The organism is Yersinia enterocolitica (assembly GCA_002082245.2).
GTDB classification, from domain to species: domain Bacteria; phylum Pseudomonadota; class Gammaproteobacteria; order Enterobacterales; family Enterobacteriaceae; genus Yersinia; species Yersinia enterocolitica_E.
In genome coordinates this window covers 3229599-3344941 of the sequence record NBTC02000002.1, presented here as the reverse complement: position 1 = coordinate 3344941, position 115343 = coordinate 3229599, and the positions used below count along the sequence as shown (strand labels likewise).

Here is a 115343-nt window from a genome sequence, read left to right as displayed (position 1 = left end):
ACAGTTGGAGAGTGTGATTAGCGGCTTTAAAGTTTAATTTTATACCTGTCATACTTCAAGCTGCAGGTGTGTTGGCTACGTTTAATCATCCGAATCACTTACTTATGTAAGCTCATCGGGATTATGGGCCTCTAATGAGGCTCACTCTGCGGGCCAGCGCAAGCGCTGTTCAACATGGTTTACAACCAAGTTGTTATTCACTTGCCGCCTTCCTGCAACTCGAATTATTTAGGGTATATATTGCAGTTATGCCAAAAATCTGACCCCTTTTGCTCGCCGAAAAGGGGTTTTTTTATCACTCACGGCGAATTTTACTGGCAAATAAATTACCCAGCGATTGGATGAGCTGTACCGTAATAATCAATACAATCGCGGTAGTGACAGTTACGAACGTATCAAAGCGCTGATAGCCATAGGTTATAGCCAGATCACCAATCCCACCGCCGCCGACAGTACCTGCCATGGCGGTAGCACCAATCAAGCCAATGGTGGCTGTGGTCAGTGCCAATATCAAAGATGACAGTGCTTCGGGTAATAGAAAATACCAAATCGCCTGAAGGGGCGTGGCACCCATCGATTTTGCTGCCTCGAGAATTCCGGGGTTAACATCCAATAATGAATTTTCTACTAATCGGCCAATATAAGGTGCGATAAAAATAATCAATGGCACGATGGCTCCTGGTGTTCCGATAGTGGTATTCACGATCAAGCGGGTAAGTGGGATAATCGCTACCATCAAAATAATAAAGGGCAGTGATCGGATGATATTAATCAATGGGTTAAGAATATTATAAAAAGTGCGATTGTTAATTAGCCCTCCGGGCCGGGTTACCACCAATAAGATTCCCAGTGGGATACCAATAAGAGAACCGATCACCAATGAAATACTGACCATAACCAGTGTGTCGTGTAGCGCCTGGACAAATTGGTCCAACGTAATTGCGGTTTCGATCATTAATGTATTTCCTGTATATCAATTCCTGTTCCAGCCAGGTGCGTGACGGCACTATCAATGAGGTTGTTGTCACCGCTTAACAGCAGCACCATATGACACAATGTGGTGTCTTGTATCTCCGACATGTTGGCAAATAGAATATTCACGCCCACATCATATTGCCTGATAAGTTGATTTATCACCGGTTGCGTCGCAATCGCCCCCATAAATGCTAAACGAAATTGGCGGCCAGCATGACTGCTATCTAACAGTTTTCTCACACTATCGGGCAGGCTGTCCTTGATCACGGTGCGGACGAAATTAAGGGTTGTGGGGTGAGTGGGGTGGCCAAAAACCGTTAATACCGAACCCTGCTCAATTATTTGGCCGTTTTCCATAACCGCGACCTTATTACAGATTTTTTGAATGACGGACATTTCATGGGTAATCAGCAACACTGTAATATTGTATTGCTGATTAATTTTCTTCAGTAATAATAAAATCTGGGCGGTAGTTTGTGGATCCAGTGACGATGTGGCCTCATCACACAGCAGAATTGATGGATTGGTTGCCAGAGCACGAGCAATACCTACCCGCTGCTTCTGCCCCCCCGATAATTCATTAGGAAAACTATGGCTCTTATCACCTAACCCAACAAAATCCAGCAATTCAGCGACGCGCTCCTGAATGAATTTTTTATTTTTACCTAATAAGATGAGCGGCATAGCTACATTCTTAAAAACAGTTTTTGACTCCAGTAAGTTAAAATTCTGGAATATCATTCCGATGTTTTTTTTAAGTAGCCTGAGTTGCTCATGACTAAAATCATGTAGATTATTACCATCAATAATCACATCACCGGATGTTGGACTTTCCAATGAGTTTACCATTCGTAATAAGGTGCTTTTCCCTGCACCGCTATAACCGATAATGCCAAATATATCGCCATCTTCGATGGTTAAACTAACATTATTAAGCGCTTGTAGCTTTACACCTTTACGTTCAAAGGTTTTAGAAATATGCTGAAGTTCAATCATCAGATTATTCCATTACTTAAGATAATCAGGCAGCATATAACCGGTGTATTTCTCATTTCCTAGAATGTATTTTTTGAACTCCGCCGAGTGGTATCCCGCAATAATATCCTTGGCAAATTCTGCATCTTTATTTTTACCGGCGACAGTTACCACATTCACAAACTGTGTGGTTGGTTTTTCAAGTTGCAGTGCTGAGCTGAGTTTTATACCGTTAGATACAGCAAAATTACCCTGAATAGCACCAAAGTCGACATCGGGTAATGCTCTGACTTGCTGGGCATTATCCATTTCTTTGATCACCAGATGGTACGGATTTTCTGCTATGTCTTTTTGCGAGAAGGTCGCTGGATCAATTTTTTCCTTTAGCTTTATCCAGCCGATAGATTGCAACAACAGTGCTGCGCGGTACTCATTTGAGGGCTGGTTAGGGACTGAAATCAAAGTACCTTCTTTGGGTTTTTGGTCTTTTTGGCTTTGCTGATATTTATCAGAATACAGTCCCATCGGTGGCGTTGGGACCTGAACAATACCGGTATTATCAATCCGCAGACGCTCATTTATCGCTTGCAGATAAATAGGGTGTTGCATGATATTGCCATCAATCTCGCCAGTGCTAACGGCATTATTAACCTGGATGCCATCATTAAAATCTTTATATTCGATGCGATAGCCTTTGTTGATCAGATAAGGGGCTACACCTTTTTCAAATTGTTCTTTATAAGGGCCAGGATTAAATCCCAATTTGATAACTTTATTTTCTTCACTATGGGCATTTAGTGAAGTAACAATAATTAAACTAAATAAAGGTATCGTCAGTGAAGGTATTCTCATCATAATTTCCCTGTGGAATAGTGTTAATTTAGTCTCTACCAGAGGCTTTATTTATTATGTTGCCGGTTATTCTTTTAGCTAAAAGCGGGATAACTAAGAATGAAATCATTCAAACATTGCGGGGATGAAGCGTAAACGAAGAAAATGATCTTAGCTTATCTATAATAGAGATAATGGATTTAGTGTTTTTTATTAGGCGATTGGGACGAAAGGCGGATTATCAACCCGCTGCGTACAAATTGCGCAGCGGGTTCTATCGCTATAACCGGGGTTTAGCCCTGAATCAGATTAGGGATTTTTACATCAGGATTTACGTCAGCGTCATAATCCACACCGTCGACGGCAAACCCAAACAGGTTTAAGAACTCAGTCTTATAACCGGTAAAGTCGGTCAATTGGTAGATATTGTCATTGGTGACTTGATCCCACAACGCTTGTACCTGGTTTTGAATTTCTGGTGCCAGTTCTTTGTAGTCAGCACGCAAACGGCCATCGGCGTCTAGATGCGGTGCCTCACCACACAAGCTGTCTTTATACAGCGAATAAACTTGCTCGATGCAGCCTTCATGAGTGCCTTTTTCTTTCATCACCTTGAATAGTAATGACAAATACAGTGGCATCATTGGGATAGCGGAACTTGCCTGAGTCACTACCGCTTTCAACACGGATACCCGGGCATCACCGCCGCCATGGGCAGCTAAGCTATCGCGGATAGTCAGAACTTTTTGGTCCAGATCCTTTTTGGCTGCGCCAATAGAACCGTTCCAATAGATATCATGAGTGATTTTTTCACCCAGATAAGTAAAGGCGGTAGTTTGTGCCCCTTCAGCCAGCACGCCAGCTTCCAGTAGTGCATCAATCCACATCTGCCAGTCTTCGCCACCCATCACTGCTACCGTGTTGTCTATCTCGGTTTGAGTTGCGGGTTGCAGCACAACTTCTTTGATAACTTCTTTATCGGTATCCAGGCCACGGAATTTAACTTCATGGCCGATTGGCTTCAGTGTGGAGTTAAACACTTCGCCGGTTTTTGGATGAGTGCGGCGCGGCGAGGCCAGGCTATAGATAACCTGATCAACCTGACCCAGATCTTGCTTAATAGCCTCGATGGTCAGTCGTTTGATCTCATCGGAGAAAGCATCGCCATTGATGCTTTTCGCATACAGGCCTTTCTGCTCAGCAAACTTGTGGAAAGCTGCGCTGTTGTACCAGCCGGAGGTCGCCGGTTTACCTTCTTCTCCTGGGCGTTCAAAGAAAATACCCAGCGTATCGGCACCACAACCAAATGCTGCTGTGATTCGAGCTGCCAGCCCGTATCCAGTTGACGCACCAATCACTAATACTCGTTTTGGGCCGTTAGCAATTGGGCCTTCTGCTGTGACATAGTCGATTTGCTTTTTGACGTTAGCTTCACAGCCCGCCGGGTGAGCAGTCACACAGATAAAGCCGCGTACACGTGGTTTTATAATCATGGATACCTCAGTTTATGAATAAAGTTAAGTGTTCGAGCTACCGTCGGTCGAGACTCTAACAGTTCGGACTCATAGAGTCAGATTATCAAAATTAGCGATAATCTGCTCCAGCTCTATAACATCACACTCATTTTCCGATACAAAAACTGGAGAAAATGCGCCCCAGTAAGTCATCTGAGCTGAATTCGCCGGTAATTTCACTCAATGACTGTTGTGCTAAACGTAGCTCTTCCGCCAATAACTCACCGGCGTAAGCGCTTACTAACTGTTCGTGGCCTTGCACCAAATGCTGGGCAGCGGCTTCCAACGCTTGCAAATGGCGTCGGCGAGCCAGGAAGCCACCTTCGGTGTTACTGGTAAAGCCCATACTCTGCTTAAGATGGCTACGCAGCAGGTCAATACCTTCGCCGGTACGGGCCGATAAGCGAATAAGTGAGTGACCATTCACTTCGGTTAACCCCAGCGATTCACCTGTGACATCCGCTTTATTGCGCACCACGGTGATGGGCAGAGTCGATGGTAGGCGGGCCATAAACTCAGGCCAGATAGCGGCCGGTTCGGTGGCATCAGTCGTCGTACCATCAACCATAAACAGTACGCGATCTGCTTGTTCTATCTCATTCCACGCCCGTTCGATGCCAATGCGCTCAACTTCGTCACTGGCTTCACGTAAGCCAGCAGTATCGATGATATGCAATGGCATCCCATCGATATGAATATGTTCCCGTAAAACATCACGAGTTGTGCCTGCGATATCGGTTACGATTGCAGCTTCACGGCCCGCTAACGCATTGAGCAGGCTTGATTTACCGGCATTTGGGCGGCCGGCAATGACCACTTTCATCCCTTCACGCAACAAGCTGCCTTGCCGTGCTTCAGTGCGCACCTGCTCAAGATCGGCCATCACACCGTTCAACTGGCCTTCAATCTTGCCATCAGAAAGGAAGTCAATTTCCTCATCTGGGAAGTCAATGGCAGCTTCGACGTAGATTCGCAAGTGAGTAAGTGCTTCCACCAATTGATGGATTTTAACTGAAAATGCACCCTGCAATGAATTTACTGCTGAGCGGGCGGCTTGCTCCGAGCTGGCATCAATCAGGTCGGCAATCGCTTCTGCTTGAGCCAAATCCAGCTTGTCGTTTAAAAACGCGCGTTCAGAAAACTCACCCGGACGGGCAATGCGCAGCCCTGGCAGCGCCAGAATGCGTTTTAACAGTAAATCCAGTATAACCGGACCACCGTGACCTTGCAGTTCCAGCACGTCCTCGCCAGTAAAGGAATTGGGGCCGGGGAAGTAGAGAGCGATACCTTGGTCTAATGTACTGCCATCAGTATCTTTAAACGGCAGATAATCGGCATAGCGAGGCTTGGGCAATTTGCCCAAAACCGCCTGCGCCACGTCTGCGGCAGCACGACCTGAAACACGTAAAATACCAACACCACCACGGCCTGGCGGGGTTGCTTGTGCCACGATAGTATCAGTGGTGCTCATGGTTATTTCTCTCTTTAAAAGAATAAGGCGGTCATATAGCTATGACCGCCTCATATACCCTTCTTAATTGCAGTCGCAGCGTTTGTTAGCTGCTCTCCCCCAGTTACTGACGTATGCCAGTGACTGGGGTATCTATCATGTTAAGACTGTTTCTTCTTATCGCGGCTATGTAAACCACGTTTTTCCAGACCACGATAAATCAACTGCTGTTGCAGGATGGTCACCAGGTTACTGACGATATAGTACAGTACCAGACCAGCCGGGAACCACAGGAAGAACACAGTGAAGATAACTGGCATAAAGGTCATTATCTTCTGCTGCATTGGGTCCGTCACGGTAGTTGGTGACATCTTCTGAATGAAGTACATGGTGATACCCATCAGAATCGGCAGAATGTAGTACGGGTCTTGTGCTGACAGGTCATGAATCCACAGGATGAACGGCGCATGACGCAACTCAACGGAACTCATCAACATGTAGTACAACGCCAGGAAGATTGGCATCTGAATGACCAGCGGTAAGCAGCCACCCAGCGGGTTAACCTTCTCAGCTTTGTACAGCGCCATCATCTCCTGACTCATACGCTGCTTATCGTCACCGATACGCTCACGCATGGCAGCCAGTTTAGGCTGTAGCAAACGCATTTTCGCCATCGAGGTGTATTGCGCTTTTGTCAGCGGGTACATGATACCGCGCACGATAAAGGTAATCACGATGATGGAGAAGCCCCAGTTACCGACAAAGCTGTGAATGAATTTCAACAGTTTGAACAGTGGCTGAGAAATAAACCATAACCAACCATAATCAACAGTCAGGTCCAGATGTGGCGCAATGGCCGCCATTTTGTCCTGAATTTCTGGGCCAACCCATAAGGTAGCACCCAGCTGTTTCTGCTCACCCGGTTGAATAATAACTGGCGCACCTTTAAAGCCGATAGCCGCCAGACCATTACCCAAATCAGAAGAGTAGAAAGTGTTGGTTTCATTAGCTGCCGGGATCCAGGCGGTTGCAAAATACTGTTGCAACATGGCTACCCAGCCACCTTTGGTGGTGATGTCCATATTTTTGTCTTCGATATCACTAAAGCTGTATTTTTTATATTTAGTGTCATCAGAAGAGTAAGCCGCGCCACGATAGGTGTGCAGCGCAAAGTTATTGCTGCCGGTATCACGGTGTTTAGGCAAATTGATGCTTTGCTTCAACTGACCAAACAGCGTCAGCTCCAGCGGGGCAGCAGAGGCGTTTTTAACGTGATAATCCACGCCAATGGCGTAATCGTTACGTTTTAGCACAAAAGTCTTGGTGAAAACGGAGCCATCTTTGCCGGTAAAGGTCAATGGAATACGCAGTTCATCCTGACCGTCAGCCAATACAAAGCTGGTTTGAGGCGCTTCAAACAGTGGGCGCTCACCGTTAGCTGGATTATCCGGGCCGCTTTTGCCTGTCAGACCGCTTTGCGCCTGATAGACGAAAGCTGGAGTGGTTTCCAGTAATTCGAAAGTTTTATCTGAACCCAGAGCATCCGGGTAAGCCAGCAGGTTAGCCTGCTCGATGTCACCACCACGGGTATTAATGGTCAGAGACAGCACATCAGTTTTTACAGTAATCAGTTGACCCTGACCACTGCCGGGCACAGCCTGGCTTGCTTTATCACCGGTAGCAGTATTCGCAGTCTGTTGCGTGGTCTGAGCGGCTGGTTGTGGACTGTTGTCCACTTGCCAGGCTTGCCAGATCATGAAAGACACGAACAGCAGAGCGATGAGTAGAAGATTGCGTTGCGAATCCATCGTTAGTGTTCTCTGTTATCGTCGGGTTTCGGCGGCACGGGATCATCGCCACCTGGGTTCAAAGGGTGGCATTTTAATACGCGTTTCAGTGTTAACCAACTGCCTTTTATCATCCCAAACCGGCGCAATGCCTCAATTCCGTAATGAGAGCATGTCGGATGGAAACGACAACGCGGCCCCAGCAGCGGACTAATCACGAGCTGATAGCCCCTGATTAGCCCGATCAGGATGCGGGAGCCTGGCGACAGTGGCGACGCCATAATTTTTCCAAAGCTTCCGTCAACGCACGGTTATCGAGGTCAGCCACACCCTTTTTCACCAAAACGACAAAATCCATAGACGGTAACGTATGCTGATGCAAACGGAAGCTTTCGCGTGTGAGGCGCTTTATCCGGTTACGTTCGTGAGCACGTTTGACATGTTTTTTGGCGACGGTAAGACCGATGCGGGGATGCCCCAGCTCGTTCAGGCGGCCGAGGATGGTGATTTGCGGCGTGCCAGCCCGTTGTGGCTGCTGGAAGACAAAAGTGAAATGACTGGGAGTTAACAAACGTAACTCCCTAGGAAATGCTAGCTTAACCACTGAGATGGTTAGCTTTTATTACTTAGAAACAGTCAGACGAGTACGGCTTTTCGCACGACGGCGAGCCAGAACTTGACGACCATTTTTGGTGGCCATACGAGCACGGAAACCGTGGCTACGGTTGCGCTTCAATACGGACGGTTGGAAAGTGCGTTTCATAGCGATTTCTACCTAAACTTAAAATAATTACTGATTCAGTAAACGCGTTTGGCTGCTCGGAGTGAAGACACCGACGCCTCAATCGCAACATATAAAGAAGCGGGATTGTAATAATTGTACAGTCCTGAGTCAATTGACATTGCGCCCGCCCGCACAGAAGTTTTCTGTATCGGGAGTTTACCAAGAGCCTGCCCGTGTTCACCGCTGGTTTCTTTTTGGCCAAAGCCATCAAGAACACAGGCATCACACGTAGGGCTGAGGATTATACGGACTCCCAGACAAATCGCAAGGATCGCCGTGAGATCCTTTGTGGATTAATGAGGATCAGTTGTTAGAAAAGGGGAAGGTGATACCAGTATATTCTGAAATATTTTGCGATCATTGCTGATGAGGGACACGAAAAGCTGTGCACTGGGTTACACTCCTAACAGAAGTTATGTCCTGTGGATAAAAAGGATCTAATCTGTGAGGAAGGGGAGGATCTATTGCTCCTTTTGCGCTATGATCCGCCATTCCGATCGCATCCGCTACTCTGGATCACTACTCCGGGATCGTAGGGGGATGTTAGTCGTAAAAACAACCGAAAAACGGTTCGCATGTCACTTTGGCTTGCTACAGGCCATATTGGCGTGTGTCAAAAACGATGAGTTACAAAAAATCCTGATTTCTTTCTTTTATTGATCTTGTTCGAGTGGAGTCCGCCGTGTCACTTTCGCTTTGGCAGCAGTGTCTTGCCCGATTGCAGGATGAGTTACCTGCCACAGAATTTAGTATGTGGATACGCCCCCTACAGGCGGAACTGAGTGACAATACTCTGGCGCTTTACGCCCCTAATCGTTTTGTACTGGACTGGGTCCGTGATAAGTACTTAAACAATATCAATGGCTTACTTAATGACTTTTGTGGTTCCGAGGTTCCTTTACTGCGTTTTGAAGTAGGGAGTAAACCGGCGGTAAGAACACACAGCCATCCAGTAACCGCCAGTGTTAGTGCACCTGTCGCTCCGGTTACCCGCAGCGCCCCTGTACGCCCGAGTTGGGACAGTTCGCCCGCTCAACCTGAACATTCTTACCGTTCGAATGTGAACCCGAAGCACACATTTGATAACTTCGTTGAAGGTAAATCCAACCAACTGGCTCGTGCTGCGGCACGTCAGGTTGCTGATAATCCGGGTGGCGCATATAACCCGTTATTCCTCTATGGCGGTACAGGTTTGGGTAAGACTCACCTGTTACATGCAGTAGGGAATGGCATCATGGCGCGTAAAGCCAATGCCAAAGTGGTTTACATGCATTCGGAGCGTTTTGTGCAGGACATGGTTAAGGCCTTGCAGAACAACGCGATAGAAGAATTTAAACGCTATTATCGTTCCGTTGATGCATTATTAATCGATGATATTCAGTTCTTTGCCAATAAAGAGCGTTCCCAGGAAGAGTTTTTCCACACCTTTAATGCCTTGTTGGAAGGTAATCAGCAGATCATTTTGACCTCAGATCGCTATCCAAAAGAGATCAATGGCGTCGAAGATCGTTTGAAATCGCGTTTTGGCTGGGGTTTAACGGTTGCCATTGAGCCGCCGGAACTAGAAACCCGAGTCGCGATCCTGATGAAGAAAGCGGATGAAAATGATATTCGCTTGCCCGGTGAGGTTGCGTTCTTTATTGCCAAGCGTCTGCGTTCCAATGTGCGTGAGCTGGAAGGGGCATTGAACCGTGTGATAGCTAATGCCAACTTTACCGGTCGGGCAATCACCATTGATTTCGTGCGCGAAGCTCTGCGTGACTTGCTGGCATTGCAGGAAAAGCTGGTTACCATCGATAATATTCAAAAGACTGTCGCAGAATATTATAAAATTAAGGTCGCTGACCTGCTCTCCAAACGGCGTTCTCGTTCGGTGGCCCGCCCGCGCCAAATGGCGATGGCGCTGGCAAAAGAGTTAACCAACCACAGCCTGCCTGAAATCGGCGATGCGTTTGGTGGCCGCGACCATACCACGGTGTTGCATGCTTGCCGCAAGATTGAGCAATTGCGTGAAGAAAGCCACGACATCAAAGAAGATTTCTCTAACTTAATCAGAACATTATCCTCCTAGCGCTATGAAATTTATCATTGAACGTGAGCATCTGCTAAAACCGCTGCAACAGGTCAGTAGCCCGCTGGGTGGACGTCCTACGTTGCCAATTTTAGGTAACTTGTTGTTGCAAGTGACCGAAGGCTCTTTGTTGCTGACGGGGACCGATCTGGAAATGGAGATGGTCGCGCGCGTGGCGCTGTCTAATCCCCATACCCAGGGAGCAACCACCGTACCGGCCCGGAAGTTTTTTGATATCTGGCGCGGTTTGCCAGAAGGGGCAGAAATCACGGTGGCGCTGGATGGTGATCGTCTACTGGTGCGCTCTGGCCGTAGCCGCTTCTCGCTGTCTACCCTGCCCGCGGCGGACTTCCCTAATCTGGATGATTGGCAGAGTGAGGTGGAGTTCACCTTACCGCAAGCCACACTGAAACGTCTGATTGAGTCCACTCAGTTCTCGATGGCTCATCAGGATGTGCGCTATTACTTGAACGGTATGCTGTTTGAGACTGAAGGTGAAGAGCTGCGCACTGTGGCGACCGATGGCCACCGTTTGGCGGTATGTTCCATGCCAATCGGGCAGACATTACCTTCACATTCGGTGATCGTGCCGCGTAAAGGTGTGATGGAGCTGGTCAGGTTATTGGATGGGGGTGATACACCACTGCGCCTGCAAATCGGCAGCAACAACATCCGCGCGCATGTGGGGGATTTTATTTTCACCTCTAAGCTGGTTGATGGCCGTTTCCCTGATTATCGCCGGGTATTGCCGAAGAACCCTGACAAAACGCTAGAAGCGGGTTGTGACTTGCTGAAACAGGCTTTTGCCCGTGCAGCAATTTTGTCAAATGAGAAGTTCCGCGGCGTTCGGCTCTATGTCAGTCACAATCAGCTCAAAATCACCGCCAATAACCCTGAACAGGAAGAGGCGGAAGAAATCCTCGATGTTAGCTACGAGGGAACGGAAATGGAGATCGGTTTCAACGTCAGCTATGTACTTGATGTGCTGAATGCACTGAAATGCGAAGATGTGCGCCTGTTATTGACCGATTCGGTCTCCAGTGTGCAGATTGAAGACGGTGCTAGTCAGGCTGCGGCCTATGTTGTCATGCCAATGCGTCTTTGAACTATAGCGGGCTATCTTACTTGCCAGCTTGGGATTGGGCAGTGCTCACCATCCTCACGTACATTAAGTACGCTCCGGTGGTTGTGCGCTGTCCGCACCCAATCTGTCTGCGACAATTACGCCCTCTTTCAGAGGTAATGCGATAACGCCCTTGATGGTTTGATGTTCAATAATGAAGACATTTGCAGCATGGCTCTGACACGGTTGTTAATTAAAGATTTTCGTAATATCGAATCGGCAGACTTGGCGCTGGCAGCGGGGTTTAATTTTTTAGTTGGCCCCAACGGTAGCGGTAAAACCAGTGTGTTAGAAGCGATTTATACCCTTGGCCATGGTAGGGCTTTTCGTAGTTTACAAGCAGGCAGAGTGATCCGTCACGACTGTGCCGAGTTTGTGTTACATGGCCGGGTTGATGTGAATGAACGTGAATCATCTATTGGGCTAAGTAAAAGCCGGCAGGGTGATAGCAAGGTGCGGATCGATGGCACTGACGGCCACAAAGTGGCCGAATTGGCGCAAATGCTGCCCATGCAATTGATCACCCCTGAGGGGTTCACCTTATTGAATGGCGGGCCAAAATTCCGGCGCGCTTTTTTAGACTGGGGTTGCTTTCATAATGAACCCGGTTTTTTTACGGCCTGGAGCAATCTAAAAAGATTACTTAAGCAGCGCAACGCCGCGCTGCGCCAGGTTAGTCGCTATGCGCAAATCCGGCCTTGGGATCAGGAAATTATCCCACTGGCTGAACGCATTAGTGAGTGGCGGGCGGCATACAGTGATGCAATTGCGGCAGATATTTCAGCCACATGCTCCCTGTTCCTGCCAGAGTTTGCCTTGAGTTTCTCTTTCCAGCGCGGCTGGGATAAAGAGAGTGACTATGGTGAGTTGCTGGAACGCCAGTTTGAGCGTGACCGCGCGCTAACTTATACCGCCATCGGGCCACATAAAGCGGATTTCCGCATTCGGGCCGAGGGTACGCCGGTAGAAGATTTGCTATCGCGTGGTCAGTTGAAGTTGCTGATGTGCGCACTGCGGTTAGCGCAGGGTGAGTTTCTCACCCGACAGAGCGGGCGGCGTTGCCTGTATCTGCTTGACGATTTTGCTTCCGAATTGGACACCGGCCGTCGTCGATTATTGGCCGAGCGTCTCAAGGCTACCCAGGCACAGGTTTTTGTCAGCGCAGTGAGTGCTGAGCAAGTTGCCGACATGGTAGGCGAAAAGGGCAAGATGTTCCGCGTGGAACATGGCAAAATAGAGGTTCAACCACAGGATTAAAAATGAGCGAGAAACGTTGATGTCGAATACTTATGACTCCTCAAGTATCAAGGTATTAAAAGGGCTGGATGCGGTTCGTAAGCGTCCGGGCATGTATATCGGTGATACTGATGACGGTACCGGTCTGCACCACATGGTATTCGAGGTTGTGGACAACGCTATCGACGAAGCCCTCGCTGGCCACTGTAAAGAAATTATAGTCACCATCCATTCGGATAACTCTGTTTCTGTGCAGGATGATGGCCGTGGTATCCCAACCGGTATGCACGAAGAGGAAGGGGTATCAGCCGCAGAGGTCATCATGACCGTGTTGCATGCTGGCGGTAAATTTGACGATAACTCTTACAAAGTTTCCGGCGGTTTGCACGGCGTGGGCGTGTCCGTTGTTAACGCCCTGTCTGAAAAGCTGGAACTGGTCATTCGCCGTGATGGCAAAGTTCACGAGCAAACCTACAAAATGGGCGTGCCTCAGGCACCGCTGAAAATGGTGGGTGAAACCGATCTGACCGGGACGACCGTGCGTTTCTGGCCAAGTTTCCAGACCTTCACCAATAACATCGAATTCCAGTATGAAATTCTGGCTAAACGCCTGCGCGAGCTGTCGTTCCTGAACTCCGGTGTATCAATCAAACTGAAAGACAAACGTAACGACAGAGAAGACCACTTCCATTATGAAGGGGGTATTCGGGCGTTTGTTGAGTATCTGAGCAAAAACAAAAACCCGATCCACCCGAAAGTGTTCTATTTCTCCACCATGAAAGATGATATCGGTGTGGAAGTGGCATTGCAGTGGAATGATGGTTTCCAAGAAAATATCTACTGCTTCACCAATAACATTCCGCAGCGCGATGGTGGTACTCACTTGGTGGGCTTCCGCACGGCGATGACCCGTACGCTGAACAGCTATATGGACAAAGAAGGCTACAGCAAGAAAGCGAAAATCAGCGCCACTGGTGATGATGCCCGTGAAGGCCTGATTGCTGTTGTTTCTGTTAAAGTGCCGGACCCTAAATTCTCCTCACAGACTAAAGATAAATTGGTTTCTTCTGAAGTGAAAACTGCGGTCGAAACGCTGATGAACGAGAAGTTGGTTGAGTATTTGCTGGAAAACCCAACCGACGCCAAAATCGTGGTTGGCAAAATTATCGATGCTGCCCGCGCGCGCGAAGCCGCGCGTAAAGCGCGTGAAATGACACGCCGTAAAGGCGCGCTGGACCTGGCAGGTTTGCCGGGCAAACTGGCAGATTGTCAGGAACGTGACCCCGCGTTGTCCGAACTCTACTTAGTGGAAGGGGACTCTGCGGGCGGCTCTGCGAAACAAGGCCGTAACCGTAAGAATCAGGCCATTTTGCCGTTGAAAGGTAAAATCCTGAACGTTGAGAAAGCGCGCTTTGACAAAATGCTTTCTTCGCAGGAAGTCGCAACGCTGATTACTGCATTGGGTTGTGGTATTGGCCGGGATGAATATAACCCTGACAAACTGCGCTACCACAATATCATTATCATGACCGATGCCGACGTGGATGGTTCTCACATCCGCACGTTGCTATTGACCTTCTTCTACCGTCAGATGCCGGAAATTATTGAGCGTGGCCATGTGTTTATCGCTCAGCCGCCACTGTATAAAGTGAAAAAAGGCAAACAAGAGCAATACATCAAAGATGATGATGCGATGGAACAGTATCAGATGACACTGGCACTGGATGGCGCTGCATTGCACGTCAATCCTGAGGCACCACCGCTAGTGGGCGAGCATTTTGAGAAACTGGTTGCTGAGCATTATAGCGTTCAGAAGACCATTGCTCGTATGGAGCGCCGTTATCCGCGTGCTTTGCTGAATAACCTGATTTATCAGCCAACCTTGAAAGAAGAGGATTTGAGCGATAAAGCAGTGGTGACACAGTGGATTGATTCACTGGTGGTGTTACTGAATGAAAAAGAGCAGCACGGCAGCAGCTACAGTTCTGTGGTGCGCGAAAACCGTGAGCGTCAATTGTTCGAGCCAATATTGCGTATCCGTACCCACGGTGTAGATACCGATTATGATCTGGACTTTGATTTTGTCCACGGCGGTGAGTATCGCAAGATCTGCCTACTGGGCGAAAAACTGCGTGGCTTAATTGAAGAAGGCGCATTTGTTGAACGTGGCGAACGCCGAGTTCCGGTTTCAAGCTTTGAAGATGCGCTGGACTGGTTAGTGAAAGAGTCTCGCCGTGGCTTGGCAATTCAGCGCTATAAAGGCTTGGGTGAAATGAACCCAGAGCAGTTGTGGGAAACCACCATGGACCCAACCAGCCGCCGTATGCTGCGAGTGATGGTGAAAGATGCCGTTGCAGCGGATCAGTTATTCACCACCCTGATGGGTGATGCGGTTGAGCCTCGTCGTGCCTTTATCGAAGAGAATGCGTTACGCGCAGCCAATATCGATATTTAATCCGATAAGCGATTGATCGGATAGAAAAGCCCAGGGCAGTAAGCTGCCTCTGGGCTTTTTTTTGCCTATTTGCACCCCATTGAGAATTCATCGGGTTATGACATTCAAAATCAACTCAAGAGCAGCAAACCAGGTTTACGCTATGTCGGATGTGCCAATGGGGCGATGTCAGTTTTGCGTGAAGCTAGCGTGCTGTTTGCCGTGGTGATAGGTTGTGTATTTCTTGGCAAATCGCTGTCCATCAGAAAAGTGGTGGCGTGCACCGTAATTGCTATCGGTTCGATCCTCATTAGGTAACGGTTGGGGGGCATGGAATATCCCAATCAGGTTGCCGCAGGACAGCATAGGATAATCAGGAGAATGAAAGATGTCTTTGAATCCAACCATTGCGCTTATTGGTCCGGGCGCTATTGGCACCACCATCGCAGCAGTACTGCATGAGGTGGGACGTACACCGGTACTTTGCGGTCGAACTGCGCATTCGCAGCTAGAGCTACGCTATGACGGCGGCCAGATTATTGTACCCGGACCAGTGCAGATCCATCCCGCAGCGATTACCCGGCCGGTCGATCTGGTTTTTGTTGCTGTAAAATCGACTCAGGTTGACGCGGCAGCGCCATGGCTGGCGACTTTATGCAATGAGAATACCGTGGTGTGCGCACTGCAAAATGGTGTTGAGCAGATGAGCCAACTTGCGCCTTACGTATGTGGCGCCACCGTTCTGCCTTCAGTAGTGTGGTTCCCCGCACAGCGTGAACCGGATGCTTCTGTATGGCTGCGTGCTAAACCACGTCTTACCTTGCCGGATTCTCCGCCGGCGAATTTGGTGCTCACCGCGCTAAGTGGCACCCGTTGCTTAGTCGAGCTGGCGGCTGATTTCACCTCTATCGCCTGGCGCAAGCTGCTCCAGAACGCGGTGGCGGGGTTGATGGTACTGGCGAATCGCCGTGCTGGCATGTACACACGTCCCGACATCACCGAGTTGGCACTCGCTTATCTGCGGGAATGCCTCACCATCGCGCGAGCTGAAGGCGCAAAACTAAGTGATGACGTGCCGCAGGAGATTGTGGATGGCTTTCATCGCGCCCCGGCTGATTTAGGTACTTCGATCCTTGCCGACCGTCAGGCGAATCGTCCGCTGGAATGGAATATTCGTAACGGCGTGGTGCAGCGGTGCGGGCGTGCGCATAATATTCCAACACCGTTCAGTGATGTCATCGTTCCACTTCTTGCGGCAGGCAGCGACGGGCCTGGGTGATCATGCTAATTGAGGATAAAAAACGCATCATTCGTACATCCGGTTTACGCAAAGAAATCTGTCACCCCAATACAAGATATATGGCGGGAAATTGTGCTGATGCCAGTTGCAGTGCCAGTCCAAGTCGGGACTGTATATGCGTCGTTACCTGATTGATTTCTCGCGCGTACGCTTTTATTCCATTGGCTCTCATACCCCATTCACTAGCATTTGAGCGCTGAATCGCGTTAGCATGAGGCATTAGTTAAATAAATGTGAGGACCTATGGCTATTGAACTGATCGCTATCGATATGGACGGCACGTTACTGAATCCGCAGCACGAAATCACTCCACGGGTAAAGCAGGCTATTGATGCTGCCCGGGCTAAAGGGGTCTGTGTGGTATTGGCCACGGGTCGGCCCTATATTGGGGTCCAACGTTATTTACGTGAATTAAATATGCAAAACAGTGGTGATTATTGCATCAGCAATAACGGTGCATTAGTGCAAAAAGCCGCCACGGGTGAGTGTATTTTGCAGGAAACTATCAGTTTTGAGGATTACCTCTATTTCGAGGCTTTATCGCGCAAAATGGATGTTAGCTTCCAGGCTTTTGATTTTGATACCTTATATACCGCGAACAAAGACATCAGCAAATACACCCTACATGAAGTGTTATTGACCGGTATTCCATTGAAATATCGTGCAATCGAAGAGATGGACCCAACATTACGTTTTCCTAAAGTGATGATGATTGACGAGCCAGAAAAACTGGATCGTGCCTTAGCGATGATGCCAGCCGAAGCTTTTGAGCGTTTCACTATCATGAAGAGTGCACCGTTTTATCTGGAAATCCTGAGTAAGCGAGTGGATAAAGGGACTGGGGTGAAAATGCTGGCAGATCACTTAGGCATTGCGCAGGAAAATGTGATGGCTTTGGGTGATCAGGGTAATGATATTGCGATGGTTAACTATGCTGGTGTCGGTGTTGCAATGGGGAATGCTATCCCTGAATTGAAAGAGATAGCGCAGTTTGTCACGTGCACCAACAGTGAAGACGGTGTGGCGGTAGCGATAGAGAAATTTGTACTTTGATATTTAACTGATGCAGTAGCTCATTAATTTGCTGCTCGGATCAGGTTTCGGTTGATATTCAATTTGTTGCTATTGCCGACCGTTATGCCTCAACCAAGCAAGAGGGCTGGCCGGCCCTCCTGCACCTGCGGCTTGCGCGAAATATTGTGGCTTCGCCATACCCTCCGGCAGCTTACCGGCTAATCGAACCGGTGCTGACTCGCTCCCAGCTCGACAGCACCTTTCGCCGCGTCCATGCGGCTCATTCGGCCTGTAAACTTTGTCGGCAATATTCCTGATTGCGCTCAAGGTCAACAGAGAAAATCTAAAAGCCTACCCTCTCTTTTATCACCCTAGAATCCCTTTCACTATTTGCACATCCTGAATCCCTAATCCGGTTAAATCCGCCAGAGTGATCTGTTGGTCATTATCTCTAAAAGAGATACCTTGCGCTAAAACTGAACCCACCTCAGTTAAGGTGTGAGTTGCTAATAGCCCTTGCTGGAATGCCTGCGAAATCTCACCAAATTCTGAGCATTGCGCCCATGAGTCCAGCAATATTTTATCGGCTTTAGCTACCAGTTCAGGGGATAGCTCATGTTTACCTGCACTATCTGCACCGACCGCCGTAATATGGGTTCCTGGCTGAATATCCGCCGCTTGCAAGATAGGTTCTCTGCTCGGTGTGGTGGTGATAATCAACTGGCATTGACGGGCTAACTTTGCGGCATTCAGTGTAGTATTAACCGCGAAACCTTCATCTTCAGCATACTGCCGATACTCCTCTAATGCCGTTTCACTGCGACCCCAAACCCATAGCTGACGGCATGCCACCACACTTTTTAGGTACATCAGATGTAGCCGTGCCTGCATACCGGTACCGATGATACCAATAGCACTGATATGTTTTGGTGCGCAAAGCTCGGCGGCAATTCGCCCGGCCAGCGCAGTACGCAGCGCAGTTAGCCACCCCTCATCGAGCAAGATAGCTTGTGGCTCGCCAGTAAGGGCGGAAAAGGCCATCATCAGCCCTTGATTACTGGCCAATCCTTGCGCGGGATTATCATAGAAACCGCCGGAAACCTTTACCACAAACTGACTGTCACCTTGCAAATACCCACTTTTAATACAGCAATCACCGTTGGCTTGCCCAAACAGCAAATGTTGCACTGGGGGCATTTGCACTTGCTGCTGGCTATATGCAATAAAGCCCTCTTTGAGCAGCAAGGTGATGGCATCTGCATCGAACTTGTCAAGAATTTGTTGCTTACTCAAAATTAGCATTCGGCGATGGCTCCCAGATATTTTTCCAGTACGATATTTTTACCGCACAGTACCACTGCCACTTTCTTACCTTGCCAACGTGGTGCCAGTTTCAACGCTGCCGCTAATGCCACACCAGCAGCACCTTCAATCATCCAACGGTCTGTGTGGGCAATCAAGCGCATGGCATCTTTGATTTCCTGCTCACTCACCAGGACTTTCTGATCGATCAACTGTTGGCAAAGTGCGAAGGTGATGGCTCCGGGTTCAACACCTCCGGCGGTACCGTCAGACAGGGTTTCCTGCTCTGCCACTTCCTGAATTTGGCCATTTTGCAGGCAGGTATACATGCTGGTGGCATTCGCCGGCCAGCAACCAATCACCTGTGTTTTATCCGATAATTTCTTTAAAACTGTCGCAATACCAGAAATCAGGCCACCACCGCCAACGGCAATAAACACAGCATCAAGGTCTGGTTGCTGTTCCACCATCTCCATGCCACAGGTACCTTGCCCGGCAATCACTTGCGGGTCGTTATAAGGAGAGATATAGACTTTGCCCTGCTGCTCTGCGGCGATACTCGCAGCCAGTTCGGCATTTAAAGCATCTCCTGCTACCAGTTCAATATGGCCGCCCAGTGCGCGAATAACTTCCAGCTTGATAGCTGCCGCTTGCTCTGGCGCATATATGGTGGCTTTCACTCCTGCCAGTTTCCCCGCTAGCGCCATAGCTTGCCCGTGGTTACCGGTCGAGGCAGTAATAACGCCGTTCTGGCGCTGTTCATCGGTCAACAAACGCAACTTGTTACTGGCTCCACGAAATTTAAAAGAACCGGTATGTTGCAGATGCTCGCACTTAAGATAGATTTCGCAGCCACTGTGCTGCGATAGCAATGGGCTATATTCCAGCGGCGTCACTCTCACTTGTGGGCGTAATACCTGATGAGCTTCTTTAATGGCATCGAATAATGTATTCATGACGGTTCCTTAAAATCCTTTAGCTGGTTTTTATATTTTTCAAATGGTTATAAACAGTCGCCCGACCAATGCCGAGGATTTTTGCCACGTAACCGGCTGCATTCTTACCGTTGAATGCGCCCTGTTGATAGAGGGTCTCAATGAGCATCCGGCGGCTAGCATTATTCAAAGCTGCTAGCGTGAGCTGCTGCTGCTGTAACCAATGATGGATATAAGTGTTGATGCGTTCCTGCCAATCATCCTGAAACAGCACATCCGGTTGTGGCTGTAGTTGTTGCCCTGACAGGAATAGCTCCAGTGCTGCTTTGGCACTTTCAAATACGGTGATATCCAGATTGATACATAACAATCCAATTGGCTGCCTATTGTCATCACGTAATACCGTGCTGATGGAACGCAGTTGACGGCCATCCCAATTACGCTTTTGGTAAGGCCCGATCACCTGTGAGTGCTGATCAAATCGCAACTCACTGAGATTGGAGTCTTCCCCTAATTCCCGCTGTGAATAGTTGTTGGCGATATAAACCAATTTTTGGCTGGTTAAGTCATGAATGACGACTTCTGCATAGGGAGAGAAAAGGGTGGCGATTGCATCGGCAATGGGCTGGTATCGATTAAGCATAGGTCATTTTATTTGGAATTAAAAATCCATATTAGACTTTTATTTCTAAATGCACAGGGGTTATGCCGTTTTTTTCATTCATTTTGTGATGGATTGCTTATTTTGCGATCCAAATTGTAGTACAAAAATAAAATATAGCTCTACAATCTGTTTGTGTTGAATGACAAAATTTGAAAATTGTGCGGCGTTGTGGGGACGGTTAATCAAGAGATGCGTAAAGTAAGGGAATCATTATTGGTTAACCTGAAATAACCGGAGCGAACATGACAAAAGAACAACTCAGTAAAACAGACCGCATTATTTTGGTTATTGGTCAGCAGATTGTTGAGGGCAAATATCCACCGGGCTCACCGTTGCCTGCTGAAGCGGAAATTTGTGAGGAATTTCAAACCTCTCGTAACATGATTCGTGAGGTTTTTCGGGCGCTGATGGCAAAGCGATTGATTGAAGTGAAACGTTTTCGTGGGGCGTTTGTCCGGCCCCGTAATCAGTGGAATTATCTCGATACCGATGTACTGCAATGGGCGCTGGCCAGTGATTATGACCCACGTTTAATCAGTGCGATGAGCGAAGTGCGTAATCTGGTCGAGCCAACTATCGCCCGCTGGGCTGCCGAAAGGGCAACCTCGAAAGAGCTGGCGGTGATTGAAACGGCACTCAATGAAATGATCGCCAATCATCAAGATAGAGACGAATTTAACGAAGCGGATATCCGCTATCACGAGGCGGTATTGGCTTCGGTACACAATCCGGTATTACAGCAACTCAGTGTGGCAATCAGCTCTCTGCAACGGGCGGTGTTTGAACGAACCTACATGCCTGATGAAGAAAACATGCCGCGCACATTACAAGAGCATCAGGATCTTTATGACGCTATTCGCCATCAAGATGCTGATGCGGCAGAACGGGCTGCGTTAACCATGATAGCCAGCTCCGCTAAACGGCTAAAGGATATTACATGAGTGAGCAGAGTTATGGATAAAAGCTATATCGCCATTGATTGGGGATCGACCAATCTGCGTGCTTGGCTTTATTTACGTGGTGAATGTGTAGATATGTTGCGATCCGAAGCTGGGGTCACTCGCTTTAATGGGCAAAGTGCGCAGCAGATATTTCAGCAGGTTATCGCGCCGTGGCGTGAGCAGCAGCAACAGTATGACTTGCCAGTGCTGATGGCGGGCATGATTGGCAGCAATGCGGGTTGGATTTCAGTGCCTTATCTTGCTTGCCCAACCCGTCTTACGCAGGTATCGCGTCAATTAACTTGTGTGGCGGAGGCTGAGCCAATTCGGGCATGGATTATCCCCGGTTTATGTGTTGATAAGCCAGATAACCGCAACGTGATGCGTGGTGAAGAAACCCAACTGATCGGTGCGTATAGCGAACGGCCTTCATCAGTCTATTTAATGCCGGGAACTCACAGTAAATGGGTGCAAATGCAGGGTGACCAGGTCATGGATTTCCGCACTCTGATGACAGGTGAATTGCACTATTTGCTGCTGAATAATTCATTGGTGGGGGCAGGGCTGGAGGCTCAATTACCGGACAATACTGCGTTTATCGATGGCCTGACGCAAAGCTTTAATGACAGCAATATCATGCGTTGTCTGTTTGAGACGCGTGCTGCCCATGTGTTGGGTCGATTGAAGCGAACATCGGTCGGCGACTGGCTTTCTGGCCTGCTGATAGGCAATGAAATCGTGCAGATGCAGCAGCAATATCCGCTCGCTGCTGGTGAGTGTATTACGGTGATTGGCAATCCTAAACTGGTTGAGCGCTATACCCAAGGGTTAGAGATGGCTGGGATGCTTTATCAGGTGTTGGATGGCGATCAGGCTTTTCAAGCGGGAATCAGGAGTATTGTAAATGAAATGGAATACTAACATGCCATTGATTGGCATTTTGCGCGGCATCACACCGGCGGAAGTTCATGACCATGTGGCCGCTCTGCTTGATGCAGGCTTTGATGCGGTTGAAATTCCGCTGAATTCCCCACAATGGGAAGTGAGTATCGCGCAAACGGTCGCGGAATTTGGTCATCGTGCATTAATTGGTGCGGGCACGGTACTGAAACCCGAGCAACTGGATGTGTTGCATAGCATGGGCAGCAAGCTGGTGGTCACGCCGAACACCCAACCGGCGGTGATCCGTCGGGCTGTTGAGTTAGGCATGACGGTTTGCGCTGGGTGTGCCACCGCATCTGAAGCTTTCACGGCGCTGGATGCAGGCGCGCAAGCCCTGAAAATTTTCCCCTCGGTCTCTTTTGGTCCCGACTATATCAAAGCATTAAAAGCCGTATTGCCCCCTGAGGTGCCGGTGTTTGCCGTTGGTGGGATTACACCTGAGAATTTGTCTATTTATTTGGCTGCGGGTTGTGCTGGTGCTGGTTTGGGCGGTGACCTTTACCGCGCAGGCCAATCGGTATCTCAGACCGCACAACAAGCGGCTGCGTTTATTAAAGCCTTTAAGGATGCTACAAAATGAAAATTACCAAGCTAACCACTTACCGTTTACCCCCACGCTGGATGTTTCTGAAAATCGAAACAGATGAAGGCATTATTGGTTGGGGTGAACCGGTAATTGAAGGGCGTGCTCGTAGCGTTGAAGCTGCGGTACATGAGTTATCGGAATATGTTATCGGGCAAGACCCGGCGCGTATCAACGATATTTGGCAGACATTATATCGCGGCAGTTTCTATCGCGGTGGTCCTATTCTGATGAGTGCTATTGCCGGCATCGATCAGGCGCTATGGGATATTAAAGGTAAAGCGTTGGGAGTTCCGGTTTACCAATTATTGGGTGGATTGGTTCGCGATAAAATTAAAGCTTACAGTTGGGTTGGCGGTGATCGTCCGTCTGATGTGATTAGCGGTATTAATAAACTTACTGAGATTGGTTTTGATACGTTTAAACTCAATGGCTGTGAGGAAATGGGCCTGATTGATAATGCCCGTAAAGTTGATGCCGCAGTAGCGGTCGTAGCACAAATTCGTGAAGCCTTTGGTAACCGTATTGAATTTGGTTTAGATTTTCATGGTCGGGTTAATGCGCCAATGGCAAAAATCCTGATTAAAGAATTGGAACCTTATCGCCCATTGTTTATTGAAGAACCCGTATTAGCTGAACAGGCAGAATATTATCCCCGTCTGGCGGCACAAACCCATATTCCTATCGCAGCAGGCGAGCGGATGTTCTCCCGTTTTGAATTTAAACGGGTATTGGCCGATGGCGGGCTGGCAATTATTCAACCTGACTTATCTCATGCTGGTGGCCTGACTGAGTGCTTTAAAATTGCCGCTATGGCAGAGTCTTATGATGTGGCATTAGCACCACATTGCCCACTTGGGCCAATTGCATTGGCGTCTTGTTTGCACCTTGATTTTGTCGCCCGCAATGCAGTCTTGCAGGAGCAAAGCATGGGGATTCATTACAACCAAGGTGCTGAGTTGCTGGATTATGTGATTAATAAAGACGATTTCAAAATGACCGATGGTCATTTCTATCCACTGACGAAACCCGGCTTAGGGGTAGAAATCAATGAGGAATTAGTGATTGAACGCAGCAAGAATGCCCCTGATTGGAGAAATCCGGTTTGGCGCTATCCTGATGGTGCCGTCGCCGAATGGTAAGTTGCCCTCGTTCGATTAATTAATAAATTATCTAATACAATTATCAGGGAAATAATCCTAACAAAGATAAAGCGTATATCAGCCGTTAAAAAACTATTTTCTTCCGGTTAATAATTCGGGTGGAAAAATAGAAATTATATTAAATAACAATTTATTGCGACCCTACACGCAGGAGTTCCCTTGCGCCCAAAATACGGTAATGCGACAGTGTTATCAGCAATTTGGGCAGGGAGCTTCGGCGTATATTAATCCGATTATAATTGGGATCATTACCATGGAAATGACCTTAGCTACTGCCCCAAGCAAAAGGCGCTATCTGACACTATTTATGATATTTGTCACGGTTGTCATTTGTTATGTTGATAGAGCCAACCTTGCCGTTGCTTCAGCCCATATTCAGGAAGAATTTGGTATCACCAAAACCCAGATGGGTTATATTTTCTCCGCTTTTGCCTGGACCTATACCTTATGCCAGATCCCCGGAGGCTGGTTCCTCGATCGCGTTGGCTCCAAAATGACGTATTTCATTGCTATTTTGGGGTGGTCAGTCGCGACCTTATTACAGGGGTTTGCGAACGGGCTGGGCACCTTAATTGGTTTACGTGCGATTACCGGTTTATTTGAAGCGCCTGCTTTCCCAACCAATAACCGCATTGTCACCAGTTGGTTCCCAGAGCAGGAGCGAGCCTCAGCAGTTGGTTTTTATACCTCAGGTCAGTTTGTCGGCCTGGCATTTCTGACTCCATTACTTATTTGGGTACAGGAAGTCCTCAGTTGGCACTGGGTATTTATTATCACTGGGGGGATCGGCGTTATATGGGCATTGATATGGCACTTTGTTTATCAGCCACCACGTAAATCCAAAGGTATTAATCAGGCCGAACTGGATTACATTCAATCGGGTGGCGGTATTGTTGATGGTGATGCGGCGAGCGAGAAAAAAGCCCGAACCCCCATCACCGCTGCTGAGTGGAAACTGGTATTTAACCGCAAACTGGTTGGCGTCTATATTGGGCAGTTTGCCATAACCTCGACGCTGTGGTTCTTCCTGACTTGGTTCCCTAACTATCTGACCCAAGAGAAACATATCAGTGCGTTGACTGCCGGTTTTATGACCACCGTACCGTTTTTGGCGGCTTTCTTTGGTGTATTGCTCTCTGGGCTAGTGGCCGATCGCATGGTGCGCAAAGGCAAGTCCATTGGCTTTGCCCGTAAAACACCAATTATCTGCGGTTTATTGCTTTCTACCTGCATTATGGGGGCTAACTATACCAACGATCCGTTCTGGATTATGGTGTTAATGGGGTTGGCTTTCTTCGGTAACGGCTTCGCTTCTATTACCTGGTCACTGGTTTCATCATTGGCACCAGTGCGGTTGATTGGCCTGACGGGTGGCGTCTTTAACTTTGTCGGTGGGCTGGGGGGGATCACGGTTCCACTGGTGGTCGGTTATCTGGCACAGGATTATGGTTTTGCTCCTTCCCTGATTTATATCGCAGCAGTGGCATTTATGGGCGCACTCTCTTATATCTTCCTGGTCGGAGATGTTGAACGGGTGGGATAAACCCTGACTCTGCATGTCGCTGATAGTGGTGATATGCAGAGCATTTGACCAGAGACAGAGCACCGGGTGGTGATATAATTCGTATAAATGATTTAGCCTTCCGTATCACCGGAGCCAAGATGACCTGTCAGCAAGATGCCCCTTCACAAGAACAGCAACTCACCTTTGATCCTCGCGGTCATCAACTCACTAATATCAATGTCTGGACCCCTGATAGCCAATGGTTGGCCTATGATGTGCGGCCCAATGGTAGCACTTTTAGTGGCTTAACGATTGAGCGGGTTAATTGTATTACTGGTGATATTGAGGTGATTTATCGCGCTCAGCAGGGGGCGCATGTTGGTGTGGTGACGGTCAGCCCAGACTCACCCGCGCGTTATGTGTTTATCCACGGGCCAGAGCACCCGGATAGCCACTGGCACTATGATTTTCATCATCGGCGCGGTGTGATTGTGTCCGAACCGGATAGAGAGCTGGCGGTAACACTGGATGCGATGGATATCACCCCGCCCTATACCCGTGGGGCATTGCGTGGTGGTAGCCATGTCCATGTTTTCAGCCCAGACGGCAGCCGCCTTAGCTTCACCTATAACGACCATGTATTACATGAATTAGACCCGTTATTGGATTGTCGCAACGTGGGTATTGCACTGCCGCTGCATGGCGTGAATCCACCTAAACAGCATCCTCGTGAATATGATGGCAGCCATTTCTGTGTTTTGGTCAGTCACACCACGCCCATACCACAAGCGGGCAGCGACCAGATAAATCGGGCATACGAGGAGGGGTGGATTGGTACGCAGGGGTATCTTAAAACGGACGGTACCCGTCAGCGTTGGGCATTGGCCTTTATCGGCGACACCCTTTCAGCACAGGGCGAAAAAATCCCAGAAATCTTTATTGCTGATTTGCCCGAACATGACCGAGAGTATGCCCGTGCCGGAACGATGCCACTTGAGGGGACGCAAAGCACGCTACCTGCGCCACCCGCAGGGGTGATTCAGCGGCGGCTAACTTACACCAGCGAGCGGCCTTTCCCTGGTCTTGCTACCAGCCCGCGTCATTGGTTGCGTTCATCGCCGGATGGCAGTGCCATTGCTTGTTTGATGAAAGATGATAGCGGTATCGTACAATTATGGCTGGTTTCCCCCAATGGTGACTCACTACGGCAACTGACATTCAGCGAGGGAGGGATTCAATCAGCATTTAGCTGGCATCCACAGGGCGGTAGTTTGGCTTTTGTCTGTGATAACAGTGTGATGCTCTGTGATAGCACCACCGGTCAACTGCGCCGTTTGACGGCTCGCAGTACGGTTGCGCCACTGGCGGATGCGGTGGTTTTTGCACCAGACGGTAATAAGGTAGCATTTATGCGGGAAATAGATGGGTGGGTGCAAATATTTACTGTGAATGTAAGCTAGGCCCCTTAGCTAATACGGTCAGGGGCTGGAGAGGCCACGAGCTGTGATTACTGTATCGGTGCACTGACAGTTTGTGTCGGTTGCTGATTTTGTGTTTCCGATTGACGGATACGCTCGCGCGGTGAGCTGGCCATTTTGTCTTCATTGTCTGAGCGCAGATAATCGTAGGGTAGGAGCAGGGTATCCATCACCGCAGAGAAGGGCAGATCTACTGCCAACAGGGGCCGTAGCGCCCAGCCGGTATTGTCATCTTTAAGCATCGCCACATTGGCTTCAGTGCCAGAGTAGTAGCCTTGACTGCTGCTGGTATGGGTCATAATGCTTGAGCAGCCACTAACGAACAGCAGAGAACAACCGGTAACAAAAGGGATAACTGTATTTCTCATTGTTGTACTCAGCTCTCATGATACCGTGATTAACTGACACGACACTATGTCAGGTTTTGTCGTAAATTGTTACACCCATTTACAGACACTTCCGATGGTCAAAGATTCAATCTTGTGGACTGATTTAACTTAAGTGTAAGTTATAACAGCTGATTTATCGAATATTAGTTTAATAAACATCCTATTGAGATTTTTCGTGTAAATTTTTTTTGATTTTACTCTTGAAAAAAACAAGACCGATACCATCTTATTATCAGGTCAGAGAGAATACGCCGATAGGGTATTCAGACCATTAGTCTGTCCATAGTGGAAGGCTTAATTAAAAATAGGATAACACCCTTGCTAATATATTTAGGAGGCAGTTTTTATGCGTAATTCCGAGCTTGCTCCATTGTATCGTTCAGCTATCGGTTTCGACCGGTTATTTAATCTATTAGAATCTGGCCAGAACCAAAGTAATGGCGGTTACCCTCCCTATAACGTCGAGTTGGTAGATGAAAACAACTACCGCATTGCTATTGCTGTGGCAGGCTTTGCAGAGCAGGAGTTGGAAATTGTTACTCAGGATAACATATTGATTGTTCGAGGGTCTCATGCTGGTGAGCCTGTAGCTCGCACCTATTTATATCAAGGTATCGCTGAGCGTAACTTCGAGCGGAAATTCCAGTTGGCTGAGCACATTAAAATTAAAGGTGCCAACTTAGTGAATGGCTTACTGTATATCGATCTTGAGCGATTGGTACCAGAAAGTTTAAAACCGCGCCGTATTGAAATTAAGCAATCAGCTTAATATGTTTTTTCAATAATATGGCTAAGTCACATTATTAATAACTGAGCCAAGTCTGCCGTAATCGGGGACTGACCGGCTTTCTATTATCTCGCTTCTTAGAAGGAGTTATATTTATGCGTAATTATGATTTGTCACCTTTACTTCGTCAGTGGATTGGTTTTGATAAACTGGCCAGCTCAATGCAAGGCAGTCAGGATGCCCAAGGGTTCCCGCCATATAACATTGAGAAAACTGATGATAACCACTATCGCATCTCACTGGCATTAGCCGGATTTAAGCAGAGCGAACTGGATATCGAAGTAGAAGGCCCACGCCTGACGGTACGCGGTAAGCCCGCGCCAGTAGAAAAACAGGTTGAATACCTGCATCAAGGCTTGATACGTAAAGAGTTCTCATTGACCTTTACTCTGGCTGAGCATCTGAATGTAGATAATGCTCAGTTTGAAAATGGCCTGCTGCATATTGATCTGCTGCGCCAAGTGCCAGAAGCGCTGCAACCACAGCGTATTACCATCGGCAATGCTGCACCTGCGGAGCGTCAAGTATTAGATAGCCCGGCGGCAACCGAGCAAACTGAACAGCAGTAATTATGATGACCGGTACCTCTGCGTGAGGTGCCGGTATACCCTTCTTACTTAACGCCGCCGCTTTGTTAGCGGCGTTTTCTAACCGAGAGTTTCCCCGCTCTCCGGTGCATTTTGTGGTGTATCACACATTCAACCGTTCCCCCTTCTGACAGAATCCCTACTAATTATATGTCCGTCATTCTTCAAGCTGCATGTACGTTGGCTGCGTTCAATCACCCGAATCACTTACTCATGTAAGCTCATCGGGGTTCTCTCGCTTGCCGCCTTCCTGCAACTCGAATTATTTAGGATATAAGAATTTAAGGCTATGTATGACATTGGTGATATTTCACATGGCCGACCGGTTTTTAAACTTAGGCAAGGAAGTGATTTATGAGTGCTATCGCCCTTACCGTCAGTATGTTGGCGCTGGTCGCTGTATTGGGGTTATGGATCGGTAATTGGAAGGTCTATGGTGTTGGATTAGGTATTGGCGGGGTGCTGTTTGGCGGCATTATTGTGGGCCATTTTGCACAAACCTATGACGTTGTTCTTAATGGGGACATGCTGCACTTCATTCAGGAGTTTGGTCTGATTCTGTTTGTCTACACTATTGGTATTCAAGTCGGACCGGGGTTCTTCTCTTCACTGCGAGTATCGGGGTTACGACTTAACTGCTTTGCCATTCTGATGGTGATTGTCGGTGGGTTAGTGACTGCCATTATTCACAAACTGTTTGCCGTGCCGCTGCCGATTATTTTGGGGATATTTTCGGGGGCGGTGACTAATACACCGGCACTCGGGGCGGCACAGCAGATCCTTACTGATTTGGGGTCACCACCTCAATTGGTTAGCCAAATGGGGATGGGTTATGCCATGGCATACCCATTTGGGATTTGTGGCATTTTGCTGGTGATGTGGCTGATTCGTTTATTCTTTAAAATCAACGTCGATCGTGAGGCCAAAGAGTTTGATAGTAGCCACGGGCAGAATCGTGAATTGTTGCAAACCATGAACGTTGCGGTGCGCAACCCTAATCTGAATGGTTTGTCAGTACAGGATGTGCCGTTGCTCAATAGTGATGAGGTGGTCTGTTCCCGATTGAAACGTGGTGATTTGCTGATGGTACCGTTGCCCGCCACGGTGATTGAACTGGGGGACTATTTGCATTTGGTTGGTCAGCGTGAAGCTTTAGAAAAAGTGCGGCTGGTGGTGGGGGAAGAGGTGGACGTTACGCTTTCCACTGCGGGGACGGCGTTGCAAACCGCTCGGGTGGTAGTAACCAATGAAGCGGTATTGGGTAAGAAAATCCGTGACCTCAATCTGAAGCAGAAGTATGACGTGGCTATTACGCGCCTTAATCGTGCGGGTATCGAACTGGTGGCCAGTAACAGTGCCAGTCTGCAATTCGGTGACATTCTTAATTTAGTGGGTCGCCCAGAAGCGATTGAGGCGGTATCCGCTGTCGTGGGTAACGCGCAACAGAAGTTGCAACAAGTGCAGATGTTACCGGTATTTATCGGTGTCGGTCTGGGGGTATTGCTGGGGTCGATACCGCTGTTCATTCCTGGGTTCCCGGCAGCATTACGGCTCGGGCTGGCGGGTGGGCCACTGGTGGTGGCGTTGATTCTTGGGCGTATTGGTAGCATCGGTAAGTTGTATTGGTTTATGCCACCGAGTGCCAACCTGGCTTTGCGTGAACTGGGGATTGTGCTGTTCTTGTCAGTGGTCGGGCTGAAGTCCGGCGGTGATTTTATTAATACGCTGGTTAATGGTGATGGGCTGGCATGGATTGGTTATGGCGCGATGATTACCGGCATCCCGTTGCTGACTGTGGGGATTCTGGCACGCATGTTAGCTAAGATGAACTATCTGACGCTGTGCGGCATGTTAGCCGGGTCAATGACCGATCCTCCGGCGTTGGCATTTGCTAATGGCCTGCACCCAACCAGCGGTGCGGCAGCGCTCTCTTATGCCACGGTTTACCCACTGGCGATGTTCTTACGAATAATGTCGCCGCAGATACTCGCCGTGCTGTTCTGGACATTGTAATGGATAGCCGATTATCCTGCGTATAGGGTGTTAATACAGTGAGAACAGGCAGATCGTAAAGACGCCGTCAATCCATCCCGGGAGGCTCGAGCCGCGCCATCCCTGGCGCGGACGCTTTACTCTTCTGCCTATCCTCACCGTATAAAGACTAAGGTGATATTTTCCAAAGGAATAGCAAGTTACGCAATTTGCTGCTTAATAATCACTTCGCTTCTTGAAATGCCAGCTCAATCTCTTCGGCCAGAATTGCGACACCCTTTTCGATCTGCTCAGGCGCGGGCACATAGTTCATCCGCATGCATTGATGGGTGTGCGGCCAGTCATGTTCCAGACCTGGGAAGAAATAGTGGCCCGGTACCATTAGCACGCCACGTTTTTTCAGGCGCTGATAAAGTAGTTCGGTGCTGATCGGCAGCTCTTTAAACCATAACCAGAGGAAAATGGCACCTTCGGGTTTGTGGATCAGGCAGCGTTCGGGCGGCAGGTATTTACGCAGGATAGCGATAGTTTGCTGCACCCGTTCAAAGTAAAATGGCCGGATCACCTCATTGGATAAGCGCAACAAATCACCACGCTCAATCATTTCGGCAGCGATCGCAGGCCCCATACTGCCGGGCGATAAGCTGATAATGCCATTCATATTGGTGATGGCCGAAATCACTTTCTCATCGGCAATCACAATACCGCAGCGGGAACCTGGTAAGCCCAGCTTCGACAGGCTCATGCACAGGATGATATTCGGATTCCACAATGGCGTAGCATCAGTAAAGATGATACCGGGGAAGGGCACACCATAGGCGTTATCAATCAATAGCGGAATATCACGTTGCTGAGCTATTGCATCAAGGCGAATCAGCTCTTCATCGGTAATCACATTACCGGTAGGATTGGTTGGCCGCGATACACATATCAGGCCAATATCATCGGTAATATTGAGGTGATCGAAATCGACGTGATATTTGAATTGGCCTTCTGGCAGCAGCTCAATATTCGGCTTGGCAGACACGAACAGGTCTTCATCCAAACCTGCATCGGCATAGCCTAGATACTCCGGTGCCAGTGGGAACAGCACTCGACGGCGGCTGCCATCAGCATAGCGACCAGCGAATAAATTAAATAAGTAGAAAAATGCGCTCTGACTGCCATTTGTCAGTGCAATATTCTGTGGCTCAATTTGCCAGCCCAACTCCTCGCGCAGCATTTTTGCCAGCGCTTTCAGCAGCAAGTCTTTGCCTTGTGGCCCGTCGTAATTACACAGCGCCTCAGTCAATTGCCCGCGCTCCAGCATCTCCTGACACAGTTGTTGGAAGTAGGCATCCATCTCTGGAATATGTGCCGGATTACCGCCGCCAAGCATGATAGAACCTGGGGTTCTAAGGCCGTCGTTGAGGTCATCCATCAGTCTGGTAATACCCGCGTAGCGGGTAAATTTATCGCCGAAAAGTGAAAACTTCATAAATGAAAATTTATTGTTATCCGTAAGTGAACAAGTACCATACGCGTAGATAAAAGTGGGTGCAATGCGGAAAGATTTCTTCCTGCCGATGGAAAGTGTCGGCAGGGAGTGTTTTTGCGGGATAATATTCTTATTTACTCTTTCTTGTCTCCGACCCAAACCACCAGCACATTATCCCCCTGATACTGGCGACTAAAAGCATAATAATCATCAGTTTGTTGGGATTGTTGTACTCCGGCACCAATCGCCGGATGGCGAGCGCGGAACTGACTGACTTTTTGCCAGTGTGTCAGCAGCGCACCTTTGGCACCGGTGAGTTCATTCCAGTTCATATCTGATCGGGTGCCCTGCAACGGATCTGAACCCGTTGGGCCGAATTGCCGCCCACTTTCATCGCCATAGAAGATTTGCACCGCACCTGGAGCCAGCAGCAGCAGTGAGCCCGCCCGTTGCTGTTTCAGTAATGACTGCTGGGCATCATCTTTGAAGAATAATCGGGTATCGTGTGATGACAGGTAACTCAATACATTGAAAGCTTGCAGTTTTTCAGCCATTTGCTGATAGGTGCTATCAATAGAAGAGAAGCACGCTAGCGCTTGTTTTGCTTGATCCTGAAAATCAAAGTTAATCATCGCATCGAAGCCGTTTTGGTAGTAATCGCTCTTCATCACACCGTGGCCCCACGCCTCTCCGGCCATCCAGAACGGTAAGTTATCCAGTGCTTGAGAGGGATGGGCCGCTTTCCATTCAGCCAATGCGGCAGTGGTTTGTTGTTTAAGCTGTTGCCATGCCGGCTTCTCCACATGCTTGGCAGTATCAACCCGAAAACCGTCGATACCGTAATCGCGTACCCATTGGCTTAACCAATGAGTTAGGTAATCACGCGGCGTGGCTCCAGCAATTTCCCGCGCTGCGGTATCACGTTTATGCCGATAAAACACCGGTAAGCCGCTGGGGTGAGTCGATTCTGTTTTGATGTCCGGTAAGAAAGCTAATGACATGGTTAGGTCGTCATAACCCGGTGAGTCGTAATCGCCAATATCGGTGCGGATCCACTGCTTACCCCACCAGTTGTCCCAACTGGCTTTATCACCGAAGTTGATGTAATCATTAAAACTATGCCAAGTTTGCCCTTTGCCGGGCGTCCAGTCGGTCCATTTTTTACCCAGTGTTTTTTCCAGTTGGTCGCCTGGCAAATAGAGTGCCCCGAACTGGTAACTTTGCATATCCGCTAAAGTGGCGTATCCCACATGATTCATCACCACATCAAATAGAACACGAATACCACGTTTATGGGCCTGTTCAACCAGTTTATGTAAATCCTGTTCGGTCCCCATATTGGCATCCAGACGGGTCCAATCCAGCCCGTAATAGCCATGATAGGCATAATGCGGGAAGTCGCCTTTAGTACCGCCCCCGACCCAACCGTGAATCTGCTCCAGTGGCGAACTTATCCACAAGGCATTAACGCCAAGTTGTTGCAGATAATCAAGTTTCTCGGTTAAACCCGCCAGGTCGCCACCGTGGAATGTGCCAATTTCCTGCATACCATCGCCATGGCGGCCGTAGCTGTGGTCATTGGCGGGATTGCCATTTTTAAAACGATCCGTCAGCGCAAAATAAACAGTCGCATTTTGCCAGCTAAATGGCGCGGCATGTTGAGTTTGGGCTGATTCCAGTAGTAATAAACCACCGCTTTCGGGGGCCGGTTGTAGCGTGATTTTCCCCAGCGAGACTGTTGCCGTTTGGCCGGAATAGAAATCCCGTATCGTTTCGCCTTCAGCAAAGGTTTTGCTCACATCTACGGTAACAGGCAAGCCATTCCAGCGCTGGCAACTGTGGGTTACGACTTTTGCCACTTCCGCCACAGGTTCTGTGAGGCTTAAAGTGAGTGTCGGCGTCCCGCTGCGGATATCAATGCGCGCCTGATACTGGCCATCACGGAACAATCGCCACTGGATATCGGCTTGATTCTGACAGGGTTGCAGCGAAAACGTCTGGTTCAACTTCACCGGCCCGGTGGGCTGCCAGCACTGTTTATTCTGATAAAACTTGAGCGGATATTCCCCTTTAGTCAGAGTGCTATTACTGACAAAAATACCACTGTCCTGCTCGGTGAATACCGGGAAATGCTGGAGTGACCAGTTAGCCATCGCTGCCGGTGAGAGTAGTAGCAGCAAGGATATTTTGAGATGTTTCATGGCACATCTTCCTATTTTGGGCGCGAGGTTTATTCGGATTGAGGCTGGTTTAGTGTGCCGTTTGGTGAGGAAATAGCCTCATCCCTGAGTGGATTTTATGGGGAGGAGACGTGCGGAGGAGTGGGAATTGGCCTGCTAGCAGGCCAATGGGCGTGGTTAGGCTTTCTGCAAAACCTGCGGATTCACGCAGTTTTCCGTCACGGTACCGGTTAGCGCGGCGATCAGGTTATCCACTGCACAGGCAGCCATGTTGTAACGGGTCTCGGTGGTGGCGGAACCAATATGTGGCACGGCAACGACATTGCGCAGTGAGAGTAAGGGCGAATCTATCGGTAGCGGCTCTTGTTCAAACACATCCAACCCAGCGCCATGAATCGTGCCATCTTGTAGCGCGGCAATCAGCGCTGGCTCATCGACAACCGGCCCACGGCCCGCATTAATCAGAATTGCGCTGGATTTCATTTTAGCCAGTTGGTCACGGCCAATCATATGGTAGGTCTGCTCGGTCATCGGCAGCGTAATACAGAGAAAATCAACTTCAGCCAATAAGGTATCGAGAGAACAGCGACGGGCATTAAAGCGTTTTTCGGCTTCTTCATGTGGGCGGCGGCTGGTATACAACACCGGCATACTGAAACCGAAATGTGCCCGCTGGGCCAGTGCCATCCCAATGCGACCCATACCGAGAATGCCGATAGTTTTGTGATGGATATCAACACCATACCAATCATCGCCAATGCTACCTTGCCATTCACCGGCTTTCACCCGTTCAGCCAATTCAACCACTCGACGGGCGCAAGACAGCACCAAGGCCATCATGGTGTCGGCGACGGTTTCTGTCAGCACCGTTGGTGTGTGCATCAAGGCCACACCACGCTGGCTCAGGGCATCAACATCAAAGTTGTCATAACCGACAGAAATGGTTGAGGCAGCGCGCAAACGCGGTGCTAATTGTAGAAAGTCCTGATCGATTTTACCGCCGGAACCGATAAGCCCCTGTGCCTGTTGCAACGCAGACAATAGCTCTGGCTGATTATCAGGCGCTAAGCCATCAAAACTGTTTACGGTAAAATGTTGGGCTAAACGCTGATGCAGATCGCTGGGAATACTTTTGTACAGCACAATAGAAGGCTTCATCGCAAACTCCAATGACGTTACCCTTCATACTTGAAGTCGTAGGGGGTTAGCTTCATTCACTAATCCGAATCACTTGACTGTGTAAGTTCATCGGGGTTTGCATCACTTGATGCCTGCCCGCAACCTCAATTACTTTGGGTGGGTGAAATTTAAAGCCAGCATACCAGTGATCACTATTGTGGGATCAAGCGCTAATCACCTTCGTCATGTTACAACGCATGAAAACCAACCTGCGTTGGCAGGTCGGTGACGTCGAATTATTGTGCTTCGCTGCGGGCGGTATTTTTAGCCGTCAGGGTATGCGAACTGATGGCAGCGCAACGTAGTGCGGTAATAATCGCCAATGCGGGTGCGATGGCAAACAGAATAAACAGCCAATGGGCGGTATTTTCTGCCCCCGCTACTCCCCCTGGGGAATTAAGGCCAGAGAGGTTGGCTACCATGCCAGCCATCGCCGCACCGAGTGCGGTGGCAAACATCTGAACTGTGGTAATCGAGGCTCCGGCAATGTCTTTATCTTCTTCAGCAGCCACTTGCAGAATACGGGTCAGCAAATGTGGCCAGCCAAAACCGATACCAAAACCGACCAGTGTTAATGCAATAGCGATCGGCACCATATGTTGCCAACCACCGAGTGAACCGGCTGGCATCAAGATAGACAGTGCCACTAACCCCACTAGCACAATAATTGGGCCGCTGATAATCGCCCAGCGGACGCCTGATTTCTTCCAACCCGCGCTCATTACTTCAGAAAGGGTCCAGCCAGCCGCCATGGTGGCTGCAATATAACCTGAAATCAACGGTGACTGACCATGGAGGATTTGCAGGAAGTAAGGGACGAATATCTCACAGGTAATGCCGATCGCTAGCAGAGAAATGGTGATATAGAGTGCTGCCAGCGGTGAGTTAAGGCGCAATGCATCTTTTGGCAGTAGCCGAGAGGTGGCACGTGACTCGATGCGCAGTAACAACAGCAACAGTAAGATGGCAAACACCATACCCACCATGTTTATTAGGCCGCTACTGGCAATACTGCTGGCAGAAATAGTCAAAACAATCGCGGTTAATAACATCAATTGCGTGACGGGTAATGCCGACGCTGTCGTGGTATTGGATCGGCCCGCTGGCAGGATTCGCCAGGTAAAAATGGCATAAATAAGGGTGATGGGGAGTAGCGTCCAAAACGCAAAACGCCAGGCATTCATTTCAGCAAAGATGCCACCAATCGCAGGGCCAACCAGGGTAGCAACACCCCACATACCTGAAATCAGCGCCATTGCCCGCGGCCATAACGATTGTGGAAATACCAGATTAATCATGGCGTAAGAAAGGGCAAACAGGAAACCACCCCCTAAGCCTTGCACAGTGCGGCCCAGCAGCATCAGTGGCATATTCGGTGCCATGGCACATAACGCACTGCCGAGCATAAAGATTAGCGAGGCAAACAGGTATGCGCTACGTGGCCCGTAGCCACTGAGTAAGCGCGCAGAAAGGGCAGAGCCGAGGATCGAGGCGGTAACGAATAGCGTGGTATTCCAGGCGTACAAGCTCAGGCCGTCAATATCCAGCACCACGGACGGTAAAATGGTGGTGGCGATGTAGATATTGATGGCATGTAACACCACACCACCTGACAGGGCTATGGCAAAGGCCGCATTTTTACCGGAGAACAGGTCACTCCAACGGCTTGCATCATTTATTATCACGTTTCTATCCTGCCAGAAATCTGGTTGTTGAGTTGAGTTGATTTGGTGGTTACGATAAAATTAAACAAGTAAATTCTTGGAATAACTTAGGGCAGTTACTAATAATAAGTCAAGCATGCGCTTGGAAAATGTTATGCTGGCATTGATTGATCAAAAATAAAAAACCTAGCAATGATACCGGGGAAGATATGAATATCGACCATACCACCAGTCAGCCACAATCGGTGGCGAAACGCCTACTGATGCTGCTTAAAACTCGTGGTCCGATGCAAGCGAGTGATGCCGGGATGATTTTAGGCACGACAGGTGAAGCGGCCCGGCAGCAATTCGTCAAATTGGCTAAGGAGGGGTTGGTGGTCTCCGAGGCGCAAACGCGCGGTGTGGGTCGGCCGATTCAATTATGGCAGCTAACCGAGGTGGGTAACGCGCAGTTCCCTGATACGCACAGCGAACTGACGGTACAACTCTTAGGTTTAATCCGTTCTCAATTGGGTGACAGCGCCCTTGAGTTGCTGATTGATAGCCGCGAACAGGAAACCCGCACTCAATATTGTCAGGCGATGGTGGGGGCAAATAGTGTGACCGAGCGGGTTGAGCGGCTGGTGGCCATCCGCAGCCGTGAAGGTTATATGGCACAAATGCAGCAGGAGGCTGATGGGTCACTCTTGTTGATCGAAAATCACTGCCCGATCTGTGCCGCAGCGGCCAGTTGCCAGGGTTTTTGTCGGGCGGAGTTAGCCGTGTTCCAGCAGGTGTTAGGGGTAGCGGTTGAGCGTGTTGAGCATATTCTATCCGGCTCGCGCCGTTGTACTTATCGCATTAGATTGGCGTCATTATGATGACCGATTGGCTGCTGTAATGAAAATGCGGATAAAGCCTGAGGCACTATCCGCAGAGAAAGTATTAAGAATCACAGCGGGCTTAAGGTGATTTCAACCCGGCGGTTTTGTGCTTTACCGGCGGCGGTGCTGTTGCTTGCGACCGGATTGTCCGGGCCTGCACCACTGGTGCGAATACGATTAGCGGCCACGCCCTGCACGATGAGTGCGCTACCCACGCTGTCGGCGCGTTGTTGTGAAAGGGTCATGTTATGAGCTCTGGCACCGGAGCTGTCGGTATAACCCGTCACATTGACGGCGGTTTTATCATACTCTTTCAATACCATCGCCACGCCGGTTAAGGTGTTGGCACCCGCGGGTTTCAGATTGCTGCTGTCAGTATCAAATGTGACATTATTTGGCATATTCAACACGATATTATCGCCCTGACGGGTGACACTAACACCGGTACCGTTCATTTTTTCACGCAGTTTGGCTTCCTGCACATCCATGTAATAACCGGCACCACCACCCAACGCGGCACCTGCTGCTGCGCCAATTAACGCCCCTTTGCCCCGATCGTGTTTCGATGATGACAACATACCAATGCCAGCCCCTAATGCCGCACCAATACCAGCACCGTAACCGGATTTTCCGGCTTGAGACTCGCCAGTATAAGGATTGGTAGTACAAGCGGAAAGCGTAAGCGCCACAGCAACGGCGGCCACCGTGGCCAGAATGCGTTTTTTCATTGAATTTCCCTTAAATGGCACTCTATTTTGGCGAAAAGATAGATAACGTCGCCCAATAGCAGATTAAAAAATCAGTAACCAGCATTAAGTCCTGTTGCTGGTTTTTATCTGCCATCGTTATCCGGTAAAAAGGGGGGGAATACCATTGAGAAAACTCTCATAGTGCTGTGGCGTTAGTCTAAATGCTGTGTTTGTCGGCAGAAAAAGCACAGAAAAGCGCTTTACTCGCTGCCGGGTATTTCAGGAAACCGTAAAAGTGTTAACTATCAAAACTCATCATGCTGGAAGCTGAGTTTTGTGGCTACTCGCGCAGCGGGCTGACTCGGGGTGCGAAAACGTAAAACTTTTACCCCATGTTGTTGTAGATAACGTGCCAGCCCGTGCAGTGCGGCGCTACCGGCCCCGCGAACACTTCCTTCATCATCAGGCAGCAGCACATAGTTGGGATCAGTCACAAAAAATTCGATGTAGTAGTTCTCGTGACTATTTTCAAAAGTCTCATCTCTGCGGGCTGCCAGAATGTTGACAATATCTCCTTGCAGCCGTATCGCCACGTACACATAGTTATTTTCGAAAGAGATCAATTCGCTATACAGGACGAAGTTGTTTATCCGCCCGGCTTCGATAGTGCGGTTATGTTCCGACCAGGGTTCGCTAGTTATGTGGTAATAGATGGGCGCCTCGTTATAAATGTCTGACCATGCGCCTACCGCCGCTAAGGCATCATCCATAAAGGCGGCATCGATATCTGGCCGTATCGGAATGGTGGTATCAAAAATATCGACATCAAAATATAAATCGGGGTGGGTGACCCACTGATCATTCTCAAGCACTCGTACGGTAGGCGGATCGGTGGGGTAATGATAAGAGGCTAAAGAGAGTGAATAGGTGCCTAATGGCAAGCGCTGTGCACCAGAGGGAGGGGCAGTAGCGGTAGGGTTATGTAGCAAATAACGTGCGTAATTTAATCTCGTATAATCAAAAGCCTGAGATAGTTGGCGGATGGTTTCATCTATTCCGAATTGACGAACAACTAACTGGACCTCATTCACCAGGCGACTTTCTGCTGCCGGATCACTGGCCGCATAGCCCGTGGTATCATTAGTATGGATTTGCATTAATACCCGGCGTAGAACATCCAGAGTCCAGTCGCGCAGTGAATCACCGAATAACAGCGTGAAATCGGCTAATACTCTTGCTACCCACAGTTGGCAGTTTAAATTTACGTCTCGGGGATAGCGCTCGGCGAGGATATTATCTATCGAGGTTTTACAAAATTGCGCCGCGGCGGGGAGTGTAAGAGCCTGATTATGTAGTTGGGTGTCGAGCTTGGTTAACATCAGTCCAGCGCTGTCACTATTTTCTGGGCGTTGTGGCTGTGGCTCAAGTAAGGGTGGCTTGGTGGTAATCACAACCGATTTATCTTTGTTATCATCAGAAAACCAATGTTTTACTTTACCCCACAGCGTATCGCCCTGATTGCAGCGGCTGTGAGTGACGTAATTATAAATCGCCAGCGCGGGAATAAAGGTACAACCCAATGTTCCGGCGGTATCCCGTTCGCTTCTGTGGTGCACAGGCTGAATATCTTCAGTGCTGGCAACCATCACTATTTGGTCGATGATCAGTGGCTGGCTGGCATTGTTATTAATGGTTAACCTTGCATCAAACTGGGAATTATTGAATGGGAAGGTGCCAAGTTCAATGGTGGGCGATAAGGCAATTTGTTCGGTTCCACGACTTTCCATATAATCTATCGCAATCCTGTTACTGTTCAAATGGAATGTCAGGGATAAACGATTGGCATCTGGGTGGAGATGGAAAACCAATGGTTCGTCACCAACCTGGCCAAAAATGGAAAGTTCTCTGTTAGATAACCATATGACTGGGGCTTGTGGTAAACCCACCATAAAGTCACTGGTATTATTAATATCGAAACTTAATAAAACCTGTTTGTTAGGGTGATTTATATTGTTCCAGTATGAGGCGAAAATTTTGGATAAAGGAAATTGCATTCGCTTTAAAATGATACAACGTTCACTACAGACTTTAAGGGGAGAATTAGCAACTATAACGCTGCTGATTTGATTATCCATATCCAAAGCAGCTAAATCACGCTGCCCGATTGACTCGGCTAAATTAAAGTAAGGCATATTGTAACTATCATTTTTATAGATGGTGGCGAACATGCCATTTGGAATGGAGATTGAGGATATACTGTCATTTCTAATAACCTCATCATCTTGATCGATAAAATCGATTCCTTGCTTATGAGATAAGCACATCGATTCTCCCTGAAAATCATCTTCATTATATAAACAAACCTTTGTGTTGTTTATTTGAGGGATATATCTGTTATTAGGTGATAAATGATTATGCTTAATGCAGTCGCGGTCCATTTCATGAGACATGGTCATCGGCGATAATATTATTAATGAAAGCAACATAAATTTATTAGTTATGACTTTTAATTTCATGGTTTTACCTCTATTCGTTTTCTCCGAAAAGTGGAAGGGGGGGAATATCAAAACTCATCATGTTTGAAGCCTAGTTTCATTTTTACTCGGGCAGAGGGTTGTGAAATAACGGTAGAACGTAGTGTTTTCACCCCCTTTTCTTTCAGATAACGAGCCAATTCATACACTGCTGCGGTACCTGCCCCGCGAATATTTCCCTCTGCATCTGGCGTTAGCACATTGCGCGGTGCGCTCACCGAAACATCGATATAGAACTCATCGTTAGCGTTCCCCTTCGCGGCCCCCAGCACGCTAACAATCTCGCCCTCAAGCCGCACCACCACAAACAGATAGTCATTACTGGTGTTTTCCAACTCGAGCAACAGCGAGGTACTGGTGGTGCGTGCGGCACTGATGGTGCGATCAAGGTCAGTTAGAGGATTGTCTTGCTGGTCAGTTTCTAATGGTGTGAAAAGATAAGTATTAAACCAATGGTCCATCACTGTGTGCGCACGAGTAATCGTTGATCTATCTGTGGTGCTGGCATCAATGATCTCCACCTCAAAATGTAAGTCGGGTCTGGTCACCCATGCATTACGCTGACGAATGCGGACGGTAGGTGGCTCGGCGGGATAGTGATAAGACTCCAGCGAAAGTGAATATTCCCCTAACGGAAGACTTTGTGCAGCGGCAGGTGATTGTGTGGCGTTGGGATTATGTTCGACATAATTGGCATAATTTAATTGGGCATAGCGAAATGCGCGGGTGATCTGCCGGATGGTTTCAGCCAAGCCCAATTGTTGGATAATCGCACGGACACCACTGACCAGATGACCCTCAGTGGCCTGATCGTTACCTGCATAGCCCGTCGTATATTGTTCATCAATCCGCGTGACGACATCCTGTAGTTGCTCTGGTGTCCAGTCCCGCACAGAATGACCGAATAACAGGGTAAAATCTGCCAAGACTTTTGATACCCAATGAGGGCAGTTTTCATCTGGGCTGCGGGGATAGCGCGCGGCGAGGAGATTCTCTAGCGAGGTTTTACAAAATCTTGCGCTGGCCGGTAATGTCAGGGCTTGATGATGTAATTGCGTATGAACTTTACTTAATATAAATGCGAGCGGGCTGGCTTGGTTATTGTTGTTTTCGCGGCGGGAGGATTGTGGCTCAAGTAAAGGAGTGTTGCCGGTAATCAAGACTACCTTGTCTTGATTATCATCGGAAAACCAATGTGATATCTGACGCCATAATTTATCCGCCTGATCACAATGGCTATGGGTAACATAATTATAAATCGCCAATGCGGGGATGAAGGTGCAGCCTAGCGTGCCTGCGGCATCCCGTACCTTTCTACTGCATCCACTATATTCAATGTTATCCGTTACGGCAGTATCAACTTGATATTTATCTTCAGAATATAAACAAACTTCTTTGATTTTAATGCCATCGGCAATGGCTAATTGGGAGGATGTTATTAAGAAAATTAAGGCTAATTGGATATTTAGCAATGTCCCTATCATATTAAATCCCTCACTTAATTCCCACAGGAAAATAGGCTCAGGAATAGAGTAATGCAATTATGGATTTGAACCGGTTATTAAAATTTGTCAGATGCAGGGAGAGTTAAAGCAGGGATGAGTTAAATGGGCGCTGCCAATGCAGGGTCAGGATAGTGTTTTTGGTCTCTGCATTATAGGTTTTCCCTACTACGGTAAAACCTTGTTTACGATAGAAGTGATAGGCACGCTGATTTCGTTGGTAGACCTCTAGAGTTAGCGCGCAGTAGCACTGTTGAACGTAATCCATCAACGCTTGCCCAATCCCCTTACCGTGCAAGGATTGGGTGACGAACAGCGCGCCGACCAGTTGTTCTTCGAGAATACTAATAAAGCCTGCAATGGGGTTAGCATCACCGGTAGTTTCCGCTGACAAATATAGCCAAGTGCGTGCCGCCGGGAGATAGGTATTCCGTACCAACGGGGCGCTCTCGTGCCAGTATTGTTCGGCCACAAAAGGATGCGCAGCAATGGTACTGGTCAGCCACAATTGCATCAGGTCATCGAGATCGCTTGGTTGGTAAGGTCGAATCATTTTACGGCGTTATCCGGGTGACAAAAACAGCTTGCCAGATGGTCGTTCACTAAACCGCTGGCCTGCATAAATGCGTAGCAAATGGTGGAACCGATAAATTTAAAACCTTTTTTTTTCAATGCTTTTGACATTGCATCTGATACGGGTGTGGTTGCGGGTGACTCCGCCAGACACCACCAATGGTTAATTTTTGGCTCGCCATCAACAAAACTCCAGATAAAGCGCGAAAAATCCTCACCGTTGGCTTCCATGGCCAGATAAGCCTGTGCATTGGTGATAATGGCCTGAATCTTACCGCGATGACGGATAATACCGCTGTCCAGCACCAGTTTTTCTACATCGTCTGGCCCCATTTTCGCCACACGCACCGGATCAAAATTATGGAAGCACTTGCGGTAGTGTTCACGTTTTTTCAGCACGGTTATCCATGACAGTCCGGCTTGTTGCCCTTCGAGGCAGAGCATTTCGAACAGCGCCTGACTGTCGGTCCGTGGGATACCCCATTCAGTGTCGTGATAAGCGAGATAGAGAGGATCAGAGGTGACCCAACCGCAGCGTTGTAGACTCATAACTCGTCTTCCTTTTTATTATCTGACTTAGCAGAGGATGATCGCTGTTCATTAGCTGATTAGCAACCTATCGACGGACTCTTTACCTTTGTTGGCGCAGAGCAGAATAATCAGTTGGAATACAGTGAAAGGCTCATTTTATCGACAAATCCATCTTGATTGTTGCATCTTGCCGGATTCTGGCTGTATATCTTACGGTCAACGGGTATACTGACTCATTCCATTTTAATCCACTTGTATCGCGTGCGAATCCAACATGCAAAAGTTTGATACCAAGACCTTTCAGGGCCTGATCCTGACGTTACAGGACTATTGGGCGCGCCAAGGCTGCACCATTGTTCAACCACTGGACATGGAAGTCGGCGCGGGTACCTCCCACCCAATGACCTGCCTGCGTGCACTTGGCCCAGAGCCAATCGCTGCCGCTTATGTACAACCTTCACGCCGCCCGACCGATGGTCGCTACGGTGAGAACCCAAATCGCCTGCAACACTATTATCAGTTCCAGGTGATCATTAAGCCTTCACCAGACAACATTCAGGAGCTGTATTTAGGCTCGCTGAGAGAACTGGGTCTGGACCCGACTATCCACGATATCCGCTTTGTCGAAGACAACTGGGAGAACCCGACCTTGGGTGCCTGGGGTCTGGGCTGGGAAGTGTGGTTGAACGGGATGGAAGTGACGCAGTTCACTTACTTCCAGCAAGTGGGCGGTTTGGAATGTAAACCGGTCACTGGCGAGATAACCTATGGTCTGGAACGTTTAGCGATGTACATTCAGGGTGTAGACAGCGTTTATGACCTGATTTGGTGCGACGGCCCGCTGGGCAAAACCACTTATGGCGATATTTATCATCAGAATGAAGTGGAGCAATCCACCTATAACTTCGAATACGCCGATGTGGATTTCCTGTTCTCCTGCTTTGAGCAGTATGAGAAAGAAGCTCAGTCGCTGCTGGCACTGGAAAACCCGCTGCCGCTGCCCGCTTATGAGCGCATTCTGAAAGCTGGCCATACGTTTAACCTGCTGGACGCCCGTAAAGCCATCTCGGTGACCGAGCGCCAACGCTATATTCTGCGCATTCGTACGCTGACCAAAGCTGTCGCCGAGGCTTATTATGCTTCCCGCGAGGCGTTGGGCTTCCCTATGTGCAAAAAGAATCAGAACTAAGAGGCTGTCATGACTCAACAGACTTTCCTGGTGGAAATCGGCACGGAAGAGTTGCCGCCGAAGGCTCTTCGTTCTCTGGCCGAATCTTTTGCTGCCAACTTTACTGCTGAACTGGATAACGCCAACCTGCCTCATGGTGAGGTGGTTTGGTATGCTGCGCCGCGCCGTCTGGCGGTAAAAGTGGCCGATTTAAGCGCGGCTCAGGCGGATCGTGAAGTTGAAAAACGCGGCCCTGCCATTGCGCAAGCTTTTGATGCTGAAGGTAAACCGAGCAAAGCCGCCGAAGGCTGGGCACGGGGTTGTGGTATTACTGTCGATCAGGCTGAACGCCTGGTTACTGACAAAGGCGAATGGCTGCTGTACCGCGCCCATGTCAAAGGCCAATCAGCACAATTACTGCTGGCAGATATGGTGAATAGCGCGCTGAGTAAGCTGCCTATTCCAAAACTGATGCGCTGGGGTGATAAAGAAACCCAATTCGTTCGCCCGGTTCATACTGTAACCCTGCTGTTAGGCAGCGAATTGATTCCAGGCACTGTGTTAGGTATCGATTCAGACCGCATTATTCGTGGTCACCGCTTCATGGGTGAGGCTGAGTTCACTATTGATAACGCTGACCAATACCCGCAGATTTTGCTGGAGCGCGGTAAAGTCATCGCTGATTATGAATCACGTAAAGCTATAATCAAGCGTGATGCAGAACTGGCAGCGCAGAAGATTGGCGGTATTGCTGATCTGAGTGAAAGCTTGCTGGAAGAAGTGACATCACTGGTTGAATGGCCGGTGGTGCTAACCGCCAAGTTTGAAGAGAAATTCCTAGCAGTACCTGCGGAAGCACTGGTCTACACCATGAAAGGTGACCAGAAGTACTTCCCGGTTTACGATGCTGCCGGTAGCCTACTGCCAAACTTCATTTTTGTTGCCAATATCGAATCTAAAGATCCTCAACAGATTATTTCCGGTAACGAGAAAGTGGTTCGTCCGCGCTTGGCTGATGCGGAGTTTTTCTTTAAGACTGACCGTAAAAAACGTCTGGAAGACAATTTGCCGCGTCTGGAAACCGTGCTGTTCCAACAGCAATTGGGGACGTTGCGTGACAAGACCGACCGTATTCAAGCATTGGCGGGCTGGGTTGCCGCACAGATTGGCGCGGACGTTAGCCATGCTACCCGTGCAGGTCTGCTGTCCAAATGTGACCTGATGACCAACATGGTGTTTGAATTCACCGATACTCAAGGTGTGATGGGGATGCACTATGCCCGTCACGATGGTGAAGCTGAAGATGTTGCTGTAGCGCTGAATGAGCAATACCAGCCACGGTTTGCCGGTGATGATTTGCCATCTAACCCAGTTGCTTGTGCATTAGCGATTGCCGATAAGATGGACACATTGGCCGGTATTTTCGGCATTGGTCAACATCCGAAAGGTGATAAAGACCCGTTTGCGCTACGCCGTGCGGCGTTGGGAGTACTGCGCATTATCGTCGAGAAGAACTTGCCACTTGATCTGCAAACGCTGACTGAAGAGGCGGTGCGCCTGTATGGCAGCAAGCTGACCAATGGCAACGTGGTCGATGAAGTGATTGAGTTCATGCTGGGCCGTTTCCGTGCCTGGTATCAGGATGAAGGTCACAGCGTTGACACTATTCAGGCGGTACTGGCTCGTCGTCCAACCAAACCGGCTGATTTTGATGCGCGGGTGAAGGCGGTGACCTATTTCCGTACCCTGGATGCCGCAGCGACATTGGCTGCTGCTAACAAGCGTGTATCGAATATTCTGGCGAAATCCACTGATACCCTGAATGACCATGTGCATGCCTCGGTGTTAAAAGAGCCGGCAGAGCTGAAACTGGCAACACATTTAGTGGTGTTGCGTGACAAACTGGAGCCAGTCTTTGCTGCGGGTCACTATCAGGAAGCGCTGGTGGAACTGGCAGCTCTGCGAGAAACGGTCGATGAGTTCTTCGACAGTGTTATGGTTATGGCAGAGGACGATGCAGTGCGGATCAACCGTCTGACATTGCTGAGTAAATTACGCGAGCTATTCTTGCAGGTTGCTGATATTTCGTTATTACAGTAATTCTGTACTTGGCTGGTCACAGGGGAGCGTATATCGCTCCCCTTAGCTATTCTTATTACTCACGTTAGATGATAAGAATGGGATTTTGTGAAAATAAGTACTTACTACAGGAGTAGTTTCACATGACTTTTGCACTGAATACAGCCCGATATTCACGTTGGTTAGCGCCATTACTGGCGTTACTGGTGGTGTTCCAATTGACCGCCTGCGGGGATAAAGAGCCAGAACAACGTAAGGCTTTTATTGATTATCTGCAAAATACAGTGATGCGTAGCGGGATGAAACTGCCAACACTGAGCGAAGATCAAAAACAGAAATTTGGCCCTTATGTCAGTGATTATGCGATTTTAGTCACTTTTTCACAGCAGCTTACCAAATCTGTTGATGCCAGCTTGAGCCCGGCGATTGCTCAAATCAATGAGATTCGCGTGGCGCAGGATTATCTCGCCAAGCGTGATGCATTACAGCAGTCCGCAGGTGCATTGAACTTGTTAGTGCAACAGATTCGTACGGCAAAAACACAAGCCGATAGTGCGGTTGCTGCATTGAAACAGCCTGATGATTTGAAAGTGGTATTTAATAAAGCTTTCGATAATATTGTGACTCAGCCAGCCAATGTGTTGATCCCAGCAGTGCCGGTGATTTCTGCTTTTGTGCAGGATCTGGCACAAGTTGGTGATTTCTTGCAGCAGCAGGGAACGCAGGTCACTTTCAATAATGGCGGCGTTCAATTCCAGACCCCACAGCAAGCAGCGCTATATAACACGATGATGGCTAATTTAGTCGCCAAGTATCCGGCGATGATGACGGCACAGAAGAGTGTTGCGAGTGTCATGCAGTGATGGTTTTGGTTGATTTGATTTGATTTGATTTGATTTGATTTGATTTGATTTGATTTGATTTGGTGATCGGTTCGGTTGTTAGGACTGATCGAGTTATTCTTTCGGTTAGTATTTGATAAGTGAATAAGTTCGGTTGTTAAAGTAACTGAATTTACTTAACCTGCGATGAACCAACCGGCAAAGGGGCCATAAGCGTGGCCCCTTGTGCAATCCCGCGCTTGCGCGAAATATTGCCCTGCGGGTAAACCGTCCGCGTCTTTCGGGCTGACGAGCCAGCGCGATTCGCTCCTGCTCAAGCGCGCTTTTCGCGGGCGTCCATGCCCGCTCACTCTACCCTCATTCCTTGTCGGCAATATTCCTGATTGCGCTCAACGTCAAAACCATCGCTTTAGGTTTTGATTTTCTCTTTTGACTTTAAAAGCACATTTGAGCTGCCGAGTGAAGAATGAAGTCAGCGAAATCCGCCATGGACGGCGGATTTAGGCGTCATGAGCAGGGATGCGACAACACTGCGAAGCAGTTTTGAACAACGCTTGCGTTGGCCCGAAGGGTAGCCTCAAAGAGGCCATAATAAAGCCGTCCCGCCAGCGTAATGATGAGCCGCAGGCAAGCGATACGTGCGCAAGCGCGGATTGTTAAGGCCCACGCTTATGGGCCTTAACTCGGTTGAGGCGACTGAGCTAAAATGACCTCTGAGCGTTTATCAACCGAAACCTGATCCGAACCTAAGCACTAAACCCATATCAACCGAAACCCGCTCCAATAATGTGCCCCCTTCCCCCTGTTATTTTATTACACATTTCTACCGAGAGTTGAGTCTGAGAGGTTATTAGCAGGGTGAATGTCTCATCTCCTCTCTACGAGCAAAAATAACTTGTGATTAACATCACATTTTCAAAACAAACTAACCCACGCAAAATGTGATTTATATCACTCTTATCGAGCTTTTTAGCTTAAAAATTCGTCGTCGTGGTTTTCTTACAGTCATTTAGTGTGATCTGCGTCAACAAACACACCCCTATAATAGGGGGTTTGGTGTGACTTATGTCACATAAATCCAGTGAGCTACGCGTGAATAAAGGAGCATGCTAGAGTTTGTTTTGCATACAGCGTGTTTGTATTCGATAGCACCGGCGGGTTTTGCAGAACTGCCTCAACAAAACAATTATATCGCGCTCTTATTGTTAGCGCGTACCAATAGGGGTGTTTTATGTTTTCACCAGACGCAAAGGTCAGAATTCAAAATTTTGGCCGATTCCTCAGTAACATGGTTATGCCCAATATCGGGGCGTTTATTGCCTGGGGTATTATCACCGCACTGTTTATTCCAACCGGCTGGCTGCCAAATGAAACACTAGCCAAACTGGTTGGCCCAATGATCACCTACCTGTTACCACTGCTGATCGGTTTTACCGGTGGCCGTTTGGTGGGGGGTGATCGCGGTGGTGTGGTAGGTGCTATCACCACCATGGGTGTTATCGTTGGTGCGGATATGCCAATGTTCCTCGGTGCGATGATTGTGGGTCCACTGGGTGGCTGGGCAATCAAACACTTTGACCGTTGGGTTGAAGGTAAAATCAAAAGCGGCTTTGAGATGCTGGTTAACAACTTCTCAGCCGGTATCATCGGTATGCTGTTGGCGATTTTGGCCTTTATGGCGATCGGCCCATTTGTAGAAGTGTTGTCTAAAGCACTGGCTGCTGGTGTGCATATCATGGTGCAGCTTAACCTGCTGCCATTAACGTCTATCTTCGTCGAACCAGCTAAAATCCTGTTCCTGAATAACGCGATTAACCACGGTATCTTCTCACCTCTGGGTATCCAGCAGGCGACTGAAACCGGTAAGTCTATCTTCTTCCTGATCGAAGCAAACCCAGGCCCAGGTATGGGTGTGTTGATGGCTTACATGTTCTTCGGTAGAGGCAACGCTAAGCAATCTGCTGGCGGCGCGGCTATCATCCATTTCTTCGGTGGTATCCACGAAATCTATTTCCCATACGTGCTGATGAACCCGCGCTTATTGCTGGCGGTTATTCTGGGCGGTATGACCGGCGTGTTCACTCTGACTGTGCTGAACGGCGGTCTGGTATCACCTGCGTCTCCTGGTTCTATCCTGGCAGTATTGGCGATGACACCTAAAGGTGCTTATTTTGCCAACATTGCTGCAGTTGCTGCTGCGTTTGCCGTCTCCTTCGTGGTATCCGCTATCTTGCTGAAAACCTCTAAAGTCAAAGACGACGAGGAAGACAGCCTGGAAGATGCAACTCGCCGTATACAAGATATGAAAGCGCAATCTAAAGGCGCACAAGCGGCGAATGCTGCCGCTGCCGCAGGCGACCTGACCACAGTACGTAAAATCATCGTAGCTTGTGATGCTGGTATGGGTTCTAGTGCGATGGGGGCCGGTGTGCTGCGTAAGAAAGTACAAGATGCGGGCTTGAGACATATCTCGGTGACTAACTGTGCTATCAACAACTTACCAGAAGATGTGGACTTGGTTATCACCCACCGTGATTTGACTGAGCGAGCCATGCGCCATGCGCCACAGGCACAACATATCTCGTTGACCAACTTCCTTGATAGCCAGTTGTACACCAACCTGACAGCACGTTTGGTGGAGGCGGCTAACACGACAGCAAGCACTCAGAAAGTGATTGAAACGCTGGACGATAGCTTTGAAGCCTCTGAAGCCAACTTGTTCAAGCTGGGCGCGGAGAATATTTTCCTCAATCAACACGCAGCCACCAAAGAGCAAGCTATTCGCTTCGCTGGTGAGCAGTTGGTGAAGGGCGGTTATGTTGAGCCGGAATATGTTGAAGCGATGTTGGAACGTGAAAAACTGACCTCCACCTATCTGGGCGAATCTATCGCGGTACCACACGGTACCATTGAAGCGAAAGACCGTGTGTTGAAAACCGGTGTAGTATTCTGCCAATACCCTGACGGCGTGCGCTTTGGTGACGAAGAAGATGAAGTGGCGCGTTTGGTGATTGGTATCGCGGCCCGTAATAATGAGCATATTCATGTTATTACCAGCCTGACGAATGCGCTGGATGATGAGTCGGTGATTGAGCGCTTAAGTAAAACTACCAGCGTGCAGGAAGTATTGGACTTATTGGGTGGCAAAAAGTAACCCAGCAATAACTGAATAGGGCCGTTGGGAGAAACGGCCCTTCTACAGCAAAAGGTAACGAATATGAAAGCATTACATTTTGGCGCAGGTAACATTGGCCGGGGCTTCATTGGTAAACTTCTTGCTGATGCCGGTGCGCAACTGACCTTCGCAGATGTTAACCAGCCGCTGCTGGACGAACTGAATAAACGTAAAAGTTATCAGGTCAATGTGGTTGGTGAGCAGGCGCGGGTTGAAGAAGTCAAAAACGTGAGTGCAGTAAACAGTAGTAGCCCAGACGTGGTGGCGCTGATTGCTGATGCCGATATTGTCACCACCGCTGTTGGACCGCAGATTCTGGCACGTATTGCCGGCACCGTGGCACAAGGCTTAGTCGCTCGTCATCAACAAGGTAATACTCGTCCGCTGAATATTATCGCCTGTGAGAATATGGTGCGCGGTACCAGCCAGTTAAAACAGCATGTCTTCGCTGCGTTACCGGAAAGTGAACAAGCGTGGGTTGAGCAACATGTCGGTTTCGTAGATTCCGCGGTAGACCGTATTGTGCCGCCATCAGAAGCGGGCAGTACAGATATTCTGGCAGTGACGGTAGAGACCTTCAGTGAGTGGATTGTTGATGGTACCCAGTTCAAAGGGCCGCCACCGGAAATTGCAGGTATGGAGTTGACCGACAACCTAATGGCGTTTGTGGAGCGTAAACTCTTCACCCTGAACACCGGTCATGCGATAACGGCCTATCTGGGGCAACTGGCCGGCCATCAAACCATCCGTGATGCCATTCTGGACCCAGCAGTACGCCAGACAGTGAAAGGCGCGATGGAAGAGAGCGGTGCAGTGCTGATTAAACGCTATGCTTTTGATCCACAAAAACATGCCGCTTATATCAATAAAATCATCTCCCGTTTTGAGAACCCTTACCTGCATGACGATGTTGAACGTGTTGGCCGTCAGCCACTGCGTAAACTGAGTGCCGGTGATCGATTGATCAAACCGCTATTGGGTACACTTGAGTATCAACTGCCACACACCAATCTGGTAACCGGTATTGCGGCGGCCATGAGTTATCGCAGTGAGCAAGACTCACAAGCTCAGGAGTTGGTTGAATTACTGGCGAAATTGGGGCCGAAAGCTGCTTTGGCGCAAATTTCAGGCTTACCCGCTGATGGCGAGGTTGTCGAACAGGCGGTGAGTGTGTATAACGCCATGCAGGACAAGCTGACGCACTAATTTTGTGATGAACAAAATGAGTTTGCGTTAGGTGATATACCCTAAATAATTCGAGTTGCGGGAAGGCGACAAGCGAGATACAAATCGGTCGGGAACCGATTTGTACAGCATTTATGCTAGCCCGTAGGGTGAGCCTCCAGGATGAGGCTCATTAATCCCGATGAGCTTACGCAGTCAAGTGATTCGGGTTATTGAACGTAGCCAACGCACATGCGGCTTGAAGTATGACGGGGATAAATACCGTGTCAGATTGCGCGGTATTTATCTTTTCGTAGCCCGATATTCTGAAACCACCTCAGTGACAAGCGATGATTGAAAAAACACAGGCATTTGAGAATCGGGTACTTGAGCATCTGAACGCAGGCAAGACCGTTCGGAGTTTCCTGATGGCTGCTGTCGAATTATTGGCAGAAGCGCTGAATATTCTCGTGGTGCAGGTTTTTCGTAAAGATGACTATGCGGTGAAATATGCCGTGGAGCCATTGCTGGTTGGCGATGGGCCGCTTGGTGAGCTATCTGTGCGACTAAAGTTGGTTTATGCCTTGGGTGTGATCACCCGTCATGAATACGAAGATGCTGAGCTATTGATGGCGCTTCGTGAGGAGTTAAACCATGATGGCACCGAGTATCGCTTTACTGATGACGAAATCCTCGGGCCATTTGGTGAATTACATTGTGTGGCTGAATTGCCGCCAGTGCCCACTTTCCTGCGCCCGGATGAAGCAGACGCGTCGCTGATTGCCATGCAACGCCAGCGTTATCAGCAAATGGTGCGTTCCACCATGGTGCTCTCGATTACAGAATTGCTCTCCCGCATCAGCTTAAAACAGGTTTCCAAGCTGTCACCACTCGGCCATGCCTGAGTTACGGCAACACACTGAGCCATTCGTCAACTAACAGCCACAATGCTGTTATTGCCATCAAGCCCCCCATCACTCCATTGAATAATCGTAGTTTCCAGTTAACCCGTAACGCATGGCGTAACTGATCCCCCATCACCGCCCAAACGGCCACACAAGGCAGATTTAACAGAGCAAAACCACTAACAATCAGTAGGGTATGGCTCAGCGTAGCACCTTCACGTGGTGTAAATAAGATGGCGACATTCATAGCCATCAGCCAAGCCTTTGGATTAATGGCCTGGAATAAAGCCCCCTGGATAAACCCCATTGGTTGCTGGCCATCTCTTGACTTCGGGCTACCGGAATTAAAAATTTTCCACGATAACCAGAATAAATATGCACATCCCAGCGTCACCAGTGGCAAGCGAATTACCCCCAGCCAACTGAGAATTAATGCCAACAATGTGGTCATTAATGCGCATTGCAACGCGCAGCCAAAGGTAATCCCCAACATCATTGGGAAGGTACGACGTAAGCCAAAATTGACACCAGATGCAGCTAATAACAGGTTATTTGGGCCTGGAGTGATCGACATAACGGTAACGTAACTGATGAAAGCACTGTCTAGCATGGGATATCCTCCCCTTTCGTACTTGAAGCTGCACGGGTGAGTAAGCTTGTTGCCTACCTGCAACTCCAATTACTGTGGGTATTATATTATTGATGTTATCGAGAGATTCAGCATAAACAGCAATCCGCTATGGCGTCAGAAGCAGAAGTTATCTATTGTTGTGGGTACAGTTTGTATAAGATTTAACTGTACCCATTGAACCTGCGGAGAACTGTCACCATGCCCGTTGTTATGAATGAAATTCGCTACTTGCAAGTGGCTGACAATCTGGCGCAGGCCATTAAGAAAGGCAGTTTGCTGGCGGGTAGCCGCCTGCCATCAGTGCGCGGTTACGCCAAAAACCATCAGGTGAGTATCAATACGGTGGTGGCAGCTTACCGTACGCTGGAGGATCGAGGCTTGATTGAAGCGCGTCCGCAGTCAGGGTTTTATGTTTGTAGTCCGTCAACGGCGGTGGTGCCAACAGCGACAGTCGGCAAACCGGTAAATGAGGTGCTGGATTTAATTGATACGGTATTTGCCGCACAACAAAACCCTCGCTTTACCAATATCTCGCTCGCCTGTCCACAAACGGCGGATTTTTACCCCAGCGCCAAGTTGGGCCGCATCATGGCATCACTATTGCGTCGTGAGCCGCAGTTAATCAGTCAGTACGCGTTGCCACCAGGATGCCAGCGCCTGCGTCAGCAAATCGCCCGCCGCGCCATGACCCTAGGGATGCTGGCTAATCCGGCAGATATCACTATTACGCATGGTTGTATGGAGGCGTTGCAGTTAGCGTTGCGGGTCACCACCAAACCGGGTGATTGTGTCGGGCTGGAATCGCCAACCTATTTCTATCTGATGCCATTACTTGCCAGCCTTGGCCTGAAAACCGTGGAGATTCCAACCGATCCACAGCAAGGTTTATCGTTGGATGTGTTGGAGTTACTGCTTCAGGAGGGGCGGTTGAATGCATTGATCGCTATGCCAACGGTGCAGAATCCGTTAGGTTTTACGATGCCACTGGCGGCGAAAAAGCGCCTGGCACAGTTGATGAACGATCATCAGGTGCCGCTGATAGAAGATGGCTTATATGCAGAAATACAATTCGGTTCTACTTTGTCCCCAGCGGTAAAAGCCTTTGACCGCGACGGTTGGGTGCTGTTCTGTTCCAGCTTCACCAAAACACTGGCCCCAGACTTCCGTATCGGCTGGATTGATGGTGGCCGCTTCGCTGAGGCATTACATAAGCTCAAAGCGGTGTCGTCGATGGCGGAACCGGCGTTATTATCAGAAACACTGGCACTGTTTCTGGAGTCTGGCGGTTACGACCACCACCTGCGCGGGCTACGGCGCCGTTATGCGCAACAAGTACAACAGGCGCAGCAACTCATTGCACAGTACTTCCCTCGTGGGACCAAAGTGACCCAACCAGCAGGGGGTTTTGTTTTCTGGGTCGAGTTCCCTGCCTGTGTCGATACCGTGGCGCTATTTCATCAATTGCTACAAGAACAGATATGCCTGACCCCCGGTACGCTTTACTCGCCGAGTGGCCGCTATCGTAATGCTTTTCGCCTCTCGTGCTGTTATCCGTTCAACCACCACTATACCCAAGCTTTGGTCAGGCTCGGGGAGGTTGCTTGTGAAATTAGCAGCCTACCGGCCGGCATGCAGTGGCAACCAATACAGGAGGCTGCTGCTGAAAAGCACGCATCCTGATACACTCTCTATCTTGATGCACAATCAGTGCTATCCTATCCCCAACTTTAGCGAAATATCGTGCCCATCAGTGGCATGTACGGGCCAATACTATGAAAGAACATGCAGAAATCAAACGTCTAAGCGATATGCTGGATGCGTTGAACCACAAAGACCCTACCGTGATCCAACAGGGTAATATGGATTTGATCGCGCAGCATATGAAAGAAAAAGAGAAACTGGCGGCTGAAATTCAGCGCCTGAAAGAAGTGCGGGTTAAAAACCTGAGTGCTGAAGCACAAAAGCTAGCTCAACTGCCGTTCAGCCGTGCTATTACTAAAAAAGAGCAGGCGGATATGGGCACGCTGAAGAAAGCGGTACGCGGTATTGTGGTGGTACACCCAATGACGGCATTAGGCCGTGAGATGGGCTTGAAAGAAGTGACCGGCTACGCGAAAAAAGCGTTCTAATTGCGACTTTCGAAATAACCGGGTGTGTGGCATGGCCGCTACCCGGTTTGTTGTGGGTTTTCATCTCTCTTGACATATGCTAAGCATATGCTAGTGTCTTTAGTGACACGATTATCAGGAGTAAAAATATGAGAACAGTCTCTATTTTCAAAAATGGCCAAAATCGGGCAATACGTTTACCAAAAGATATGGACTTTGCGGGTGTCACCGAACTGGAAATACTCAAAGATGGCGATAATATCATTTTAAGACCTATCCGCCCTACATGGGTATCATTCATGGATGAAGATAAAGCGGATAACGATTTTCTTACGGAAAGACAAGACGTTATCGAAGAGGGACGCTTCGAATTATGATGAAAAGAATATATATGCTCGATACGAATATTTGCTCTTTTATTATGCGGGAACGCCCTGCTGAATTAATTATAAAATTACAACAGTGTATTGAGCATCAGAATAAAATAGTCGTTTCAGCCATTACATACTCAGAAATGCGGTTTGGTGCAATTGGTAAGAAAGCATCACCGAAACATAACTATTTAGTAGATGAATTTGTGAAACGATTAGATGCTATCTTGTCGTGGGATGCAGCGGCTGTAGATGCTACCACTAATATTAAAGTTGAGCTGGCAAAGCAGGGTACGCCAATTGGCGGAAATGATGCAGCAATAGCCGGACACGCAATTTCGGCTGGAGCAATATTAGTGACTAATAACATTAGAGAGTTTGAAAGAGTTAAAAAGCTGCGAATTGAGGATTGGAGTAAATAATCATCATTTCTAATAAAATTTACAAATACAACCCAATCATATATTCAAGGTGGTGATTAAAATTACCTATTTAATTACTGCTCTTTCATATAACTTGCCGTCCTTGGCAAGATCGTGTGTTGTATTATTTGATAATTAATACATCAAGAACCTAATAACCGCCGATTGAAATCCTCGATCTTTCCTTGCGAAAGACGCGTTAGCATAGTTTTACTCCAACTGGTGGATAATCCTGATACAGCCAGCAAGCGGTGATACTGTTCTTTATCGAAAGGCATATGCCAGGCGATGGCAATCGCTTCTGCCACCGAGATATCACTGGTGCGCGCCAACAGCTCTAATGCATGGCCCTCACTAACAATACCGGTGGAAATTACGCGATACAGCCAGCCGCAATAACCGGTCTGCTGCATCAGTGCCGACATCTCCTCGATAGCGAAATGGAAGTTGAGCTTGTAACAAGGTGAACGCGGTTGAGTCACCTGAATGATTGCCCCTCCCCAGCGGTAGATATCCCCCATATAGACATTTTGTTCCGTCATGCCGAGGGTTGAGATATTTTCGCCATAGGCTGGTGCTGCGAAAATATCTTCCTGTGCAGGGAATCGCTCTATCCAGTGGGAGTAGTGTTCTCGTGGATAATGGCATAAGGCGCGGTCCGGCCCACCGTGAAAGCGGGTCTCGGCTTGTTCATCCCCTTCCAATCCCAGCGTCGTGAGCATGATGCCACCCTGAACCTGACGTTTACCAATCGCGCTCGGGGAACTGCCGTTATAAGGCTCGATTTTACCGATATAAACCTGAGGATACTTCATCTGCTCTCCTTGTCTGCGTTGGGAAGGGAGAATCAGAATACCCTGCCTGACCGCAGGGTTCCAAGGTAAAAGAGGTTATCGATAGGATTGAGCGAAACGACGAGATAGGCAGGAGTAACCGCATTGGCTACTCCTGCCGGGTAACGCGGTTTAGCGGATAATCAGAAGGTTTCCCAATTATCGTGCTGAGTGGTGCGACTGCTTTCTGTGCCAGAGCGAGGTGTTGGGGTACTTTTAGGTGCCACGGATGCACCGACGTTTTTCTGTGCCGATTCTGCCTCTGCATCGGATAGGCGGAACACGGCGACGGCCTGTGCCAGTAAAATGGCTTGTTCAGCCAGTGAGTCGGCGGCGGCGGCAGACTCTTCCACCAGGGCCGCATTCTGCTGAGTGGTGCTGTCCATTTCAGAGATAGCCTGGCTAACCTGCGTGATACCACGGCTCTGCTCATCGGATGCTGAGGCAATTTCCGCCATAATATCGCGCACATGGGTCACTGAGCGGACAATATTCTCCATCGTTTGCCCGGCATTTTGCACCAACGTGGTTCCGGCATTTACCTGAGTCACTGACTCGCCAATCAAGCCTTCAATTTCTTTCGCCGCTTGTGCACTGCGTTGTGCCAAATTGCGAACTTCGCTGGCGACAACGGCAAAACCACGGCCTTGCTCGCCGGCGCGGGCGGCTTCAACCGCAGCATTCAAGGCCAAGATATTGGTCTGGAAAGCAATACTGTTAATGACTGAAGTAATCTCAGAGATACGTTTGGAGCTACCGGAGATATCGTTCATGGTGCGCACCACATCGTTAACCAGCTTACCGCCCTGTTGTGCGGTTTGTGATGCCTCGGTTGCCAGTTGATTAGCATGGTGGGCATTATCGGCATTCTGCTTAACCGTGGCATTCAACTGCTCCATGCTGGCAGCGGTTTCCTCTACAGCCGCAGCCTGCTGTTCGGTGCGGGAAGATAAATCGGTATTACCGGCAGCAATTTCGCCGGAGGCATGAGACACCTGACTGACACCAATGCGGATCTCATCAATCATGGCGCGCAGGTTTTCATTCATCCGGGCGACGGCATTCATCAACAGGCCCAACTCATCGGTACGGTTTGATGTTGTCGCCGCAGTTAAATCACCGGTAGCAATGCGCTCTGCCATCGCCAGTGTGGTGCGCAGTGGTACCGTGATCTGGCGGGTCATGCGCCATGAAATCAATAGACCAAACAGCAGTGCGGCAATGGCAGCAATAGTTAACTGCAATTGCGCATTATTGATTTCTGCGTGGGTCCCTTGCAGCTCTTGGGTGAACAGATGGGTGGCCAGTTTATTCAATTCGTTGGCATTCGACTCCATCACTTTACCGGTCTCCAGCTCTTGCTGATAAGCCGGTAAATAGGCCAGTACGTTATCTTTATAGGTACTCAGGCTGGAGATAACCGGAGCCAGCAGCTTTTGCTGTTCGGCCGATAGCACCGGCATAAAAGCATTTGCGGCACTATTAGCGATATTGATTGAGGTAATCAGCGAGGACTCTGCATCCTGGTTGCGATCCAGCAATAAGCCGCGTGCGTTGTAGCGTACGGTCATCAACTTCTGGTTCATCTCTGCTAGCAGGATTTGGGTATTGGTATCTGCCCCTTCATTAAGTAGGCTTTGTTGCAGCTCGTTGAGGTTCTTCTGGGTTTCAGAAATATTCCAGCTTTTGCGCACATCATCTTTATGGGCTACGGCATTGACGAAGTTACTCTGCTGCTGCAGATACTCCTCTACCACATCGGAAATACTGCTAATGGTTTTGCGGTTATCTGCCGACCAACTAAGACTTTCGCTCTGGGTCAGAAGATTTTTTATATTATTGATATGTTGAGAATTTTCTTTGATGTATTGCAGAGAGTAGGTACGTTCATATAATGCGCGATTATATTTTGCCTGATTGGATTCATCGTTAACTTTGTAACTCAGGTCAACTTTATAAGCATGATCTTCAATCACGGAGAAATGATAAGCGGTGGTACCGGCGATGATCCCGACCAGCAACAACATCAGGAAAAAGCTTAATCCCAGCTTTTTACCGACTTTCATATTTTCAAAGCTGCCAAAAACGTTGCTAAATACTGCCATGTTCTTCTCCGTTATGCGGTGTCTCTGATGCAAATCAATCAGCGTAGGTGAGTTTGGGGAGGTCTAGTTATTAGAAGATTTTGGGGAGTTGGTGGTATGTGGGGTAGCCTTGGCAAGAGTACTTATCCCAAACGATATACCCGTCATACTTCAAGTTGCATGTGCGTTGGCTGCCTTCCTGCAACTCGAATTATTTAGGGTATAGTTCATGAGCTTTATATCCATGAATACCAACGCCCTTCTTGGACAATCTATCGGCAGAAATTGGCTAAACTTTAGCAATAAAAATGCCAGCAAGATGACCTTGCTGGCATGTATCCTTCGGACTTGAAGCTACAGGGTTGTTAGCTGCAACTCCACGTTCTTTGGATATGCAACATACGGTTTATGCGGCTTATTTGGCTTGAGTGAAACGCGCTGCTGCTTCGTCCCAGTTAACCACGTTCCAGAATGCTTTGATGTAGTCTGGGCGGCGGTTTTGGAATTTCAGATAGTAAGCGTGTTCCCACACATCCAGGCCAATAATTGGGAAGCCTGATGCGCCAGAAACTGCTTCGCCCATCAGTGGGCTATCTTGGTTAGCAGTAGATACAACCGCCAGCTTGCCGTCGTCTTTCAGAACCAGCCAAGCCCAGCCAGAACCGAAACGGGTTGCCGCAGCAGCTTCAAATTTCTCTTTGAAGCTATCTACGCTGCCGAAATCGCGCTCAATAGCGGCTTTCAGATCACCCTTCAGGGTTGTGTCCAGTTTCAGCCCTTTCCAGAACAGGCTGTGGTTAGCGTGGCCGCCGGCGTTGTTACGCATAAAAGTGCGTTTTTCAGCAGGAACTTTGTCCAGATCTTTGATCAGGTCTTCAACGCTGAATTTAGCCAGCTCAGGGAAGCTCTCCAACACCGTGTTTGCATTGTTAACATAGGTCTGGTGGTGTTTGGTGTGATGGATTTCCATCGTCTGCTTATCGAAGTGGGGTTCCAGGGCGTCATAAGCATAAGGCAGGGATGGCAGTGAGTAACTCATAATCATCGTCTCCGTAGTGTAGGGCGGCGCAAAAAAAGTAAGCGCCGCGTAAGCATTCGGATCATTATAGTTAATTAAATGATATTGAAAATGATTATCAATGCCGTACTAATTGTATGGTCTTTCTATTCGCTAATCCGCTGCGGATGGGTGTAAACCGTTGCTCTACCGGGTTTACTGAAGCCAACCAGCGTCAGATTACAGCGCTCGGCAACTTCAACCGCTAAGGTTGTTGCAGCAGAAACAGCAAATAAAATCTCTGCACCGCACATTGCGGTTTTCTGCACCATCTCATAGCTAGCACGGCTGGAAACCAGCACAGCACCTTGCTGCCACGGCTGTTTGGCCCGTATCCCCAGCAGCTTATCCAGTGCGACATGGCGGCCCACATCTTCACAACCACCCAACAATTCACCTTTCGGATTAATCCAGGCCGCAGCATGAGTGCAACCCGTCAACTGACCCACAGTTTGTACCTGCTTGAGTTGTGCCAGTGCGTTATCGAGTTGATTCAAATTAAAGGTCTGAGTGAAAGGCAGAGGGGTGATGGGGCGAAAAATATCATCAAGCTGTTCAATACCACAGACCCCACATCCGGTGCGGCCGGCCATAGCCCGGCGGCGCTCTTTTAAACCGGCAAAGCGACGGCTGGATAACTCAATGTTAACTTCTATGCCATTACAGCCTGGTGTCACATCAATGGCGTAGATATCTTGTGGGGCGCTAATAATGCCTTCTGACAACGAAAAACCTAGCGCGAATGCTGCCAGATCTTTCGGGGTTGCCATCATCACCACATGGGAAATGCCGTTGTAGACCAGCGCTACCGGCACTTCCTCCGCCAGCCAATCCAATTGCGGCTCGGCCATTTGATGGCGCTGTAGCACGTTAAGTTGTTTTGCACCGCAGATTCCGGTGGAGAGGTCAATTGTTGAAGGTTTGATCTGGCTCACTATGCGGCCCTGAAAGTTATAACCCATAATCACAATGTGGTAACATTCACATTAAGAATGGTATGGGTATAATTCTATTTCCAGAAGAATGTATCCCACACCGATAAAGGTGATATCGCGTAAGCGATTTTAGCGCTTCCGGTTTCGTTGAGGGAAGTGTGAACTGAAATAATGTGACAATGAACGAAGGAGAGACCCATGCAGGTCAGCAGAAGGCAGTTCTTTAAGATCTGCGCTGGCGGTATGGCAGGAACCACGGTCGCGGCACTCGGCTTTACGCCGTCAGTGGCGCTGGCGGAAACGCGCAATTACAAATTGCTGCGCGCCCGTGAGACGCGGAATACCTGTACATATTGCTCCGTTGGTTGCGGGCTTTTGATGTATAGCCTCGGTGACGGCGCAAAAAACGCCAAAGAGAGTATTTTCCATATCGAAGGGGACCCGGACCATCCGGTAAACCGTGGCGCGCTGTGCCCGAAAGGTGCAGGGCTGGTGGATTTTATCCATAGCGAAAGCCGCCTGAAATATCCTGAATACCGTGCTCCGGGTTCAGATAAATGGCAGCGAATCACTTGGAATGATGCATTTGACCGCATTGCCAAGCTGATGAAAGAAGACCGGGACGCTAACTTCATTAAGACCAACGACGCCGGTGTTACCGTCAACCGTTGGCTGAGTACCGGTATGCTGTGTGCCTCGGCATCCAGTAACGAAACGGGTTATCTGACCCAGAAATTTAGTCGCGCTCTCGGCATGCTTGCCGTAGACAACCAAGCACGTGTCTGACACGGACCAACGGTAGCAAGTCTTGCTCCAACATTTGGTCGCGGTGCGATGACCAACCACTGGGTTGACATCAAGAACGCAGACTTAATTATCGTCATGGGCGGTAATGCGGCAGAAGCGCATCCGGTGGGGTTCCGCTGGGCGATGGAAGCCAAAATCCACAACAATGCCAAGTTGCTGGTGATAGACCCACGCTTTACTCGTACTGCATCGGTGGCGGACTTCTATACGCCAATCCGCTCCGGTAGCGATATCGCGTTCCTGTCCGGCGTGTTGTTGTATCTGATGACCAACAACAAAATTAACCGCGAATACGTCGAAGCTTATACCAACGCCAGCTTGCTGGTGCGGGAAGACTTTACCTTTGATGACGGCCTGTTCAGTGGCTATGACGCCGAAAATCGCAAATACGACAAAACCACCTGGAATTACCAGTTGGATGAAAACGGCTTTGCCAAACGCGATGTCACGCTGCAAGACCCGCGCTGTGTGTGGAACTTGCTGAAAGAACACGTCAGCCGTTACACGCCAGAGGTGGTCTCCAATATTTGCGGTACGCCAAAAGAAGATTTCTTGCAGGTTTGCGAATATCTCGCCGAAACCAGTGTGTCCAATAAAACCGCCACATTCCTGTATGCGCTGGGCTGGACACAACACTCGGTTGGCGCGCAGAACATCCGTACCATGGCGATGATCCAGTTGTTACTGGGCAATATGGGCATGGCGGGGGGCGGTATTAACGCCTTGCGCGGTCACTCTAATATTCAGGGTTTAACTGACCTGGGTTTGCTGTCACAAAGCTTGCCGGGCTACCTGAATCTGCCGTCAGAAAAACAGCCGGATATTGACACTTATCTGAAGGCCAACACGCCGAAAACCCTGTTGCCGGGCCAGGTTAACTACTGGAGCAATTACCCGAAATTCTTCGTCAGTTTGATGAAAAGTTTCTACGGTGATAAAGCCCAGAAAGAGAACGGCTGGGGCTACGACTGGTTGCCGAAGTGGGATAAAGGCTATGACGTATTACAATATTTCGAGATGATGTCGCAGGGTAAAGTGAATGGCTATATTTGCCAGGGCTTTAACCCGGTCGCGTCGTTCCCGAACAAAAACAAAGTAGTAGCATCACTGTCGAAACTGAAATTCCTGGTAACTATTGACCCGCTCAATACTGAAACCGCGAATTTCTGGCAAAACCACGGTGAATTTAACGATGTCAGTCCATCGAAAATTCAAACCGAGGTGTTCCGCTTGCCATCCAGTTGTTTTGCTGAAGAAAACGGTTCAATTGTTAACTCCAGCCGCTGGCTGCAATGGCACTGGAAAGGTGCTGATTCACCGGGCGAAGCATTGAACGATGGTGCCATTTTGGCAGGTATCTTTAGTCGTCTGCGTGACATGTACCATCGGGACGGTGGTGCAGTGCCAGAACAGGTGCTCAATATGACCTGGGATTATCTGACGCCAGACAATCCAGAGCCAGAAGAAGTGGCACAGGAAAGCAATGGTAAAGCACTGGCTGATATCACCGATGCTGACGGCAAAGTGCTGGTCAAAAAAGGCGAGCAGCTCAGTACCTTCGCTCATCTGCGTGATGATGGTACTACCGCCAGTGGATGCTGGATCTTTGCCGGTAGTTGGACACCGGCCGGTAACCAGATGGCACGCCGTGATAACGCTGACCCATCCGGCCTTGGCAATACACTGGGCTGGGCGTGGGCATGGCCGCTTAACCGCCGCATTCTATACAACCGTGCCTCTGCTGACCCACAAGGTAAACCGTGGGATCCGAAACGCCAGTTGCTGGAGTGGGATGGCACCAAATGGGGTGGCGTTGATATCCCAGATTACAGTGCCGCGGCACCGGGTAGCGATGTCGGGCCGTTTATCATGCAGCCAGAGGGCATGGGCCGCCTGTTTGCCATCGACAAAATGGCAGAAGGACCGTTCCCGGAACATTATGAGCCATTTGAAACGCCGTTGGGCACCAACCCGCTGCACCCGAATGTGATATCCAACCCGGCCGCGCGCGTGTTTAAAGACGATTTGGCCGCAATGGGTTCTCATGAGCAGTTCCCGTATGTCGGTACCACTTATCGTCTGACCGAGCATTTCCACTACTGGACTAAGCATGTGCTGCTCAATGCTATCGCACAGCCAGAACAGTTTGTGGAAATTGGCGAAAAACTGGCAGCGAAAAAGGGCATTAAGCAGGGCGATACCGTGAAAGTCAGTTCCAACCGTGGCTATATCAAAGCCAAGGCGGTGGTGACCAAACGTATTCGTACGCTGAATGTTCATGGGCAGGAAGTTGACACTATTGGTATCCCGATCCACTGGGGATACGAAGGGGTGGCGAAAAAAGGCTTCCTGGCCAATACCCTGACACCGTTTGTCGGTGATGCCAATACGCAAACGCCAGAGTTCAAGGCGTTTCTGGTCAACGTGGAAAAGGTGTAACGGAGAGAACCTATGTCACTGCAAACCCAAGACATTATACGGCGCTCCGGCACCAACTCCCTTACGCCGCCGCCACAGGATCGTAACCACCAGCAAGAGGTGGCCAAGCTTATCGACGTCACCACCTGTATCGGTTGTAAAGCCTGTCAGGTGGCGTGTTCGGAGTGGAATGATATCCGTGATGAAGTCGGTCATAACGTCGGGGTGTACGATAACCCCGCAGATCTGACCGCTAAATCATGGACGGTGATGCGTTTTTCTGAAGTTGAAGATGAAGAGAGCGGCAAGCTGGAGTGGCTGATCCGTAAGGATGGCTGCATGCATTGTGCTGACCCCGGCTGCCTGAAGGCATGTCCGTCGGAAGGGGCAATCATTCAGTATGCCAATGGTATCGTCGATTTCCAGTCAGAACACTGTATCGGCTGTGGTTACTGCATCGCCGGTTGCCCGTTCGATGTGCCGCGCATGAACAAAGATGACAACCGGGTGTATAAATGTACCTTGTGCGTCGATCGCGTTGGTGTTGGCCAGGAACCTGCCTGTGTGAAAACCTGCCCGACCGGAGCGATTCACTTTGGCACCAAAGAGTCAATGAAAGAAGTCGCTGCGGGCCGGGTTGCTGAGTTGAAAACTCGTGGCTTTGATAACGCAGGGTTATATGACCCCGCTGGCGTGGGGGGCACCCATGTGATGTATGTACTGCATCATGCGGATAAACCGCAGCTCTATCATGGTCTGCCGGAGAACCCGACCATCAGTCCGACAGTCACCTTCTGGAAGGGGATCTGGAAACCACTGGCAGCGGTGGGCTTCGCTGCAACCTTTGCGGCCAGTATCTTCCATTATGTGGGTGTCGGCCCGAACCGGGTTGAAGAAGAGGAGAACGAAGACGATAAGCCGGATTCAACACCTGCTGACACGTCATTGCCGCCACCGGAGCAGACCACCGCTGAGCACTCAGACGACGGGGAGACGCCCAAATGAAAAAAGAAAAACGCATCCAGCGCTACAGCGCGCCGGAGCGCATCAACCACTGGATAGTGGCCTTCTGCTTTATACTGGCCGCTATCAGTGGTTTGGGGTTCTTCTTCCCGTCATTTAACTGGCTGATGAATATTTTTGGTACGCCGCAGTTGGCACGCATCCTTCACCCCTTTGCCGGGGTGATTATGTTCGCCGCCTTCCTGATCATGTTTTTCCGTTACTGGAAACATAATCTGATCAATAAGGAAGACCTGGAATGGGCTAAAAATATCCATAAAATCGCCATGAATGAGGAAGTCGGCGACACGGGGCGCTATAATTTCGGTCAGAAGTGCGTATTCTGGGCTGCTATTATCAGTCTGGTGTTGTTGTTGGCCAGTGGTGTTGTTATCTGGCGGCCTTATTTTGCGCCTTCCTTCCCGATCCCGCTGATTCGCCTGGCACTGCTGGTGCATTCGCTGGCGGCGGTCGGGTTAATTATCGTGATTATGGTGCACGTTTATGCTGCCCTGTGGGTTAAGGGCACCATTACCGCGATGGTAGAAGGCTGGGTACCGGCGGCGTGGGCGAAAAAGCACCATCCGCGCTGGTACCGTGAGGTTAACGCCAAAAGTCAGCGTCAGAAAAAACAGGAAGAGAAACCCTGATGAGTATTCGCATTGTCCCTAAAGATCAACTAGGAAAACAAAGCGAAAAAGGCACAACGGCGGGGAATATCCCGCCGTTACTTTTCGCGAATTTAAAAAGCCTGTATACCCGGCGCACTGAACGTTTACAGCAACTTGCGCTGGATAACCCGTTGTCCGATTATCTGGATTTTGCGGCTAAAATTACCCAAGCGCAGCAAAAAGCGCTGCATGACCATCCGCTGGTGTTGGATATGCAGGCTGAGTTGGAGCAATCCGCTGCCAGCGGTAAACCGCCCCTGGATCTGAGTGTTTTTCCTCGCACTGAACATTGGCGTAAGCTCCTGTCAGCACTGATTGCTGAACTACGCCCTGATGCCCCGGATCATATTGTGGCCGTATTGGATAATCTGGATAAGGCATCGGTACATGAGCTGGAACTGTATGCTGATGCGCTGTTAAACCGCGAGTTTGCCCAAATCGGCAGTGAAAAAGCGCCATTCATCTGGGCGGCTTTATCGTTGTATTGGGCGCAGATGGCCAGCCAGATCCCCGGTAAGGCGCGAGCTGAATATGGTGAACATCGCCAGTTCTGCCCAGTCTGCGGCAGTATTCCGGTCTCCAGCGTGGTGCATATCGGTACCCAAAACGGTTTACGTTATCTGCACTGCAACTTGTGTGAAAGCGAGTGGCATGTGGTCCGAATCAAATGCAGTAACTGCGAACAGACCCGTGATTTGAATTACTGGTCACTGGACAGTGAACTGGCGGCAGTAAAAGCGGAAAGTTGTGGTGATTGCGGCACTTACCTGAAAATTCTCTATCAGGAAAAAGACCCACAAGTTGAAGCGGTTGCTGATGATCTGGCCTCGCTTATTCTTGATGCCAAAATGGAAGGTGAAGGATTCGCCCGCAGCAGTATCAATCCATTCTTGTTTCCAGGGGAATAGGTTTCCGGGTCACAAAATAGAAGTATAGTTTGTATGGTTATTATACAATGGTCGCGCTCACATGTGATGGCCATTGTAACCACTGTTGGTTTTATTGACAGGCGCTACTCCATCATCCGAGCGATACGCTAACTTAAATAAGGATATTTATTGTATGTTGAAGATAGTCGCAAAACTGACGGTAGTGATGGTGTTGGTAGGTGGTCTGGCCGCGTGTGATAACAGTAAGGAGAGCAAGGAAAGCACCAACAATGCCGCCCCTGCATCGACCCCTGCTACAACACCCGCGCCCGCTCCGGTAGCCTCTACACCCGCAGTAACTCCGCCAGCAGCAACCACGCCAGCCGCTAAACTTTCCGCTGACCAGCAGCAGGTTAGTCTATTTGATGGTAAGGTTACCTTTGTATTACCAACATCATTTGTTGACCAAACTAAATTGGCGGGTGACGTAAACAATGAGCAAAATCAAACGTTGTTATTGATTGATGCTGCCGGTAAACAAATGGCCGTCACTGCGGTGACTAACCCGCCGGGCGTTGAATTGCTTGATACCAGTGATTTGTCCCTTGATGCGTTAAACAAAGGGTTATTGCAGGGGTTCAGTGCTCAGTACCAGAATATTAAACAAACCGGACAAAAAGACATCACCGTTGATGGCCATAAGTTCCGCCTGTTTGATACCAAGCAAAAAATACAAAATTCGCCGATGGTAGCGACTACAATCTTTACTGTGTTAGATAAGAAAGTGGTATTTATTCAGATGGTCTCTGCCGCTGAAAAAACCAAGCAACACCAAACGTTAGTGAATAGCGTGGTTGATTCTATCGCGCTACACTAATTACTCAGACCGAGCGCCGTACCATTATTATGGCGCTCTTTCGACCTTATTACCTGAGTGAGTATGAGCGCAGAACCCCATCAGTTATACAGTCAGTTACCCGCAATAGATCGCCTGCTACGCGAGCCAGATGTTGCCCCTTTAGTGGCTGAATATGGCCCTGTTTTATTGACCGATATTTTGCGTCAAATGCAGGTTGAGGCTCGTGAATATATCCGCCAATTTCATTCACTGGCTGATTGGTGCAGTGACTGGCCAACAGCATTAAAGCAGCGTTTACATAGCCGCCAATCCGCGTTAAAACCCGTCTTTAACCTTTCCGGTACCGTATTGCATACCAACTTGGGCCGTGCCCCATTGGCTGAATCAGCTATTGCTGCGGTGAATGATGCGATGCGTGGCGCGGTAACACTGGAATACTCTCTGAGTGGTGCCGGGCGTGGCCATCGTGACCGGGCTATCGCCGATTTGCTGTGTGAGCTGACCGGTGCGGAAGATGCTTGTATCGTGAATAACAATGCTGCTGCGGTGTTTCTCATGCTGACGGTAATGGCGGCGGGGAAACAGGTAGTGGTTTCTCGCGGTGAGCTGGTGGAGATTGGTGGTGCTTTTCGTATCCCGGATGTGATGCGACAGGCGGGGTGTGAATTGGTCGAAGTGGGTACCACTAATCGCACGCACCTTAAAGATTACCGCCAAGCCATAAATGAACACACTGGCCTGCTGATGAAAGTGCATACCAGCAATTACAGTATTGAAGGTTTCACCGCCTCGGTTGCCGAAGCGCAACTCGCAACATTAGGCCATGAATTCTCCATCCCGACCGCCACCGATCTGGGCAGCGGTTCGTTGGTGGATATGACCCGCTATGGTTTGCCAGCAGAACCAATGCCACAGCAATTGATTGCAGCGGGTATCGATTTAGTCACCTTTTCGGGCGATAAACTGCTGGGTGGCCCACAGGCCGGGATTATTCTTGGCAAAAAACAGTGGATTGAGCAGCTACAGCAGCACCCACTTAAGCGGGTGTTACGCGCCGATAAAATGACGCTGGCCGCACTGGACGCCACCTTGCGTCTCTATCAGCAGCCAGACCGGTTGACAGAGTTGCTGCCAACCATGAGGTTACTCACCCGGCCAACACAGGTTATCGCCGAGAGTGCACAACGGGTATTGGGTGCTCTAACCGCTCGTTATGGCACCGATTTCACGCTGGCGGCAGAACCTTGCTGGTCGCAGATCGGTAGCGGTTCGCTACCGGTAGACCGTCTGGCCAGTTGGGCGGTAACGTTCGCACCAAAAGAGGGGCGTGGAAGTGCTCTGGAAGCCCTAACAGCGCGTTGGCGCGGTTTGGCTAAGCCGGTTATTGGCCGCGTGGCTGATGGGCGTTTGTGGCTCGATTTGCGTTGCCTGGAGGATGAGGCGGCGTTGCTCAGGGAATTGGCTCGATGATTATTGCAACAGCAGGCCATGTCGATCATGGCAAAACGACACTCTTACAGGCTATCACCGGGGTGAATGCGGATCGCCTGCCGGAAGAAAAACAGCGCGGCATGACCATTGATCTGGGTTATGCCTATTGGCCCCAGCCCGACGGCAGCGTTATGGGTTTTATCGATGTCCCCGGCCATGAGAAGTTTTTAGCCAATATGTTGGCGGGCGTGGGCGGTATTGATCATGCTTTGCTGGTGGTTGCCTGTGATGATGGTGTCATGGCACAAACCCGCGAGCATCTGGCGATTTTGCGCCTCAGCGGTCGCCCCACGTTGACCGTGGCACTGACCAAAGCTGATCGGGTTGATGATGAGCGTATCGAACAGGCTCGCCAGCAGGTGCTGGCAGAGCTGGCGGCACAGGGCTGGCAAGCAGAGCAAGTCACTTTGTTCGTGACGGCGGCGGCGACCGAGCGTGGCATTAACGAATTACGTGAACATCTGGCGCAATACCACCAACAAAATGCACAGCACAGCCGGTTACAGCGGCGCTTTCGTCTGGCTATCGATCGTGCATTCAGTGTGAAAGGGGCTGGCTTGGTGGTAACGGGCACGGCGTTGGCAGGTCAGGTGGAACTCGGTGATACCTTATGGCTCACCGGCGGCGACTGTCCGGTGCGGGTGCGTGGTATCCATGCCCAAAATCAAAATACATCACAGGCGCAAGCTGGCCAGCGTATCGCCCTGAATATCAGTGGCGATATCAGCAAACAACAGATCAACCGCGGTGACTGGCTATTAACGCAACAGCCGCCGCAGGCCACGGAGCGGGTACTTGTCATTGTGGATGCTGATACACCGATCCAACATTGGCAACCTTTACATCTGCATCATGCCGCCAGCCATATTACCGGGCGTTTTTCGCTGCTGACCAATCCACAACCTACCGACGAGAACCCCCAGCCGATACTTGCTGAACTGCTGTTGGATAACCCGCTATCGCTGGCTGAAAACGATCGTCTTATTCTGCGTGATATTGCGGCGAAGAAGACCTTGGGCGGTGCTCGGGTGATTCATCTGACGGCCCCCAAACGCGGCAAACGGCAACCTGCGTATTTATCTTGGTTAACCGCGCTGGCCCAGGCAGCCTCTGACCGTGAAGTGCTAGATTTACATCTGGCCCAAGGGCCGGTTTCTTTGTCTGACTTCAGTTGGGCACGCCAGCTAACTGAACGTGATATGGCGGACTTACTGGCGCAGACCGATAGCGTTGTCGCCGGTGATATCGCACTCTCGCGCCCTCATGCTCAGCAAGGGCAACAAACCTTATTACATGTCCTGTGCCTGTATCATCAACAGCATGGTGATCAGTTAGGATTAGGGCGGGCGCGCTTGCGGCGTATGGCGTTGCCAACGCTGGATGAAGGGCTGGTATTCCGTTTGATTGATGATCTGCTGGCTGAAGGGGCGCTAAAGAATACCCGTGGCTGGCTACATCTGCCAGCTCATGGCCTGGCATTTACTGCCGAGGAGCAGGTTCAGTGGCAGCAGGTCGCATCCTATTTTGCCGATGACCCTTGGTGGGTGCGCGATTTGGCGGCACAGATGCAGATTGAAGAAGGTGAGATGCGCACACTATTGCGCAAAGCGGCACAACTGGGCTATATCACAGCAATTGTTCCTGATCGCTACTATCGCAGCCAGCGTATTGAGCAATTCGCTGATTTGGTACGTGAGCTGGATGCCAGCCAGGGCAGCGCCTGTGCCTCAGATTTCCGCGATAGACTGGGTGTTGGCCGCAAACTGGCGATTCAAATCCTTGAATTCTTTGACCGCAGTGGGTTTACTCGCCGCCGAGGTAACGACCATTTGTTGCGTGACAGTGGGCTATTTCTTAATACATCTCCTAATATGTAATTTTTACGATATCCAGCGCATGAGATGTATTAATTGTTGGGTGCTGCTTTTGGCGCTAACCTAATTCGCAAGGATAGTTATATGGCGTGACAGCTTTTCAGCTTTAAAGTTACGCTAACAAAAATATTTAGCGGGAGAAAAGCGCTGCTTCTCTCCCGCTTTAAAACTACTCCGCAGTAACCGCCTCCGGCTGACGGCGAATAAATATCATCACCAAGCCCAGCCACAGCAAGCCACTGATCAGATTGAACAGGTTAAAGATACCGCTGTTGCCCCACAAGTAAGCGATTTTGGCAAACTCAATGCCGAAGGTGAATACCATCATACTGATCATCCCCATGGCGGCAGATACCGTACCTTTACTGATATCACTGGCGAACAGTGTCAACCGCACCAAACCGGCATTAGCCAAGCCAATACCAAAGGCATACAGGCTCAGTCCTGCCGTCATCCACAGATAAGCATGGGATGAATAGAGCGTTGAGCCTGCGGCAACCAGCAAGCCAATAATCATCGGACCGGCACCGTAGCGGATAAGACGTGGAATACTGGTTTTGCCGCTCAATCTCGCCAGTGTCAGATTACCAATAATCAGTGCGCCGAAAATGGGCACCTGCAAAACACCATATTCAACAGTGGATAGCTGCTCACCGCTGATCAAAATGACAGGTGATTGCGCAATCCACGCCAGCAATGGCAGGCTGGCAAAGCCTAACGCCAGGGAACCACACATGAAACGGCGGTTGGCGAGCACCAGCTTATAGTCATGCCACATCGCTGCCACTGACAGTTTCTCCCCTTTCAGAGCGGCGGTTTCCGGCATGGCGCGCCATAAGCCCACAAATGAAATGGCCCCCAGCACGGCAAATAGCACAAACATTGCCTGCCACGGAGCGACATGAATCAAGGCGGCCCCCGCCAGAGGGCCGAGTAATGGGGCAATCAAGGCGACATTGGCCATTAACGCGGTAATTTTAATACAGACCGCTTCTTCAAATGATTCCTGAATAGTGGCGTAACCGACGGCACCAATAAAGCATAAGCCGATCCCTTGCAGGAAGCGCATGGCGATGAACTGTTCGATACTATTGACCAGCAAGATGGCAAGGCATGTCACCACAAAGAATGCGACACCGAACAACATTACCGGGCGGCGCCCACGGCGGTCTGACAACGGCCCAAGTAACCATTGCAAGAACATCCCGCCAGCCAGATAGGCAGTCATAGAGGTCGGAACCCACTCAATACTGGCATTAAAATCAGCCACTACGGCGAGCATACCTGGCTGGATCATATCGTTAGCGATATAAGCGGCAAATTCGAACAATACTAAACAAAGAGGGAATAAAAGCGCCCGTCGACCTAAACGTGTCGCGGGTGAAAATGAAGTTTGCATAAATTAAGCTATTAATAATAAACGTAAAAAAGGATACGGCTCAGGCAGGGTGTGCATTCAAAGCGCGTCAGGTCGGTTATTTTGCCGTCAATAGAGGAATATGGCAATGCCAATTATTTTGGGGATACGTTAAATTTACGTTATTGTTTGCAACCTGATTATTGATGCCGTAAATAGATCAACGCTTTTAGTATGCTGACAGGTGATAGAGAGTATGCATGACCAATAAGATTGGCTGGATTGATAATTTGCGGGCGGTGGCCTGCATTATGGTGGTCATGATCCATGCCACAACCTATTACGTCACCAGTGGTGCTCAGGTGGGTGAGGCTAACTGGGATATTGCCAATCTGCTCAATTCTGCTTCTCGTGCCTGCGTGCCCCTGTTCTTTATGATCTCTGGTTATCTGTTTTTTGGTGAAAAAAGTGCACAGCAAAAGCACTTCACCCGAATTGGGCTATGCCTGCTGTTCTACAGTGTGATTGCCCTGATTTATATTTCGATCCTGACGCCGATCAACGGTTGGAGCTCACTACAGAATATCCTGCAAAAACCGGTGTTTTATCATCTGTGGTTTTTCTACGCCATTATCGTGGTTTATCTGGTATCACCACTGATTAATGTCAAACCGGTGTCAGGCCGCTATCTGGCGGTGGTGATTTTACTGCTGGCAGTGCTAGCCAATCCCCAAGCCAGCAAATATTCGATTGGCGGTTTCCATTTATTGCCAATCAACCTCTATATCTACGGTGATACTTTTTATTACTTGCTGTACGCGCTGTTGGGGCGGGCAATTGGAATGTTGGAAACCAAAGGCAGGGTGATCAGTTGGGGGGCGGCATTGCTGTTTATCACCAGCGTAATATTTATTGCCATCTCAACTGAAAAGCAGACGCGGATTAATGGCAGTTTTGCGGATACTTTCTATATGTATTGTGGCCCGCTGGTGTTCGTTGCGGCGGTATCACTGCTGGTGTGGTTTAAAAACTGCATGAACCAGCAAATTGGCTGGCTAAGCTGGCTCGCCGGGCATTCATTGGCGATTTACGGCTTCCACGCGCTCATTATTCACTTTATTCGCACCCATCATTACGATTTTACGGGTTATCCGATACTGGATATTTTCTATGTTTTCGCACTGGCTCTCGCCCTGAGCACTTTGCTATCCATGGGATTACAGCGCATTGACCGGCGGCGTCTGGTCAGTTAACCACGACCTGCCCACGCTGTTGTGCGCGCCGAAGCTGGCGGCCGGAGGAGAACCCGGCAGCCAGTGCGGCTTTCTCCAGATTAAACCCTTCTTGCAGGCGAACTTCGGCCACTGCGACTCGCAATTGTTCGTGAAATTCACGCACACTGATCCCGACATGTTCGCGGAATAATCGTGTTAAATGGCGGCTACTGACATGTGCTTTCTGCGCGACCTGAAGCAGTGACCATTCGGCTTCCGGTTCTGCCGACATCACATCCTGCGCGCGGTGTACGGCGGGATGCAGGTGATTGCGGTAACGTAACCAGGGGGAAAGCTGCGGATCATCGCCAGACCGTCGAAAATAAACCACCATTTCCCGTGCGACTTCTAATGCAGTTTGTGGGCTGCAATAGCGGCTAATCAGATGCAAAGAGAGATCAATACCCGCCGTAATTCCGGCGCTGGTATACACGCCACGGTCTTCAACAAAGATACGGTTTTCTTTGGTTTGTGCGGCGGGTGCCTGCTGACGTAATCGCTCAAGTACATTGTGATGAGTGGTGCATTGGTAGCCATCCAGTAGCCCCGCTTGTGCCGCCAGTAATGCACCGGAGCAGACACAAACCAAGATTATTTTTTGCTGTGTAATGGCTATTTTTTGCTGTTGTAACCAGTGACGGGCCACTGCGGCCGTTTCGGTTGCAAAGTAGTGGCGTGAGTCGCTCACTCCCGGCACGACCAGTAAACTGCCCTCTGGCAAGCGGTCAGGCAGTGGTTGTAACTGGCCTAGCACCATGTCGGTGGAAGCCGTCACTTGCGGCAATGGACTGATATAGAAGAGATTAAATGACCCTGCCAACCGTAAGGTTTCAGCCGGGCCAGTTAAATCCAGCGACAGCACGCCGGGAAGCAATAGGAAATAGACATTTCGTTGCATGGTTAATCCACAGTTACCGTCAGATAACGGTTCAGATAAGCCGGAATATCCGGGGTGTGCTGTAGCAAAGTAGCAACAAAAGCATCGCGTTCAAAGGCCATAACCTGCAAATCCCACACACAGAACGATTCATCCCGTGCCGCACGCCACACTCCCTGCTCTTGTACCCAGACTTTCACGCGCAATTCATTCTCATTGTCCCACCATCCAACAATCAGGTAATTCAGTGTTTTCCCCTGATGCTCAATCACAAAACCAATGCCTGGGCGGTTCACCGTTTCTGCTTCTTCAGGTAACCACTGCCCAACTAACTGATAAGCGGGGGCGTAATATGGTGTGTCACCTTGGGCCTGCGAGTAACGAATAACATAGCGCTTCAACTGCCACTGCTTAAGATATTTAACGTCAGCAGGGGTGATATCTCGTGGCAAATAAGGCTGTGGCTGCCAGTTTACTGTTTTTTCTGCAACCACCTCTGACGGCCGAGTATCCAGAGCATCCAGTGTTTTCGCAACGGTACGGATGGTGGCAAACCGATCGACTAACACGGTTTCAGTGCGCAGCTTTAATTCTTCGCTACTCAATACCACACCATTTGGCTGCATCATTGGGAAGGTTAGCGTAGCTTCAGTCACGAAGGTCACTTGATAACCTAAATCCGATGCCACACGGGCGGTGGTTTCACAGCATTGCTCAGTACGCATACCGGCAATAATTAGATGATCTATCTGCCTTTCCTTTAGCCACTGATCCAGACCTGAATCAGTCAGCGCGTTATGTACCCGCTTTTGTACGGTAACATCTGCCTGATGGGAAACCAGCGACATTGGTTTAACATAGCCTGACGCCAGTGAGAAAGGCCCTTCTGGGGCGACATGAAAAACATCGACCAGTGCCACTCCTCGCAGTTTACAGCCGGTAATTAATAGATTCAGTGCCGCCGAGAAGGCGGGTAAGTCTTGCTGCTGCCAAAAAGATTTATGTTCGAAAGATTGTTGAACATCAATAATCAGTAATGCGCTGTTAGTCATTTCCGGCCCTCCGCCGTATGGATGTAGCTCAATCATGGGCTGGTTTTAACTAGAGCGGAATGCCAAATCCGGCCATCATAGGGTGTAAAAGGGACCAGTTAACCATTTGTTTATACCCCTTATGCTTCAACTTGCTGGTGTATTAGTTGTGCTAGCCTGCATTTTGCAATCTCGGGATATATATCATTTGGTTTCCAACATCTTTTTTATCGACAAAATTTGACATTAAAAATGTATTCATTGCTTATTATATACAATTTGAATTAATTAAAAGAATAGTTCTATTGATGGCGTATGAATATATTCCTATATTTTGTAGGATTTTTCCTTCAACATTGTTGATATCTCTGATTTGTCGAATAAACACAGATAAGATTTATTGCTGATATTATAAAAATATTTGAAGTATAACCTTGCTTAGTCAAGCCTATTTGGCATAAATAACTGGGTTTTGATCATAAACATGGCATAAAACACCAAATAAATTATATATAACGATCGATTTGGCCGATAAATTCGTATTTACTAGATAAAAAGATCGCGTATAGTCCTACCCATGTCCAGTCGGGGCGAGAACAGCCAGATAATATAAATACATGGGAGTTTATAAAGTATCGGTTACTATTTAATATAAATTACACTTTGATGATTATAATTTAAATATTGAGGATTAATTCTGGAATTTTTATTCTGGAATGCATTCCTATAATTAAATTTTAGTGTCATTTTGTGATTTCATCTTATTGCATTTTTACTTTCATGTTTTTTATTTATTTTATCGTGGTTATAGCCATCGGTAATGACGTGAGCCGTTGATGGCATTCCATCAGCGTATTCTTTAAATATGGTGTCTAAATAAAGGTTTTTTAATATGTCTAATTTTAAGAAAAGTGCATTGATTATTGCGTTGGCGTCTTCTGCTTTCATTTCCCAAGCATTTGCTGCAGATGAAGGTAATGGCCGTATTCATTTTACCGGTACTGTTATTAATGCACCATGCTCTATCGCGCCGAACTCTACTGATATCAGCGTAGATATGGGGCAGGTAGCGAATAAATTACTGGAAACCGGTAATAAATATTCTCAGAACGTTCAGTACAACATTGATCTGCAAGATTGCGATCTGACTGAACAAACCGCAGGTTCAGTAACTTACCCTGCAATGTCTAAAGTTACCGTAACTTTCGGCGGCGTTTCTGATGCAACCTCTCCAGCATTGCTGGCAAACACCGGTAGCGCAGGTGGTGCAGGTATTCGTCTGATCGACACTAACGGCGCATTGCTGAAAGTGGGTGATACCGGTGCTGATGTTAATCTGGTAACTGGCCCGAATCAGATAGTATTCGCAGCGCGCGTTGAAGCAACTGGCGCACCTGTAACAACCGGTACTATCGTGTCCCAGGCTACTTACGCGCTGAACTATAAATAAAATTACCCTTCGTACTTGGCGTTGCAGCAGCGTTAGCGGCACTTGTTTGCTGCTTTGCTGAAACACCAATTACTTTGGGTCATACCCTGCTTATTTGACGTTACAGCGGCGTATGTAGCTTCAATTTAAGGGGAGGATACTCCCCTTTATTAATACTTTGCCATAAGACAGTGATTTATTTATGCAATATAAATCTAGAAGAAAAGAAATGATCTTTCGAATGGTGCAAATATTAACATTGGCAGGTTTGAGTTTATTATTGCCTGGAATGGCTGCAGCAGTAGAGTTTAATACCAATATTATCGATGCAAAAGATCGCAGTAATATCGATCTGTCTCGTTTTGAGGTTGATGATTATACCCCTCCTGGTGATTATCTGCTTGATGTCCTGATTAATGGCCGGCTGTTACCTGAGCGCTACCTGATACCCTATTTACCTGTCGATGATGGGAAATTAACTAAATTATGCCTGTCTCCAGATTTAGTTGATCTGCTAGGGTTAGCTCCGGCTGTGCGTGAGTCGCTGACATTATGGAATGATGGCAAGTGTGTCTCTATTGATCAAAAAGAAGAAATTACGGCAAATTACGATAAAGAAAAACAATATTTAATTATCTCTATTCCACAAGCATGGTTAGCTTACAGTGATCCTAATTGGGTGCCGCCTTCTCAATGGGATGATGGCATTCCCGGCGCTATATTGGATTACAACCTGTTTGGTAATCGTTATGCGCCGAAAAGTGGTAGTAGTAGCACTAATTTTAGCAGCTACGGAACTGCGGGCGCCAATATGGGGCCATGGCGTATCCGTGCTGATTACCAATATATCAATAATGAAACAGAAGGCTCGCACTACAGTAATTTTGACTGGTCACAAGTGTATGCATTTCGGGCTATCCCAGCGATAGGGGCTAAATTTATTGGTGGTCAAACCTATCTCAGCTCCAGTATTTTCGATTCATTTCGTTTTCTGGGGGCATCACTTTCCAGTGATGAGCGGATGTTGCCACCGACACTGCGTGGCTATGCACCGCAAGTGATCGGCATTGCTCGCACCAATGCCAGAGTCATTCTGAGCCAAAATGGCCGTACCCTTTACCAAACCAACGTTGCTCCGGGGCCGTTTGTTATTCAAGATATTAGTGAGGCGGTACAGGGCAATATTGATGTCCGCGTGGAAGAGGAAGATGGTCGTGTAACCACTTTCCAAGTTAGCGCCGCAACCGTACCATTTTTAACCCGCAAAGGTGCCATCCGCTATAAAACGGCTTTGGGCCGTCCGATGCAGGGCAGCAATAACGCGGTAAGTGATCCGACTTTCTTTAATGGTGAGTTTTCATGGGGGGCATTTAATGATGTTTCCTTGTATGGCGGAGTGATTGCGACGTCACAGGACTACACCGCGATAGCCATGGGTGCTGGGCAAAATTTACATGATTTCGGTGCGCTGTCTGTCGATGTTACACATTCCCGCTCTCAGTTACCGCATGAAGGGAAGCAGAGTGGTGAAAGCTACCGGGTTAACTATTCCAAGCGTTTTGACCAGACTAATAGCCAGATTACCTTTGCCGGATACCGTTTTTCCGAAAAGAACTTTATGAGCATGAGCCAGTATTTGGATCGGCTAAATGGCAATAATTATCTACAAAATGATAAGCAAACATACACCGTGACCGCGAACCAATATTTGGCCTGGCCGGATATCACTATGTACTTATCTGCTACCCATAAAACTTACTGGAATGATGTATCCAGTAATAATTACGGTGTTTCTGTCAGCAAAATTTTTGATATTGGCTCTTTTAAAGGCATTTCGACGACAATCTCTGCCAATAAAGTGAAATACCAGTATGAAAGCGAAAATCAGGTGTTCTTCTCATTCAGCGTCCCGATTGGTGTTGGGCAGCAGGTCAGTTATGACGCGCAACGTGATAAGAACAACGGCTACTCGCAGAATATCTCCTATTTCAACAGCCAGGACCCGAGGAATATCTGGCGTGTCAGCGCCGGGGGCGCCAGCCCTGAAATACAGCAAGGAAATGGCGTGTTCCGTGGTGGCTATCAGCATAGCTCCCCTTATGGTGAGTTTGGTGTCGATGCCAGCCATAAAAATAATGAATATAACTCGTTGAATACCAACTGGTATGGCTCGATAACCGCGACTGCGAAGGGTGTTTCAGCTCACCAGAATAAATCGGGTAATGAGCCAAGAATAATGATTGATACCGGCAATGTTTCAGGTGTGTCATTGAATAATAATTCGGCGATTACCAATCGGTTTGGTGTGGCAGTGGTAAATGGCGTTACCAGTTATCAGCAGTCAGACGTTCGGGTTGATGTGCAAAGCCTGCCGGAAGATATTGAAGTCTATAGTACTGTTATTCAAAAAACCCTAACCGAAGGTGCTATTGGTTACCGTGAAATTAGGGCAGTAAAAGGTCAGCAAATTATGGCCATAATCCGCCTCAATGACGGTAGTTTCCCACCACTTGGGTCATCGGTTATTGCTGATAAAACCGGAGCCGAGGTAGGTATTTTAGGCGAAAGTGGCTTGGCCTATTTGGCTGGCTTAGAAGATGCCGGGAAACTGACGGTTCAGTGGGGCAAAAAGCAGTGCAAGATAGTATTGCCGGAAAATAACGGCATGAATTCAGGGAAAATTCTACTTCCTTGTCAGTAGGTTAGGCAGCAATATGGAAAAATATTAATTAAAATAGTTTATTGACCGAAAACTATTATTGACCGTAAATTATTTTTTACCCAAAACTGTTGCTTACTTAAAGCAGTTATTCACAGCATAACGATCTAATTTAGAGCGGAACAGAAAATGAAAGACCTTAATAACATGATGCTGGTTAGGAAGAACCAGCAGATAAATAATGCCATAGTAGGGATTGCCTTATTGCTTACCACGATGGTCAGTGAGGCGGCGATTAATCTTGACCGGACACGGATTATCTTCAACAGCAGCGATAAATCAGCCAGTGTTATTTTGCAAAATCAGAGTAAAACATCACCTTATTTAGCGCAATCATGGTTAGAAAATGCCGCTGGCCAGAAAGTAGATAACCCATTGGTTGCTTTACCGCCAATGCAGCGGATTAATGCCGGCCAAAAAAGTCAGGTGCGCATTATGAAACTGCCTGATGCTGATAAATTAGCTACAGATCGCGAGACGCTATTCTATTTCAACGTGCGGGAAGTACCACCAAAAAGTGAAATGACCAACGTGGTACAAATTGCGATTCAAAATAGAGTGAAGCTATTTTACCGCCCTACGGCGATAAAAGCAGATTATAACGAGGTCTGGCAGGAAAAATTACAGATTAGTAAGCAAGGTGAAAGTCTAAAAATTCATAACCCGACACCGTATTACATCACGTTAGGGTATTTAAGCCAGGATAATCGCGGTAATTTCCCCGGTTTCGATAGCCTAATGATCGCGCCTTTTGGTACTGAGATTGCCAAGACGCCAGGTTATAGTGGCAGTCGTTATAGCATTGGTTATATGGATGATTTTGGTGGCATGGTCATCCGTATTTTTAACTGCTCGGCTGTTGATTGCCAAATTCAACCTGCGGAAAAGAAAAAGTAATGCGCGCAGCCTGTTCCGGTACCGGTAAAGGAATGACAATGACTCATGCTATGTTAAATAAAATGGGCCGGATGGGTGGCTCGGTAGTTATTTTATTGGTGACGCTGCTGTTATCGCAGGCGGCCTATGCCCTTGATTGTGTTGAAAAGGGAACCGGTATTGTGATTAAGCCTGCGATACCTATCGGGCAATTAGCGATACCATCGAATGTTGCGGCAGGGACGAAAGTCTGGGAATCGAACGATATTACTGTTACAGCCTATTGCGATAACGTATTAGGCTCGACGGTTGACCAAGTGTGGTTCTATTTTAACCCGCTACATCAATCGTTGGGGCAGGGGTTGCAATTAGGTGTCAGTTATAATGGGCAGGATTTAGAAACTAACGCGGCCCGTTTAAATACCAATTCCTCTCCGATTGTTAAAGGGCAAAACGTTACCGTTACGGTGACTTTCCGGCTATATATTAAAGTGACCGGTAACCCACCTTCGAGCGGTTATTATGTGGGTGCAGATAACTTCACGGTATTCCAACTTGATGGTTCAACTGGGCTGAATCTGACCTCTGGGGCAAAGAACTTGCGCTATGCCTTATCAGGGTTAACGGGAGTACGGTTTATTGCCTGCGGTGCAGACTTGGTGGTATATCCAGAATCGCAAATCGTGAATTTTGGCGTATTCAATAAAGCGTTGCTACAAAATAGCGGCAATAATATTAGTCAGCCGTTTTCCATTACCGCAGTCAAACAAGGTTGCTTGTCCAATTTTTCTATTCAGGCGCAGTTCTCAACCACGAATCCGTTAGTGGGTGATAATGCCATTGATATGCAAAACGGCACGAAATTGACGATTTATAATGATGCCAGTCAGGCGATTGTATATAACCGTTATAACGAGTTCGCACAGTTGAACGATGTGAGTCAGGTGACAAAAAATTATACTGCCAGCCTGAATGCTATTGCCGGGCAATCAGTGAAATTAGGCCAATTTGATGCCACAGCCATCGTGAAAATCAACTATTACTAATACGCTCAGGGCTGAGGGGTATTACTCGCCAGCCCTGAGGTGTTATTTACTCACATAACGGCAGTAATTGCTGATAGAGCTTTTTGAAGATTGTCCGTTGAGCAGTGTAATAGTGATGGCGATCTGTATCAGGTAAATGGGTTTGTTCCAATATCAGTTCAGGTAATAAGTCCGCTAATGGCGTTTCTGGGTTCAGTGCAATTTGAGCCAACCGGGCTGCGCCCAACGCTGGGCCGATATCCCCCCCGGTACGATATTCCAGCGTTTGGCCACTGATATCAGCCAACATTTGCCGCCAATAGGCACTGCGAGCCCCCCCGCCAATCAATGTGACTGATGTCGGCTGCAATCCGCTGGCATGCACCGCATCCATCCCATCAGCTAAAGCAAATCCCACCCCTTCTAACACCGCACGGGCTAAATCTGCCCTGCCATGTTGGTGGGTAAAGCCCCAGAATGCCCCTTTAGCATTGGGGTTATTATGGGGAGTCCGTTCGCCAGAAAGGTAGGGTAAGAACCATACCGGGGTAGCCGCTGGCGGTGCTTTCTCCACTTCTGCTATCAGTGCAGGAACATTATCGACGCCGGTGAGTTGGCAAGCCCAGTCAAGACAGGATGCGGCACTTAGCATCACCGACATCAGGTGCCAGGTATGTGGTAATGCATGGCAAAAACTATGAACTGCGCTGGCGGGGTTGCTGAGAAAACCGTCACTGACGGCAAAATAGACGCCGGAGGTACCCAGCGACAACATCGCCTGTCCGGTCTGATACAGACCAACACCAATAGCACCGGCAGCATTATCACCACCTCCGGCCACTACCGGAATGGTGTTGATACCCCAGCGGTGGGCAATAGCTGTACTGACATGGCCGGTAATCTGGCTGCCTTCAAACAGTGCTGGCATGTGCTGGCGGTTTAAACCGCAGGCGGCCAACATCTCATCACTCCAGTCACGCTGCGCGACATCCAGCCACATAGTACCGGCGGCATCGGACATATCGCTGGCGAAATCACCACTGATCAGAAAACGAAGATAATCTTTTGGTAACAGTACCTTATCAATACGATTAAAAATATCTGGCTCATGCTCAGCCAGCCATTTCAGTTTTGGTGCGGTAAACCCGGGCATCATCAGATTACCTGTAATCTGGCGCGACTCGGGTACTGCTTGCTCCAGTGCCTGACATTGGGCAAAACTGCGGCCATCATTCCATAGAATGGCTGGGCGCAGCACCTGATGTTGTTTATCCAGTAAGGTTGCGCCGTGCATTTGCCCGGTTAACCCAAGGGCTTTTACCTGCTGCAAATCATGTGCTGCGGCCAGAGCCTGCATGGCCTGATCGGTTGCCTGCCACCAGTCAGCTGGGTTTTGTTCCGACCACAACGGGCGTGGGCGCGAGACGGATAAAGCGGCACTTTGGCTCGCAACTACTTGCCCGTTTTCGGCCAGTAGAATTGCTTTGACGCCGGAGGTGCCCAAGTCGATGCCAAGGTACATATACCTTCCTTATAGGTGAGATTGGGGCAGCGGGTGCCCCATCTTAAACATCAGCCGAATAAATAGCGGTTAACCAGATTTTCTAACTGCTCCTGATGACCACTCTGATGTTGCGGATTCAGGTTATGCTGTTCGGCATAGCGTGCCAGCTCTTCCAGCGACAGTTTACCTTGCAGAATTTGCTGACCCATCTCAGTATTCCAACCGGCATAGCGCTTGGCAACGCGTTGATCCAACTGACCATCTTCAATCATTTTGGCGGCAACTTTCAGTGCCAGCGCCATGGTATCCATCGCCCCAATATGGCCATAGAACAGGTCATATTTATCGGTACTTTGGCGGCGTACTTTTGCATCAAAGTTCAGCCCACCGGTAGTAAAACCACCCGCTTTGAGGATCTCAAACATCACCAACGCATTTTCTTCTACACTGTTTGGAAACTGATCGGTATCCCAGCCCAACTGTGGATCACCACGGTTAGCATCTACTGAACCGAAAATACCTAAGGCAATAGCACTGGCGATTTCGTGATGGAACGAGTGGCCCGCCAATGTGGCATGGTTGGCCTCAATATTTACTTTAATCTCTTTTTCCAGCCCAAACTGCTTGAGGAAGCCATAAACGGTAGCCACGTCATAGTCGTACTGATGCTTGGTGGGCTCCTGTGGCTTAGGTTCAATTAATAGCGTGCCCTGGAAACCGGTTTTATGTTTGTGCTCCACCACCATCTGCATAAAGCGGCCAATCTGCTCGCGTTCCTGGCGCAAATCGGTGTTTAACAGTGTTTCGTAGCCCTCACGCCCGCCCCATAACACATAGTTTTCACCGCCGAGTTTTTTGGTGGCATTCATGGCAGTAAAGACTTGAGTTGCAGCCCAACTAAAGACTTCTGGATCAGGGTTAGTGGCTGCCCCCGCGCCATAGCGTGGATGGGTAAAGCAGTTAGCTGTACCCCATAATAATTTTACGCCGCTGCTCTCTTGTTTCTCGGCCAATACCTCGGTCATAACGGCAAAATTATTAAGATACTCTTTCATTGACGCGCCTTCTGGCGAGACATCGATATCATGGAAGCAGTAATAAGGCACATTCAGTTTATGAAAGAATTCAAATGCGACATCGGCTTTGCGTTTTGCCAGAGCCAGTGCATCCCCCGGATGCTGCCACGGGCGATCAAAGGCATTGCTGCCAAACATATCGGCCCCGCCCCAGCAGAAGGTATGCCAATAACAGGCCGCAAACCGGAGGTGGTCGGCCATTCGCTTACCAAGAATAATTTCATCCGGGTTGTAATGATGAAATGCCAGCGGGTTAGCGCTCTGGCTGCCTTCGTAACGCACTTGTTCTAATTCATCAAAATAAGATTGCATGCAATACTCCTTGGAAGCTGGCCCCGCTTTTGCCGGGCTGATGAGCTTTTATCTTCGGAGTTGTTAGCGATTCTCTCAATTACGTTATTTCACACTTAAATTCAGAGAATTATTAATTGTGGTGTAGATCTCATAAATAACCGCTTAATTATAAAAATGCTTAGATATTCATTACACGGATAACATCCCGTAATGGAATTATGCATTTTATGAGGAAGAAAACATGATCGTTATCATAAAATTAACATTAAACCAAAAAACATAATTGGCGGATGAAAATCTGTAATTGCCGATGTGCAAATAAGCGTCAACAATCCCTATTGCAGTCGATGTTTACCGTTTCTCTTACCCTGCTTGCACAATAAGAAAGGTACCGAAAGATGAAATTTAAGAACATTTTACTCTCCGCATGTGCCGCTCTGGTGATGATTAGCCAGCCCGGATTTAGTAAAGAAATTAAAATCGGTATGGCGATAGATGATCTCCGCCTGGAACGTTGGCAGAAAGACCGCGACATTTTTGTTAACAAAGCTGGATCACTTGGCGCTAAAGTATTTGTGCAATCTGCAAATGGCAATGAAGAAACACAGATGTCACAAATAGAAAATATGATTAATCGTGGCGTTGATGTGTTAGTTATTATTCCCTATAACGGTCAAGTATTAAGTAACGTTATCGCCGAGGCTAAACGGGAAGGGATAAAGGTATTAGCGTATGATCGTATGATAAATAACGCTGATATTGATTTTTATATCTCATTTGATAATGAAAAAGTGGGTGAGTTGCAGGCGAAAAGCCTGGTTGAGCGGGTGCCGCAAGGCAATTACTTCCTGATGGGTGGGTCACCCGTCGACAACAATGCCAAGTTGTTCCGCCAAGGGCAAATGACAGTGCTTAATCCACTGATAAAAGAGGGGAAAATAAAAATTGTCGGTGATCAGTGGGTTGATGCCTGGTTACCAGAAAATGCCTTGAAAATTATGGAGAATGCACTCACTGCCAACAATAACAAGATTGATGCTGTGGTGGCATCCAATGATGCAACTGCTGGCGGGGCAATTCAGGCGTTAGCCGCACAAGGGTTGGCAGGGAAGGTGGCTATTTCCGGTCAGGATGCTGATTTGGCTGCAATAAAACGAATTGTTGCGGGTACGCAAACCATGACCGTATATAAACCAATCAGTAAATTAGCCAATGATGCGGCAGAAATTGCAGTCACCCTGGGTAAAGGTGAGGAACCAAAAGCCAACAGTAAATTAAATAATGGTATAAAAGATGTTCCTGCTTATTTATTAACACCGATTCAAGTTGATAAAAGCAATATTGATAGCACTATCATAGCCGACGGATTCCACAAAAAAGCAGATGTTTATTGATTGGCATATTGCTGATTGGACTTTGTAATAAACGGCCAGTTATTTAATTTATTAACATGGCCGTTATTTAATGTAGCCGCAATGCTATAAAATCAGCAGTATTAAGGAGGGGTTATGCCCTACCTGCTAGAAATGAAAAATATTACTAAGCAATTCGGTGTGGTTAAAGCCGTAGATAATATCAGCCTGACATTAGAGGCCGGACAAATATTATCGTTATGTGGTGAAAACGGTTCGGGGAAATCCACACTAATGAAAGTGTTATGTGGTATTTATTCCACCGGTTCTTATCAGGGAGAAATATTTTTTTCAGGCGAAATGTTACAGGCCAAAAATATTCGTGAAACAGAGCAAAAGGGCATTGCGATAATTCATCAGGAACTGGCGTTAGTGAAACAGATGTCGGTGCTGGAAAACATGTTCCTCGGTTCCGAATGGGGGCGCTTCGGCATTATGGATTACGATGCCATGTATTTACGCTGCCAGCGGATGTTGGCACAGGTCAAACTGGTCGTCGACCCTCACACTCCCGTCGGTGAGTTGGGCCTTGGGCAGCAACAGCTCGTTGAAATTGCGAAAGCGCTGAATAAACAAGTGCGGCTACTGGTATTAGATGAACCTACCGCCTCACTGACTGAAAGTGAAACCGCTATTTTGCTGGATATTATCCGTGACCTGCGAAACCACGGTATTGCCTGTATCTATATCTCGCATAAATTGAATGAAGTCAAAGCGATATCCGATCATATCTGTGTGATCCGCGATGGTCGTCATATTGGTACCCGCCCGGCGGCGACCATGAGCGAAGATGACATTATCGCTATGATGGTAGGCCGCGAACTGAAAGAGCTTTACCCCCATGAAGCCCACCATATTGGCGAAGAAATTCTACGGGTGGAAAATCTCTGTGCCTGGCATCCGGTCAACCGCCATATTCGCCGGGTCGATGAGGTCTCTTTCGTGTTGAAACGTGGCGAGATTCTAGGTGTTGCCGGGTTGGTAGGCTCAGGTCGAACCGAAACAGTGCAATGTCTGTTCGGCGTCTATCCGGGCCGTTGGCAGGGAGATATTTTTATTGATGGTAAACCGGTGACCATCAACACGTGTCAGCAGGCGATGAAATTGGGCATTGCGATGGTGCCAGAAGATCGCAAAAAAGACGGCATCGTACCGGTGATGGGGGTGGGCGCGAATATCACACTGGCGGCCTTGGATGATTTTACCGGTGCTTTTAGCATGCTGGATGATGCCAAAGAGCAATCCACCATTGCGCAGTCTCTGGCGCGGTTAAAGGTCAAAACCTCTTCATCAGAGCTGGCGATTGCCCGCCTTAGCGGTGGTAATCAGCAAAAAGCGATTCTGGCTAAATGCCTGTTACTGAACCCGAAAATTTTGATTCTCGATGAGCCAACTCGTGGTATAGACATCGGCGCAAAATATGAAATCTATAAACTTATCAATCAATTGGTCCAGCAGGGAATTGCGGTCATTGTGATTTCTTCTGAATTGCCGGAGGTTTTGGGATTAAGTGATCGGGTGTTGGTCATGCATCAGGGGCGCATCAAAGCTGATCTCATTAACCATAACCTGACCCAAGAAAAGGTCATGGAAGCCGCACTCAGGAGTGAAACCCATGTCGCAAGCTAATCAGTCTGAACTGAATACACCAGAAAATGGCGTTAAAAAGCCACTATTTCGGCTAAAATCAGTTAATTTGCAAGTTTTTGTCATGTTGGCCGCTATTGCCATTATTATGCTGTTTTTCACTTTTACCACTGAAGGGGCCTATCTCAGCGCCAGAAATATCTCGAATCTTCTGCGCCAAACGGCGATCACCGGCATCTTGGCGGTGGGGATGGTGTTTGTCATTATCTCAGCGGAGATTGATCTGTCGGTCGGTTCGATGATGGGGTTGCTGGGCGGTGTGGCCGCGATTTTTGATGTGTGGCTTGGCTGGCCGTTACCGCTAACCATTGTGGTTACGCTAGGCTTGGGGCTAGTACTGGGGGCATGGAACGGTTGGTGGGTTGCCTATCGCAAAGTTCCTTCATTTATTGTCACCCTTGCCGGAATGCTGGCTTTCCGTGGCATCTTAATCGGTATTACCAACGGCACCACGGTATCGCCAACCAGTAATGCGATGTCACAAATCGGCCAAAGCTACCTGCCTAATGGATTCGGTTTTGGTATCGGGGCGATTGGCCTGATGTTGTTTGTGGCCTGGCAATGGCGTCGGCGTAGTCACCGTATTCGGCTGGGTTTGCCGGTTGCGGCACCCCAGGGAGATGTTACTCGCCAATCTATTACTGCTGTAATAGTTCTTGGGGCTATATATTTATTGAATGATTATCGTGGTGTCCCTACCCCGGTATTAATTCTTACGGCGCTGATGCTGGCCGGTATATTTATGGCTACCCGGACTGCTTTTGGTCGCCGGATCTACGCCATTGGCGGCAATATCGATGCAGCCCGTTTATCTGGGGTCAATGTAGAACGCACCAAACTGGCGGTATTTGCTATCAATGGATTGATGGTGGCAATAGCCGGTCTGATTCTTAGTTCCCGCCTGGGGGCGGGTTCACCTTCTGCGGGTAATATTGCCGAATTGGATGCCATCGCAGCTTGTGTGATTGGTGGTACCAGCCTTGCAGGGGGTATCGGCAGTGTTGCTGGTGCCGTGATGGGCGCATTTATTATGGCTTCTCTCGACAATGGGATGAGCATGCTGGATGTGCCGACTTTCTGGCAGTACATTGTCAAAGGTGCGATTTTGTTGCTGGCTGTATGGATGGATTCCGCGACCAAACGCCGGGTTTAACCCTATCTTTTTGCAGAGAGATCAATGCCATACTGCGTTGATCTCTCTGCTTATTGAGTCTTGATATCCCACCTATTTCAGGAGCCATTCCCATGTTTGAGAAACGCTACCGGATAACCTTGCTGTTTAACGCTAACAAAGTATACGACCGGCAAGTGGTGGAAGGGGTCGGTGAGTATTTACAAGCTTCACAATGTGATTGGGATATTTTTATTGAAGAGGATTTTCGTTGCCGTATCGATAACATTCGAGATTGGCTGGGTGACGGTGTTATTGCCGATTTTGATGATCGGCAGATAGAGCAATTACTGGCGAATGTAGATGTCCCGATTATTGGCGTGGGTGGTTCTTATCATCAACCGGCAGATTATCCGCCGGTCGATTATATTGCGACGGATAATGCAGCGCTGGTTGAGGCTGCTTTTATGCACTTGAAAGAAAAGGGTTTAAATCGTTTTGCTTTCTACGGACTGCCTGCCAGCAGTGATAAACGCTGGGCACAGGAGCGAGAATATGCTTTCCGACAGTTAGTGGCGGCGGAGCAATACCAAGGGGTGGTTTATCAAGGAATGGCTACCGCGCCGGCTAACTGGCAATACACCCAGAACCGCCTGGCGGACTGGGTGCAGACCTTACCACACCAGACCGGGATTATTGCTGTGACGGATGCGCGAGCGCGACATTTGCTCCAAGTGTGCGAGCATCTGGATATTGCGGTACCCGAGAAGCTGAGTGTTATTGGTATTGATAATGAAGAGTTAACCCGCTATTTATCGAGGGTGGCACTCTCTTCGGTGGTGCAGGGAACCCGACAGATGGGCTATCGGGCAGCTAAGTTGTTGCATCAACGCCTTAATCAGCGTCAGAAACAACAAGAGACAGCGCCATTACAGCGCATTCTGGTGCCACCGGTTAAAGTCATGGCCCGCCGCTCAACCGATTTTCGCTCGCTACGTGATCCGGCAGTGATTCAGGCGATGCATTATATTCGCCATCATGCTTGTAAGGGGATTAAGGTTGAGCAGGTATTAGATGCGGTAGGAATGTCGCGCTCAAATCTGGAAAAACGCTTTAAGGATGACATTGGGCAGACCATTCATGGCGTAATTCATGAAGAAAAGCTTGATCGGGCGCGTAACTTATTGGCTGCCACTTCCTTGCCTATCAATGAAATATCGCAAATGTGCGGCTATCCATCGCTACAATACTTCTATTCGGTATTCAAAAAAGGCTATTCCATTACCCCGAAAGAACACCGCGATAAATATGGCGAAGTGAGCTATTAACTGATTCGGTACTCTCAATAATGTCTCATCCCACTCTTACTTGAGGGGATTATTCATCATGTTTATTGAATGGCTAGCACCATACAATAAACAAGCTATAATCACCGCCTTACACCATTCTTCCAAATGGAAGATCATCGTCCCCGGTGGGGCGGCTGGACTTCAAATCCAGATGGGGCCGCCAGCGGTCCCTGGCAGGTTCGACTCCTGTGATCTTCCGCCAAGGCCTATCTCCTGCTTTCTCTATTCGTCAATAAATCCTTTTATAATCATATGGTTATATGGAAAGTAGTCTGTCTGAATCTACCGTGGTCTACTGGTTTCTACCCTGTGCTGGGGGCATAATTGGGGGCATAAAAATACTGTCATTTTAGAGATGCCCCCAAATGAAACTCAATGCCCGCCAGGTAGAGACTGCAAAGCAGAAAGAGAAATCCTACAAGTTGACTGATGGGGGAGGGTTATATCTCGAAGTCAGTGCCAGTGGGGCGAAATACTGGCGTATGAAATACCGCTATGGCGGCAAAGAGAAGCGCATTGCTTTTGGGGTTTATCCCCATGTATCGCTGGCCGATGCACGTCAAAAACGAGAAACGGCGAAGAAGCTTTTAGCCTCCGGAACAGATCCCGGAGAGACTAAAAAAGCTGAGAAATTGGCGCAAAAAATAGCGATGGAAAATAGCTTTGAATTAATGGCGCGGGAATGGCATAAAAATAAAGCCGATCGCTGGTCATTGCGTTATCGCGAAGAAATTATCGATACCTTTGAAAAAGATATTTTCCCCTTTATTGGCCGTCGCCCAATAGCTGATATTAAACCAATGGAATTGCTGGAAACGCTCAAACGCATGGAAAAGCGTGGCGCATTGGAGAAAATGCGTAAAGTACGCCAGCGCTGCGGCGAAGTATTTCGTTATGCCATTATTACCGGGCGCGCGGAATATAATCCGGCACCGGATTTAGCCGGTGCTTTGCAAACCCATAAGAAACAGCATTTACCTTTCCTCACAGCTCAAGAGTTGCCTTATTTCTTACGAGATTTAGCGGGCTATACTGGCAGCATAATTACTAAAACTGCCACTCGGATTATTATGTTGACCGGTGTTCGCACCCAAGAACTGCGTTTTGCCCGTTGGGAGGATCTTGATCTCGATAAAGGCTTATGGCACATCCCTCCTGAGCACATGAAAATGAAACGCCCCCATGTTGTTCCTCTTTCTATTCAAGTTATTACCGCGTTTAAGCAACTCCACCCGCTGACCCATCATTATCCGCTGGTATTCATTGGCCGTAATGACCACCGCAAACCCATCAGTAAAGAGAGCATCAATCAGGTGATTGAACTGCTGGGTTATAAAGGGCGGTTAACTGGACATGGTTTTCGCCACACCATGAGCACTATCTTGCATGAGCAAGGCTATAACTCTGCATGGATTGAAACTCAGCTTGCTCATGTGGATAAAAACTCAATTCGTGGCACGTATAACCATGCTCAATATCTCGATGGACGGCAGGAGATGTTGCAGTGGTATTCAGATTATATGGATAGCCTTGAACTAGGGGGTAATGTGTTGCATGGCACTTTTGGTCAGCGACGATAAGCAGGGTTAAGATTCGGCGGCTTATAAAGAGATAACAGGAGTAATCTCATGATAAACCCAGCGGAAAAGCTCAAGGCAAAGCAGCAGGAATTTATCAGTATCAGGGAGTTGATTAAGCGAATTTCGCGTCTCCACCCCGCGATGAGTCAGGCGCAGATAGTCAACTGGCTGCTGATAGAATTGACAGATGCCAGGGCAGTTACACCGCCGTTATTGATTCAGGACGCGCTCGGCGTGATCCGTTCACCCAGCTTTGATGACCCCAAACTTTGCTATTTTGATCTGCTCTCGGCAGCGATGGCCAACCCTAAAATGGATGGAGCGCCTTATGATGGGTGGATACCTGAAAGTTATAAACCCAGCGAATTTAATCACCGGCCCGATGAGGAGGATGATCACGAACTTCCCTTCTAAGGTATTAACAGCATGAATTGTTATGATTACGTCGGATTTAACCGCACTGAAATAGAACAACTTTTGCAGATTAACCTGCGCGACAGTGACGAAGAATATCAAAATATTCTTAAAGATAAATTGCCAAAATGGTTAACGCCATTTCTATCCAGAATTAATATTACAATAAAAGAAACTGCGGCATTGATTGTTGGGGTAATGCCTTATTCTATTCAAACTGATGATATAGGAATGGTAATAATTAATTATGAGAACTCATTATGGGATGCAGTGGATTGCAACCTATTAAGTTGTCGAGATATTAGTTATACCAATGCGAATAAAGATATTCGGCATGACGGTTATTTATTAAGGGCTGAAGTGGAGGGCTGGCTTAAGGCCCATAGCTTTCACTGGCCACTGCCGTCCGGCGCTGCACCAGTGCCGGAGCAACGGCAAGCGGAAGAAAACTGGGGCGGTTTTGCGGGTAAAGAAACCGCGCTGGCGTTTATTGCCGGTATGGCTATCGCGTTAGCCAGGAACAACCCGCAGTGCCGGCGCGGCGTCAAAATGAATAAAACCGCCATCGCCCGGGTGGCGACTCAGGCTATGCTCAATGCGGGGTTCCGTAGGGAAATGGTGACCGAAAAGCAAATGAGTAACTTGATCAGCGAGGCGCTGCTTGTTTCTCTGCCCGAGGCCGATAATCCTTAGACCAGCGGAAATTCATTTCCAACTCGGCGTTATTGGTTTCCAACTATGGATATCCAACTAAGGTATTCGCTTCCAACTAACGTATTCGCGTTACGGATTGACCTAAAATCAGCGGAATAAAGGTTCTTATTATTTATTGGTCACTTCCCCCTATTACGACCTGATTTTGTTTCAATTAATTCAGTAGCCACCGAGAGATAACAGGAGTCATGGAATGACCTATTCATCATTAATCCGATTGCCAGAAGTATTAAAACGTACCGGTTTTAGCCGACCGTGGATTTATAAACTCCTAAAACAAAAGCGCTTCCCGCCACCGATAAAAATAGGCGGGCGGGCTATCGCGTTTGTTGAAAGTGAGGTAAATGACTGGATTGATCAGCAAATTGCACATTCACGGGAAAATAAGCAATGAACGCGCTGGAGCATTATTCGGAATGTATTTCATTGAGCGTTTCATCAATGATGGCGAAATCTTGGCGCTCCAACCGCTCGTATTCTGCCCTCACCGCCGGTTTCTTTAGCATCCGGGCGACCACTTGCTCATGGGACAGCTTCGGCGGTTGGCGTTTATTATCCAAATCGCAACTCCTTCATTCGTTTGGCGGCTTTGCCCTTTTCTCTCCACGGCATATAAGCCGTTTTTTGCACCACAATATGCAAAATAACAATCTGCCAGTCTATTTGCGCCATAAAAATGACGCGATTCCAGCCTTTCGGCTCAAAAAAACACAGCTCAAACACCTCTTCGTAATGCTTCGGGGTGGCATCAACCATTCTAACGCCGTAGCGCTTCATACGCTGAGCCAGGCTAATAAAATTGGCCTGCAAGCTGATGGGTTGGGCAAGAAGCTGGGTGATAACGTCGTCATCGTAATATTCAATGGTGTAGTTCATAGGCTAAAAAATAACAGAAACGTTATTTTCCTCCGGCTGCGGATATATCGAAAGGAACGCCCCGACAAGCCTCAATGCCATCGGGGCGTTTATCCACCACGGAGCAAGGGTGGCGCGGTGGATGTAGCGAGTCTACGAATATTTCTGCCGGGTTCAACTGCTGGATGGCAGAATCAGATTATCTGTATCTAATTGATATATAAATTGTATTTATAAAATTTAATACATTGCTATGGGTGTTAGAAATGGCCCGAAAATGGATTTTATTCGCCGGAAACCCGGCGTAAAAAGGAAGAGTCATGAATCAATTTATTGCCGGGGTCGCGGCTCAGGCGCGCGGGAAATGGGACTTTATTCTGGATGCGCTGGCGATCAGCCACAGCAAACAGCACTCCCCCTGTCCGGCTTGTGGCGGTAAAGATCGCTTTCGTTTTGATGACCGTCAGGGTGCGGGAACGTGGTTTTGTAATCAGTGCGAACCGCAATCCGGTGACGGTTTAGATTTGGTGAAAAATGTCCGACAATGCTCGCTAACTGAAGCCGCGCAGCTGGTGGCCGATATTCTCGGTATCTTACCCAAACCTAAAGCGCCGGATCTGGCCTCTTTGATGGCGAAAACCACGCCAGGGGAATCTCGCTATTTAATTAATAAAGGTCTGAGCGGCCATAAATTACCTATTCTGCCGGATGGCTCGTTATTGCTGACATTACAGAATATGGCGGGCGACAGCACCGGCGCACAGATTATCCGGCCTGATGGCACAAAAAAGCTGATCGCCGGTAGCCGCAAAAAAGGCGCGTTTATCCCACTCAAATCGCTGCCAGCACAGGCTGAGACCGTGGTGCTAGTCGAGGGTTATGCCACGGCACAAAGTCTGGCGTTGTTACTACCGGCCGCCGTGGTTATCGCCGCCATCGATGCCGGTAATCTGTTATCGGTGGCACTGGCATGCCGCACCCGTTGGCCTGGCGCGAAAATCATCATTGCGGCTGATAATGATGTGAACCCGCAAGGTGCTGCTAATACCGGCCAACTGGCCGCAGAAAAAGTGGCCAGCGTGGTCGATGGTTGGGTGACACTGCCGCCGACCCCGTATAAAGCCGATTGGGATGATTACCGCCAGCAAGCCGGTACCGGGCAGGCGCGTAACAGCTTCTATCATGGTTTGTATCAGCCGCCGCCGGAGAGTCAAGCGTCTGAAAATAAAGGGTTATATCCGACATTATCGCAAATGGCCGCCAGCCAGCGCGGGCAGTTATTGGCCGAACATTACGGGCAGATTGCGGTGCATACCGAGAGTGAAACGGTTTATCACTATGATGGCGAGCGCTGGGATAAGCTGCCCGATGGTGTGTTGCGGCGCGAACTGGTGATGATTTTCAACGCCAACGACACGCCTTATTCACCGGCCGGTATCCGCAATGCCATTGAAGCGATGAAGCTGCAAATCCCGATCATGGCCGAGCCGTCGCGCCACTTGATCGGCTTTCAGAATGGGGTTTATGACCTGAAAGCCAGACAGTTCCGGCCGCATTGCGCCAATGATTGGTTGCAGCATCATAACGACATCATATTCACCGAACCGCGACCAGACGAAAATCTGGCACGCCACGCCCCCCATTTCGCCAAGTGGCTGGCCCATGCGGCCAATGACGAATTACCCAAAATGGCCCGCATCAGAGCCGCGCTGTTCATGATCCTGTCTAACCGCTTCGACTGGCAATTATTCCTCGAGGTCACCGGCGAGGGCGGCAGCGGGAAATCGGTATTCACCCACATCGCCACCTTGCTGGCTGGCCGCCAGAACACCGCCTCCGGCAATATGGCGGCGCTTGATCAGGCCAGAGGGCGCGCGCAGTTTGTCGGCAAAAGCCTGATTACGTTGCCCGATCAGGTGAAATATGTCGGTGAGGGAGCGGGTATCAAGGCCATCACTGGCGGAGATTTAGTGGAAATCGACGGCAAATATGAGAAACAATTCAGCACTTTAATAACCGCCGTGGTGCTGGCGACCAATAACGAGCCGATGAGTTTCACTGAGCGGCAAGGCGGTATTGCCCGACGGCGGGTGATTTTCGCGTTCAACCATCCAGTGAAAGAGGCGGATAAAGATCCGCTGATCGGCGAGAAAATCGCGGCAGAACTGCCGGTGGTGATCCGCTGCCTGCTGGCCGAATTCGCCGATCAGGACAATGCGCGAAAGTTGCTACTTGAGCAGCGAGATTCACGGGAGGCGATGGGGGTTAAGCGGGATGCCGACCCGCTTTATGGCTTCTGCGCCCACATTGTCGAGCTGGGCGAAGCGGTCGGTATGTATATGGGAACGCTGGCAATTTCCCCGCGCGCTCCGCGTATTTATCTGTATCACGCTTATCTGGCTTATATGGAGGCTTACGGCCATCAGCGTTCATTATCGTTAACCAAATTCGGCAAAGACTTTCCCAAAGTAATGAAAGAATTCGGTGCAGAATACAAAAAAGCCCGGACCGACAAAGGCTTCCGCTACAACATGGATTTATCCGACACCGCCAATGACTGGCTCCCCGCCCTGGCACTGCCCCACCATCCGCAACCGGAAGAGCCACCCCACTAATTATTTTTCACCTCTGGCTTATTCAGAGTGTTCAGAAATAGATTTAATTAATTGAAATACAAAGATAAAAACCGACTGAATAGTTTACTAATAACTGTTCAGTCAGTATTCAGAGGTATTCATTAATTCGTGGATGGCAGGTATTAAAAACTGAACACCTGAACAGTTGCTGAAGAGTCTGAGGGGGAGTGTTCAGAGAGGCTGAGGCCAGAGCGGGCAAGGGTTGTGGGGGTGATCTTGTTGCTTGGTGAAGGGGGTGAATAGTGGGGATGGGGCCGTTACGTTATATAAATGTATTGAATTTATGTAAATTTTGCATATAGATGAAATATAGAATCTGTCTCAATAAGCTACTACTCAATTTATAGTAAGTTATTTAGAATAAATGATATATTAATGCCATCCTATTGGTATTCATGGATAGCATCCATAAAATCAAAAATAGCGAGAGAATTTATTCTCATCATCGCTCATTAAATTAATTAAATTATAATTAACAAAGAGCTTTTCTTTTCCTGAGTGAATTTCATGCAATATATTTATTTCACACAACTTCTTTAAATAGTTTGATGCTGTCTGCCTTTTTGCGATCCCATTACTCACTAAATTTTGTATTCTACAGTAGGGTTGCTCGAAAATACACTGCAATAATTCATAGCTATAAATATCGTTAATTTCATTTTTCATATGTGATGATGTATGTTCCATTAGTTCACGAATTGCATTTATTTTTTCTAACGTCCATTTTGATGTATTCTCAATCGCAGACAGTATAAATAAAATCCATGATTCCCAATCACCATCTTTTGTTACTTTCAATAATAAGGAGTAATAACTATTTTTATTTTTAATAATGTATCGACTCAAATAAAGAATAGGTAAGGTGATTAGATTTTTATCTATTAAAAACAATAAATTAATGACTCTCCCTGTGCGACCATTTCCATCAGAAAACGGATGGATAGCTTCAAATTGATAATGTGTAACTGCTAATTTAACTAAAGGATCAAGATCATCCTCTTGATGGATAAATTTCTCCCAATTTGAAAGTAACTCTATAATATTTCTCTCTCCAACTGGAGGTGTATAAATGGTCTCACCAGTAGCTTGGTTTTTTAATGCTGTCCCTGGAATTTTCCTGATCTCCATTTTTGAGTTTTTGATCGTATTACAAACCTTTAATGCCGTATTTACACATAGCGGCCTATCTTTTAATTCTTGATAACCTTCATAAAGTGCAGTCCTATATCTTAATGCTTCCTTTGTCATAGGATCAGCATTACTGTCCTCACTGGAATACTGGAATAACTTATCAGTAGTTGTCACAATATTTTCTATCTCAGAACTATCTTTAGCTTCTAAAATAGGAATTAGATTAATGAGAAGATTCTGATTCGGTAATAACTCGCCCGCCCGTTTTAACCCTTCAAGTGCAGTTCTCGCTTCAACGCATGCTTTTAGTACACGCTTAGTCTCAATTTCTTGTTTTGGCGGCAATCGTGGCAGGTCATTATACGGTTGTGTAGGGTTCCATATCATGTTCATTCCTCATCCTTTTATCGACATGAAAATACTATAAACCTAAATCTGCGAATTTCAAAGTCACATGTCGAAAAATATAAAATAAATGTACATGATATGAAAACATGTCGATGCAATCGACATATGTGATTACGTGTCTAAAATCATTGAGTAAATGTACATGTTGTGAATACATGTCGATACAATCGACATACTCTCACCATATGTCGAAAAATATGAGTCAAATGTACATAATATAAAGTGGCTGTTTTACTGAAACAAAAACTCAATGATCAATTCCCCTACAAATGCGGCCCCTCTCGCATCTACAAAAATGTTTGTCCTAATTTACTACTGGTTAATTGAACAGTAGAGAATGGCCGGATATAGTGCCCTTGCAGCGGCAAAATCCGTTGCTGGGTTTAGCAGCCCGAGACAAAACAGAGCGCACAACCGCGCAGGCGGTTACTATGTGCGGGTACAGTTACACCTGTGAAAAACAATGGTGGGCTGGACGGGGGCATCGAAAGATGCGCCGGGTTCTCTGTTGACCGGTCTGCTAACCCCGTTCAGTCCACCACCCAAAGGGATTAGCAGCTCTTGGTGGTGGGATAAAGCCATCAACTGAGAGGTTGTCATCATGGATTCGACGACTAAAGCCCCTTGCCGTATCGCTTTTCTTCACCTGCCAGCATCACTGGCCGCCACTCTCCGGCCGGAGGTGCGCCATGTACGATAACTCGCCCCGCGAAGTGGAAGACCTCATTGATCATTGCCGTGCGCTCATTTACGCCGTTGTCGTGCTTGATCAACCCGCTGCAAAAGAAATACTCAATCTCGTCCTATGGCAGCAAATAGACCTGCTACATCAAACTTATCATCAAGCTATCAGTGAGCCTCTCGAGGCCGAATAACCCCTAAATGCAAAAAGGCATCGTGAGATGCCTTTAAAGATTAAGAATCACTCCATCTCACTTCATTTGAGCACTTAACATACTAATCTCTTGATAGTTAACAAGATATAGATGCTCATTTATAACTTTAATTTTTTAAAGTAACTCATTGTTTTAAATTAAAAACAATCTATAATAAGCATTGATTTACCTATGAGTGCTTAAAGGAGGCAATCATGATTTTGAAGCAAAAACTGTTGCGCTCCATCGCCAACCGGAAAGGTATTGTTGTACTGCGTTCGGAGCTGGAACACTTGGGTAGCAAATCGCAAGTTAGCAAGGCATTGTCTGAACTCGTTAAAGAGGGCGTATTAATTCGGGTTAGCCTTGGCGTGTATGCAAAAACTAGATTTAACCGATTTGCGGGGAAAAGGACGGTAGCCGCACCATTTGAAACTGTTGTGGAAGAAACGTTCAAAAAACTCAACGTGAAAGTCACTCAGGGCAAGGCCTTAGAGGATTATAACGCGGGAAGAACGACACAGATCCCAATGCAGCTCCAAGTCAGAACTCCAGGAAGGAAAATATCCAGAAACATCACTGTTTCGGGTAAAAATGTAAAATATGAAAAAACTTACGGATGAGCAAATTGCTGATATTCAGGATGCGGAAGCTGCGGGCCTGCTAAATGGCCTGCCAGCATTTGTCGCTGAAAAAGATGTGCATGTAACAGATGCATTGCGTGTATTAGCTAACTTGAATGTAGTGCATGAGGCACAGTTAAAAGGATTTGACCCTAGAAGTAAAAAATTACCTGTTGAGCCAGTAAATATAGAGCTTCCTGTCCGATTAGTGTTTGCTGGCGGTACTTGCTTATCGAAAGCTTATAATTTGATTAGTCGGATGTCAGAAGATATTGATATAAAAGTCATTCTTCCAGAGGTTCCGAACACCTATAAATTAAAAAATGAATGCTCATCTGATAAAGCAAGACTGAAAGATATTCATAAAAAACTGACAACAAAGCTAGAAGAACTAGGTTTCTACCTTACTGATAAAGAAGGTGAAAACCCTGAAATTAATGATAAGCACCGTCATTATAATGTCGATTTAAGCTATCAAGGGAATTTCAGTAGCGGTGTTTCTAACCCTTTGCGTAGCTGTATAAAAGTAGAATTAATAAATCGCCCCATCAATTTACCTACTGAGAAGTTAAAGATTAATTATCTTTATCAACAATTAGTAAATGGTAAAAGCTACCCTGATTTTGATATCGAATGTATCAACATATCCGAGACTCTTGCCGAAAAGGTCTTATCTCTTCTAAGACGATTTGCAATGTATTGTGCTGGCGTGAGGCAAGCCGAATTTGATGAGGCGCTAGTACGGCATATTTATGATGTATGGCGCATATACACAATAAAACCCAAAGCGATTAATGCTGCTGCTAGTATGTTCGGGCACTCAGTAAAAACTGATATGGAAGAATATTCACAGCAATTTCAGGCATTCGTTGATGACCCGTATAGTGTCCTGAGTAAAAGTCTTGATGTCATAAAAAATACTAAAGATGGGCAGGGTAAATGGTTGAACCATTTATACATAACGAGGCTTAGCCCACTGGTTTATTCGCAGGAACCACACTCCTATGAAGAGGCGTTGGCAAGTTTTGTCGAGGTAGCTAACCACTTACTCCGGGCCTTAGCTGAAAAGTGAATATATAGATGTTCACTAGGCGTCTATCAGACGAATTAATTGGAAATACACTCAGAAAAACATTCATCAGCCATATGGTTATGGTATCAACATGAAGTAATAGCGTGTCGAAAAATACCTTAAAAATGTACCTGAAAGTTATCCTCTTACGGGCCAGCAGCAGCGGCCCGTTTCAATTCAGCGCCCTAGACATCAAGCAAAAGTATTTGGGGGCATAATTGGGGGCACATCTCAGGCGCGGGATTTTAAAATGTAGTAAATACAAAAGATTATCTTGTAATACCGACTCCTGTGATCTCCGCCAAAAATTTTTTTTGCCTATTCCTCAGCACTTACAAAATATCCCCATTTTAAGTAAATATGAAAAATAAGTAGAATCAGCTTGTTGAAGTTATGATGATTCGATACGGATGATTTTGTATGATTCTAAACCAATAAAATGCCAAGTTATTTTCAGTAGTACTGATAATAAAAACATGTTCTTAAAAACAGTATTGACATCTGGTACAGAACACGTAGATTGGAATTCAACACCGGTGCAATTAGTAACGAACTCTTTATTTAGCCGGTGTCCATGTAGTTGATTTAAAATAATGCGATAAAGGTCACGAAATATTTTTTTATGTGAGATTCGCGATGGGTTTTTAATAATGGACTCGTGCGATGATGATTTCAGGCCACGTAATAAATCTTTACGATCGCATATGTGGACCAAAACGCGATGAGTTAAGGCTTTGTTGTTAATAGTAATGTTCGCGATTTGTGTACGTAAGTATGAAGTCGAGGATATCGCGAAGAAAGTAAAGCCATGTAGTAAGAGTATATATCGCGAGGGTGATGTACTAATTTAGTCAGTGTTATCATAAGCATGGCTAAATGTAACAAACGGGAAATGTTATCATTCAGTTAATATATTGGAGGATAGAGTTAGTTGTAAGCACCAAATATTCCTGTAGAAATAGGTACATCTTTGTAAATAGTACTAAGATAAGTGTCACGTTATTAAGTTGATTAATGTTTAATTTTAAATCTGTAGTACCTTAAAAGCCCTGACTACTGTAGTCGGGGCTTTTATCATTGTGGCTTTATAAGGTTTTGTATTACTGCGTTTTATCGGGGCGATCCAATGCTGTTATCCCGATAAGAACAAAATAACCGCCATGAGGGCGCCCCAATCCCATCAATAACTGAAGCTTTTAACCCGCGCCAGCACATGCTCCCCTACCGGCATAGTAAGTGACGTACATCCTATATAATCGCCAACTAACCCCAGAAAAGACGTAAATGTCTTAAATACATTGATGGCTTCGTTTAATATTGTTTTCTTTCATTTTATCCGATGGGGTCACCGATGATCGCAGTTATCTTTGAAGTTGAACCGGCAGAGGGTGAGTACCACGCATATCTGGATTATGCCGGGGCACTGAAACCTTTATTGGAACAAATGGACGGTTTTATTTCAGTAGAACGTTTTCAGAGTTTAAGTAATCCGCAGAAGTTGTTATCGCTATCATTTTGGCGCGATGAGGCGGCCGTTAAGCAGTGGCGGAATATTGAACAGCATCGTAGCGCACAAGCCGCGGGGCGTGCGAGTGTGTTCGCCGGTTATCGCCTGCGGGTAGCGGCGGTGGTACGGGACTACGGCTTAACTGAGCGAGAGCAAGCGCCTGTTGATAGCCAGGTTCATCATAAACAATGAGTTATAGGTAACGACGGATACATTTTGTGTTTGGTAGCCCCCTAATGGTCAACCGCGGAACCGTATAGTGTATTTGGGACGATATCGCCGATTTAGTGTGTCACAATGTAAAATCCATGTGACGTATATGTGACTTCGTGCGCAAAAACACACCAATTTTATGCTGATTTCATCAGTAAAACCACGTTGAAAATCCTTCTACTCTGCCTTAACGCAGAACGAAATTAATTATAACTAATTAATTTAAAACACTATTCATAATATTATTTTTTTTGGGTACGGCAGAATATTGCCTTTTTACCAGAGCTTGATTGTACTTGTCTATACGAGTATATGTTAATAAATACTCAAGCTAAGTAATGTCGTTGATACCTGAAAAACTGGTTGAAGGAAATTGCCGTGACTGCCCCAAATAGATTCCGTGATACTGAGATTCGTGCCCCGCGTGGTACGCAACTTACGGCCAAAAGTTGGCTGACCGAAGCCCCGTTACGTATGCTAATGAACAATCTTGATCCAGACGTGGCTGAGAATCCAAAAGAATTAGTGGTTTACGGCGGTATCGGCCGCGCAGCCCGCAATTGGGAATGCTATGACAAGATTGTTGAAAGCCTGACCCATCTGAATGACGACGAGACGCTACTGATTCAGTCAGGTAAGCCCGTCGGTGTCTTCAAAACCCACAGTAACGCCCCTAGAGTATTGATTGCCAACTCGAATCTGGTGCCTCATTGGGCCAACTGGGAGCATTTTAACGAACTAGATGCCAAGGGGTTGGCGATGTACGGCCAGATGACCGCAGGCAGTTGGATTTATATCGGTAGCCAAGGCATTGTGCAGGGTACCTATGAAACCTTCGTCGAAGCCGGTCGACAGCACTTTGGTGGCAGCCTGAAAGGGCGCTGGGTATTAACGGCAGGTCTGGGTGGCATGGGCGGGGCACAGCCACTGGCGGCAACCTTGGCGGGTGCATGTTCTCTGAATATTGAGTGCCAGCAGAGCCGCATCGATTTCCGTCTTAAAACCCGTTATGTCGATGAACAAGCCACCGATCTGGATGATGCGTTAGCGCGAATCGAAAAATATACTGCGGCGGGTGAAGCTGTTTCTATTGCACTGTGTGGCAATGCGGCTGAAATTTTACCTGAGCTGGTTCGTCGTGGGGTTCGCCCAGATATGGTGACCGACCAAACCAGCGCACATGACCCGCTAAACGGTTATCTACCAAAAGGCTGGAGCTGGGAAGAGTATCGTCAGCGCGCCCAAAGCGAACCCGCATTGGTGGTTAATGCCGCTAAAACTTCCATGGCGGAACATGTTGAAGCGATGCTGGCCTTCCACAATATGGGTATTCCAACCTTTGATTACGGCAATAATATTCGCCAGATGGCACAAGATATGGGGGTCACTCATGCTTTTGATTTCCCTGGTTTTGTCCCTGCGTATATTCGCCCGCTATTCTGTCGCGGTATTGGCCCGTTCCGCTGGGCTGCGCTCTCTGGTAACGCCGACGATATTTATAAAACCGATGCCAAGGTTAAGGAACTTATCCCTGATGATGAGCACTTGCATCACTGGTTGGATATGGCCCGCGAACGTATCAGTTTCCAAGGGCTACCGGCCCGTATTTGCTGGGTAGGCTTGGGGCAGCGCGCTAAATTAGGTTTAGCTTTTAACGAGATGGTTCGCAGTGGTGAACTGTCGGCCCCGATTGTCATTGGCCGCGACCATCTGGACTCCGGTTCAGTTGCCAGTCCTAACCGAGAAACCGAAGCGATGCAGGACGGCTCTGATGCCGTATCTGACTGGCCGCTGCTCAATGCATTGCTCAATACGGCCAGTGGCGCAACGTGGGTTTCTCTGCACCACGGTGGTGGTGTCGGGATGGGCTTCTCCCAGCACTCTGGCATGGTGGTGGTCTGTGATGGCACTGATGATGCTGCTGAGCGCATCGCCCGGGTATTACATAACGATCCGGCTACTGGTGTTATGCGTCATGCAGATGCAGGTTATGACATTGCCATTAATTGTGCACAAGAGCAGGGGTTGAACCTGCCGATGGTTGCTGCAACTCAAGGTAAAAAATCATGAAAACAGTCAATAAAACAGTCAATAAAACAGTCAATAAAACAATGGTACTGCACCCTGGGCTGATGACGTTGGCGGATTTGCGACATATATACCAACATCCAGTCAACATATCGCTGGATGAAAGTGCTGATGCGGCTATCCAGCAGAGTGTGAAGTGCGTACAGGCAATATTGGCAGAAAAGCGTACTGCCTATGGCATTAATACTGGTTTTGGCCTGTTAGCATCGACTCGCATCGCTACCGAAGATCTGGAGAACCTGCAACGTTCGATAGTCCTTTCCCACGCAGCCGGCGTCGGAGAGCCGAATGACGACGCCATTGTGCGGCTGATTATGGTGTTGAAAATCAATAGCCTGGCGCGTGGATTTTCAGGTATCCGTCGGGAAGTCATTAATGCGTTGATTACGTTAGTTAACGCAGAGGTCTATCCGCATATTCCGCTAAAAGGATCCGTGGGTGCTTCCGGTGATTTAGCACCGTTGGCGCACATGAGCTTGCTGCTGTTGGGAGAAGGTAAAGCGCGTTATCAGGGCGAATGGCTTGATGCTCGCACGGCTCTGACGAAAGCGGGCCTGGAACCGCTCACCTTAGCGGCCAAAGAAGGGTTAGCATTACTCAATGGCACTCAGGTTTCAACAGCTTATGCACTACGTGGTTTGTTTGAAGCCGAAGATCTCTATGCTGCGGCGTCTGTCTTTGGCAGTCTCACCGTGGAAGCGGCTTTAGGCTCCCGTAGCCCGTTTGACGCACGTATTCATGCGGTGCGAGGCCAGCGTGGTCAGATTGACGCGGCCAATACTTATCGCCACCTGTTGGGCGATCGCAGTGAAATCTCTGAATCTCATAAGAATTGTGACAAAGTACAGGATCCTTACTCTCTGCGTTGTCAGCCGCAGGTGATGGGTGCCTGCCTGACTCAAATGCGTCAGGCAGCAGAGGTGCTGGCTATCGAGTCGAATGCAGTATCAGATAATCCGCTGGTGTTTGCCGAACAAGGCGATGTGCTGTCAGGCGGTAATTTCCATGCTGAGCCGGTGGCTATGGCAGCGGATAATTTGGCATTGGCACTGGCTGAAATAGGTTCATTAGCCGAGCGTCGTATTTCACTATTAATGGATAAACATATGTCGCAGTTACCACCATTCCTGGTGGAAAATGGCGGCGTAAACTCTGGTTTTATGATTGCACAGGTGACTGCTGCTGCATTAACCAGCGAAAATAAAGGGCTGGCATACCCTTCCAGTGTTGACAGTATTCCTACATCTGCCAATCAGGAAGACCATGTCTCTATGGCACCACGTGCGGGTAAACGCTTGTGGGAAATGGCCGAAAACGTGCGCGACATTCTGGCTGTTGAGTGGCTAGCGGCATGTCAGGGGTTGGATTTGCGCAAAGGTTTGAAAACCTCGGATGCATTGGAGCCTGCCCGCCAGCTATTGCGCCAACATGTAGCCTACTACGAGAAAGATCGTTTCTTTGCCCCCGATATTGAAGCGGCAAGCCAACTCATCGCGCAGCGTCATATGAATGAACTGATGCCTGCGCACCTACTACCCAGCCTTTAATAACGATTTGTCCACTAATAACCGTTCATCAACTAATAACAATTAATCTACTAATAACAACGGTCACCAGTTATTACATCAACCTATGGGTGGTCCCGATTACCGGGATCACCCTCTCTGAACCCCTGCCTGAAAAGGCACAAATTTTGCGAGAATGTACCATGAAAAATGATTCATCCACGCTCAAACGAGGCCTCAGTGCCCGGCATATCCGGTTTATGGCGTTAGGTTCCGCCATTGGGACCGGTCTGTTTTATGGCTCTGCCGAGGCGATTCGTCTGGCGGGACCAGCAGTTTTACTTGCTTACCTCATCGGCGGAGCGGCCGTGTTTATGGTGATGCGCGCGCTGGGTGAGATGGCAGTGCATGACCCGGTAGCAGGCTCTTTCGGTCACTATGCCAGCCGTTATCTTGGGCCGCTGGCCGGTTTTCTCACTGGCTGGACCTATACCTTTGAGATGATTATTGTGGCGTTGGCTGATGTCACCGCATTCGGTATCTATATGGGGTTATGGTTCCCTGATGCGCCACAGTGGGTTTGGGTGCTGAGTATTATTTTCTTTATTGGTGCGCTGAATCTCTGCTCAGTCAAAGTGTTTGGTGAAATGGAGTTCTGGCTATCGTTGCTAAAAGTGACGGCGATTATTGCCATGATTGCTGCCGGCTTGGGCATCATGATGTTTGGCTTTGGTGCAGGTCATGAGAGCACCGGTGTCAGTAATCTCTGGTCTCATCAAGGATTTATGCCGAATGGCTTGACGGGGGTGATTGCATCATTTGCCGTGGTGATGTTTGCTTTTGGGGGGATAGAAATTATCGGTGTCACGGCCAGTGAGGCAAAGAACCCAGAAAAAGTACTACCACGTGCCATTAATACCGTACCGATACGCATTCTACTGTTCTATGTTTTGACCTTGTTTGTGCTGATGGCTATTTATCCATGGAATAGTATTGGGCAAAATGGCAGTCCTTTTGTTGAGATTTTCAGTAGTTTAGGTATTAGTTCTGCTGCTAATATTTTGAATCTGGTGGTTATTACCGCGGCTATTTCCGCCATTAACAGTGATATTTACGGTGCGGGTCGCATGATGTACGGCATGGCGCAAGAAGGGCTGGCACCGAAGTGTTTTAGCCGTCTGACCCGTAATGGTGTGCCATGGATGACTATTTTGGTGATGGCAATCGCACTGTTATGTGGTGTGGTGCTGAACTATCTGATCCCGAAAAATGTATTCCTGATTATTGCCTCGATTGCCACCTTTGCGACGGTCTGGGTATGGCTGATGATCCTTATCTCGCAAGTGGCGATGCGCCGCTCTATGAGCAAAGAGAATATTGCCCGGCTGACATTCCCGGTACCGTTCTGGCCAGTGGCACCGATTCTGACCATCATCTTTATGGCATTTATTATCGCGGTTTTAGGTTACTTCCCTGATACCCGTATCGCCATGTATGTTGGGGTGGCGTGGGTAGTATTAATGACTCTCGCCTGGTGGGTCTGGTTACGCAAGGCTTCACCACGGTCTCTTCAAGAACCGATAGAGAGTTTGCAAAAACAGATAGAAAGTCGCGAGGTTTAGTCACGACTGGCCGCTGATGATCGATTCAGCGGCCATACTGTTGCTTTTTAGCTCTGTGGGGGGCGAGTCGGCACATTGATCACCAATTTTTGGTGTAATTCTAACGCCATGGTTTCAAGGCGGGTGGTTAATTGATTGGTCAGGGTGGTGAGTTCTGTATTCTGCCGCAGTAACTCCAGCATTTGTTCCGCATTTTGCGCTGCCATTCTTTGCCGCTCTTCATTCGCAATGGCTAGTGCCTCGCGATGTTGTGCATCGGCTTGTGCATTAGCCTTATCACGTTCTGCCTGGCGGGTTTGCGCCAATAAAATAAGGGGTGCTGCGTAGGCCGCCTGTAAGCTAAAAGCCAGATTTAGCAAAATAAACGGGTAAATATCAAATTTGACAATACCCATCACATTCAGACCAATCCAGATCACCACAATGAGTGTTTGTGCGCCAAGGAAGACTGGCGTGCCGAAAAAACGGGCAAAAGCTTCTGCTTTCTGGGCAAACCAACTGTTGCCGAAAGGGGTTGATAAGTGTTCATGAGCACGATGGTAGCGGAGATAATCGACTTTACGTGTCTGTAGTGGCGGCTGCTCGGTCACGGGTTCAGTTTTTTTCATAGGATGTTACCCCGGTAGATGAAGGATTCTGTTGAGGTCAGCTCACGACAAAATTAAATCAGGTTACTTAATGCTTCAGACTATTTAATTATAGAGTGGGGTCCGATGAGCAATGGATAATTACCCCGTCTAAAGATGTTGAGTTGATGGAATAATCACATATTCATTTTATTGTTATCGCACTATATACCAAGATAATGTTTTGCGTTTAAAGTAGCGGCGTGGCCAGATGGTGATAAACTGACCTCAATTGTGAAAAATTATATACATACGGAGTAGCGGCCCATGCCTGCCATAGCCATTAAGCGGTGGATTAAACGGATTGTACTGGTCTTGGTGGTAATGTCAGTTACCATACTGGCGATACGAATTTACGATACACAACGTGGCCCAAAGCTCGAGCTTTGGCATACGTTTGTTCCTCATGATATGCGCGCGGCTGAGATTGATAAAGCCAGTTGGGCGGATTACATCAAAGCTGAAAATAACCTTTTCGATGAAGTGCGGATTAATGTTACCGAGAAACTGGAACCAAGGAATGAAATTCCATTAAATCGTTATTACTCTGGTAGCTCGATTTACCCCCCACATTTCAAAAATGACTGGAATCGCTCATATATTCTTGAGCCAGAAGGTAAACCTAAAGGTGCTGTGGTCTTACTGCATGGTTTAACTGACACCCCTTATAGCCTGCGTCATATTGCTGAAAATTATCGTCAGCGTGGATATGTTGCCATTGGTATTCGTTTGCCCGCTCACGGAACAGTGCCTGCGGCTCTGACCGATGTTGAATGGCAGGACTGGCTGGCGGCAACGCGCTTAGCTGTTCGTGAAGCCAAAGCACTGAGTGGCCCTGATTTACCGCTACACGTGGTCGGCTTCTCCAATGGCGGCGCGTTGGCAATGAAATATACGTTGGATTCAATGGATGACCCAACACTGGCGAAACCGGTGCGGGTTATCTTGATATCCCCGATGATCGGTGTCACCAGTTTTGCGCGTTTTGCCGGTATTGCCGGTTGGCCCGCTATCTTCCCGGCCTTTGCTAAAGCTGCCTGGTTGGGGATTGTGCCGGAGTTTAATCCTTTCAAATATAACTCGTTCCCAGTGAATGCTGCCCGTCAGTCTTATTTACTGACGTCTGTGCTGCAACAGCAAATTGCGCGTGATGCCAGAAACAATAAGATGGAGGAGTTACCTCCGATTCTGACCTTCCAGTCGTTAATGGATTCAACGGTCAGTACTCGTGCGGTTGTTACTGCTCTTTATAACCACTTGCCGAAGAATGGTAGCGAAGTGGTGCTGTTCGATTTGAACCGTGCCGCCAGTTTCGGCCCGCTATTAAGAACTTCTTCTTATACTGCTCTGGCGCGTTTGTTGCCTCCACCACCACGTAATTATAGCGTAACGGTGATTACCAACGTTTCACCGCAAAGTAATGAAACAGTGGCGCTGACTACCTTGGCGGGTGAGACTAACGAGGTTTCAGTACCTACCGGCTTGATTTACCCACCGGACATTTTCTCGTTATCCCACGTGGCATTGCCATTCCCAATGAGTGATTCGCTGTATGGCCGCTATCCAGAACCGCGTGACCAATACGGTATCAGCTTGGGGACTTTTGCCGCTCGTGGTGAGCGGGCGGTACTGGTTGTCGGGTTAGACTCACTGATGCGTATCTCATCAAATCCATTCTATTCGTACATGTTGCAGCGGATAGATGACAAGATAGACGCACCAGCGAAATAAGATGATGTTAAAGCCTCCGAATCGGGGGCTTTTTCATAATGAGTGCCATACTTTCAAGTCGTAGCTGTTGTTCATATTTACTGACCCAGAAAGGAAAGCAAAATGTCTATTGAAAAAGTCGTATACCGTGCCAAAGCTAAAGCCACTGGCGGGCGTGATGGTCGGGCAACATCCTCAGATGGCGTATTGGATGTGAAATTGGGCGTCCCAAAAGAGATGGGTGGGGCGGGGGGCGCTGTGACTAATCCAGAACAGCTCTTTGCTGCGGGCTATTCAGCTTGTTTCCTTGGTGCGCTGAAATTTGTGGCATCAAAAGAAAAGGTGAAAGTGCCTGATGATGCCAGCATTGAAGGTACCGTGGGTATTGGTGCCATTCCAACTGGTTTTGGTATTGAAGTGCAACTGGATATCAGCTTGCCGGGTATCGAGCGTAGCGTAGCAGAAGATTTGGTGAAAAAGGCACATGTTGTCTGCCCATATTCCAATGCCACGCGTGGCAATATTGATGTGACATTGAATATCAAATAAGCCAATTTCTCATCTCAGCAGCCCATGAGAATTATCTTGTGGGCTATATGCTGCATCCCCAAATTTTCTGCTCTAACTTCAAATAAATAAGCCAATATATCCTCTAGAGACTATGCGCTAGTTCGTGGATTGACGAACTAAGAATTGTTAAGATAATTCTTGTAACTAAAATCAATAGCATGCTTATTGATCTCGCACTGAACCTGAGGGGGGGTTCACTGTCTGACTGATTCAAGCCGCAAATAGTGTCTCTGGAGACCTGGCGTTATATGGACAGAGTTAAATCTTTATCACAGCAAAGCATTTCTTTGTTGTTGGCTGTTTATATTGGTATTTTCCTGAATATATCTGTCTTTTATCGTCGTTTTGACTCCTTTAGCCAAGGTATCCAAGGCATAAAAGTCGTGTCTGCTATCATCGAAGTGATGGCCATTATTCTGTTTACCTTTTTTGTTATGAGGGTGATCTCCCTCGGTGGCCGGTGGTTTTATCGTGTTATTGCCACCCTGCTGGTCCTAATTTCTGTCGCTGCCAGCTATTACATGACTTTTTTCAATGTTGTCATTGGCTACGGCATCGTTATTTCGGTGCTGACCACCGATACAGATTTATCGAAAGAAGTCATCGGGTTACATTTTGTCATTTGGATGGTATTGGTCAGCACACTACCGTTACTACTTATCTGGAAAAACACTCTGCGGCTAACCCTGCTTGAGCAATTTTTGACACCAGGGCAGCGTATTAAGCCTGTTTTGTTGATGGCGGTTGCTGTGGCGCTGGTTTGGTTGCCGTTACGCTATCTGGATAATGTACAAGATGCTAATGAGCAACTGAAAACGGTGGATTTGCCGAGTTATGGCGGTGTGGTTGCTCACTCATATTTACCCTCTAACTGGTTGGCTGCATTGGGTTTATATGCTTATACCCAATATAACGAGCGTTATGATGCGGTAACATTGTATAACCCGACCGAACACCATACTTATATCGCGCCTGCCGGTATTGATGACACCTATGTTGTGTTTATCATTGGCGAAACAACGCGTTGGGATCATATGGGGTTGTTGGGATACCCACGTGATACCACTCCTCGCCTGAGTAAAGAGAAGAATTTAGTCGCTTTCCGTGGCACATCTTGTGATACCTCAACCAAACTTTCACTGCGCTGCATGTTTGTGCGCGAAGGCGGCACTGAGAATAATCCACAGCGCACATTGAAAGAGCAAAATGTGTTTACGGTGATGAAATCATTGGGTTTTACCTCTGAACTGTTTGCCATGCAGAGCGAAATTTGGTTTTACAACAATGCGAATACTGATAATTACTCGTTCCGTGAATTGATTGCTTCAGAGAAGCGCAACGATGATAAGCCGGTAGATGACATGCTGCTGGTTGATGAATTGAAGGAGTCTCTGGGACGTTATCCTGTAGGCAAACATTTGGTGGTATTGCATACCAAAGGCTCACATTACCTCTATTCCCAACGCTATCCCCGCAGTTATGCCCGCTATCAGCCTGAATGTATGGGGGTCGATGATTTTTGCAGTAAGCAGCAATTGGTGAACGCTTTTGATAACAGTGTGCTGTATACCGATTCGTTTATCGCAAATGTGATTGACCAAATGCGGGATAAAAAAGCATTAGTGTTTTATGCATCGGATCATGGTGAGTCTATTGACGAGAACTCCCACTTCCATGGAACACCACGTGAAATGGCGCCCCCGGAGCAATTCCGTGTGCCATTGATGGTTTGGGCCTCGGACAAATTCCTGGCGCAACCGGATCATCTCGCGGCTTTTGAGCAACTACAGGCTGAGCAGCGGGTGGGTAAGACCCATCGTCAGGTTGAATTGTTTGATTCTATTTTGGGTTGTTTAGGTTATACCTCGCCAGATGGCGGCATTAATGCCCAGAATAACTGGTGCCAGGCACCGGGGCGGCCCGCAAAATAAACATTTAGCACAAGTATAATCCGATACGGAATGATTTTTGATTCCAATCCCATTGTCACTTTTAGGTTACGGTATACTCCAGTTCCAATCCCTACTGGCTGGAGTCTTCCATGACTTACCGTGTTGCCTTTATTGATGATCATGACATTGTGCGCTCAGGTTTTGCCCAGCTACTTTCTCTGGAAGACGATATTCAAGTGGTGGGGGAGTTTAGTTCAGCAAAACAGGCACGCCTCGGATTACCTAGCCTACAGGCGAATATCTGTATTTGTGATATCTCGATGCCTGATGAGAGTGGTTTAGATTTACTGAAAGACCTCCCTTCAGGGATGGGGGTCATTATGCTCTCGATGCACGACAGCCCGGCGCTAGTGGAAATGGCGTTGGAGCGTGGTGCGCGGGGGTTCCTATCCAAGCGTTGTAAGCCAGAAGATCTGGTTTCCGCTGTCCGTACCGTTGGCAGTGGCGGCGTCTATCTGATGCCTGAAATCGCCCAACAATTGACTCGTATTGCTGTTGACCCCTTAACCCGACGTGAGCGGGAAGTTGCCTTGTTATTAGCGCAAGGAATGGAAGTGCGCGAGATAGCCGAGTCACTTGGCCTGTCACCGAAAACCGTGCATGTTCATCGAGCTAACTTATTTTCCAAGCTCGGTGTCAGTAATAACGTTGAGTTAGCTAAGCAGGTATTGAATCTATGATGCAGCGTTTTATTATGCTGCTGGCATTGTTATTTATTTATATCACTGCAGCTTTCTGTTTATGGTCCGTTGGCACTCAATTAGTTGATCGGCCGTTACAGGCACTACTGCTGTTCCCGTTTGGCCTGCGGATGGGCATTTTATTGCAAAGCCCACGTCAATATTGGCCGGGCATTCTGTTGGGTGATGCACTGCTATGGTGGCTGCTGACCGATCAGTTTGGCTATCCTTATAGCTTGCTGTGGGCTGCGATTCCCTTACTGCTGGCGACCACGTTATTGGCGGTTATCGCTTCTCCTTGGCTGTTGCGCAATCAGAGCAGCGGCAGTGAATGGAAGTGGCCCTTGATGCAAGGTGTGGTGATTTTTGGTGCTGCATTGATACAAGCATTAGGATGGCAAATTAACAGTGGTCAGGGTGCGATGGCGCTGTTATTGGGGTTGGTGGGTGGATTTACCATCGCGCCGATTTGTCTGTTGTTGTGGCACTATCTGGCGCGTCAAATCTGGGCTCCGCTGGAGCCGGGGCTGATTCATAAACCCATTAATCTACGTTTGCGCCATATCCTGTGGTATCTGCTGCTATTCGCCTTGAGCATATGGCTACAACATCATGTCACCGAGTCAGATTTGTATTTGTTTGCACCGTTCTGTTTGGCAATCCCGATTGTATTTATGTCTTATCGCTATGGTTGGCAAGGGGCGGTGGTGGCCACATTGCTCAATGGCATGGTGTTATTGATCAATACCCCCGCAGAATTAGATTCACACCGTGATTTGTTGTTGTCGTTATTGGCGCAGAGTTTGACCGGCTTATTATTAGGTGCGGGGATCCAGCGTCAGCGCGAGTTAAATTACCAATTACAGCTACGGCTGAATGAAAATCGTGAGTTGGCTAAAGCATTGGTGGTGGCCGAAGAACATGCCCGGCGTGATGTTGCACGTGAACTGCATGATGAGGTTGGGCAGACAGTGACGGTTATCCGAACCCAAGCCAGTATTATCAAACGGTTAACTACCCAACCACAGGTATTGGCCAGTGCCGAAATGGTCGAGACGCTGGCGTTGCGGGTTTACGATGGTGTCCATGATGTTTTGGCGAAACTGTGGCCTGCGGCATTGAATAATCTGCCCTTATCGGCGGCTATTGCTGCACTAATACGTGAACTTATTCCGCAGGATCAATCAGTGACCGGTGTGCTTAACTGGCAACTCAGTGACGCTGATATAGATGAAACACTGAAAATCACCCTATACCGTATCTGTCAGGAGGGAGTAACCAATGCCTATCGCCATGGTGCTGCCAGCCGGATTGAAATTAATGCACAACAGAATGATAGACAGATAACACTGACGATTCGCGATAATGGAAAAGGTGTTGATTTGGCGACATTAACCCCAGGTTATGGGCTAAGAGGTATGCAATCACGGGTGAGTGCTTTAGGGGGGGATTTTACGCTGAGTGTCGATAACGGCACCTGTTTAAATGTGATCTTGCCCACAGTTTCTCTGCCAGCTAATGAAAACTAAGAAATATTCTCGGTTTTTGCAGGGTTTTTTCTCATTGGTTTTGTACGCACGAGGAACATGATGACTCTACTTGAAAAAATTTCTGAGGTTCACATGTGGTCTTTCCTCAAAAGCCGCGATAACGTGCCGCCCGTCACGGATCAAGCGCAAATTGATTCGTCTTATAAATATTGGCGTATTCAACTAATGTGGACGATGTATATCGGCTACGCTGCGTTCTATTTCACCCGTAAAAGCTTTAACTTCATCATGCCTGCAATGCTGAGTGATTTAGGGCTGACCATGTCTGATGTCGGGATTTTAGGCACACTCTTTTATATCACTTATGGTTGCT

97 protein-coding genes and 3 pseudogenes (2 of these 100 cut by a window edge) are annotated in these 115343 nt (G+C 48.2%); 64 read left to right on the top strand and 36 right to left on the bottom strand.

What is annotated here, in order from left to right; translation table 11 throughout:
* A protein-coding gene (locus A6J66_016770; protein PNM25683.1) for a methyl-accepting chemotaxis protein crosses the window boundary here: on the top strand, positions 1-37 show its 3' portion. 1868 nt of this gene lie to the left of the window's left edge; the window shows 37 of its 1905 coding nt (coding positions 1869-1905); its start codon lies off the left edge, out of view; it ends in the stop codon at positions 35-37.
* Positions 38-295: 258 nt separating this feature from the next.
* Here the strand turns inward: A6J66_016770 and A6J66_016765 are convergent, their stop codons facing one another.
* The 10 genes and pseudogenes from A6J66_016765 to A6J66_016720 all read right to left on the bottom strand — a co-directional run bounded on the left by A6J66_016765 (position 296) and on the right by A6J66_016720 (position 8651).
* Positions 296-955, bottom strand: a complete 660-nt coding sequence (locus tag A6J66_016765; protein ID PNM25682.1) for an ABC transporter permease — start codon at positions 953-955, stop codon at positions 296-298.
* Positions 955-1971, bottom strand: a complete 1017-nt coding sequence (locus tag A6J66_016760; protein PNM25681.1) for a methionine ABC transporter ATP-binding protein — start codon at positions 1969-1971, stop codon at positions 955-957. Before A6J66_016760 ends, A6J66_016765 begins: the two co-directional genes overlap by 1 nt.
* 12 nt (positions 1972-1983) lie before the next feature.
* Complete coding sequence (locus A6J66_016755) at positions 1984-2808, bottom strand: methionine-binding protein (GenBank protein ID PNM25680.1); 825 nt, start codon at positions 2806-2808, stop codon at positions 1984-1986.
* Between the two features lie 266 nt (positions 2809-3074).
* The gene (locus A6J66_016750) at positions 3075-4274 is read right to left on the bottom strand and encodes an enoyl-[acyl-carrier-protein] reductase FabV (GenBank protein PNM25679.1); all 1200 of its coding nucleotides are present in this window, start codon (positions 4272-4274) and stop codon (positions 3075-3077) included.
* Between the two features lie 127 nt (positions 4275-4401).
* The gene (locus tag A6J66_016745) at positions 4402-5766 is read right to left on the bottom strand and encodes a tRNA uridine-5-carboxymethylaminomethyl(34) synthesis GTPase MnmE (protein ID PNM25678.1); all 1365 of its coding nucleotides are present in this window, start codon (positions 5764-5766) and stop codon (positions 4402-4404) included.
* Positions 5767-5906: 140 nt separating this feature from the next.
* The gene (locus A6J66_016740; GenBank protein PNM25677.1) at positions 5907-7553 is read right to left on the bottom strand and encodes a membrane protein insertase YidC; all 1647 of its coding nucleotides are present in this window, start codon (positions 7551-7553) and stop codon (positions 5907-5909) included.
* A gap of 2 nt (positions 7554-7555) precedes the next feature.
* On the bottom strand, positions 7556-7813 hold the full coding sequence (locus A6J66_016735; GenBank protein ID PNM25676.1) for a membrane protein insertion efficiency factor YidD: 258 nt from the start codon (positions 7811-7813) through the stop codon (positions 7556-7558).
* Positions 7777-8136, bottom strand: a complete 360-nt coding sequence (locus A6J66_016730; GenBank protein ID PNM25675.1) for a ribonuclease P protein component — start codon at positions 8134-8136, stop codon at positions 7777-7779. Before A6J66_016730 ends, A6J66_016735 begins: the two co-directional genes overlap by 37 nt.
* Before the next feature lie 18 nt (positions 8137-8154).
* Positions 8155-8295, bottom strand: coding sequence for a 50S ribosomal protein L34 (rpmH, locus tag A6J66_016725; protein PNM25674.1), 141 nt, complete (start codon positions 8293-8295; stop codon positions 8155-8157).
* Between the two features lie 35 nt (positions 8296-8330).
* A pseudogene (locus tag A6J66_016720) lies at positions 8331-8651 on the bottom strand (hypothetical protein).
* A 347-nt stretch (positions 8652-8998) separates the two neighbouring features.
* Here A6J66_016720 and A6J66_016715 point away from each other — a divergent pair.
* The 7 genes and pseudogenes from A6J66_016715 (at position 8999) to A6J66_016685 (ending at position 17717) form a co-directional block, all read left to right on the top strand.
* The gene (locus A6J66_016715) at positions 8999-10387 is read left to right on the top strand and encodes a chromosomal replication initiator protein DnaA (protein ID PNM25673.1); all 1389 of its coding nucleotides are present in this window, start codon (positions 8999-9001) and stop codon (positions 10385-10387) included.
* A gap of 4 nt (positions 10388-10391) precedes the next feature.
* Positions 10392-11492 carry a DNA polymerase III subunit beta gene (locus A6J66_016710; GenBank protein PNM25672.1) on the top strand — a complete coding sequence of 367 codons (1101 nt, stop codon included), beginning with the start codon at positions 10392-10394 and terminating at the stop codon, positions 11490-11492.
* A 189-nt stretch (positions 11493-11681) separates the two neighbouring features.
* Complete coding sequence (locus A6J66_016705) at positions 11682-12767, top strand: DNA replication/repair protein RecF (GenBank protein ID PNM27053.1); 1086 nt, start codon at positions 11682-11684, stop codon at positions 12765-12767.
* Positions 12768-12786: 19 nt separating this feature from the next.
* Positions 12787-15201, top strand: a complete 2415-nt coding sequence (gyrB, locus tag A6J66_016700) for a DNA topoisomerase (ATP-hydrolyzing) subunit B (protein ID PNM25671.1) — start codon at positions 12787-12789, stop codon at positions 15199-15201.
* Between the two features lie 367 nt (positions 15202-15568).
* Entirely contained in the window at positions 15569-16459 is an 891-nt protein-coding gene (locus tag A6J66_016695) for a 2-dehydropantoate 2-reductase (GenBank protein PNM25670.1), read from the top strand.
* 264 nt (positions 16460-16723) lie between these two features.
* Positions 16724-17533 carry a Cof-type HAD-IIB family hydrolase gene (locus tag A6J66_016690; GenBank protein ID PNM25669.1) on the top strand — a complete coding sequence of 270 codons (810 nt, stop codon included), beginning with the start codon at positions 16724-16726 and terminating at the stop codon, positions 17531-17533.
* A pseudogene (locus tag A6J66_016685) lies at positions 17523-17717 on the top strand (hypothetical protein). Before A6J66_016690 ends, A6J66_016685 begins: the two are co-directional and overlap by 11 nt.
* 143 nt (positions 17718-17860) lie before the next feature.
* Here the strand turns inward: A6J66_016685 and A6J66_016680 are convergent.
* From A6J66_016680 to A6J66_016670, 3 genes are read right to left on the bottom strand one after another with little or no spacing between them, the layout of a single operon-like run.
* Complete coding sequence (locus A6J66_016680; GenBank protein PNM25668.1) at positions 17861-18796, bottom strand: ornithine cyclodeaminase family protein; 936 nt, start codon at positions 18794-18796, stop codon at positions 17861-17863.
* Complete coding sequence (locus A6J66_016675; GenBank protein PNM25667.1) at positions 18790-19752, bottom strand: threonine/serine dehydratase; 963 nt, start codon at positions 19750-19752, stop codon at positions 18790-18792. Before A6J66_016675 ends, A6J66_016680 begins: the two co-directional genes overlap by 7 nt.
* A 19-nt stretch (positions 19753-19771) precedes the next feature.
* Positions 19772-20374 carry a hypothetical protein gene (locus A6J66_016670; GenBank protein PNM25666.1) on the bottom strand — a complete coding sequence of 201 codons (603 nt, stop codon included), beginning with the start codon at positions 20372-20374 and terminating at the stop codon, positions 19772-19774.
* A gap of 263 nt (positions 20375-20637) precedes the next feature.
* Here A6J66_016670 and A6J66_016665 point away from each other — a divergent pair, with 263 nt between their 5' ends.
* The 6 genes from A6J66_016665 to A6J66_016640 all read left to right on the top strand — a co-directional run bounded on the left by A6J66_016665 (position 20638) and on the right by A6J66_016640 (position 26988).
* Positions 20638-21336, top strand: coding sequence for a FadR family transcriptional regulator (locus A6J66_016665; GenBank protein PNM25665.1), 699 nt, complete (start codon positions 20638-20640; stop codon positions 21334-21336).
* Positions 21337-21348: 12 nt separating this feature from the next.
* On the top strand, positions 21349-22257 hold the full coding sequence (locus tag A6J66_016660) for a 2-oxo-3-deoxygalactonate kinase (protein ID PNM25664.1): 909 nt from the start codon (positions 21349-21351) through the stop codon (positions 22255-22257).
* Positions 22241-22858 carry a 2-dehydro-3-deoxy-6-phosphogalactonate aldolase gene (locus A6J66_016655; protein PNM25663.1) on the top strand — a complete coding sequence of 206 codons (618 nt, stop codon included), beginning with the start codon at positions 22241-22243 and terminating at the stop codon, positions 22856-22858. The genes A6J66_016660 and A6J66_016655 overlap by 17 nt, the downstream gene beginning before the upstream one ends.
* On the top strand, positions 22855-24003 hold the full coding sequence (locus A6J66_016650; GenBank protein PNM25662.1) for a galactonate dehydratase: 1149 nt from the start codon (positions 22855-22857) through the stop codon (positions 24001-24003). Before A6J66_016655 ends, A6J66_016650 begins: the two co-directional genes overlap by 4 nt.
* A gap of 274 nt (positions 24004-24277) precedes the next feature.
* The gene (locus tag A6J66_016645) at positions 24278-25567 is read left to right on the top strand and encodes an MFS transporter (GenBank protein PNM27052.1); all 1290 of its coding nucleotides are present in this window, start codon (positions 24278-24280) and stop codon (positions 25565-25567) included.
* Between the two features lie 119 nt (positions 25568-25686).
* On the top strand, positions 25687-26988 hold the full coding sequence (locus A6J66_016640; protein PNM25661.1) for a DUF3748 domain-containing protein: 1302 nt from the start codon (positions 25687-25689) through the stop codon (positions 26986-26988).
* A gap of 47 nt (positions 26989-27035) precedes the next feature.
* Here the strand turns inward: A6J66_016640 and A6J66_016635 are convergent, their stop codons facing one another.
* On the bottom strand, positions 27036-27374 hold the full coding sequence (locus tag A6J66_016635) for a YceK/YidQ family lipoprotein (protein PNM25660.1): 339 nt from the start codon (positions 27372-27374) through the stop codon (positions 27036-27038).
* A 367-nt stretch (positions 27375-27741) separates the two neighbouring features.
* On the opposite strand from A6J66_016635, the gene A6J66_016630 reads away from it, so the two are divergent.
* The 4 genes and pseudogenes from A6J66_016630 (at position 27742) to A6J66_016615 (ending at position 30782) form a co-directional block, all read left to right on the top strand.
* Positions 27742-28164: a heat shock protein IbpA gene (locus tag A6J66_016630; protein ID PNM25659.1), complete on the top strand. Its 423-nt coding sequence runs from the start codon at positions 27742-27744 to the stop codon at positions 28162-28164.
* A gap of 113 nt (positions 28165-28277) precedes the next feature.
* The gene (locus A6J66_016625) at positions 28278-28751 is read left to right on the top strand and encodes a heat shock chaperone IbpB (GenBank protein PNM25658.1); all 474 of its coding nucleotides are present in this window, start codon (positions 28278-28280) and stop codon (positions 28749-28751) included.
* A gap of 191 nt (positions 28752-28942) precedes the next feature.
* Positions 28943-29044 (top strand): annotated as a pseudogene (locus A6J66_016620) (type I methionyl aminopeptidase).
* Positions 29045-29123: 79 nt separating this feature from the next.
* Positions 29124-30782 carry a putative transporter gene (locus A6J66_016615; protein ID PNM25657.1) on the top strand — a complete coding sequence of 553 codons (1659 nt, stop codon included), beginning with the start codon at positions 29124-29126 and terminating at the stop codon, positions 30780-30782.
* 202 nt (positions 30783-30984) lie between these two features.
* On the opposite strand, the gene A6J66_016610 is transcribed toward A6J66_016615, so the two are convergent.
* The 4 genes from A6J66_016610 to A6J66_016595 form a co-directional block, all read right to left on the bottom strand.
* Positions 30985-32238, bottom strand: coding sequence for a valine--pyruvate transaminase (locus A6J66_016610; GenBank protein PNM25656.1), 1254 nt, complete (start codon positions 32236-32238; stop codon positions 30985-30987).
* A 134-nt stretch (positions 32239-32372) separates the two neighbouring features.
* Positions 32373-34439, bottom strand: a complete 2067-nt coding sequence (locus A6J66_016605) for an alpha-amylase (GenBank protein ID PNM25655.1) — start codon at positions 34437-34439, stop codon at positions 32373-32375.
* Positions 34440-34595: 156 nt separating this feature from the next.
* Positions 34596-35576 carry a glyoxylate/hydroxypyruvate reductase GhrB gene (locus A6J66_016600; GenBank protein ID PNM25654.1) on the bottom strand — a complete coding sequence of 327 codons (981 nt, stop codon included), beginning with the start codon at positions 35574-35576 and terminating at the stop codon, positions 34596-34598.
* Positions 35577-35833: 257 nt separating this feature from the next.
* Positions 35834-37282 carry an MFS transporter gene (locus A6J66_016595; protein PNM25653.1) on the bottom strand — a complete coding sequence of 483 codons (1449 nt, stop codon included), beginning with the start codon at positions 37280-37282 and terminating at the stop codon, positions 35834-35836.
* Positions 37283-37470: 188 nt separating this feature from the next.
* Here A6J66_016595 and A6J66_016590 point away from each other — a divergent pair, with 188 nt between their 5' ends.
* Positions 37471-38121 carry a transcriptional regulator gene (locus A6J66_016590; GenBank protein ID PNM25652.1) on the top strand — a complete coding sequence of 217 codons (651 nt, stop codon included), beginning with the start codon at positions 37471-37473 and terminating at the stop codon, positions 38119-38121.
* Between the two features lie 71 nt (positions 38122-38192).
* Here A6J66_016590 and A6J66_016585 read toward each other — a convergent pair whose 3' ends face one another.
* The 5 genes from A6J66_016585 to A6J66_016565 all read right to left on the bottom strand — a co-directional run bounded on the left by A6J66_016585 (position 38193) and on the right by A6J66_016565 (position 43971).
* The gene (locus A6J66_016585) at positions 38193-38852 is read right to left on the bottom strand and encodes an OmpA family lipoprotein (protein ID PNM25651.1); all 660 of its coding nucleotides are present in this window, start codon (positions 38850-38852) and stop codon (positions 38193-38195) included.
* A 266-nt stretch (positions 38853-39118) separates the two neighbouring features.
* On the bottom strand, positions 39119-41329 hold the full coding sequence (locus A6J66_016580) for a hypothetical protein (GenBank protein ID PNM25650.1): 2211 nt from the start codon (positions 41327-41329) through the stop codon (positions 39119-39121).
* A gap of 47 nt (positions 41330-41376) precedes the next feature.
* Entirely contained in the window at positions 41377-42831 is a 1455-nt protein-coding gene (locus A6J66_016575) for an N-acetyltransferase (GenBank protein PNM25649.1), read from the bottom strand.
* Positions 42832-42934: 103 nt separating this feature from the next.
* Complete coding sequence (locus A6J66_016570) at positions 42935-43402, bottom strand: N-acetyltransferase (protein PNM25648.1); 468 nt, start codon at positions 43400-43402, stop codon at positions 42935-42937.
* Positions 43399-43971: a DNA-3-methyladenine glycosylase I gene (locus tag A6J66_016565; GenBank protein PNM25647.1), complete on the bottom strand. Its 573-nt coding sequence runs from the start codon at positions 43969-43971 to the stop codon at positions 43399-43401. The genes A6J66_016570 and A6J66_016565 overlap by 4 nt, the downstream gene beginning before the upstream one ends.
* Before the next feature lie 256 nt (positions 43972-44227).
* Between A6J66_016565 and glyQ the strand changes: the two genes are divergently transcribed.
* From glyQ to A6J66_016535, 6 genes are all read left to right on the top strand, one after another.
* Positions 44228-45142 carry a glycine--tRNA ligase subunit alpha gene (gene glyQ / locus A6J66_016560; protein PNM25646.1) on the top strand — a complete coding sequence of 305 codons (915 nt, stop codon included), beginning with the start codon at positions 44228-44230 and terminating at the stop codon, positions 45140-45142.
* Positions 45143-45151: 9 nt separating this feature from the next.
* Positions 45152-47221, top strand: coding sequence for a glycine--tRNA ligase subunit beta (locus tag A6J66_016555; protein PNM25645.1), 2070 nt, complete (start codon positions 45152-45154; stop codon positions 47219-47221).
* A gap of 122 nt (positions 47222-47343) precedes the next feature.
* Positions 47344-48063 (top strand): DUF3053 domain-containing protein, encoded by a 720-nt coding sequence (locus tag A6J66_016550; protein ID PNM25644.1) that lies wholly within the window; start codon positions 47344-47346, stop codon positions 48061-48063.
* Between the two features lie 1210 nt (positions 48064-49273).
* Positions 49274-51196 (top strand): PTS mannitol transporter subunit IICBA, encoded by a 1923-nt coding sequence (locus A6J66_016545; GenBank protein ID PNM25643.1) that lies wholly within the window; start codon positions 49274-49276, stop codon positions 51194-51196.
* Between the two features lie 63 nt (positions 51197-51259).
* Positions 51260-52423: a mannitol-1-phosphate 5-dehydrogenase gene (locus tag A6J66_016540; GenBank protein PNM25642.1), complete on the top strand. Its 1164-nt coding sequence runs from the start codon at positions 51260-51262 to the stop codon at positions 52421-52423.
* A 308-nt stretch (positions 52424-52731) separates the two neighbouring features.
* A complete protein-coding gene (locus A6J66_016535) occupies positions 52732-53286 on the top strand; it encodes an MltR family transcriptional regulator (protein ID PNM25641.1) in 555 nt (184 codons plus the stop codon).
* Position 53287: 1 nt separating this feature from the next.
* Here the strand turns inward: A6J66_016535 and A6J66_016530 are convergent, their stop codons facing one another.
* On the bottom strand, positions 53288-53896 hold the full coding sequence (locus A6J66_016530; protein ID PNM25640.1) for a LysE family translocator: 609 nt from the start codon (positions 53894-53896) through the stop codon (positions 53288-53290).
* A 219-nt stretch (positions 53897-54115) separates the two neighbouring features.
* Here A6J66_016530 and A6J66_016525 point away from each other — a divergent pair, with 219 nt between their 5' ends.
* The 4 genes from A6J66_016525 (at position 54116) to A6J66_016510 (ending at position 56818) form a co-directional block, all read left to right on the top strand.
* Positions 54116-55597 (top strand): PLP-dependent aminotransferase family protein, encoded by a 1482-nt coding sequence (locus tag A6J66_016525; GenBank protein PNM25639.1) that lies wholly within the window; start codon positions 54116-54118, stop codon positions 55595-55597.
* Between the two features lie 92 nt (positions 55598-55689).
* Positions 55690-56046, top strand: coding sequence for a hypothetical protein (locus tag A6J66_016520; GenBank protein PNM25638.1), 357 nt, complete (start codon positions 55690-55692; stop codon positions 56044-56046).
* A gap of 128 nt (positions 56047-56174) precedes the next feature.
* Positions 56175-56402, top strand: coding sequence for an AbrB/MazE/SpoVT family DNA-binding domain-containing protein (locus A6J66_016515; GenBank protein ID PNM25637.1), 228 nt, complete (start codon positions 56175-56177; stop codon positions 56400-56402).
* Positions 56399-56818, top strand: coding sequence for a VapC toxin family PIN domain ribonuclease (locus A6J66_016510; protein ID PNM25636.1), 420 nt, complete (start codon positions 56399-56401; stop codon positions 56816-56818). Before A6J66_016515 ends, A6J66_016510 begins: the two co-directional genes overlap by 4 nt.
* 143 nt (positions 56819-56961) lie before the next feature.
* Here A6J66_016510 and A6J66_016505 read toward each other — a convergent pair whose 3' ends face one another.
* From A6J66_016505 to A6J66_016490, 4 genes are all read right to left on the bottom strand, one after another.
* The gene (locus A6J66_016505; protein ID PNM25635.1) at positions 56962-57633 is read right to left on the bottom strand and encodes an MOSC domain-containing protein; all 672 of its coding nucleotides are present in this window, start codon (positions 57631-57633) and stop codon (positions 56962-56964) included.
* 161 nt (positions 57634-57794) lie between these two features.
* The gene (locus tag A6J66_016500; GenBank protein ID PNM25634.1) at positions 57795-59756 is read right to left on the bottom strand and encodes a HAMP domain-containing protein; all 1962 of its coding nucleotides are present in this window, start codon (positions 59754-59756) and stop codon (positions 57795-57797) included.
* A gap of 394 nt (positions 59757-60150) precedes the next feature.
* Positions 60151-60774 carry a superoxide dismutase [Mn] gene (locus A6J66_016495; GenBank protein ID PNM25633.1) on the bottom strand — a complete coding sequence of 208 codons (624 nt, stop codon included), beginning with the start codon at positions 60772-60774 and terminating at the stop codon, positions 60151-60153.
* A 125-nt stretch (positions 60775-60899) separates the two neighbouring features.
* Positions 60900-61727: a formate dehydrogenase accessory sulfurtransferase FdhD gene (locus A6J66_016490; protein PNM27051.1), complete on the bottom strand. Its 828-nt coding sequence runs from the start codon at positions 61725-61727 to the stop codon at positions 60900-60902.
* A gap of 198 nt (positions 61728-61925) precedes the next feature.
* On the opposite strand from A6J66_016490, the gene fdnG reads away from it, so the two are divergent.
* The 7 genes from fdnG (at position 61926) to A6J66_016455 (ending at position 71721) form a co-directional block, all read left to right on the top strand.
* On the top strand, positions 61926-64973 hold the full coding sequence (gene fdnG / locus A6J66_016485) for a formate dehydrogenase-N subunit alpha (GenBank protein PNM25632.1): 3048 nt from the start codon (positions 61926-61928) through the stop codon (positions 64971-64973).
* Between the two features lie 12 nt (positions 64974-64985).
* The gene (gene fdxH / locus A6J66_016480; GenBank protein ID PNM25631.1) at positions 64986-65957 is read left to right on the top strand and encodes a formate dehydrogenase subunit beta; all 972 of its coding nucleotides are present in this window, start codon (positions 64986-64988) and stop codon (positions 65955-65957) included.
* The gene (locus A6J66_016475) at positions 65954-66604 is read left to right on the top strand and encodes a formate dehydrogenase cytochrome b556 subunit (protein ID PNM25630.1); all 651 of its coding nucleotides are present in this window, start codon (positions 65954-65956) and stop codon (positions 66602-66604) included. The genes fdxH and A6J66_016475 overlap by 4 nt, the downstream gene beginning before the upstream one ends.
* Positions 66604-67533 (top strand): formate dehydrogenase accessory protein FdhE, encoded by a 930-nt coding sequence (locus A6J66_016470; GenBank protein ID PNM25629.1) that lies wholly within the window; start codon positions 66604-66606, stop codon positions 67531-67533. The genes A6J66_016475 and A6J66_016470 overlap by 1 nt, the downstream gene beginning before the upstream one ends.
* A gap of 154 nt (positions 67534-67687) precedes the next feature.
* Positions 67688-68371, top strand: coding sequence for a DUF1795 domain-containing protein (locus A6J66_016465; protein ID PNM25628.1), 684 nt, complete (start codon positions 67688-67690; stop codon positions 68369-68371).
* A gap of 63 nt (positions 68372-68434) precedes the next feature.
* Positions 68435-69823 carry an L-seryl-tRNA(Sec) selenium transferase gene (locus tag A6J66_016460; GenBank protein ID PNM25627.1) on the top strand — a complete coding sequence of 463 codons (1389 nt, stop codon included), beginning with the start codon at positions 68435-68437 and terminating at the stop codon, positions 69821-69823.
* Positions 69820-71721 carry a selenocysteinyl-tRNA-specific translation elongation factor SelB gene (locus A6J66_016455; GenBank protein ID PNM25626.1) on the top strand — a complete coding sequence of 634 codons (1902 nt, stop codon included), beginning with the start codon at positions 69820-69822 and terminating at the stop codon, positions 71719-71721. The genes A6J66_016460 and A6J66_016455 overlap by 4 nt, the downstream gene beginning before the upstream one ends.
* A gap of 166 nt (positions 71722-71887) precedes the next feature.
* Here A6J66_016455 and A6J66_016450 read toward each other — a convergent pair whose 3' ends face one another.
* Positions 71888-73117 (bottom strand): multidrug transporter MdfA, encoded by a 1230-nt coding sequence (locus A6J66_016450; protein ID PNM25625.1) that lies wholly within the window; start codon positions 73115-73117, stop codon positions 71888-71890.
* 218 nt (positions 73118-73335) lie between these two features.
* Here A6J66_016450 and A6J66_016445 point away from each other — a divergent pair, with 218 nt between their 5' ends.
* On the top strand, positions 73336-74328 hold the full coding sequence (locus tag A6J66_016445; protein ID PNM25624.1) for an O-acetyltransferase: 993 nt from the start codon (positions 73336-73338) through the stop codon (positions 74326-74328).
* Here A6J66_016445 and A6J66_016440 read toward each other — a convergent pair.
* Both A6J66_016440 and A6J66_016435 read right to left on the bottom strand, forming a co-directional pair.
* A complete protein-coding gene (locus A6J66_016440; protein ID PNM25623.1) occupies positions 74321-75247 on the bottom strand; it encodes an AraC family transcriptional regulator in 927 nt (308 codons plus the stop codon). The genes A6J66_016445 and A6J66_016440 overlap by 8 nt on opposite strands.
* 2 nt (positions 75248-75249) lie before the next feature.
* Positions 75250-76314 carry an isochorismatase gene (locus A6J66_016435; protein PNM25622.1) on the bottom strand — a complete coding sequence of 355 codons (1065 nt, stop codon included), beginning with the start codon at positions 76312-76314 and terminating at the stop codon, positions 75250-75252.
* A gap of 835 nt (positions 76315-77149) precedes the next feature.
* Here A6J66_016435 and A6J66_016430 point away from each other — a divergent pair.
* From A6J66_016430 to A6J66_016415, 4 genes are all read left to right on the top strand, one after another.
* The gene (locus tag A6J66_016430) at positions 77150-77707 is read left to right on the top strand and encodes a fimbrial protein (GenBank protein PNM25621.1); all 558 of its coding nucleotides are present in this window, start codon (positions 77150-77152) and stop codon (positions 77705-77707) included.
* A 181-nt stretch (positions 77708-77888) separates the two neighbouring features.
* Positions 77889-80387 (top strand): fimbrial protein, encoded by a 2499-nt coding sequence (locus tag A6J66_016425; GenBank protein ID PNM25620.1) that lies wholly within the window; start codon positions 77889-77891, stop codon positions 80385-80387.
* Positions 80388-80534: 147 nt separating this feature from the next.
* Complete coding sequence (locus tag A6J66_016420) at positions 80535-81302, top strand: molecular chaperone (GenBank protein PNM25619.1); 768 nt, start codon at positions 80535-80537, stop codon at positions 81300-81302.
* Between the two features lie 38 nt (positions 81303-81340).
* Positions 81341-82327 (top strand): hypothetical protein, encoded by a 987-nt coding sequence (locus tag A6J66_016415; GenBank protein PNM27050.1) that lies wholly within the window; start codon positions 81341-81343, stop codon positions 82325-82327.
* A 46-nt stretch (positions 82328-82373) separates the two neighbouring features.
* On the opposite strand, the gene xylB is transcribed toward A6J66_016415, so the two are convergent.
* Both xylB and xylA read right to left on the bottom strand, forming a co-directional pair.
* On the bottom strand, positions 82374-83828 hold the full coding sequence (gene xylB, locus A6J66_016410; protein PNM25618.1) for a xylulokinase: 1455 nt from the start codon (positions 83826-83828) through the stop codon (positions 82374-82376).
* A 50-nt stretch (positions 83829-83878) separates the two neighbouring features.
* A complete protein-coding gene (gene xylA / locus A6J66_016405; protein ID PNM25617.1) occupies positions 83879-85198 on the bottom strand; it encodes a xylose isomerase in 1320 nt (439 codons plus the stop codon).
* Positions 85199-85578: 380 nt separating this feature from the next.
* On the opposite strand from xylA, the gene xylF reads away from it, so the two are divergent.
* The 9 genes from xylF (at position 85579) to A6J66_016360 (ending at position 93801) form a co-directional block, all read left to right on the top strand.
* A complete protein-coding gene (xylF, locus tag A6J66_016400; protein PNM25616.1) occupies positions 85579-86574 on the top strand; it encodes a D-xylose ABC transporter substrate-binding protein in 996 nt (331 codons plus the stop codon).
* Positions 86575-86688: 114 nt separating this feature from the next.
* The gene (locus A6J66_016395) at positions 86689-88221 is read left to right on the top strand and encodes a xylose ABC transporter ATP-binding protein (GenBank protein ID PNM25615.1); all 1533 of its coding nucleotides are present in this window, start codon (positions 86689-86691) and stop codon (positions 88219-88221) included.
* Entirely contained in the window at positions 88208-89392 is a 1185-nt protein-coding gene (locus tag A6J66_016390) for a sugar ABC transporter permease (GenBank protein ID PNM25614.1), read from the top strand. The genes A6J66_016395 and A6J66_016390 overlap by 14 nt, the downstream gene beginning before the upstream one ends.
* Before the next feature lie 92 nt (positions 89393-89484).
* Positions 89485-90678, top strand: coding sequence for a XylR family transcriptional regulator (locus A6J66_016385; GenBank protein ID PNM25613.1), 1194 nt, complete (start codon positions 89485-89487; stop codon positions 90676-90678).
* 58 nt (positions 90679-90736) lie between these two features.
* Positions 90737-90970, top strand: a complete 234-nt coding sequence (locus tag A6J66_016380) for a hypothetical protein (protein PNM25612.1) — start codon at positions 90737-90739, stop codon at positions 90968-90970.
* Between the two features lie 94 nt (positions 90971-91064).
* The gene (locus A6J66_016375) at positions 91065-92279 is read left to right on the top strand and encodes an integrase (GenBank protein PNM25611.1); all 1215 of its coding nucleotides are present in this window, start codon (positions 91065-91067) and stop codon (positions 92277-92279) included.
* Between the two features lie 48 nt (positions 92280-92327).
* On the top strand, positions 92328-92693 hold the full coding sequence (locus A6J66_016370) for a hypothetical protein (protein ID PNM25610.1): 366 nt from the start codon (positions 92328-92330) through the stop codon (positions 92691-92693).
* A 12-nt stretch (positions 92694-92705) separates the two neighbouring features.
* Positions 92706-93386 carry a hypothetical protein gene (locus tag A6J66_016365; protein PNM25609.1) on the top strand — a complete coding sequence of 227 codons (681 nt, stop codon included), beginning with the start codon at positions 92706-92708 and terminating at the stop codon, positions 93384-93386.
* 214 nt (positions 93387-93600) lie between these two features.
* Positions 93601-93801 (top strand): AlpA family transcriptional regulator, encoded by a 201-nt coding sequence (locus tag A6J66_016360; GenBank protein ID PNM25608.1) that lies wholly within the window; start codon positions 93601-93603, stop codon positions 93799-93801.
* A 158-nt stretch (positions 93802-93959) separates the two neighbouring features.
* On the opposite strand, the gene A6J66_016355 is transcribed toward A6J66_016360, so the two are convergent.
* A complete protein-coding gene (locus A6J66_016355; protein PNM25607.1) occupies positions 93960-94283 on the bottom strand; it encodes a hypothetical protein in 324 nt (107 codons plus the stop codon).
* Between the two features lie 299 nt (positions 94284-94582).
* On the opposite strand from A6J66_016355, the gene A6J66_016350 reads away from it, so the two are divergent.
* Positions 94583-96877 (top strand): DNA primase, encoded by a 2295-nt coding sequence (locus A6J66_016350; protein PNM25606.1) that lies wholly within the window; start codon positions 94583-94585, stop codon positions 96875-96877.
* A 435-nt stretch (positions 96878-97312) separates the two neighbouring features.
* On the opposite strand, the gene A6J66_016345 is transcribed toward A6J66_016350, so the two are convergent.
* Positions 97313-98422, bottom strand: coding sequence for a Fic family protein (locus tag A6J66_016345; GenBank protein PNM25605.1), 1110 nt, complete (start codon positions 98420-98422; stop codon positions 97313-97315).
* Positions 98423-99030: 608 nt separating this feature from the next.
* Between A6J66_016345 and A6J66_016340 the strand changes: the two genes are divergently transcribed.
* From A6J66_016340 to proY, 7 genes are all read left to right on the top strand, one after another.
* Positions 99031-99312, top strand: a complete 282-nt coding sequence (locus A6J66_016340; protein ID PNM25604.1) for a hypothetical protein — start codon at positions 99031-99033, stop codon at positions 99310-99312.
* Positions 99313-99527: 215 nt separating this feature from the next.
* Entirely contained in the window at positions 99528-99935 is a 408-nt protein-coding gene (locus A6J66_016335) for an S-adenosylhomocysteine hydrolase (protein PNM25603.1), read from the top strand.
* A gap of 76 nt (positions 99936-100011) precedes the next feature.
* A complete protein-coding gene (locus A6J66_016330; GenBank protein ID PNM27049.1) occupies positions 100012-101007 on the top strand; it encodes a nucleotidyl transferase AbiEii/AbiGii toxin family protein in 996 nt (331 codons plus the stop codon).
* 1351 nt (positions 101008-102358) lie between these two features.
* Positions 102359-102706 carry an antibiotic biosynthesis monooxygenase gene (locus tag A6J66_016325; GenBank protein PNM25602.1) on the top strand — a complete coding sequence of 116 codons (348 nt, stop codon included), beginning with the start codon at positions 102359-102361 and terminating at the stop codon, positions 102704-102706.
* Between the two features lie 399 nt (positions 102707-103105).
* Positions 103106-104797, top strand: coding sequence for a urocanate hydratase (gene hutU / locus A6J66_016320; protein PNM25601.1), 1692 nt, complete (start codon positions 103106-103108; stop codon positions 104795-104797).
* Between the two features lie 41 nt (positions 104798-104838).
* Positions 104839-106362: a histidine ammonia-lyase gene (hutH, locus tag A6J66_016315; GenBank protein PNM27048.1), complete on the top strand. Its 1524-nt coding sequence runs from the start codon at positions 104839-104841 to the stop codon at positions 106360-106362.
* Positions 106363-106580: 218 nt separating this feature from the next.
* The gene (proY, locus tag A6J66_016310; protein ID PNM27047.1) at positions 106581-107942 is read left to right on the top strand and encodes a proline-specific permease ProY; all 1362 of its coding nucleotides are present in this window, start codon (positions 106581-106583) and stop codon (positions 107940-107942) included.
* 47 nt (positions 107943-107989) lie between these two features.
* Here proY and A6J66_016305 read toward each other — a convergent pair whose 3' ends face one another.
* Positions 107990-108550 (bottom strand): DUF1003 domain-containing protein, encoded by a 561-nt coding sequence (locus tag A6J66_016305; protein ID PNM25600.1) that lies wholly within the window; start codon positions 108548-108550, stop codon positions 107990-107992.
* A 285-nt stretch (positions 108551-108835) separates the two neighbouring features.
* Here A6J66_016305 and A6J66_016300 point away from each other — a divergent pair, with 285 nt between their 5' ends.
* The 6 genes from A6J66_016300 to A6J66_016275 form a co-directional block, all read left to right on the top strand.
* Positions 108836-110299, top strand: a complete 1464-nt coding sequence (locus tag A6J66_016300) for an alpha/beta hydrolase (GenBank protein PNM25599.1) — start codon at positions 108836-108838, stop codon at positions 110297-110299.
* Between the two features lie 102 nt (positions 110300-110401).
* Positions 110402-110827: an organic hydroperoxide resistance protein gene (locus A6J66_016295; GenBank protein ID PNM25598.1), complete on the top strand. Its 426-nt coding sequence runs from the start codon at positions 110402-110404 to the stop codon at positions 110825-110827.
* A 269-nt stretch (positions 110828-111096) separates the two neighbouring features.
* Entirely contained in the window at positions 111097-112779 is a 1683-nt protein-coding gene (locus tag A6J66_016290; GenBank protein PNM25597.1) for a kdo(2)-lipid A phosphoethanolamine 7''-transferase, read from the top strand.
* A 110-nt stretch (positions 112780-112889) separates the two neighbouring features.
* On the top strand, positions 112890-113480 hold the full coding sequence (locus tag A6J66_016285; GenBank protein ID PNM25596.1) for a transcriptional regulator UhpA: 591 nt from the start codon (positions 112890-112892) through the stop codon (positions 113478-113480).
* A complete protein-coding gene (locus tag A6J66_016280; protein PNM25595.1) occupies positions 113477-115009 on the top strand; it encodes a signal transduction histidine-protein kinase/phosphatase UhpB in 1533 nt (510 codons plus the stop codon). Before A6J66_016285 ends, A6J66_016280 begins: the two co-directional genes overlap by 4 nt.
* Before the next feature lie 93 nt (positions 115010-115102).
* Positions 115103-115343 carry the 5' portion of an MFS transporter gene (locus tag A6J66_016275; protein PNM27046.1) on the top strand. The gene runs 1091 nt beyond the window's last position, so only the first 241 of its 1332 coding nucleotides appear in the window; the start codon lies at positions 115103-115105; its stop codon lies beyond the right edge, outside the window.

Bases quoted from the DNA above. Each gene is read 5' to 3' on its own strand.
- A6J66_016650 (PNM25662.1), top strand. From the start codon at position 22,855: ATGAAAATTACCAAGCTAACCACTTACCGTTTACCCCCACGCTGGATG.
- A6J66_016475 (PNM25630.1), top strand. From the start codon at position 65,954: ATGAAAAAAGAAAAACGCATCCAGCGCTACAGCGCGCCGGAGCGCATC.
- A6J66_016355 (PNM25607.1), bottom strand. From the start codon at position 94,283: ATGAACTACACCATTGAATATTACGATGACGACGTTATCACCCAGCTT.
- A6J66_016635 (PNM25660.1), bottom strand. From the start codon at position 27,374: ATGAGAAATACAGTTATCCCTTTTGTTACCGGTTGTTCTCTGCTGTTC.
- gyrB (PNM25671.1), top strand. From the start codon at position 12,787: ATGTCGAATACTTATGACTCCTCAAGTATCAAGGTATTAAAAGGGCTG.
- A6J66_016525 (PNM25639.1), top strand. From the start codon at position 54,116: ATGCCCGTTGTTATGAATGAAATTCGCTACTTGCAAGTGGCTGACAAT.
- A6J66_016395 (PNM25615.1), top strand. From the start codon at position 86,689: ATGCCCTACCTGCTAGAAATGAAAAATATTACTAAGCAATTCGGTGTG.
- A6J66_016555 (PNM25645.1), top strand. From the start codon at position 45,152: ATGACTCAACAGACTTTCCTGGTGGAAATCGGCACGGAAGAGTTGCCG.
- A6J66_016645 (PNM27052.1), top strand. From the start codon at position 24,278: ATGGAAATGACCTTAGCTACTGCCCCAAGCAAAAGGCGCTATCTGACA.
- A6J66_016510 (PNM25636.1), top strand. From the start codon at position 56,399: ATGATGAAAAGAATATATATGCTCGATACGAATATTTGCTCTTTTATT.
- A6J66_016505 (PNM25635.1), bottom strand. From the start codon at position 57,633: ATGAAGTATCCTCAGGTTTATATCGGTAAAATCGAGCCTTATAACGGC.
- A6J66_016430 (PNM25621.1), top strand. From the start codon at position 77,150: ATGTCTAATTTTAAGAAAAGTGCATTGATTATTGCGTTGGCGTCTTCT.
- A6J66_016295 (PNM25598.1), top strand. From the start codon at position 110,402: ATGTCTATTGAAAAAGTCGTATACCGTGCCAAAGCTAAAGCCACTGGC.
- A6J66_016515 (PNM25637.1), top strand. From the start codon at position 56,175: ATGAGAACAGTCTCTATTTTCAAAAATGGCCAAAATCGGGCAATACGT.
- A6J66_016435 (PNM25622.1), bottom strand. From the start codon at position 76,314: ATGATTGAGCTACATCCATACGGCGGAGGGCCGGAAATGACTAACAGC.
- A6J66_016420 (PNM25619.1), top strand. From the start codon at position 80,535: ATGAAAGACCTTAATAACATGATGCTGGTTAGGAAGAACCAGCAGATA.
- A6J66_016690 (PNM25669.1), top strand. From the start codon at position 16,724: ATGGCTATTGAACTGATCGCTATCGATATGGACGGCACGTTACTGAAT.
- A6J66_016735 (PNM25676.1), bottom strand. From the start codon at position 7,813: ATGGCGTCGCCACTGTCGCCAGGCTCCCGCATCCTGATCGGGCTAATC.
- A6J66_016520 (PNM25638.1), top strand. From the start codon at position 55,690: ATGAAAGAACATGCAGAAATCAAACGTCTAAGCGATATGCTGGATGCG.
- A6J66_016470 (PNM25629.1), top strand. From the start codon at position 66,604: ATGAGTATTCGCATTGTCCCTAAAGATCAACTAGGAAAACAAAGCGAA.
- A6J66_016545 (PNM25643.1), top strand. From the start codon at position 49,274: ATGTTTTCACCAGACGCAAAGGTCAGAATTCAAAATTTTGGCCGATTC.
- A6J66_016455 (PNM25626.1), top strand. From the start codon at position 69,820: ATGATTATTGCAACAGCAGGCCATGTCGATCATGGCAAAACGACACTC.
- A6J66_016415 (PNM27050.1), top strand. From the start codon at position 81,341: ATGACTCATGCTATGTTAAATAAAATGGGCCGGATGGGTGGCTCGGTA.
- A6J66_016360 (PNM25608.1), top strand. From the start codon at position 93,601: ATGACCTATTCATCATTAATCCGATTGCCAGAAGTATTAAAACGTACC.
- A6J66_016565 (PNM25647.1), bottom strand. From the start codon at position 43,971: ATGAGTCTACAACGCTGCGGTTGGGTCACCTCTGATCCTCTCTATCTC.
- A6J66_016745 (PNM25678.1), bottom strand. From the start codon at position 5,766: ATGAGCACCACTGATACTATCGTGGCACAAGCAACCCCGCCAGGCCGT.
- A6J66_016335 (PNM25603.1), top strand. From the start codon at position 99,528: ATGATTTTGAAGCAAAAACTGTTGCGCTCCATCGCCAACCGGAAAGGT.
- A6J66_016665 (PNM25665.1), top strand. From the start codon at position 20,638: ATGACAAAAGAACAACTCAGTAAAACAGACCGCATTATTTTGGTTATT.
- A6J66_016750 (PNM25679.1), bottom strand. From the start codon at position 4,274: ATGATTATAAAACCACGTGTACGCGGCTTTATCTGTGTGACTGCTCAC.
- A6J66_016765 (PNM25682.1), bottom strand. From the start codon at position 955: ATGATCGAAACCGCAATTACGTTGGACCAATTTGTCCAGGCGCTACAC.
- A6J66_016605 (PNM25655.1), bottom strand. From the start codon at position 34,439: ATGAAACATCTCAAAATATCCTTGCTGCTACTACTCTCACCGGCAGCG.
- A6J66_016615 (PNM25657.1), top strand. From the start codon at position 29,124: ATGAGTGCTATCGCCCTTACCGTCAGTATGTTGGCGCTGGTCGCTGTA.
- A6J66_016610 (PNM25656.1), bottom strand. From the start codon at position 32,238: ATGAAGTTTTCACTTTTCGGCGATAAATTTACCCGCTACGCGGGTATT.
- A6J66_016660 (PNM25664.1), top strand. From the start codon at position 21,349: ATGGATAAAAGCTATATCGCCATTGATTGGGGATCGACCAATCTGCGT.
- A6J66_016550 (PNM25644.1), top strand. From the start codon at position 47,344: ATGACTTTTGCACTGAATACAGCCCGATATTCACGTTGGTTAGCGCCA.
- A6J66_016670 (PNM25666.1), bottom strand. From the start codon at position 20,374: ATGCTTAATCGATACCAGCCCATTGCCGATGCAATCGCCACCCTTTTC.
- A6J66_016495 (PNM25633.1), bottom strand. From the start codon at position 60,774: ATGAGTTACTCACTGCCATCCCTGCCTTATGCTTATGACGCCCTGGAA.
- A6J66_016585 (PNM25651.1), bottom strand. From the start codon at position 38,852: ATGAAAAAACGCATTCTGGCCACGGTGGCCGCCGTTGCTGTGGCGCTT.
- A6J66_016305 (PNM25600.1), bottom strand. From the start codon at position 108,550: ATGAAAAAAACTGAACCCGTGACCGAGCAGCCGCCACTACAGACACGT.
- A6J66_016570 (PNM25648.1), bottom strand. From the start codon at position 43,402: ATGATTCGACCTTACCAACCAAGCGATCTCGATGACCTGATGCAATTG.
- xylF (PNM25616.1), top strand. From the start codon at position 85,579: ATGAAATTTAAGAACATTTTACTCTCCGCATGTGCCGCTCTGGTGATG.
- A6J66_016675 (PNM25667.1), bottom strand. From the start codon at position 19,752: ATGAATACATTATTCGATGCCATTAAAGAAGCTCATCAGGTATTACGC.
- A6J66_016440 (PNM25623.1), bottom strand. From the start codon at position 75,247: ATGCAACGAAATGTCTATTTCCTATTGCTTCCCGGCGTGCTGTCGCTG.
- A6J66_016465 (PNM25628.1), top strand. From the start codon at position 67,688: ATGTTGAAGATAGTCGCAAAACTGACGGTAGTGATGGTGTTGGTAGGT.
- hutH (PNM27048.1), top strand. From the start codon at position 104,839: ATGGTACTGCACCCTGGGCTGATGACGTTGGCGGATTTGCGACATATA.
- A6J66_016280 (PNM25595.1), top strand. From the start codon at position 113,477: ATGATGCAGCGTTTTATTATGCTGCTGGCATTGTTATTTATTTATATC.
- A6J66_016655 (PNM25663.1), top strand. From the start codon at position 22,241: ATGAAATGGAATACTAACATGCCATTGATTGGCATTTTGCGCGGCATC.
- A6J66_016380 (PNM25612.1), top strand. From the start codon at position 90,737: ATGTTTATTGAATGGCTAGCACCATACAATAAACAAGCTATAATCACC.
- A6J66_016630 (PNM25659.1), top strand. From the start codon at position 27,742: ATGCGTAATTCCGAGCTTGCTCCATTGTATCGTTCAGCTATCGGTTTC.
- proY (PNM27047.1), top strand. From the start codon at position 106,581: ATGGCGTTAGGTTCCGCCATTGGGACCGGTCTGTTTTATGGCTCTGCC.
- A6J66_016460 (PNM25627.1), top strand. From the start codon at position 68,435: ATGAGCGCAGAACCCCATCAGTTATACAGTCAGTTACCCGCAATAGAT.
- A6J66_016710 (PNM25672.1), top strand. From the start codon at position 10,392: ATGAAATTTATCATTGAACGTGAGCATCTGCTAAAACCGCTGCAACAG.
- xylA (PNM25617.1), bottom strand. From the start codon at position 85,198: ATGCAATCTTATTTTGATGAATTAGAACAAGTGCGTTACGAAGGCAGC.
- A6J66_016590 (PNM25652.1), top strand. From the start codon at position 37,471: ATGAATATCGACCATACCACCAGTCAGCCACAATCGGTGGCGAAACGC.
- A6J66_016285 (PNM25596.1), top strand. From the start codon at position 112,890: ATGACTTACCGTGTTGCCTTTATTGATGATCATGACATTGTGCGCTCA.
- A6J66_016530 (PNM25640.1), bottom strand. From the start codon at position 53,896: ATGCTAGACAGTGCTTTCATCAGTTACGTTACCGTTATGTCGATCACT.
- A6J66_016680 (PNM25668.1), bottom strand. From the start codon at position 18,796: ATGCTAATTTTGAGTAAGCAACAAATTCTTGACAAGTTCGATGCAGAT.
- A6J66_016535 (PNM25641.1), top strand. From the start codon at position 52,732: ATGATTGAAAAAACACAGGCATTTGAGAATCGGGTACTTGAGCATCTG.
- A6J66_016390 (PNM25614.1), top strand. From the start codon at position 88,208: ATGTCGCAAGCTAATCAGTCTGAACTGAATACACCAGAAAATGGCGTT.
- A6J66_016425 (PNM25620.1), top strand. From the start codon at position 77,889: ATGCAATATAAATCTAGAAGAAAAGAAATGATCTTTCGAATGGTGCAA.
- A6J66_016625 (PNM25658.1), top strand. From the start codon at position 28,278: ATGCGTAATTATGATTTGTCACCTTTACTTCGTCAGTGGATTGGTTTT.
- A6J66_016300 (PNM25599.1), top strand. From the start codon at position 108,836: ATGCCTGCCATAGCCATTAAGCGGTGGATTAAACGGATTGTACTGGTC.
- A6J66_016370 (PNM25610.1), top strand. From the start codon at position 92,328: ATGATAAACCCAGCGGAAAAGCTCAAGGCAAAGCAGCAGGAATTTATC.
- A6J66_016500 (PNM25634.1), bottom strand. From the start codon at position 59,756: ATGGCAGTATTTAGCAACGTTTTTGGCAGCTTTGAAAATATGAAAGTC.
- A6J66_016575 (PNM25649.1), bottom strand. From the start codon at position 42,831: ATGATAGGGACATTGCTAAATATCCAATTAGCCTTAATTTTCTTAATA.
- A6J66_016580 (PNM25650.1), bottom strand. From the start codon at position 41,329: ATGAAATTAAAAGTCATAACTAATAAATTTATGTTGCTTTCATTAATA.
- A6J66_016350 (PNM25606.1), top strand. From the start codon at position 94,583: ATGAATCAATTTATTGCCGGGGTCGCGGCTCAGGCGCGCGGGAAATGG.
- A6J66_016640 (PNM25661.1), top strand. From the start codon at position 25,687: ATGACCTGTCAGCAAGATGCCCCTTCACAAGAACAGCAACTCACCTTT.
- A6J66_016600 (PNM25654.1), bottom strand. From the start codon at position 35,576: ATGAAGCCTTCTATTGTGCTGTACAAAAGTATTCCCAGCGATCTGCAT.
- A6J66_016445 (PNM25624.1), top strand. From the start codon at position 73,336: ATGACCAATAAGATTGGCTGGATTGATAATTTGCGGGCGGTGGCCTGC.
- A6J66_016365 (PNM25609.1), top strand. From the start codon at position 92,706: ATGAATTGTTATGATTACGTCGGATTTAACCGCACTGAAATAGAACAA.
- A6J66_016325 (PNM25602.1), top strand. From the start codon at position 102,359: ATGATCGCAGTTATCTTTGAAGTTGAACCGGCAGAGGGTGAGTACCAC.
- xylB (PNM25618.1), bottom strand. From the start codon at position 83,828: ATGTACCTTGGCATCGACTTGGGCACCTCCGGCGTCAAAGCAATTCTA.
- A6J66_016760 (PNM25681.1), bottom strand. From the start codon at position 1,971: ATGATTGAACTTCAGCATATTTCTAAAACCTTTGAACGTAAAGGTGTA.
- rpmH (PNM25674.1), bottom strand. From the start codon at position 8,295: ATGAAACGCACTTTCCAACCGTCCGTATTGAAGCGCAACCGTAGCCAC.
- A6J66_016740 (PNM25677.1), bottom strand. From the start codon at position 7,553: ATGGATTCGCAACGCAATCTTCTACTCATCGCTCTGCTGTTCGTGTCT.
- A6J66_016375 (PNM25611.1), top strand. From the start codon at position 91,065: ATGAAACTCAATGCCCGCCAGGTAGAGACTGCAAAGCAGAAAGAGAAA.
- A6J66_016345 (PNM25605.1), bottom strand. From the start codon at position 98,422: ATGAACATGATATGGAACCCTACACAACCGTATAATGACCTGCCACGA.
- A6J66_016540 (PNM25642.1), top strand. From the start codon at position 51,260: ATGAAAGCATTACATTTTGGCGCAGGTAACATTGGCCGGGGCTTCATT.
- fdxH (PNM25631.1), top strand. From the start codon at position 64,986: ATGTCACTGCAAACCCAAGACATTATACGGCGCTCCGGCACCAACTCC.
- A6J66_016450 (PNM25625.1), bottom strand. From the start codon at position 73,117: ATGCAAACTTCATTTTCACCCGCGACACGTTTAGGTCGACGGGCGCTT.
- A6J66_016290 (PNM25597.1), top strand. From the start codon at position 111,097: ATGGACAGAGTTAAATCTTTATCACAGCAAAGCATTTCTTTGTTGTTG.
- glyQ (PNM25646.1), top strand. From the start codon at position 44,228: ATGCAAAAGTTTGATACCAAGACCTTTCAGGGCCTGATCCTGACGTTA.
- A6J66_016695 (PNM25670.1), top strand. From the start codon at position 15,569: ATGTCTTTGAATCCAACCATTGCGCTTATTGGTCCGGGCGCTATTGGC.
- A6J66_016705 (PNM27053.1), top strand. From the start codon at position 11,682: ATGGCTCTGACACGGTTGTTAATTAAAGATTTTCGTAATATCGAATCG.
- A6J66_016385 (PNM25613.1), top strand. From the start codon at position 89,485: ATGTTTGAGAAACGCTACCGGATAACCTTGCTGTTTAACGCTAACAAA.